Origin of the sequence: Streptomyces hamibioticus (assembly GCF_047946815.1) — a bacterium.
Classification (GTDB): Bacteria; Actinomycetota; Actinomycetes; order Streptomycetales; family Streptomycetaceae; genus Streptomyces.
Map to the genome: position 1 here is coordinate 1,527,721 of NZ_JBKKQY010000001.1, position 112,312 is coordinate 1,640,032.

Annotated in this window: 101 protein-coding genes and 6 pseudogenes (1 of these 107 cut by a window edge); 62 read left to right on the top strand and 45 right to left on the bottom strand. The window is 73.7% G+C overall.

Annotation, left to right across the window (positions count from 1 at the left end):
• A protein-coding gene (locus ACLGIH_RS06900; RefSeq protein ID WP_416524327.1) for a GntR family transcriptional regulator crosses the window boundary here: on the bottom strand, nt 1-650 show its 5' portion. The gene continues 250 nt to the left of window position 1, outside the view; 650 of the gene's 900 nt are visible here — the first part of the coding sequence; it begins with the start codon at nt 648-650; its stop codon lies off the left edge, out of view.
• 172 nt (nt 651-822) lie between these two features.
• Between ACLGIH_RS06900 and ACLGIH_RS06905 the strand changes: the two genes are divergently transcribed.
• Together ACLGIH_RS06905 and ACLGIH_RS06910 are read left to right on the top strand one after the other, a co-directional pair.
• A complete protein-coding gene (locus ACLGIH_RS06905; protein ID WP_416524328.1) occupies nt 823-1,668 on the top strand; it encodes a (2Fe-2S)-binding protein in 846 nt (281 codons plus the stop codon).
• 305 nt (nt 1,669-1,973) lie between these two features.
• Complete coding sequence (locus ACLGIH_RS06910; protein WP_416524329.1) at nt 1,974-3,029, top strand: DUF2637 domain-containing protein; 1,056 nt, start codon at nt 1,974-1,976, stop codon at nt 3,027-3,029.
• A gap of 204 nt (nt 3,030-3,233) precedes the next feature.
• Here ACLGIH_RS06910 and ACLGIH_RS06915 read toward each other — a convergent pair whose 3' ends face one another.
• The gene (locus ACLGIH_RS06915) at nt 3,234-3,677 is read right to left on the bottom strand and encodes an ATP-binding protein (protein ID WP_416524330.1); all 444 of its coding nucleotides are present in this window, start codon (nt 3,675-3,677) and stop codon (nt 3,234-3,236) included.
• A 182-nt stretch (nt 3,678-3,859) separates the two neighbouring features.
• Nucleotides 3,860-5,482, bottom strand: a complete 1,623-nt coding sequence (locus ACLGIH_RS06920; RefSeq protein WP_416529309.1) for a protein phosphatase 2C domain-containing protein — start codon at nt 5,480-5,482, stop codon at nt 3,860-3,862.
• 816 nt (nt 5,483-6,298) lie between these two features.
• Between ACLGIH_RS06920 and ACLGIH_RS06925 the strand changes: the two genes are divergently transcribed.
• Together ACLGIH_RS06925 and ACLGIH_RS06930 are read left to right on the top strand one after the other, a co-directional pair.
• Nucleotides 6,299-7,282: a helix-turn-helix domain-containing protein gene (locus ACLGIH_RS06925; RefSeq protein WP_416524331.1), complete on the top strand. Its 984-nt coding sequence runs from the start codon at nt 6,299-6,301 to the stop codon at nt 7,280-7,282.
• A gap of 72 nt (nt 7,283-7,354) precedes the next feature.
• Nucleotides 7,355-7,837, top strand: a complete 483-nt coding sequence (locus tag ACLGIH_RS06930; RefSeq protein WP_416524332.1) for a DUF456 domain-containing protein — start codon at nt 7,355-7,357, stop codon at nt 7,835-7,837.
• 69 nt (nt 7,838-7,906) lie between these two features.
• Here ACLGIH_RS06930 and ACLGIH_RS06935 read toward each other — a convergent pair whose 3' ends face one another.
• The 5 genes from ACLGIH_RS06935 to ACLGIH_RS06955 all read right to left on the bottom strand — a co-directional run bounded on the left by ACLGIH_RS06935 (nt 7,907) and on the right by ACLGIH_RS06955 (nt 14,228).
• Nucleotides 7,907-8,431 carry a methylated-DNA--[protein]-cysteine S-methyltransferase gene (locus ACLGIH_RS06935; protein WP_416524333.1) on the bottom strand — a complete coding sequence of 175 codons (525 nt, stop codon included), beginning with the start codon at nt 8,429-8,431 and terminating at the stop codon, nt 7,907-7,909.
• Nucleotides 8,428-9,810 (bottom strand): bifunctional transcriptional activator/DNA repair enzyme AdaA, encoded by a 1,383-nt coding sequence (locus ACLGIH_RS06940; protein WP_416524334.1) that lies wholly within the window; start codon nt 9,808-9,810, stop codon nt 8,428-8,430. The genes ACLGIH_RS06935 and ACLGIH_RS06940 overlap by 4 nt, the downstream gene beginning before the upstream one ends.
• A 91-nt stretch (nt 9,811-9,901) precedes the next feature.
• Entirely contained in the window at nt 9,902-11,017 is a 1,116-nt protein-coding gene (rsgA, locus tag ACLGIH_RS06945) for a ribosome small subunit-dependent GTPase A (protein ID WP_416524335.1), read from the bottom strand.
• A 224-nt stretch (nt 11,018-11,241) separates the two neighbouring features.
• The gene (locus ACLGIH_RS06950; RefSeq protein WP_416524336.1) at nt 11,242-12,723 is read right to left on the bottom strand and encodes a cellulose binding domain-containing protein; all 1,482 of its coding nucleotides are present in this window, start codon (nt 12,721-12,723) and stop codon (nt 11,242-11,244) included.
• A 185-nt stretch (nt 12,724-12,908) separates the two neighbouring features.
• The gene (locus ACLGIH_RS06955; protein ID WP_416524337.1) at nt 12,909-14,228 is read right to left on the bottom strand and encodes a radical SAM protein; all 1,320 of its coding nucleotides are present in this window, start codon (nt 14,226-14,228) and stop codon (nt 12,909-12,911) included.
• A 105-nt stretch (nt 14,229-14,333) separates the two neighbouring features.
• Here ACLGIH_RS06955 and ACLGIH_RS06960 point away from each other — a divergent pair, with 105 nt between their 5' ends.
• On the top strand, nt 14,334-15,590 hold the full coding sequence (locus tag ACLGIH_RS06960; protein WP_416524338.1) for a D-arabinono-1,4-lactone oxidase: 1,257 nt from the start codon (nt 14,334-14,336) through the stop codon (nt 15,588-15,590).
• A 462-nt stretch (nt 15,591-16,052) separates the two neighbouring features.
• On the opposite strand, the gene ACLGIH_RS06965 is transcribed toward ACLGIH_RS06960, so the two are convergent.
• Both ACLGIH_RS06965 and ACLGIH_RS06970 read right to left on the bottom strand, forming a co-directional pair.
• The gene (locus ACLGIH_RS06965) at nt 16,053-16,577 is read right to left on the bottom strand and encodes a hypothetical protein (RefSeq protein ID WP_416529310.1); all 525 of its coding nucleotides are present in this window, start codon (nt 16,575-16,577) and stop codon (nt 16,053-16,055) included.
• Between the two features lie 2 nt (nt 16,578-16,579).
• Nucleotides 16,580-18,292, bottom strand: a complete 1,713-nt coding sequence (locus ACLGIH_RS06970; protein ID WP_416524339.1) for a PHP domain-containing protein — start codon at nt 18,290-18,292, stop codon at nt 16,580-16,582.
• A gap of 264 nt (nt 18,293-18,556) precedes the next feature.
• On the opposite strand from ACLGIH_RS06970, the gene ACLGIH_RS06975 reads away from it, so the two are divergent.
• Entirely contained in the window at nt 18,557-20,098 is a 1,542-nt protein-coding gene (locus ACLGIH_RS06975) for a hypothetical protein (protein WP_416524340.1), read from the top strand.
• 213 nt (nt 20,099-20,311) lie between these two features.
• On the top strand, nt 20,312-20,902 hold the full coding sequence (locus tag ACLGIH_RS06980) for a TetR/AcrR family transcriptional regulator (RefSeq protein WP_416524341.1): 591 nt from the start codon (nt 20,312-20,314) through the stop codon (nt 20,900-20,902).
• On the opposite strand, the gene ACLGIH_RS06985 is transcribed toward ACLGIH_RS06980, so the two are convergent.
• The gene (locus ACLGIH_RS06985; protein ID WP_416524342.1) at nt 20,892-21,662 is read right to left on the bottom strand and encodes an isocitrate lyase/PEP mutase family protein; all 771 of its coding nucleotides are present in this window, start codon (nt 21,660-21,662) and stop codon (nt 20,892-20,894) included. The two genes, ACLGIH_RS06980 and ACLGIH_RS06985, sit on opposite strands and share 11 nt — an antisense overlap.
• A gap of 104 nt (nt 21,663-21,766) precedes the next feature.
• Between ACLGIH_RS06985 and ACLGIH_RS06990 the strand changes: the two genes are divergently transcribed.
• Nucleotides 21,767-22,327, top strand: coding sequence for a hypothetical protein (locus ACLGIH_RS06990; RefSeq protein WP_416524343.1), 561 nt, complete (start codon nt 21,767-21,769; stop codon nt 22,325-22,327).
• Here the strand turns inward: ACLGIH_RS06990 and ACLGIH_RS06995 are convergent.
• A complete protein-coding gene (locus ACLGIH_RS06995) occupies nt 22,251-23,348 on the bottom strand; it encodes a rhamnogalacturonan acetylesterase (protein WP_416524344.1) in 1,098 nt (365 codons plus the stop codon). The genes ACLGIH_RS06990 and ACLGIH_RS06995 overlap by 77 nt on opposite strands.
• The gene (locus ACLGIH_RS07000) at nt 23,345-24,424 is read right to left on the bottom strand and encodes a glycoside hydrolase family 43 protein (protein ID WP_416524345.1); all 1,080 of its coding nucleotides are present in this window, start codon (nt 24,422-24,424) and stop codon (nt 23,345-23,347) included. Before ACLGIH_RS07000 ends, ACLGIH_RS06995 begins: the two co-directional genes overlap by 4 nt.
• 132 nt (nt 24,425-24,556) lie before the next feature.
• Here ACLGIH_RS07000 and mmuM point away from each other — a divergent pair, with 132 nt between their 5' ends.
• On the top strand, nt 24,557-25,465 hold the full coding sequence (mmuM, locus tag ACLGIH_RS07005; protein WP_416524346.1) for a homocysteine S-methyltransferase: 909 nt from the start codon (nt 24,557-24,559) through the stop codon (nt 25,463-25,465).
• A 177-nt stretch (nt 25,466-25,642) separates the two neighbouring features.
• On the opposite strand, the gene ACLGIH_RS07010 is transcribed toward mmuM, so the two are convergent.
• Nucleotides 25,643-26,293, bottom strand: a complete 651-nt coding sequence (locus ACLGIH_RS07010; RefSeq protein ID WP_416524347.1) for a hypothetical protein — start codon at nt 26,291-26,293, stop codon at nt 25,643-25,645.
• Between the two features lie 83 nt (nt 26,294-26,376).
• Here ACLGIH_RS07010 and ACLGIH_RS07015 point away from each other — a divergent pair, with 83 nt between their 5' ends.
• Complete coding sequence (locus tag ACLGIH_RS07015; RefSeq protein WP_416524348.1) at nt 26,377-26,775, top strand: VOC family protein; 399 nt, start codon at nt 26,377-26,379, stop codon at nt 26,773-26,775.
• Here ACLGIH_RS07015 and ACLGIH_RS07020 read toward each other — a convergent pair.
• Nucleotides 26,761-27,444, bottom strand: coding sequence for a helix-turn-helix domain-containing protein (locus ACLGIH_RS07020; protein WP_416524349.1), 684 nt, complete (start codon nt 27,442-27,444; stop codon nt 26,761-26,763). The genes ACLGIH_RS07015 and ACLGIH_RS07020 overlap by 15 nt on opposite strands.
• A gap of 141 nt (nt 27,445-27,585) precedes the next feature.
• The gene (locus tag ACLGIH_RS07025; RefSeq protein WP_416524350.1) at nt 27,586-28,818 is read right to left on the bottom strand and encodes a YihY/virulence factor BrkB family protein; all 1,233 of its coding nucleotides are present in this window, start codon (nt 28,816-28,818) and stop codon (nt 27,586-27,588) included.
• Between the two features lie 86 nt (nt 28,819-28,904).
• Here ACLGIH_RS07025 and ACLGIH_RS07030 point away from each other — a divergent pair, with 86 nt between their 5' ends.
• The 15 genes from ACLGIH_RS07030 to ACLGIH_RS07100 all read left to right on the top strand — a co-directional run bounded on the left by ACLGIH_RS07030 (nt 28,905) and on the right by ACLGIH_RS07100 (nt 44,098).
• On the top strand, nt 28,905-30,551 hold the full coding sequence (locus ACLGIH_RS07030) for an acyl-CoA dehydrogenase family protein (protein ID WP_416524351.1): 1,647 nt from the start codon (nt 28,905-28,907) through the stop codon (nt 30,549-30,551).
• Between the two features lie 300 nt (nt 30,552-30,851).
• On the top strand, nt 30,852-32,144 hold the full coding sequence (locus tag ACLGIH_RS07035) for a GAF domain-containing protein (protein ID WP_416524352.1): 1,293 nt from the start codon (nt 30,852-30,854) through the stop codon (nt 32,142-32,144).
• 198 nt (nt 32,145-32,342) lie between these two features.
• On the top strand, nt 32,343-33,668 hold the full coding sequence (locus ACLGIH_RS07040) for a hypothetical protein (protein ID WP_416524353.1): 1,326 nt from the start codon (nt 32,343-32,345) through the stop codon (nt 33,666-33,668).
• Between the two features lie 37 nt (nt 33,669-33,705).
• Nucleotides 33,706-34,278, top strand: coding sequence for a GNAT family N-acetyltransferase (locus tag ACLGIH_RS07045; RefSeq protein ID WP_416524354.1), 573 nt, complete (start codon nt 33,706-33,708; stop codon nt 34,276-34,278).
• A gap of 124 nt (nt 34,279-34,402) precedes the next feature.
• A complete protein-coding gene (locus ACLGIH_RS07050) occupies nt 34,403-34,486 on the top strand; it encodes a putative leader peptide (RefSeq protein WP_360558067.1) in 84 nt (27 codons plus the stop codon).
• Between the two features lie 189 nt (nt 34,487-34,675).
• A complete protein-coding gene (locus ACLGIH_RS07055) occupies nt 34,676-36,373 on the top strand; it encodes a nitrite/sulfite reductase (protein ID WP_416524355.1) in 1,698 nt (565 codons plus the stop codon).
• 28 nt (nt 36,374-36,401) lie between these two features.
• Nucleotides 36,402-36,581, top strand: coding sequence for a PDDEXK family nuclease (locus tag ACLGIH_RS07060; RefSeq protein WP_416524356.1), 180 nt, complete (start codon nt 36,402-36,404; stop codon nt 36,579-36,581).
• Nucleotides 36,578-37,288, top strand: a complete 711-nt coding sequence (locus ACLGIH_RS07065) for a phosphoadenylyl-sulfate reductase (protein WP_416524357.1) — start codon at nt 36,578-36,580, stop codon at nt 37,286-37,288. Before ACLGIH_RS07060 ends, ACLGIH_RS07065 begins: the two co-directional genes overlap by 4 nt.
• Entirely contained in the window at nt 37,285-37,902 is a 618-nt protein-coding gene (cysC, locus tag ACLGIH_RS07070) for an adenylyl-sulfate kinase (protein WP_416524358.1), read from the top strand. The genes ACLGIH_RS07065 and cysC overlap by 4 nt, the downstream gene beginning before the upstream one ends.
• Before the next feature lie 91 nt (nt 37,903-37,993).
• Entirely contained in the window at nt 37,994-38,932 is a 939-nt protein-coding gene (gene cysD, locus ACLGIH_RS07075; protein WP_416524359.1) for a sulfate adenylyltransferase subunit CysD, read from the top strand.
• A 2-nt stretch (nt 38,933-38,934) separates the two neighbouring features.
• Nucleotides 38,935-40,290 carry a sulfate adenylyltransferase subunit 1 gene (locus ACLGIH_RS07080; protein ID WP_416524360.1) on the top strand — a complete coding sequence of 452 codons (1,356 nt, stop codon included), beginning with the start codon at nt 38,935-38,937 and terminating at the stop codon, nt 40,288-40,290.
• Nucleotides 40,291-40,526: 236 nt separating this feature from the next.
• Nucleotides 40,527-41,630 carry an aliphatic sulfonate ABC transporter substrate-binding protein gene (locus ACLGIH_RS07085; RefSeq protein ID WP_416524361.1) on the top strand — a complete coding sequence of 368 codons (1,104 nt, stop codon included), beginning with the start codon at nt 40,527-40,529 and terminating at the stop codon, nt 41,628-41,630.
• 36 nt (nt 41,631-41,666) lie between these two features.
• Nucleotides 41,667-42,461 carry an ABC transporter ATP-binding protein gene (locus ACLGIH_RS07090; protein ID WP_416524362.1) on the top strand — a complete coding sequence of 265 codons (795 nt, stop codon included), beginning with the start codon at nt 41,667-41,669 and terminating at the stop codon, nt 42,459-42,461.
• Nucleotides 42,448-43,341 (top strand): ABC transporter permease, encoded by an 894-nt coding sequence (locus ACLGIH_RS07095; RefSeq protein WP_416524363.1) that lies wholly within the window; start codon nt 42,448-42,450, stop codon nt 43,339-43,341. Before ACLGIH_RS07090 ends, ACLGIH_RS07095 begins: the two co-directional genes overlap by 14 nt.
• A 7-nt stretch (nt 43,342-43,348) precedes the next feature.
• Nucleotides 43,349-44,098 (top strand): sirohydrochlorin chelatase, encoded by a 750-nt coding sequence (locus tag ACLGIH_RS07100; RefSeq protein ID WP_416524364.1) that lies wholly within the window; start codon nt 43,349-43,351, stop codon nt 44,096-44,098.
• 109 nt (nt 44,099-44,207) lie between these two features.
• Here the strand turns inward: ACLGIH_RS07100 and ACLGIH_RS07105 are convergent, their stop codons facing one another.
• The gene (locus tag ACLGIH_RS07105) at nt 44,208-44,765 is read right to left on the bottom strand and encodes a DUF1697 domain-containing protein (protein WP_416524365.1); all 558 of its coding nucleotides are present in this window, start codon (nt 44,763-44,765) and stop codon (nt 44,208-44,210) included.
• A 382-nt stretch (nt 44,766-45,147) separates the two neighbouring features.
• Between ACLGIH_RS07105 and ACLGIH_RS07110 the strand changes: the two are divergent.
• Nucleotides 45,148-45,945, top strand: a pseudogene (locus ACLGIH_RS07110) (MMPL family transporter); the annotation flags it as partial.
• Between the two features lie 9 nt (nt 45,946-45,954).
• On the opposite strand, the gene ACLGIH_RS07115 reads toward ACLGIH_RS07110, so the two are convergent.
• Together ACLGIH_RS07115 and erm are read right to left on the bottom strand one after the other, a co-directional pair.
• The gene (locus ACLGIH_RS07115) at nt 45,955-47,160 is read right to left on the bottom strand and encodes a glycosyltransferase (RefSeq protein WP_416524366.1); all 1,206 of its coding nucleotides are present in this window, start codon (nt 47,158-47,160) and stop codon (nt 45,955-45,957) included.
• A gap of 61 nt (nt 47,161-47,221) precedes the next feature.
• A pseudogene (gene erm / locus ACLGIH_RS07120) lies at nt 47,222-47,901 on the bottom strand (ErmE/ErmH/ErmO/ErmR family 23S rRNA (adenine(2058)-N(6))-methyltransferase); the annotation flags it as partial.
• Between the two features lie 233 nt (nt 47,902-48,134).
• Here erm and ACLGIH_RS07125 point away from each other — a divergent pair.
• Nucleotides 48,135-48,998, top strand: a complete 864-nt coding sequence (locus tag ACLGIH_RS07125) for a phosphotransferase enzyme family protein (protein WP_416524367.1) — start codon at nt 48,135-48,137, stop codon at nt 48,996-48,998.
• A 124-nt stretch (nt 48,999-49,122) separates the two neighbouring features.
• On the opposite strand, the gene ACLGIH_RS07130 is transcribed toward ACLGIH_RS07125, so the two are convergent.
• Both ACLGIH_RS07130 and ACLGIH_RS07135 read right to left on the bottom strand, forming a co-directional pair.
• Nucleotides 49,123-49,845, bottom strand: coding sequence for a 3'-5' exonuclease (locus ACLGIH_RS07130; RefSeq protein ID WP_416524368.1), 723 nt, complete (start codon nt 49,843-49,845; stop codon nt 49,123-49,125).
• Between the two features lie 139 nt (nt 49,846-49,984).
• Nucleotides 49,985-51,232, bottom strand: a complete 1,248-nt coding sequence (locus ACLGIH_RS07135) for an SAV2148 family HEPN domain-containing protein (RefSeq protein ID WP_416524369.1) — start codon at nt 51,230-51,232, stop codon at nt 49,985-49,987.
• 354 nt (nt 51,233-51,586) lie between these two features.
• On the opposite strand from ACLGIH_RS07135, the gene glgX reads away from it, so the two are divergent.
• Together glgX and treY are read left to right on the top strand one after the other, a co-directional pair.
• Nucleotides 51,587-53,707, top strand: a complete 2,121-nt coding sequence (gene glgX, locus ACLGIH_RS07140) for a glycogen debranching protein GlgX (RefSeq protein ID WP_416524370.1) — start codon at nt 51,587-51,589, stop codon at nt 53,705-53,707.
• Between the two features lie 138 nt (nt 53,708-53,845).
• Nucleotides 53,846-56,215: a malto-oligosyltrehalose synthase gene (treY, locus tag ACLGIH_RS07145; protein ID WP_416524371.1), complete on the top strand. Its 2,370-nt coding sequence runs from the start codon at nt 53,846-53,848 to the stop codon at nt 56,213-56,215.
• A gap of 9 nt (nt 56,216-56,224) precedes the next feature.
• On the opposite strand, the gene ACLGIH_RS07150 is transcribed toward treY, so the two are convergent.
• Complete coding sequence (locus ACLGIH_RS07150) at nt 56,225-57,169, bottom strand: LysR family transcriptional regulator (protein ID WP_416524372.1); 945 nt, start codon at nt 57,167-57,169, stop codon at nt 56,225-56,227.
• A gap of 106 nt (nt 57,170-57,275) precedes the next feature.
• Between ACLGIH_RS07150 and lpdA the strand changes: the two genes are divergently transcribed.
• Nucleotides 57,276-58,703, top strand: a complete 1,428-nt coding sequence (gene lpdA, locus ACLGIH_RS07155; RefSeq protein WP_416524373.1) for a dihydrolipoyl dehydrogenase — start codon at nt 57,276-57,278, stop codon at nt 58,701-58,703.
• A 15-nt stretch (nt 58,704-58,718) separates the two neighbouring features.
• Here the strand turns inward: lpdA and ACLGIH_RS07160 are convergent, their stop codons facing one another.
• The 3 genes from ACLGIH_RS07160 to ACLGIH_RS07170 form a co-directional block, all read right to left on the bottom strand.
• Entirely contained in the window at nt 58,719-59,162 is a 444-nt protein-coding gene (locus ACLGIH_RS07160) for an SSI family serine proteinase inhibitor (protein WP_416524374.1), read from the bottom strand.
• A complete protein-coding gene (locus tag ACLGIH_RS07165; protein ID WP_416524375.1) occupies nt 59,159-60,484 on the bottom strand; it encodes a M14 family zinc carboxypeptidase in 1,326 nt (441 codons plus the stop codon). Before ACLGIH_RS07165 ends, ACLGIH_RS07160 begins: the two co-directional genes overlap by 4 nt.
• Nucleotides 60,485-60,675: 191 nt before the next feature.
• The gene (locus tag ACLGIH_RS07170) at nt 60,676-61,227 is read right to left on the bottom strand and encodes an FHA domain-containing protein (protein ID WP_416524376.1); all 552 of its coding nucleotides are present in this window, start codon (nt 61,225-61,227) and stop codon (nt 60,676-60,678) included.
• A gap of 173 nt (nt 61,228-61,400) precedes the next feature.
• Here ACLGIH_RS07170 and treZ point away from each other — a divergent pair, with 173 nt between their 5' ends.
• Nucleotides 61,401-63,146 carry a malto-oligosyltrehalose trehalohydrolase gene (treZ, locus tag ACLGIH_RS07175; RefSeq protein ID WP_416524377.1) on the top strand — a complete coding sequence of 582 codons (1,746 nt, stop codon included), beginning with the start codon at nt 61,401-61,403 and terminating at the stop codon, nt 63,144-63,146.
• Between the two features lie 127 nt (nt 63,147-63,273).
• Here the strand turns inward: treZ and ACLGIH_RS07180 are convergent, their stop codons facing one another.
• From ACLGIH_RS07180 to ACLGIH_RS07225, 10 genes are all read right to left on the bottom strand, one after another.
• Nucleotides 63,274-64,215: an aminoglycoside phosphotransferase family protein gene (locus ACLGIH_RS07180; RefSeq protein ID WP_416524378.1), complete on the bottom strand. Its 942-nt coding sequence runs from the start codon at nt 64,213-64,215 to the stop codon at nt 63,274-63,276.
• 57 nt (nt 64,216-64,272) lie between these two features.
• Complete coding sequence (locus tag ACLGIH_RS07185) at nt 64,273-65,400, bottom strand: aminopeptidase P family protein (protein ID WP_416524379.1); 1,128 nt, start codon at nt 65,398-65,400, stop codon at nt 64,273-64,275.
• Between the two features lie 474 nt (nt 65,401-65,874).
• A complete protein-coding gene (locus tag ACLGIH_RS07190) occupies nt 65,875-66,444 on the bottom strand; it encodes a PDZ domain-containing protein (protein ID WP_416524380.1) in 570 nt (189 codons plus the stop codon).
• A 75-nt stretch (nt 66,445-66,519) separates the two neighbouring features.
• Nucleotides 66,520-68,751 (bottom strand): germacradienol/geosmin synthase Cyc2, encoded by a 2,232-nt coding sequence (gene cyc2, locus ACLGIH_RS07195; RefSeq protein ID WP_416524381.1) that lies wholly within the window; start codon nt 68,749-68,751, stop codon nt 66,520-66,522.
• 96 nt (nt 68,752-68,847) lie between these two features.
• Nucleotides 68,848-70,041 carry a damage-control phosphatase ARMT1 family protein gene (locus tag ACLGIH_RS07200; protein WP_416524382.1) on the bottom strand — a complete coding sequence of 398 codons (1,194 nt, stop codon included), beginning with the start codon at nt 70,039-70,041 and terminating at the stop codon, nt 68,848-68,850.
• Nucleotides 70,042-70,139: 98 nt separating this feature from the next.
• A complete protein-coding gene (locus ACLGIH_RS07205) occupies nt 70,140-70,787 on the bottom strand; it encodes a ScbR family autoregulator-binding transcription factor (protein ID WP_416524383.1) in 648 nt (215 codons plus the stop codon).
• 100 nt (nt 70,788-70,887) lie between these two features.
• Entirely contained in the window at nt 70,888-71,844 is a 957-nt protein-coding gene (locus ACLGIH_RS07210) for an ABC transporter substrate-binding protein (protein WP_416524384.1), read from the bottom strand.
• 88 nt (nt 71,845-71,932) lie between these two features.
• Nucleotides 71,933-72,598 carry an ABC transporter permease gene (locus ACLGIH_RS07215; RefSeq protein WP_416524385.1) on the bottom strand — a complete coding sequence of 222 codons (666 nt, stop codon included), beginning with the start codon at nt 72,596-72,598 and terminating at the stop codon, nt 71,933-71,935.
• A complete protein-coding gene (locus ACLGIH_RS07220; protein WP_416524386.1) occupies nt 72,595-73,299 on the bottom strand; it encodes an ABC transporter permease in 705 nt (234 codons plus the stop codon). The genes ACLGIH_RS07215 and ACLGIH_RS07220 overlap by 4 nt, the downstream gene beginning before the upstream one ends.
• Complete coding sequence (locus tag ACLGIH_RS07225; RefSeq protein ID WP_416524387.1) at nt 73,296-74,420, bottom strand: ABC transporter ATP-binding protein; 1,125 nt, start codon at nt 74,418-74,420, stop codon at nt 73,296-73,298. Before ACLGIH_RS07225 ends, ACLGIH_RS07220 begins: the two co-directional genes overlap by 4 nt.
• 208 nt (nt 74,421-74,628) lie before the next feature.
• On the opposite strand from ACLGIH_RS07225, the pseudogene ACLGIH_RS07230 reads away from it, so the two are divergent.
• The 4 genes and pseudogenes from ACLGIH_RS07230 to ACLGIH_RS07245 all read left to right on the top strand — a co-directional run.
• A pseudogene (locus ACLGIH_RS07230) lies at nt 74,629-75,179 on the top strand (NAD-dependent epimerase/dehydratase family protein); the annotation flags it as partial.
• Nucleotides 75,158-75,598: pseudogene (locus ACLGIH_RS07235) on the top strand (glycosyltransferase family protein); the annotation flags it as partial. The pseudogenes ACLGIH_RS07230 and ACLGIH_RS07235, both read left to right, overlap by 22 nt.
• An 8-nt stretch (nt 75,599-75,606) precedes the next feature.
• Nucleotides 75,607-76,059: pseudogene (locus tag ACLGIH_RS07240) on the top strand (DUF2064 domain-containing protein); the annotation flags it as partial.
• Between the two features lie 314 nt (nt 76,060-76,373).
• A complete protein-coding gene (locus tag ACLGIH_RS07245) occupies nt 76,374-77,369 on the top strand; it encodes a lysylphosphatidylglycerol synthase transmembrane domain-containing protein (protein ID WP_416524388.1) in 996 nt (331 codons plus the stop codon).
• Nucleotides 77,370-77,388: 19 nt separating this feature from the next.
• Here ACLGIH_RS07245 and msrB read toward each other — a convergent pair whose 3' ends face one another.
• From msrB to ACLGIH_RS07265, 4 genes are all read right to left on the bottom strand, one after another.
• Entirely contained in the window at nt 77,389-77,796 is a 408-nt protein-coding gene (gene msrB, locus ACLGIH_RS07250; RefSeq protein ID WP_416524389.1) for a peptide-methionine (R)-S-oxide reductase MsrB, read from the bottom strand.
• 14 nt (nt 77,797-77,810) lie between these two features.
• Nucleotides 77,811-79,199 carry a UDP-N-acetylmuramate--L-alanine ligase gene (gene murC, locus ACLGIH_RS07255; RefSeq protein WP_416524390.1) on the bottom strand — a complete coding sequence of 463 codons (1,389 nt, stop codon included), beginning with the start codon at nt 79,197-79,199 and terminating at the stop codon, nt 77,811-77,813.
• Nucleotides 79,200-79,313: 114 nt separating this feature from the next.
• Nucleotides 79,314-79,787 (bottom strand): indole-3-glycerol phosphate synthase, encoded by a 474-nt coding sequence (locus ACLGIH_RS07260; protein WP_416524391.1) that lies wholly within the window; start codon nt 79,785-79,787, stop codon nt 79,314-79,316.
• A gap of 263 nt (nt 79,788-80,050) precedes the next feature.
• A complete protein-coding gene (locus tag ACLGIH_RS07265; protein ID WP_416524392.1) occupies nt 80,051-80,836 on the bottom strand; it encodes a pyrimidine reductase family protein in 786 nt (261 codons plus the stop codon).
• A 693-nt stretch (nt 80,837-81,529) separates the two neighbouring features.
• Between ACLGIH_RS07265 and zapE the strand changes: the two genes are divergently transcribed.
• The 9 genes from zapE (at nt 81,530) to ACLGIH_RS07310 (ending at nt 91,263) form a co-directional block, all read left to right on the top strand.
• Nucleotides 81,530-82,645 carry a cell division protein ZapE gene (zapE, locus tag ACLGIH_RS07270; RefSeq protein ID WP_416524393.1) on the top strand — a complete coding sequence of 372 codons (1,116 nt, stop codon included), beginning with the start codon at nt 81,530-81,532 and terminating at the stop codon, nt 82,643-82,645.
• A gap of 483 nt (nt 82,646-83,128) precedes the next feature.
• On the top strand, nt 83,129-83,710 hold the full coding sequence (locus ACLGIH_RS07275) for a carbonic anhydrase (protein WP_416524394.1): 582 nt from the start codon (nt 83,129-83,131) through the stop codon (nt 83,708-83,710).
• 8 nt (nt 83,711-83,718) lie between these two features.
• Nucleotides 83,719-85,203 carry a SulP family inorganic anion transporter gene (locus ACLGIH_RS07280; RefSeq protein ID WP_416524395.1) on the top strand — a complete coding sequence of 495 codons (1,485 nt, stop codon included), beginning with the start codon at nt 83,719-83,721 and terminating at the stop codon, nt 85,201-85,203.
• Between the two features lie 126 nt (nt 85,204-85,329).
• Complete coding sequence (locus tag ACLGIH_RS07285) at nt 85,330-86,157, top strand: slipin family protein (protein WP_416524396.1); 828 nt, start codon at nt 85,330-85,332, stop codon at nt 86,155-86,157.
• 90 nt (nt 86,158-86,247) lie between these two features.
• Nucleotides 86,248-87,711 carry a PhoX family protein gene (locus ACLGIH_RS07290; RefSeq protein ID WP_416524397.1) on the top strand — a complete coding sequence of 488 codons (1,464 nt, stop codon included), beginning with the start codon at nt 86,248-86,250 and terminating at the stop codon, nt 87,709-87,711.
• 74 nt (nt 87,712-87,785) lie between these two features.
• Complete coding sequence (locus ACLGIH_RS07295; protein ID WP_416524398.1) at nt 87,786-89,318, top strand: FAD-dependent oxidoreductase; 1,533 nt, start codon at nt 87,786-87,788, stop codon at nt 89,316-89,318.
• 83 nt (nt 89,319-89,401) lie between these two features.
• Nucleotides 89,402-90,256, top strand: coding sequence for a polysaccharide deacetylase family protein (locus tag ACLGIH_RS07300; protein WP_416524399.1), 855 nt, complete (start codon nt 89,402-89,404; stop codon nt 90,254-90,256).
• Nucleotides 90,257-90,304: 48 nt separating this feature from the next.
• Nucleotides 90,305-90,523 (top strand): hypothetical protein, encoded by a 219-nt coding sequence (locus ACLGIH_RS07305; RefSeq protein ID WP_416529311.1) that lies wholly within the window; start codon nt 90,305-90,307, stop codon nt 90,521-90,523.
• A complete protein-coding gene (locus ACLGIH_RS07310) occupies nt 90,520-91,263 on the top strand; it encodes a peptidyl-tRNA hydrolase (RefSeq protein WP_416524400.1) in 744 nt (247 codons plus the stop codon). The genes ACLGIH_RS07305 and ACLGIH_RS07310 overlap by 4 nt, the downstream gene beginning before the upstream one ends.
• An 89-nt stretch (nt 91,264-91,352) precedes the next feature.
• Here ACLGIH_RS07310 and ACLGIH_RS07315 read toward each other — a convergent pair whose 3' ends face one another.
• Nucleotides 91,353-91,787: a hypothetical protein gene (locus ACLGIH_RS07315; RefSeq protein WP_416524401.1), complete on the bottom strand. Its 435-nt coding sequence runs from the start codon at nt 91,785-91,787 to the stop codon at nt 91,353-91,355.
• A gap of 85 nt (nt 91,788-91,872) precedes the next feature.
• Between ACLGIH_RS07315 and ACLGIH_RS07320 the strand changes: the two genes are divergently transcribed.
• On the top strand, nt 91,873-92,790 hold the full coding sequence (locus ACLGIH_RS07320) for an alpha/beta fold hydrolase (RefSeq protein WP_416524402.1): 918 nt from the start codon (nt 91,873-91,875) through the stop codon (nt 92,788-92,790).
• 137 nt (nt 92,791-92,927) lie between these two features.
• Complete coding sequence (locus tag ACLGIH_RS07325; protein ID WP_416524403.1) at nt 92,928-93,572, top strand: TetR/AcrR family transcriptional regulator; 645 nt, start codon at nt 92,928-92,930, stop codon at nt 93,570-93,572.
• 66 nt (nt 93,573-93,638) lie between these two features.
• Here the strand turns inward: ACLGIH_RS07325 and fabI are convergent, their stop codons facing one another.
• Nucleotides 93,639-94,418 carry an enoyl-ACP reductase FabI gene (fabI, locus tag ACLGIH_RS07330; protein WP_416524404.1) on the bottom strand — a complete coding sequence of 260 codons (780 nt, stop codon included), beginning with the start codon at nt 94,416-94,418 and terminating at the stop codon, nt 93,639-93,641.
• Nucleotides 94,415-95,119 carry an alpha/beta hydrolase gene (locus tag ACLGIH_RS07335; protein ID WP_416524405.1) on the bottom strand — a complete coding sequence of 235 codons (705 nt, stop codon included), beginning with the start codon at nt 95,117-95,119 and terminating at the stop codon, nt 94,415-94,417. Before ACLGIH_RS07335 ends, fabI begins: the two co-directional genes overlap by 4 nt.
• Before the next feature lie 98 nt (nt 95,120-95,217).
• Between ACLGIH_RS07335 and ACLGIH_RS07340 the strand changes: the two genes are divergently transcribed.
• The 4 genes and pseudogenes from ACLGIH_RS07340 to ACLGIH_RS35035 all read left to right on the top strand — a co-directional run.
• Entirely contained in the window at nt 95,218-95,667 is a 450-nt protein-coding gene (locus tag ACLGIH_RS07340; RefSeq protein ID WP_416524406.1) for a hypothetical protein, read from the top strand.
• Nucleotides 95,664-96,014: a ferredoxin family protein gene (locus ACLGIH_RS07345; RefSeq protein WP_416524407.1), complete on the top strand. Its 351-nt coding sequence runs from the start codon at nt 95,664-95,666 to the stop codon at nt 96,012-96,014. Before ACLGIH_RS07340 ends, ACLGIH_RS07345 begins: the two co-directional genes overlap by 4 nt.
• 532 nt (nt 96,015-96,546) lie before the next feature.
• A complete protein-coding gene (locus ACLGIH_RS35030; protein ID WP_473246755.1) occupies nt 96,547-96,819 on the top strand; it encodes an IS110 family transposase in 273 nt (90 codons plus the stop codon).
• A pseudogene (locus tag ACLGIH_RS35035) lies at nt 96,734-97,045 on the top strand (transposase); the annotation flags it as partial. The gene ACLGIH_RS35030 and the pseudogene ACLGIH_RS35035, both read left to right, overlap by 86 nt.
• 66 nt (nt 97,046-97,111) lie before the next feature.
• On the opposite strand, the gene ACLGIH_RS07355 reads toward ACLGIH_RS35035, so the two are convergent.
• Nucleotides 97,112-97,570, bottom strand: coding sequence for an acyl-ACP desaturase (locus ACLGIH_RS07355; protein ID WP_416524408.1), 459 nt, complete (start codon nt 97,568-97,570; stop codon nt 97,112-97,114).
• 264 nt (nt 97,571-97,834) lie between these two features.
• Between ACLGIH_RS07355 and ACLGIH_RS07360 the strand changes: the two genes are divergently transcribed.
• From ACLGIH_RS07360 to ACLGIH_RS07405, 10 genes are all read left to right on the top strand, one after another.
• A complete protein-coding gene (locus ACLGIH_RS07360; protein WP_416524409.1) occupies nt 97,835-98,479 on the top strand; it encodes a TetR/AcrR family transcriptional regulator in 645 nt (214 codons plus the stop codon).
• A 45-nt stretch (nt 98,480-98,524) separates the two neighbouring features.
• Complete coding sequence (locus tag ACLGIH_RS07365) at nt 98,525-99,475, top strand: alpha/beta hydrolase (protein ID WP_416524410.1); 951 nt, start codon at nt 98,525-98,527, stop codon at nt 99,473-99,475.
• A 4-nt stretch (nt 99,476-99,479) separates the two neighbouring features.
• Nucleotides 99,480-100,910, top strand: a complete 1,431-nt coding sequence (locus ACLGIH_RS07370) for an aminotransferase-like domain-containing protein (RefSeq protein ID WP_416524411.1) — start codon at nt 99,480-99,482, stop codon at nt 100,908-100,910.
• 165 nt (nt 100,911-101,075) lie between these two features.
• Nucleotides 101,076-101,696, top strand: a complete 621-nt coding sequence (locus tag ACLGIH_RS07375; protein ID WP_416524412.1) for a TIGR03086 family metal-binding protein — start codon at nt 101,076-101,078, stop codon at nt 101,694-101,696.
• A gap of 17 nt (nt 101,697-101,713) precedes the next feature.
• Nucleotides 101,714-101,974, top strand: a complete 261-nt coding sequence (locus ACLGIH_RS07380; RefSeq protein ID WP_416524413.1) for a hypothetical protein — start codon at nt 101,714-101,716, stop codon at nt 101,972-101,974.
• A 28-nt stretch (nt 101,975-102,002) separates the two neighbouring features.
• Nucleotides 102,003-102,392: a hypothetical protein gene (locus ACLGIH_RS07385; protein WP_416524414.1), complete on the top strand. Its 390-nt coding sequence runs from the start codon at nt 102,003-102,005 to the stop codon at nt 102,390-102,392.
• The gene (locus ACLGIH_RS07390; RefSeq protein ID WP_416524415.1) at nt 102,356-102,766 is read left to right on the top strand and encodes a hypothetical protein; all 411 of its coding nucleotides are present in this window, start codon (nt 102,356-102,358) and stop codon (nt 102,764-102,766) included. Before ACLGIH_RS07385 ends, ACLGIH_RS07390 begins: the two co-directional genes overlap by 37 nt.
• A gap of 169 nt (nt 102,767-102,935) precedes the next feature.
• Nucleotides 102,936-104,258 carry an MbnB/TglH/ChrH family RiPP precursor modification enzyme gene (locus tag ACLGIH_RS07395; RefSeq protein WP_416524416.1) on the top strand — a complete coding sequence of 441 codons (1,323 nt, stop codon included), beginning with the start codon at nt 102,936-102,938 and terminating at the stop codon, nt 104,256-104,258.
• A 118-nt stretch (nt 104,259-104,376) separates the two neighbouring features.
• Complete coding sequence (locus ACLGIH_RS07400) at nt 104,377-105,177, top strand: TIGR04222 domain-containing membrane protein (RefSeq protein WP_416524417.1); 801 nt, start codon at nt 104,377-104,379, stop codon at nt 105,175-105,177.
• 115 nt (nt 105,178-105,292) lie between these two features.
• Complete coding sequence (locus tag ACLGIH_RS07405; RefSeq protein WP_416524418.1) at nt 105,293-106,945, top strand: alpha/beta hydrolase; 1,653 nt, start codon at nt 105,293-105,295, stop codon at nt 106,943-106,945.
• Here ACLGIH_RS07405 and hemQ read toward each other — a convergent pair whose 3' ends face one another.
• Entirely contained in the window at nt 106,946-107,674 is a 729-nt protein-coding gene (gene hemQ, locus ACLGIH_RS07410) for a hydrogen peroxide-dependent heme synthase (protein WP_416524419.1), read from the bottom strand. It abuts the gene before it with no gap.
• A 5-nt stretch (nt 107,675-107,679) separates the two neighbouring features.
• Nucleotides 107,680-109,146 (bottom strand): protoporphyrinogen oxidase, encoded by a 1,467-nt coding sequence (gene hemG, locus ACLGIH_RS07415; RefSeq protein ID WP_416524420.1) that lies wholly within the window; start codon nt 109,144-109,146, stop codon nt 107,680-107,682.
• A 156-nt stretch (nt 109,147-109,302) separates the two neighbouring features.
• On the opposite strand from hemG, the gene ACLGIH_RS07420 reads away from it, so the two are divergent.
• Complete coding sequence (locus tag ACLGIH_RS07420) at nt 109,303-110,232, top strand: DUF4349 domain-containing protein (RefSeq protein ID WP_416524421.1); 930 nt, start codon at nt 109,303-109,305, stop codon at nt 110,230-110,232.
• Between the two features lie 27 nt (nt 110,233-110,259).
• The gene (locus ACLGIH_RS07425; RefSeq protein ID WP_416524422.1) at nt 110,260-111,666 is read left to right on the top strand and encodes an FAD-dependent oxidoreductase; all 1,407 of its coding nucleotides are present in this window, start codon (nt 110,260-110,262) and stop codon (nt 111,664-111,666) included.
• Nucleotides 111,667-112,312 lie beyond the last annotated feature (646 nt).

Consider the following 112,312-nt stretch of genomic DNA (forward strand, 5'->3'; position numbering starts at 1 on the left):
GTGGCCCGGCAGCCGGCGGACGCGGCCCGGACGGTGGCCTCCGCCGGCGGGCGCAGCTCCGCCCAGCGTTCGGCGGGCACCGTGCGGGCCAGCCGCAGCAGCACGGGGATCTCGAGGAGGGCGCGGACCTCGGCCAGCTCGGCGAGTTCCCGCGTGCCCCGTTCGACGACCCGGAAGCCGCGGTTGGGAACGACCTCGACGGCACCCTCCAGCGCGAGCTGCTGCATGGCCTCCCGGACGGGGGTGGCCGAGACGCCGAAGCGCTCGCCGAGCGCGGGCCCGGAGTAGACCTCGCCGGGCCGCAGCTCACCGGCCAGCAGCGCGGCGCGCAGCGCGTCGAGGACCTGCCCGCGCACCGAGGTGCGGCGGACGGGCGCCCGGGGCAGGGAGGGTTCGGCGTGGGTGTGCTCGCCGCGCACGGCCCCGGCCGTCCCGGCGAGGTCCCGGCCGCGACCGCCCGTCCCGGCGAGGTCCGGCCCGTGACCACCCGTCCCGCCCCGGTCCCGGCCGCGCGCCGCGCCGGCGGCCCGGTCCACCTCCGCGGCCCGGGGCTGCGCCGGCACCCACGCCGATGACCGTACGCGGGGTCTGGCGGCCTCCGTCTCGGCGGAGCCCTGCGCGCCCTGCTCCACGGGTCCTCCTGGAGACATGTCGGGATGTTTCGGTAGCTGGGTGGATGGCGACGGTTGTCGCCCGTCCGTCAAGCACGATAGGGGCACCGGCCGTTTGTTCCTATCCCGGGGCTCACATCCGCGGCAATCATGGGTAAGGTAAGGCTTACCTGAAGAACTGCTCGCACCTGATGTGGATCGGTGGTCCCGCATGCCCGTGCCCCGCTCGGCCGTCGCGGACGCGTACGCGCGTCTGTCCGAGGTCCTCCCGGGTCTGGCCGTGACCGAACTGCGCGCCGGGGACGCCGCCCCGCGGGGCGGCGGATGGGTCACCGCCGCCGCGCTCGCCCAGGGCGGAGCCGACCTGGAGTCCTTCCTGACCTGGGACGACGCGCAGGTGCTCCGGGATTACGGGCAGCGGGCCCGGCCGGACGTGATCGCGAGCTTCGGTCTGCACCGGTACGCCTGGCCGGCCTGCCTGCTGGTCACGGTGCCGTGGTTCCTGCACCGCCGGGTGCCGCGCTGCCCCGTGACGCACGTGTCCTACGACCGGACCGCCGCCGGGCTGCCCCTGGGTCGCATGGCGGTCCGCCCGACGGGCTTCGCGTGTCTGCCCGGCGACCCGGCCGCCGCACTGCCCGGCGCCCGCGTGGTGCCGGACGAGGAGGCGCTGCGCGCCGAGGTGCGGGCCGCGGTCGCCGAGCACCTGGAGCCGGTGCTGGCCGGCTTCGGCCCGCGCATGCGGCGCCGCGGGCGGGCCCTGTGGGGGATGGCGACCGACGAGGTCGTCGAGGGCCTCTGGTACGTCGCCCACCTGCTGGGCGAGCAGGAGCGGGCGCGGCACGAGCTGGAGCTGCTGCTGCCGGGAGCGACCCGCCCCTATGTCGGCACGGCCGCGTTCCGGGAGCTGAAGGGCCCGGACGGGGAGCCGCTGCACACCCGGGACCGGGCCAGCTGCTGCATGTTCTACACAGTGCGCCCCGAGGACACCTGCGCCACCTGCCCGCGCACCTGCGACGCGGACCGGGTCGGCAAGCTGCTCGCCACCGCGGGCTGACGCCCCGCCGGTCCGGCGTGCGGCCCCCGCGGAGCCGCAGGATCATCCGCACGAGCTACTTCCGTACGGTCGGCGCATTTTCACACCTTCCCCACCTGTCGCAGGACGTTTCCGCGGAACCACCCGTGCGGGTACTCTTATTCGAACTCAACTCCCGCCCCTCAAGCGGCAGTTCGAGCAGAAAGCCGTCCTGGGCATCCCTCTGACACCTCCTGGCGGCATCTTGCCGCGAAAGCCCCTGAGGGCCGGTGGGCTTGGGCCACTATGGCGGGCGTTACGCCCTATCCCAAGGCAAGGGACCCCAGATGAGACTGACCGACATATCGCTGAACTGGCTGCTTCCGGGCGCCGTACTACTCCTGGGCATGCTGGCGGCGGTTGCGGTACTGGCGCGCGGCAAGCGCGCCTCGGGGAAGGACACGAGCGCGGACGACTCGTGGGAGCGTGCCGAGGAGCGCCGCCGGCGCAAGGAAGCCGTCTACGGCACCGTCTCCTACGTCCTCCTCTTCTGCTGCGCCGCGGTCGCCGCGGCCCTCTCCTTCCACGGTCTGGTCGGCTTCGGCGAGCAGAACCTCGGCCTGAGCGGCGGCTGGCAGTACCTGGTGCCGTTCGGTCTCGACGGCGCCGCGATGTTCTGTTCCGTGCTCGCGGTGCGCGAGGCCAGCCATGGTGACGCGGCGCTCGGCTCCCGGATACTCGTGTGGACGTTCGCGTTCGCCGCGGCCTGGTTCAACTGGGTGCACGCGCCCCGGGGCGCCGGTCACGCGGGCGCCCCGCACTTCTTCGCGGGCATGTCCCTGTCGGCGGCGGTGCTGTTCGACCGCGCGCTGAAGCAGACCCGCCGGGCCGCGCTGCGCGAGCAGGGCCTGGTGCCGCGTCCGCTGCCGCAGATCCGCATCGTGCGCTGGGTGCGGGCGCCCCGGGAGACGTACCGCGCCTGGTCGCTGATGCTTCTGGAGGGCGTGCGCAGTCTGGACGAGGCGGTCGAGGAGGTCCGCGAGGACAAGGCCCGCAAGGACCAGGAGCGGCAGCGCCGGCGCGACCAGGAGCGCCTGGAGCGCGCTCGCCTGAAGGCGATCAGCCGGGGTCACCGGAGCCTGCACGGCCGGGGCGGCCGCCAGGTCGAGGTCGAGGTGCAGGCGGTCGAGCGGGGCGCCGACCGGGTCTCCGCGGAGCCTGCCATACCGGCGCCGCCCACGCCGGAGCAACTGCCCGTACGCCAGCGTCCCTCCCTGCAGCCGGTGCGCGGCGGCGGTGACCCGGTCACCGTCGACCTCACGGCGGAGGACGACACGCAGGCGCTGCCGCGGCTCGACTCCCTGGAACGCAAGCTGAAGGACCTGGAGCAGCAGTTCGGTTAGGTCCTCCCCGGACGGGGGCGTGATCCGGCACGGGCCGGATGACGCCCCCTCCGCGTCGGAGGCGCACCGGGCGCACCGGGCGGACTCGGGACTCGACGGGCCCTCGAAGCTCGTTGGATCCTCGAAGTCTGGCGCGAACACGACCCCTCGGGCCGGGCGCCCGGCGCCCCGCACGGCCACGGTGCCTCGCGGGGCGAAGGCGCCTCACACGGGCTCGGCGGCCAGTTCGAACCAGACCGCCTTGCCCACCCCGTGGGCCCGCACCCCCCACGCGTCCGCGAGGGACTGCACCAGGAACAGGCCCCGCCCGTGGGTGCTGTCGTCGGAGGCGGGAACGCGCGGCCGGGGGAAACGGCCCACGAAGTCCCGCACCTCCACCCGCAGTCCCCGGGGTCCGACGGTGGCCGTCAGGACCGCGTCGTGGTCGGTGTGCAGCAGCGCGTTGGTGACCAGTTCGCTGGTCAGCAACTCCGCGATGTCCGACTGCCCGGCGCTCCCCCAGCGCCCGAGCAGTTCACGCAGCGCCCGGCGGGTCTCGGGCACCGCCCGCAGGTCCGCCCGCCCGAGTCTGCGCCTGAGCCGGGGCGCGCCCTCCCCGTTGTCGTCGGCCTTCTCCTCAGCGCCTGCCGAGGAGATCCCGACCGTCATGGGACCGCCTCCTCGTGCCTGCCTCACCCTGTCCCCCGTCCGCGTGCGGATGTCGCATTCCCTTCTGGTCGAACACGTTCACGGGGATCCTTGCCCGATCGGGCCCGGGGCAGTCATGTCGAATGCTCAACGACCGGGTGTTCGGCCAGGAGTGACCGAACATCCGGTCCCCGCCCCCGTCGTCACGCCTCCCATACGGCGGCGGCCGTACGGTCGTCCGCGTATCCCTTGACCCGGGTGCGGCCGTCGGCGAGGAACTCCGTGAGACCCGGCGGAGTGCGGCCGGACCATCGCCGGGCCAGCTGGGCGGCCAGCTCGGGCTCACCGTGCAGCGGCTCGGCCAGGCCCGCGGTGCACATCAGCAGCACGTCCCCCGGGCGGGCGACGGAGGCACGGAACCGGAAGGGCTCCCGGGGGAGTTCGGGGTGCGGTTCGTCGTACGGGCTCGGGGGCGTCGGGATGCCGAGGTCCACGGTGAGCCGGTCCCCGTCGGGTGTCTCGGCCGGCAGCGACCCGAAGCCCACCACGGGCTCGCCGGCGACCTCGGTGGGCCGCGGTTCCATGTCCTGCCAGCCGCCGTCGCGGAGGCGGAACAGTCCCCCGGCGCCGACGCCGAAGAACACCCGGACACGGCAGTGGGGGTCGGCCGGCAGCAGCAGGCAGCGCAGGGTGGCGGTGTACGCGTCCGGTGGCAGGCCCTGTTCGGTGGCGGACGCGCGGAGCCTGCCGAGGCTGCGGTCGGTGAGGCGGTGCAGGCCGGACTTCAGGTCGCCGCGCCGGGCGGCCCGCAGGTCCTCGCCCAGCCGGACGTGGCTGCGGCCCACGGCCCGGCCGATCCACCGGCATACCTCGGCGGCGGCGCGGTGCGCCCCGGCGGTGGCCCGGGCGCCGGTCGCCATCGCCACCAGGACTAGCGCCTGCTCGCCCGTGCCGAACCGGGCGGTCAGCAGCGCGTCGCGGCGGGGATCGCCCCGGTACCGCGCGGAGTCGCCCCGCACGGACAGGGCCCGCAGCGTGGACGTCCCGCACCGGGCCCCGTCCAGCACGGTGTCCGCGACCAGGTCCCCGAGCCCGTCCGGATCGGCGAGCGGCAGCGCGGTGGGCTCGGCGTCGTAGGTGGGCGGCCCGGACCCTACGTGGTCCAGCACCGGGGGTGCGGGTCCGGTGGCGCCGCTGCCGCCCGCTGCGGAGGCCGCCTCGGCAGCGGCCCCGGCGGCTGCGGAACGGGGGGCGGCGGGCGGCGCCCCGGCTCGGGGACCCGTCCCCGCGGTCGCAGACGCCGTGGCGGGCGCGGCCGCCGAGGGCGGTGCGGGCGAGGGGGGTGCGGCCGAGGGCGGTGCGGCCGAGGACGGTGCGGCCGAGGGCGGTGCGGCCGAGGACGGTGCGGCCGAGGGCGGTGCGGCCGAGGGCGGTGCGGCCGAGGGCGGTGCGGCCGAGGGCGGTGCGGCCGAGGGCGATGCGGTCGGTGGAGGCGGACCGGTCGGCGGCACCGGCTTTGTGGGCGGGGGCGGGGCGGACGGCGGCAGAGGCCCTGCGGGCGGGGGCGGGGCGGACGGCGGGGGCGGTGACTGCCGAGGCTCGGGTCCGGCGGACGAGGACGGTTCGGCGGGTGGGCGCGGTACGACGGGTGGGGACGGTTCGGCCGGTGGGGAGGGCTCGGCGGGTGGGCGGGGCGGGGTGCCGACCGGGGCCGCGCCCGTGGCCTGCGCGTCTGCCCGCCCGGGCGGTGTGGGCGCGTCGGACGGGGGCCGGGAGGCCGGGACGGTCGCGCCGGGAGGGCCGGCCGGGGGCTCGGGAACCCCCACCCGCGGGTCGGGCGCGGCCGGGCTCGGGGGGTCGGATCCGGGCGGGAAGGTCACCGGGCCGGTGGGCGTGGCGGGGGGCGGTTCCCAGGGAGCGCGTATGGACGTCAGCCCCGGGCGGGAGGGTACGTCCGCCCGCGCGCCGGGTGGTGAGCCGGATCTCCCCCAGGACCGGGGAGCGCCCCCCGGCCGTGACACGACGGGCGGCGTCTGACCCCGGTGACCGTCCGGCGGACCGAACGGCCCAGCCGGCTCCCGGGATGCGGGCCCGGTACGGGGCGAGGGCTCCGCCGGACCGCCGGCCGGGCGGCCGGGCGGCTTCACCGGCGCGTTCGCCGGCGGGTGCGCCCCGTCGTGCGGGATGTCCGGTGGGTCGCCGGGGCGTGGTGCGGGGACGCCGGTCGCGCGGGACGCGGAGGCGAACCGGTCGTCCAGGGAATCGGCCGAGGGCGCGGGGCCCGTGTCGCCGGTGGAGTCGTCGTACAGCTCGCGCCACCAGTCGTCCTCGCGGCCGGTGGGCCTTCCCCCCTGCTGGCTCATGCCCGTAATTGTCCACGGCACGGGCCGGAGGAAAACGGGGCATCGGGAAATTCCGGACGGCCGCGAGGCGCACGACGGCGTGTCGGGTGAGTGACCGAACGCGGGTACGCATGGGTCGCCGGACGGTTCCACCCCCCACGGGAGAACCGTCCGGCGCGGGGCCACCTTGGCAGAGTGACCGCGGGTAAGACGATGATGTTCCGAGGCGGGTTTGCGCCGTGGCCGTTTCCCGCCACGGAGCGCACCGCGGAGCTGTGACTCGGGGAGGGGCGACGCCTGATGCTGGGAGTACTGGGGCTGGAGGAGACACAGGAGTCGGCGTATCGCGCGCTGGTGTCCGTGGGCGCCGCCGACGTACCCGATCTCGCCCGGCGGCTGGCGCTCGGCGAGCAGGCCACCGAACGCGCGCTGCGCCGGCTGGAGCAGAACGGCCTCGCGGCCCAGTCGTCGGCCCGGCCCGGCCGCTGGGTCGCCGCGCCGCCGGGCGTGGCGCTGGGCGCGCTGCTCACCCAGCAGCGGCACGAACTGGAGAAGGCGGAGCTGGCGGCGGCGATGCTGGCCGAGGAGTACCGGGCGGCGACCGCGGAGCCCGCCGTGCACGACCTGGTCGAGGTGGTGATCGGCGCCGCCGCGGTCGCCCAGCGCTTCCTCCAGCTCCAGCTGGGCGCCGGCGAGGAGGTGTGCGCGCTGGTCACCGGCAACCCGGTCGCCGTCACCGGTATGGAGAACCACGCCGAGGAACAGGCGGCCGGCCGCGGCGTCCGCTACCGGGCGGTGGTGGAGCGGTCGGTGCTGGACCAGCCGGACGGCATCACCGAGCTGACCGCCGCGCTGGGCCGCGACGAGCAGGTCCGGGTGGTGGACCGGGTACCGACCAAGCTGGTGGTCGCGGACCGCTCGCTCGCCCTCGTTCCGCTCACCTCGCACTCGGCGGAGCCCGCCGCGCTGGTCGTGCACGCCAGCGGCCTGCTGGAGCTGCTGTCGGCGCTGTTCGAGTCGGTGTGGCGGACCGCGCTGCCGCTGCGGCTCGGCGCCGGAGGGGTGACCGAGCGGAGCCCGGACGGTCCCGACGGCACCGACCTGGAGATCCTGTCCCTGCTGCTGGCCGGTCTGACCGACGCGAGCGTGGCCAAGCAGCTCGACCTGGGCCTGAGAACCGTGCAGCGCCGGGTGAAGCGCCTGATGGAGCTGACCGGGGTGACGACCCGGCTGCAGCTGGGCTGGCACGCGTACGAGCGGGGCTGGGTGGCCCGCGGGCAGTAGCGGTGGTCCGGCGGACCGGCCCCGCTCGGCCGCGGACCTGCGCGGTCATCGCGAGGGGGGCACCCTGGTCAGATGGGAGTGCCGGAACTCCTGCTGGTCGGCCTGGTCATCCTGCTCGGGCTGGGCGGTGTGCTGCTGCCCGGAGTGCCCGGGTCGTGGCTGGTGTGGGCAGCGGTGCTGTGGTGGGCACTGAAGGTTCCGCAGCCGCTCGCCTGGTTCGTGGTGGTGGGCGCGACCGTGGTGCTGCTGCTCTCCCGGGCGGTGCGCTGGGCGCTGCCGCCCCGGCGGCTGGAGGCGGGCGGTTCCGACGGCCGCCTGATGGCGTACGCGGGCGTCGGCGCGTTCCTCGGCTTCGTTCTCATCCCGGTGCTGGGCGCCGTCCCCGGCTTCATGGGCGGCATCTACCTGGCCGAACGGCTCCGCCTGGGCCGCCACGGGGAGGCACGGGCGGCGCTGCGGACGACGATGCGCACGGGCGGCTCCAGCGTGCTGGCGGAACTGTTCGCCTGTCTGCTGATCACGGCCGCGTGGCTGGGCGCGGTGTTCGCCGGGTGACCGGCCCCGGCGGACCGCGGACTCCGGACTCCGAGTCCCGGACCCAGGACCGCGGTCCGCCGCCGTCCGTCAGGCCGCCCTGAGCACACCCTCCAGCGTCAGCAGCCGCGTCTTGCGGTCCAGGCCGCCCGCGTAGCCGGTGAGGGAGCCGTCGGCGCCGATCACCCGGTGGCAGGGGCGCACGATCAGCAGCGGGTTGGCGCCGATCGCGCCGCCGACGGCCCGGACGGCGGGCCGGGAGGCACCGATGCGGGCGGCAATCTCACCGTAGGTCGTGGTCGCCCCGTAGGGCACGGCGTCCAGGGCGTCCCACACGCGCCGGCGGAAGGCGGTGCCCTCGGCGCGCAGCGGCAGCCGGAACTCCTTCAGCTCCCCGGCGAAGTACGCGTCGAGCTGCTCGGCGGCCTCCCGGAACGGGCCGGGGTCGTGCCGCCGGTCGTCCTGGACGCCGCGCCCGCCCTTCTGTCCGGGCACGGACAGGGAGGTCAGCGCCCCGGCCGGGTCGGCGGTGAGCAGCAGCCGCCCCACGGGGCTCTCCAGTTCGGTCCAGTAGGTCACGGCGGAATCCACGGTCGAGGTCACGGTCACGGTCACTCCAACTCTCCTGCTGCGCGCAGGTGGTGCAGGGCGTACGAGCGCCAGGGGCGCCAGGTGTCGGGCACGTCCGCGCCGGGCGGGGCGACGTCCGGGTCGCCGAGGGCGCGGACGCGGATCTCGGCGACCGTGCGGGCGTCCAGGCCGGGCACGGCGAGCAGCGCCTGCTGGGCGTCGTCCCGGTCGGCGCCCGGATCGAGGCGTACGGCGCCGTCGGCGAGGGCGGCGGCGAGCGCGCCCGGGGTGCCGTCCGGCTCGGCCTCGGCGAGGACGGCCGGTTCGGGGAACAGGTGGGTGAGGGTGCCACAGGGGGCGTCCAGCGTCTTGCCGTACCGCTGGACGAGCCGCTCGGCCTCCGCGCGCCCCACCAGCGCCCGTACCGCCAGTTCGTCGGGGTCGGCGGCGCCCGGCGAGCGCAGCCCGGGGCGGGCGGCGACCAGCGGGGCGAGCCGGGGATCGGCGCCGAGCCGCTCGTCGACGGCGTAGGGGTCGGCGTCCAGGTCGAACAGCCGGCGCAGCCGCTGCGCGGCGGTGGTCAGGTCCCGGGGGTCGGTGAGGTGCAGCCGGGCGTCGAGCCAGCCGCCGCCCGTCCTCGGTGTGCCCGGCCGTTCGTGGACGGCGACGATGCCGGTGCCGTACGGCAGGCGGAGGGTACGCCGGTAGACGCGGCGGCCGGGCGGGCCGCTCACCTCCTCGACGCCCGCGACGGCCTCCCGCTGGAGCAGGTCGAAGACGGGCCCGGACTGGTAGCGGCCCCGGTGGGCGAGCCGCAGCGGGATCCCCGCGGACGGGGCCGCCGTACGGCGGGCGGTACGGGCGCCGCCCGGTGCGGCGGCGCGCAGGGCGCTGGGGGTGGCCGCGTACACGGCCCGGATGGTGTCGTTGAACTGCCGCACGCTGGCGAATCCGGAGGCGAACGCGATCTCGGTGACCGGCATGCCGGTGGTCTGGAGCAGCACCCGCGCGGTGTGCGCCCGCTGGGCGCGGGCCAGCGCGACGGGGCCGGCGCCGAGTTCGGCGGTCAGCTGCCGCTGCACCTGCCGGGCGCTGTAGCCGAGCCGCGCGGCGAGCCCGGCGACGCCCTCCCGGTCGACCACGCCGTCGCCGATCAGCCGCATGGCCCGGCCGACCACGTCCGCGCGGACGTTCCAGTCGGCCGAGCCCGGCACGGCGTCCGGGCGGCACCGCCGGCAGGCCCGGAAACCCGAGCCCTGCGCGGCGGCGGCCGTCGCGAAGAACCGCACGTTGCGCCGCTTCGGCGTGACCGCCGGGCAGCTGGGCCGGCAGTAGATGCCGGTCGTCTCGACGGCGAAGAAGAACGCCCCGTCGAACCGGGCGTCCCGGCTCCGTACGGCCTCGTATCTGCTGTCCTCGTCCATCACACCGTCCAGTCTCCGCCGTCCCGGCGCCCGGGGCTGGCGGAAATCGGACATGACGTCGGGGGCCCCGGCCGCAGGGCCCCCGAGGGACCTAGAGGCGGGGTCCGCGCTTGGCCTCCATGGCCGCCCTCCCCGCGGCGCCCCGGCGCTTCCACTCCTTGCGGATCTCGGCCCGCATCCGGGCGTCGGTCTTGGCGATGATGCGCTGGTTCTCCCGCAGCAGCTTGCGGTAACTCTCCAGCCGTCGCACGGGCAGCTCACCGGCGTCGATGGCGGCGAGTACCGCACAGCCCGGTTCGCTCTGGTGCGCGCAGTCGTGGAACCGGCACTCCTCGGCCAGTTCCTCGATCTCGGCGAAGACCTGCCCCACCCCGCTGCCGGCGTCCCAGAGGCCGACGCCGCGCAGTCCGGGCGTGTCGATCAGCACACCCCCGCCGGGCAGGGCGAGCAGGTTGCGGGTGGTCGTGGTGTGCCGTCCCTTGCCGTCGACGTCCCGCACGGCCCGCACGTCCATGACGTCCACGCCGAGGAGCGCGTTGGCGAGGGTGGATTTGCCGGCGCCGGACTGCCCGAGCAGCACCGCCGTACCGCCGGAGACGACGGCGGCGAGGACGTCGAGCCCCTCGCCCCGTGCGGCGCTGACGGTCAGCACCGGCACGCCGGTTGCGGTCGTCTCCACGTCCTGCACGAGGTGCGCGAGCGTCGCCGGGTCCGGTACCAGGTCGGCCTTGGTGAGTACGACCACGGGCTGCGCCCCCGACTCCCAGGCGAGCGCGAGGAAGCGCTCGACGCGGGCGAGGTCGAGTTCGGCCGCGAGGGACACGGCGACGACGGCGTGGTCGACGTTGGCCGCGAGGATCTGCCCCTCGGAGCGCTTGGACGAGGTGGAGCGCATGAAGGCGGTGCGGCGCGGCAGGTACGTGCGCACGTAGCGCGGGTTGCCGCCGGGTTCGACGACGGCCCAGTCGCCGGTGCACACGACCCGCAGCGGGTCGTGCGGGGTGACGAACGCGGTGTCGGCCCGCACGATCCCGTCGGCGGTGACCACGTCGCACTGCCCGCGGTCGACCCGGACGACCCGTCCGGGCAGCAGCCCCTCGCCGGCGTACGGCGCGAACGCGTCGGCCCAGGCCTCGTCCCAGCCGTAGGGAGCCAGCGCGGAGAAAGCGGTGGAGGAAGCACTGGATGAAGCGGTGGAGGAAGTCAACGGTTGACCCTTCACAGGGTGGCCCCGGCGTACGAGAGAAGGGTGAGGTCAGCCGGAGGCCACGGAGGTGGATTTGATGGGTTGCTGAATGCGGGCAGGGCCCGTCGTCGCGGTGACAGCCATCGGTCGACACCTCCTCGTCCACACGTGTACGCGGCTTGGAACACCCGGAACTCTAGGACGTCCCGTGGGCGGAGCGCCATCGGTTTTCCGCGCGACGACTCCTACGCGCAGTCCTGGCCGTTGAGGGTGAAGTGGCGCGGCGGGGAGTTCTCACCGCTCCGGGAGGCGATCAGCCCGAAGGAGAGGCGGCCGCCGGCGGGGACGGAGCCGTTGTACGCGGCGGCGCCGGCGGTGACCCGCGAGCCGTCCTGCTCGTAGCTCGCGTCCCACATGTGGCGGACCTGCTGGCCGTCGGGGAAGGACCAGGCGACGCGCCAGGAGTCGAGAGCGCTGGTGGTGGTGACGGTGACGGTGGCCTGGAAGCCGTCGGGCCACTGGTTGACGAGGTCGTAGTCGACGCGGCAGACGGGCGGCCCGGCGTGGCCGGCGGTGGGCCGGGCCGCGGTGGAGGACACGGTGCCCTGGGGTTCCGGGTCCGGGTCCGGCGGCCGGTCCTTGCGCTGCGCGGCGGGCCGCGTGGCGTCCGGCCGCGGGGTGCCGCGGGACGGGGACGGGGCGTCCGACGGCGGGCGCGTCGACGGCGACGGCGCGGACGGCAGGGACGGGACGGGGTCGGCGACCGGCCGGCTGCCGACGGTGTCCTCGCCGCTCCGCCCGCCGAGGGGCATCAGGGAGGCGCCGAGCGCGAGCAGGGAGACCAGGACGGCGGTGGCCAGCAGACCGCCCCGCACGACGCCGGCCCGGGGAGCGCCGTCGTCCGCGGGGATGTCGTCGGCCGGCGCGGGCTGCCCGGCGCCGAGGCGGGCGTCGGCGGCCCGGCGGCGGCGCTCCAGGTAGGTGAGGCCGCCCCAGCCGATCACCCCGCCGGCGAGGGCCGCGGGCAGGCCGGCCCCGTCCGCGCGCAGGCAGGCGGCGGCCTCGGCGCAGTCGGCGCAGATGGCGAGGTGGCGTGCGAGGTCGTCCGGGACGCCGGCGACCGGCGACCGGCTGACGGCGTCCAGCAGCCGGGCGTAGCCGCGGCACCGCGGTTCCAGCGGCGCGTCCCGGTGACTCTGCCGGCAACGATCCCGGAACAGCTCGCGGACCTGGGCGAGTTCCTCGGACAGGGTCGCCGGGTCGAGGCCGAGCCGGCGGGCCACCACGACCGGCGGCAGCGCCTCCACGTCGGCCAGCCACAGCAGCTCCGCGTCCGGTGCCTGCATGTCCCGCAGTCCGCGCAGCGCGAGCGGGCGGCGCGGGGGCGGGCCGGTGTGGCGGGCGGCCTGGTCGGAGTGGAGCCACAGCCGCAGGCCGGGGGCGAGGCCGTCGCCCCGCCCGGCGGACTCCCAGGCCGCGGCCGTGGTGCGTACGGCGGTCAGCAGCAGGGGGATGCGGGGCAGCCGGGCCGGGCGGCGGGCGGTGGGTCCGGCAGGGCCGGCCGCGGTGCGGACCTCGCGCATGCCGCGGGTGAACGCCTCGGTGGCGAGCCGGGCGGCCGCCTCGGGACCGGCGGCGCACAGGTCGGCGTACGACAGCACCGCGTCCCGGCATTCGGCGAACTGCGCGGCCTCGGCGGCGTCCTCGGGGATCGGCAGGTCGGGCATGGGTCTCCTGCATCCACGGGCGAGGCCAATTCACCGTCACGTCAGGGGATTTGCAGGGGGGCCTCGCGGCAGGGGCCGAGCCTTTCACGCCCCCGGCACGACTGACAAGCGCCGTCGTCACCGCGCCGGTCCGGCTCCCGGGGGGCGTCCGGAAGCCGGGCCGGCACGTCCCGGCGACCCGCGGGTCACCTCTCGACGGGCTCGTCCGCGGGCAGGCTGTCCATGAAGGAGCTGACCGAGAAGACCGCGCGGCCGGCGCCGGGCGGGCCGTATCCGGGCGGGGAGGACAGGCCGAAGTCCTCCATCGTCCGCCGGTACGCCTCCAGCAGCCGGATGTGGTACTCCAGCGGGGCGCCCTGCGGGTTGGCCTTGCCGAGCGGCGTGGTCGGCTCCGGGCACCAGGTGGTGAACCGGGGCGTGATCCCGTGCGACATGAAGAACCGCAGACCCTCGGTGGTCGACGCGATCGCCTCGTCCACGGACGTGAAGCCGAACGGCTCGGCCATCTCCACGCCGGCGACGAAGTTCGGGATGACGTTGCGGGCGCCGAAGACGTCGGCGGAGTCGAGGATGCGCTTGTGCCACTCGTCTCGGCCGACGTACCGCTCCTTGCCGGGGCAGTACAACTCGAACAGGCGCCGGTCCCACACCTCGTAGTTGGGGTGGTAGATCTGCACGCCGTAGTCCTTGAAGCGCTGGACGTCGTCCTTGGGCAGCGCCTGGGCGACGACCTTGCCGATCCAGCGGCCGGGGAAGCGCTCCTCGATGGCCTTGGCGTAGTGGCCGTAGAAGTCGGCCTCGTCGCGTCCGGAGACCGTCTTGGTGATCGCGCCGCCGGTGAGGGTGTAGGCGGTGGAGGCCTTGGCCGTGTCGTAGCGGTCGATGATCTCCAGGGCCTCCAGCACCTCCTCGACGTCCTTGACGCCCGTGTAGGGCCGCCCGGCCGCCTTGTGCTGGCGCCAGTTGTGGTTGATGTCGCAGTACTGGCACTCCTCCTTGGCGCCGAAGTACTGGCAGACCCGGAAGACGGTCAGGTAGATCAGGTAGCCCCACTGGATGGTGGGGGCGACCTCCATGACCGACTTCCCGTTGGCGAGGGTGTGCCGGTAGTACTCGGGCATCGGCGGCACGCCGACGTCCGAGATCCGCCTGCCGTCGAGGTAGAGGCCGAGCATGCCGCTGTCGTCGGCGGCGACGCGGTACGGCGAGGACGGGTTCACCCGGACCGAGACGACGGTGCGGCGCAGGTCGTAGGGGCCGCCGGTGAGGATGATCTCCTCGGGCGGGCGGCGCAGCGCGGCCTCCCCCAGCTCCGGCAGGGTGCCGTGGTCGAAGGAGAAGATGAAGTACGACTTCGGCTTGACCTCGCCGCTCTCGTTGTCGCTGAGGGCGGACGCGTCGAAGGCCACCCCGCCGCGGAGCAGGTCCTCCTTGAAGACGGCCTCCCGCGGTACGTGCGGAAAGCGCTCCATCAGATCCTCGACCAGCGCGGTACGGCTGCCCATCCCGTGTCTCCTCCCGGTTCCAGGCGTTCGACTTCTCACGGTATGCCCCCGCCGGTGCGGCTCCCCGGCCGGGTCCCGTCCAGCGCCCCGGGTAGGTTCCGCGGTATGACCGAGATCACCGTGACCAACTGGGCCGGCAACATCACCTACGCCGCCAAGGAACTGCACCGGCCGCGCACGCTGGCCTCGCTGCGCGCCCTGGTGGCCGGCAGCGCGCGGGTGCGGGTGCTGGGCAGCGGGCACTCCTTCAACAGGATCGCCGAGCCGGGGCCGGAGGGCGTCCTGCTGTCGCTCGCCGAGCTGCCGCCCGAGGCCGAGGTCGACACGGCGGCCCGTACGGTGCGGGTGGGCGGCGGTGTCCGGTACGCGGAGCTGGCCCGCCGGGTGCACGCGCGCGGGCTGGCGCTGCCGAACATGGCGTCGCTGCCGCACATCTCCGTGGCCGGGTCGGTGGCGACCGGCACGCACGGCTCGGGGACGGCCAACGGGTCGCTGGCGTCGGTGGTCCGCGAGGTGGAGCTGGTCACGGCGGACGGCGGCACCGTCACCGTGGGCCGGGGCGAGGAGCGGTTCGGCGGCGCGGTCACCGGTCTCGGCGCGCTCGGCGTGGTGACCGCGCTCACCCTGGACCTGGAGCCGGCCTACGAGGTCGAGCAGCACGTCTTCACCGAGCTGCCGCTCGCCGGACTGGACCCGGCGGCGTTCGAGACGGTGATGGCGGCGGCGTACAGCGTGAGTCTGTTCACCGACTGGCGGGCGCCGGGCTTCCGGCAGGTGTGGCTCAAGCGGCGCGCCGACCGGCCGCTGCCGCCGTTCCCGTGGGCCGCCCCGGCCACCGCGAAGATGCACCCGGTGCCGGGCATGCCCGGGGTCAACTGCACCGAGCAGTTCGGGGTACCGGGGCCCTGGCACGAGCGGCTGCCGCACTTCCGGGCCGAGTTCGTGCCCAGCAGCGGCGCCGAACTCCAGTCGGAGTACCTGATGCCCCGCGAGCACGCGGTGGCCGCGCTGCACGCCATGGACGCGATACGGGGCACCCTGGCACCGGTGGTGCAGACCTGCGAGGTGCGCACGGTGGCGGCCGACGCGCAGTGGCTGAGCCCGGCGTACGGGCGGGACAGCGTCGCCGTGCACTTCACCTGGGTGGCGGACACGGCGGCGGTGCTGCCGGTGGTGCGGCGGCTGGAGGAGGTGCTGGACGGCTTCGCGGCGCGCCCGCACTGGGGCAAGGTGTTCACGACGGCGCCCGAGGTCCTGCGCGAGCGGTATCCGAGGCTGGACGACTTCCGGACACTGGCGCGGACCCTGGACCCGGCGGGGACGTTCGCCAACGCGTTCGTGCGGGACCTGCTGGGCGGCTGACGCTCCCAGAGGGCCACTGCCACTGTCCACTGCCCGCACGCCCCTGCCGGCCCGTCAGCGGCCGCCCGGCGGCGGGGCCTTCCGCGCGGGATGGATTCCGGTTCATGACCACAGGCAGACACGCCGTACTGCGGCGTTCCATACAAGCCACGCTGATGTGTGATGGCCCTGGTGATGACCGCGCTCACCGCACCGCCGGCAAGGGCAACCCCGACTACCTGATCACCCAGCGGATCAAGGGCAAGATCGACGCCACGGCCTCCTCGCCCGGCCCGGACGACTACATCCGGGTCGCCGTCGTCCGACGACACCATGCTGCGGGTGATCGACGGATGGGTCACCGTCCGCTACATCGACCAGTTGGAGACGATGTGGGCCCATCCCCGGTCCTGTGACTGACCAAGTCGCCGGCCGCTTGCCGGGGCCACCGCGGCGGTGCCGTCCGGTGACCCCGGCAGCCTGTCAGTGATCCGCGCAGCACGGCGTGGGGTCGGGGAACTCGAACGGGACCAGCGTGCCGCCCGCGGCCGGTGTCGCGGCCAGCACGAGCCGGCCGTGCTGCCACTGCGGGCGGACGTGGCCGCGGGTCACCACGGGAGTGTCGCCGGACGGTGGCTCGGGGCCGCCCAGGACGGTCACCCGGTCGATCGCGGAGCGGGCCAGCAGTTCCGCGACCGGCAGCGTGCCGGTGAGCGCCTCGGCGCCGGGGTAGAGGACGGCACGGCCGACGGCGTCCGCGGGCGTGTCCGCCAGCGCGTACCCCTGGGCGGCGAGGCGCTCGCGGGCCGTGCGCAGGACCGGCTCCGAGGCGACGGCCAGCGACAGCGCGACGCGCGGCCTCTCCCCCCGCACCAGGTGGGTGCAGCCGAACGTGTCCTCGGGGAGGCGGAGTCCGGCCGCCAGCGTCCGGAGCAGGTGATCGGCCTCGCGCAGGTCGGTGGCGTCGGTGTCGATGCCGACGACGTACGGCGGCGGGGGCGGGGGCACGGTCACGACGGCAGGACCCACACCGGGTTGGAGTAGAACCACAGGTCGCGCCACGGGTCGGCGTCGCCGACGACGTCGATGGCCGGGCCCGCCGGGTCGACGGCCGCACCCATCGCGCCGACGGCCGACCGGTTGCCGTCGGTGCCGCGCAGGCGGACGTAGAGCGGACGGTCGACGCGGCCGAGGCCGTAGGTGAGGCGGACGGTGCCGGCGGACTTGTTCACCTCGTAGGACTTGACGACCCTGGCCGTGGGCGCGGTGAAGGTGTCCTTGTCGGCGGCCTCGCCGGTGACGTCGCCCTGGATGACGTCGACGCGGGCCAGCGTGGGCCGGAACCCGGCCCAGTTGGGGCCGCCGGCCAGGGCGACGTCCACGCTCAGCGTGACCTCGGTGCCCTTCCTGACGTGCAGCGCGCCGCCGAGCGTGGCCCAGCGGCCGCCGCCCGTCATCCGGACGTCGAGGCCGCCGATGAGCTGGCCGTGGTCGACCCAGACCCGGCCGGCGCGGATGCCGTCCATCACGGCGGCGTAGGAGAAGCGGTCGGCGCCGACGTGGGTGCGGCTGTACTGGCCGGGCCAGAAGTCGCCCTGAGTGAGGTCGATCCCTCCGCCGTAGACCGGGTCCTCGTAGCGGCCGTTGGCCTTGAAGTCGCTGTTCGGGCCGCGGACCGCGGTGTCGGCGTAGACCTGGTGGGAGTCGGAGTTGGCGGTGATCCACCAGGGCTTGCCCTCGGCGAGCAGGCTGTCCCACAGGCCGCCGACGGTGGCGGTCATCCAGTCGAAGCCGCCCCAGGTGCGGTAGCTCTCCAGCGGGTAGCCGGGGAAGGAGTTGGCGCCGGGGCCGCCGTCGTAGATACCGCGGGCCCGGCCCATGCCGAGCGGCTCGGGCAGGCCGGCGGCCTGGTGGCCGGGGGCGCCCTCGAAGCCGACGGCGATCTGCCGGTGGCCGGGCGTGGCATCGCGCCAGGCGCGGATCTCGTGCGGGGAGTCGATGCCCTTGCGGGCCGGGTGGTTGGCCAGCATCAGGACGTCCCGGACCTTGCGGCGCCGCACCTGCTCGGCGAGGAAGGTCAGGCCGGCGACGGCGAGCGCCTCGTTGGCGGGCGTCGAGGCGGAGGCGCCCTTGACGCTGCCGTCGTAGTCGGTCTCGAACTGCTTGAGGACCTCGACCTCGTGGCGGCCGGGGTGGACGAAGACGGTGCCGTGCTCGGCGGCGGGGATGTTCCACTCCAGGCCCTGGAAGACGAGGGTGTCCGCGTAGGCGTCGCGGGCCTCGCGGATGTCCGGGTTGACCTTCTCGACGCCGATCCTGGCGTGCGTCTCGCTGCCGTGGTCGGTGATGACCAGCCAGTCCATGCCGTGTCGGGCGCCCTGGCGGACCTGGTCGACGACGCGGTACTTGCCGTCGCTGCTGTACTGGGTGTGGATGTGGTGGTCGCCGGCCAGCCACAGGAACCTCTTGCCGCGCCGGCCCCGGTCACGGTCGCCGGCGTACGCGGGCGCGGCCCCTCCTGGCGCGAGCACGCTGCCGGCCGCCAGCCCCGCACCGAGCAGGCCGGCCCGGCGCAGCAGGGAACGGCGCGACTGCTGCTCGGCGGTGAGGGCCTCGTCGGGGACGGAGGTGTCGAAGGCGGCGGGCAGGGGTGCCGTCGTCTCGTGCCCGTGGTGGTGGTCGTGCCCCTGACCGTGGTGGTGATGCCCGTGCCCGTGTCCCATGGTGTGCCTCCCGAGTGCCGCGGCCTGCTCGCGGCTGCCTTCCGCGGCGCGTTGTCGCCGCGTGGGGAGGATCGATGCGGAAGATGAACCTTGAACGACTGTGGTGTGAGGGGCGGGTGCCGCGCACACGGCGGGTCGGCTCCTCCTCGACGCCCGCCCCAACCCCCTTGTGGATCGGCCGCGTTGCCCCGAAGAATCGCCGGAGCCCGTCGAAGCGGATGCGAGGAGCACGATGAGCACCACCGAGAACCCCGCCGGCCGCCGGTGACGCCGGAGACCACGGGACCGTACAACCGCCGGGTCCGGCTGCTCGTCGAGGTCCGCGACGACCAGGACGAACTGGAGCTGGCGACGAGCCTGTTCACGGCCCGGGGCTGGGGCGTGCGCCCGGCCCGGGACGGTGACGCGGTCACCACGGACGACGGCTGGGCCGGACTGCTGGTGGAGATCCCGGTCCACGGCTCCCGGTGGACCGCGAGGTCGGCCGCCGTCGAGCGGCTCACCTCGCTCGCCGAGCAGCGGAAGGTCGACCTGTGGGTGCGGGAGACCAAGCTCGTACCGTCCAGGCCCCGCGAGGCGCAGACCGTCTACCACGTCCATCGCAGGGTGCCGGACGACGCGGGCCCCGTGCGTCGCTGGTTCGCCGAGCACTGGGCGGCCGTCGGCGGCCTGGACGTACGGCACACCCTGAACCTGCGCGGCGAGCACTCCGACGACACGCGGGAGCAGGTGCTCGCCGAACTGGAGGGCCGCAACATCGGGGGCCCGCCGTTCGACCGGGCGGTGCACGACATACGCCGGGGCATCGGCCCCCGGACCGGTGCCGGACCGGACGAACCGCGGCCCGGTGCGGGCACGGTCGCCGCGGTCTGCGCGCTCGTGCTCGTCTGCGCCCTGAGCGGCAGCGTCATCGGAGCCCTCGCCTCCGGGTGGCGGTTCGCGGCACTGCTGGTGCCGGCGGTGATCTGCTGGCCGCTGGGTGCGTGGATGACCTCGAACGCACCGCGTCCGTGGCTCGTCCGGCTGGGCTGCGGCGTCTTCTTCACGGGCGCCATGACGTTCGCCGGCTGGCTGTGGGGAAGCTCCGACGACACCGAGCTGTCCGGGGTCCTCACCGGACTGGGCATCGCACTGGGCGCCGGCGCCATGGCCCTCGGCCTGTGGTACGCGCTCAGCGCGTCCTGGTTCAGCCGAAACGTGCAGTGGTTCCTGCCCGTGCTGGTGGCACCGCTGCCCTTCGTCATGCCGTGGGCCGGGTCCTTCCTGCACGCCGTGTACCTGGAGGACATGTTCGGGATTCCGGCGAACACGGTGCACGTGGGCTTCTACTGGCGGTACGCCGTGGCGTTCCGCCCGCTGGCCGTGACCGTACTGTCCGTCCTGGGCCTCATCGCCCTGGCGGGCTGGTCCCGGCACTTCAATGTGCCGGCGCCCATCAGCGGCTTCTTCCGTCTCCTGCTGTGCCTGGCGGGGCTCATCGCGGTTCTGACGGTGACCCAACTCGCCCTGGGCGACCTGGAACGGGCGGCCGGGCGGACCATGGACGCGGCGGCCGCGGGCCGGCGGCCGCCCGGATACTTCGGTCTTCGCGCCGAGCTGGTCTGCGTCGAACCGCTCGGCAAGGAGATCTCCGTCGTCAACGGACCCGTCCCGACGAGGCATCCGGTCGTCTCCTTCCAGCCCAGCGGCGACACTCTCTGGCTGTGGGACCCGGCCCCCGAGCGCGGCGGCGACACCGTGCGCCACGCCCTGCGGGTGCGGGCGGAGGACGTGGCGTTGGTCCGGGCGACGGGCCGGCGCTGCTGAGCGTCCGTGCGGCGCACGGCCCTCCGGTGACCGTCGGCCCCGCCACCGGGCGGCCCCGGGGCGCCCTGCGGTGGAGGGGCGCGGCGCGCGGCACGCCCCCGCCGCAGTGGTAGGGCATCGCCGGCCCGACCGCGGCCCGTGCCGCCGTGTCCGGGTCGCCGGTGGATACTCTGGGCCGTTGCCTGGCACCCGCAGGCTCCTGGAGGTCGCCCCATGCCCCGCGCAGGTCTCACACCCGAGCGCATCACCCGCGCCGCCGCCGAACTGGCCGACGAGGTCGGGTTCGCCGGCGTCAGCCTGTCGGCGCTGGCCCGCCGCTTCGGCGTCAAGGACGCGAGCCTGTACTCGCACGTCCGCAACCTTCAGGACCTGCGCACCCGGCTCGCCCTGTACGCGGGAGGCGAGCTGATCGACCGGATCGCCGACGCCGTAGCGGGACGGGCCGGCAAGGACGCGCTCGTGGCGTTCGCGGGGGCCTACCGGGAGTACGCCCTGGCGCACCCGGGCCGGTACGCGGCGACGCAGATCCGCGTGGACCGGGAACTGGTCGCCGACTCCCCCACCCTGCGCCGCACCGCCGACATCACCTACGGCCTGCTCCGCGGCTACGGCCTGGCGGAACCCGACCTCACCGACGCCGTCCGCCTGCTGCGCAGCACCTTCCACGGCTACTGCGCACTGGAGGCGGCCGGCGGCTTCGGCGACCCCCGCGACGTGCGGGCGTCCTGGGACAAGGCGGTCGAGGCGCTGCACGCGGCGCTGGAGCACTGGCCGCACGAGACCGGCGGGGCCACTACCGGGTGACGCCCTTGCCGAGGTCCAGCACCTCGCGGTACGCGGGCGTGGTCCCCGCCGGTACCCGCCCCGCCCGGATGTCGGCCACCGCCTCCAACGCGGCGCCCAGGGCCCGCCGGTAGAGCAGCGAGCCGAGGCTGACCCGGCGGACGCCGAGATCGGCGAGGTGCGGGAGCGGGGGGCCGCCGGGCGTGTAGAGGACGTTGAGGGGCACGTCGAGCCGGCGGACCAGGGCGGCGATCCGTCCCGGATCGGTGAGGCCGGGCACGAAGACGCCGTCGGCGCCGGCCTGCCGGTAGGCGTCGAGGCGGCGCAGCGTGTCCCGTCCGGCGCCGTGACCGTCGCCGAGCCAGTACGTGTCGGTGCGGGCGTTGACGAAGAGTCCCGGCACCGCCGACTTGACCGCGGCGATCTTGGCGGCGTGCCGGTCGGCGGGTCCGAGACCGTCCTCCAGGTTGATCCCGGCGGCGCCGACCGCGGCGAGGTGGCGGGCGAACTCGGCCACCTCGTCGGGGTCGTCGCTGAAGCCGTCCTCGGCGTCGACGGAGAGCAGGAACGGCTGCGAGCCGAGCGTGAGGGCGAGCTGCAGGGTCTGCTCACGGGTCGCCGACGCCCCGTCGGGCAGCCCGGCGGCCGCCGCGACGGCGAGGCTCGTCGTTCCGATCGCCCGGAAACCCTGCGCGGCGAGGGCGACCGCGGACGCGTGGTCCCAGGCGTTGGGGAGCAACAGGGGCTCGTCGGCGCGGTGCAGAGCGGCGAAGTCGGTCATGCGGCGGACGCTAGCCGCCGGTCGGTTCGGCGACGGCCGAACGGTACGCGTGAGCGGGCCGGGGGTACCCGAGCGGCACGGTTGTCTCACTCACGAGGGGTGACATGACGAACGGCAGGACGAGCGGAGGAACGGGCGAAGGGCGCCGGGACGACCGCCCGAGGCGCACGTGGCAGGACAGCTTATGGGCCATCGGGCTGCTCGCCCTGATCACGGGCGTCGGGGTCCGGCTGGTGTTCAACGGCCTGGCGGCGTGGCCGTACGCCGTGGTGGCCACCGTGCCGGTGGTGGCCTGGATCATGTGGTTCGTCCGGCGGCGGCGCCGGCACGACGCCGCGACGGCCGGCACGGCACCGGACGACGTACCGGTCATGGAGCGGCAGATCCTCAAGGGCGAGCCGCCGCCCCGGGATCCGCGGCGGCGGCAGGCCATGGCGGCGCTGGTGGACTCGCGTCAGCGGAAGCTGCGCCGCCACCGCTGGTGGGCGTTCCCCCTCCTGGCGGTGATCTCCTTCGGTACGTCGGCCCTGTGGTTCAGCGCCGGCTCCGTCACGGCGGGCAGCTCCCTGCTGGTGCTGGCGGTGGTCTTCATGGGCTGGATGACCTGGCATCACCGCCGCTTCGACCACCGTCTGACCCGGATGCGGCAGCGGTTGCAGAGCTGAGCCGCGGCGGCAGCAGCCCCTGGGCGACGAGTCCGTCCCGCACCAGCCCCGCGTACACGGTGGCCCCGTACTCCGAGGTGTGGGTGTTGTCCCGCTTCTCGTCGTACAGGTAGAGCGCCTTGGACGCCTCGGCGCCGAGGGACTCCACGAGCTGCTTGGTCCGCGCCGTCAGGTCGATCAGCGGCACGCCCTGCCGCGCCGCGACGGAGCGCATCACGGCCGGGTGGTCGACGCCGAGGCCGTTGACCAGCAGGGCGGTGTCGTTGTTCAGGGTGCCGTCGCCGTTGAACCAGCGGCGCACCACCGGGGTGACCAGGACGGGCCTGCCGCCCCGGTCACGGACGCCGGCCACCAGGGTCTCCAAGTTGGCCCGGTACGTCGCCTCGTCGGTCGTCTTGTCGTTGTGCGCCAGCTGGATCAGGACCAGGTCCCCGGCGCGGACCCGTGCCCGGACGGTGCCCCACAGCCTGGGGTCGGCCAGGTAACTGACCGTGCTCTCCCCGGAGTCGGCGTGGTTGGCGACGGACACTCCCCGGCGCAGGAACTGCGGGAGCTGCTGCCCCCAGCCGGAGTAGGGGGCGCCGGGCTGGTCGCAGACGGTGGAGTCGCCGACGAGCAGGATCTGCCGGGCGTGCCGCGCTGGGGTCACCCGGATCCCGGCGAGGGCGGGCGCCGGGCCGCCGACGGTCAGGTCGAGGCCGGGGGAGCCGTCGGGACCGGTGGGCTCGCCCTCGGGGGTGCGGACGTCCACGGTGAAGCTCCGCACGGCCCGCTCCCCCGCCCCCGTGGCCGTCTCGGCGAGCAGCGAGCGCCGGCCCTCCCCGCCGATGCGGGTACGCGCGGCCCGCTCACCGCCGAGCAGCACCGTCACGTCGTACGTGCCCGGTGGCACGTCGAAGTGGCAGCCGGTGCCGGTGCAGGGCCCGAGCCCCGGCCGCGGTTCGTGCGCACGGGCGGGTACGGCCGTCAGGGCACCGGCGGCCAGGGCGGCCACCGGTACCAGGGCGAGCAGCCGTCTCACGCCCCCTCCCCCGCGGTGTCGGCGACGGGGACGCCGAAGTCGGGGGTGCCGTCGGGCTTCCAGCCGAGGGTCTGGACGCGGGTGTGACGGTTCGGGTCGTGGAGCGGGTCGCCGTCGATCTCCTTGTACTGGCGGGCGTGGTAGACGAGGACGTCGGTGCGGCCGTCCTCGGCGACGGTGAAGCTGTTGTGGCCGGGGCCGTACTGCCGGGTGGTGTCGTTGCTGGTGAAGACGGGGGTCGGCGACTTGGCCCAGCTGGCCGGGTCCATGAGGTCGGCGCCGGCGTCGGCGGTCAGCAGGCCCATGCAGTAGTTGGCGTCGGTGGCGCTGGCCGAGTACGTCATGAACAGCCGGCCGTTGCGCGCGATGACCGCCGCGCCCTCGTTGACCTTGAACCCGACGCACTCCCAGTCGTATTCGGGCGTGGACAGCCGCACCTGAGGCCCCCTCAGGGTCCACGGGTTCGCCATCTCGGACAGCCACAGGGCGGTGTTGTTGTCCATGCCGGGCTCGTGCTGGGCCCAGGCGAGATAGCGGGTGCCGCGGTGGGTGAAGGTGGTGGCGTCCAGGGAGAAGGTCTCCCACGCCGTCTTGATCTGCCCCTTCTCGACCCAGGTGCCCTGGAAGGGGTTGGGGTGGGCGTTCTCCAGGACCCACATGCGGATGTCCCAGACCCGCTCGGCGGGCGCGGCGGCGAAGTAGATGTACCACGTGCCGTCGATGCGGTGGATCTCGGGCGCCCAGATGTGCGCGCCCATGTCGCCGGTGGCGTGCTTGCGCCAGATGACGGACTCGTCGGCGGTCGCGAGGCCGTTCAGGGTGCGGGAGCGGCGCAGGATGATGCGGTCGTACTCCGGGCTGGTCGCGGTGAAGTAGTACCAGCCGTTGCGGTGGCGGTGGATGTGCGGGTCGGCGCGGTTGCGGACGAGGGGGTTCACGTACGGGTCCGGATTCGGTCGGGCGGCGGGGGCGGCGTGCGCGAGGGCGGGCGTGGCGGCGAGGGCCGCCCCCGCGGCGGCGCCCTTCAGCAGCAGGCGGCGACTGGGGACTTCGGGCAGCTCGTGGGCACGGCTCATGCGGACTGCCTCTCGTGGCGAGGTGGCGTTCACCATGGCGTTCGATAACTCGAACGTCATTTGAGATGACGAACGACGGAAAAGGTAAGGGCGTGACAGGAGGAGGTCAACGGGTTGGCTTAGCGTCGAGTCATGACCAGCGACTTCGCCGACGCCCTCGCCGCGGGTCCGCTCGTGCTCGACGGCGGCATGTCCAACCAGCTCCAGGCGGCCGGTCACGACCTGAGCGACGCCCTGTGGTCGGCGCGGCTGCTCGCCGACCGCCCGGAAGCCATCGCCGACGCCCACCTCGCGTACTTCGAGGCGGGCGCGGACGTGGCGATCACGGCGAGCTACCAGGCCACGTTCGAGGGCTTCGCCGCCCGGGGCATCGACGGCGACCGGACGGCCGGGCTGCTCGCGCTCAGCGTGGAACTGGCCCGTGACGCGGCCCGGCGGGCCCACACCCGGCGCCCGCTGTGGGTGGCAGCGTCGATCGGCCCGTACGGCGCGATGCTGGCCGACGGCTCCGAGTACCGCGGCCGGTACGGGCGCACGGCAGCCGAGCTGGAACGCTTCCACCGCCCCCGCATGGAGGTGCTGGCCGCGGCCCGCCCTGACGTCCTCGCCCTGGAGACGGTCCCCGACACCGACGAGGCGGCGGCCCTGCTGCGGGCGGCACGCGGCCTCGGCGTCCCGGCCTGGCTGTCGTACTCCGTCACCGGCGGCCGCACCCGCGCCGGCCAGCCCCTGGAGGAGGCCTTCGCCCTGGCCGCCGACGCGGACGAGGTGGTCGCGGTGGGCGTGAACTGCTGCGCCCCCGAGGACGTGGACGCGGCCCTGGCCGTGGCGGGGCGGCTGACGGACAAGCCGCTCGTGGCCTACCCCAACAGCGGTGAGACCTGGGACGCCCGGGCCCGCTCCTGGACTGGCAGCTCCACGTTCACCGCGGAAAGGGCGGCGGGGTGGCGCGCGGCCGGCGCCCGGCTGATCGGCGGCTGCTGCCGGGTGGGCCCGGAGACGATCGCATCCGTCGCCGGAACGACACCGGCGCACGGCTGACCCTGCCGGGCGAAGGCGTCGGAGCCGGGCGGCCGGGGCACCGCCGGGCCGAAGTCACTCGCGTCCCGCACACCGTCCCAGGGGTCGTGGCCGTGCGGCACCGGCGGGCGGAAACGCCGGGGGCCGGGTGCCTCCCCGTGCACACCGTGACCGCCGGTGCCGTGCGCGGTGCCGGGGTCAGCCTCCCGCGTCGACGTTGTTGTCGGGCGCCCCGTCGCCCACCGGGGGCAGGTCTCCGCGCTCCACGGGGGAGGCGGTGGCCTCGGGGCCGGCGGGCGGGAGGAGGGCCTCGGCCTCGGCGGCATCGGGACGGTGGGCCGCGGTGGCCGCCGCGCGCAGGACGTCGCGCGGGACGGCACCCCGGTCGGCGGCGATCCGCACCACATGGTCGTCCTCGGGGCGGGCGTACTCGTGCCGCTGGGCCCCGGCGCGGTACCAGGCCTCGCCGTCGCGCTCGCAGGTCGTCCACTTCCGCGCGCCCTTCGCGCAGGTGCCGGCGTCGGCCGAAGCCCGGTCGACGAACAGGCTGAGCCGGCCGCCCTGCGCGGAGACGTACACCGCGGAGAAGCCGTCGGCGCCGTACACCCCGACGGACTGCTGGGCCAGGGTGTAGCCCGGGGACCCGGTGACGTAGACCAGTTCCGGCGCCACGCCCAGCGCGCGGGCCCGGGCCGCCAGTTCGGCGGACGGGGCGGCGTCCGCGGCGGAACCGGAGCCGGAGCCGGCCCGGCGGGCCTCGTCGGCCCGCTCCGTGCCGCAGGCCGTGAGCAGCAGCGGCGCCAGCAGCAGCGCGGGCAGGACTCGTAGGACGCGTACATGACGGATCATGCCGTCATCCTGCCAGCACCCGTAGCCGGCCTCATGTCCGTTTCCTTCAAGACCGGCCCCGCCGTCCTGCCTACGGTGGTGGCATGACCGCACGATTCAATGCCATCGGCCTCGTCGTCTCCGACATGGCCGCCTCCGTGACCTTCTACCGTCGCCTCGGCTTCCCCTTCCCCGAGGGCTCCGAGGAGCAGCCGCACGCCGAGGCCGAGTTGCCGGGCGGGATCAGGCTGCTGCTGGACACCGAGGAGACCGTCCGTTCCTTCCACGCCGGCTGGCAGCCGCCGACCGGTGGCGGCCGGGCCTCGCTCGCCCTGCTGTGCGACGCTCCGGAAGAGGTGGACGCGGTGTACGAGGAGCTGGTCGGGGCCGGGTACCAGGGCGAGCTGAAGCCCTGGGACGCCTTCTGGGGGCAGCGGTACGCCGTCGTGACCGACCCGGACGGCAACGGCGTCGACCTGTTCGCCCCGCTACCGGCCCAGTAGGGCACCCGGCGCCAGGCCCGTCAGCGCCCTCACCTCCCGGGTGAGGTGGGCCTGGTCCGCGTATCCGGTCCGGGCGGCGGTCTCCGCGAGGGAGACGCCGGCCCGGGCGAGCGTCAGCGCGCGCTGCAGGCGCAGGACGCGGGCCAGCGTCTTCGGGCCGTAGCCGAAGGCGGCCAGTGCGCGGCGGTGCAACTGACGGGCGCCGATGCCCAGTTCGTCGGCGGTCGCGGCGACCGGGCGGCCCGCGTCCAGGGCCGACACCACCCTCGCCAGCAGTGGGTCGGGCGGGTCGGCGTCGGCCGCCCGGGAGAGGGCCGCCGCCTCCAGACCGTCCGCCGGGTCGGCCGCCGCGTTCACCCGGGCCGTCAGCCGGCGCACCTCCGCGGCCGGCCACAGGTCGGCGAGGTCGACGCGCCGGTCGCGCAGCTCGTGCGCGGGGACGCCGAGGAGGGCGGGCGCCGTGCCGGGGTAGAAGCGGATGCCCGCCCAGCGGCCGGCGGGGCCTTCGGTGAGGTGGGCGCGCGTGTCCGGGCCGGCGACCAGCAGCCGGCCCTCGTGCCACAGCAGGTCCATGCAGCCGTCGGGCAGGATCCGGCTCCCGCCGGTCCCGGTGGGGGTGTTCGTCCACACCACCGCTCCGGTCAGCCGGGCCGCCCGTTCCGCGTACACGCAGGCCAGGCTACGCCGCCAGGGGCTCCGACGCTGCCGCGGGCGGCCGCCGCACGCCCGCCCGAAGGCGGCGGACAGGGTGGGGCAGGCGCGGATGATGAACGCTCCCGCCAGTGTCCATGGCGTCAGCGCACACGTGGGCTACGGGGCGTCCGGGCGGTGGCGGGGCAGGTCGCGGTCGGAGGGCTTGTGGCGGGGCCGGTCGCGGTCGGCCGGCAGGTGCTCGGGCTGCTGGTGACCGGACAGCTCGTGGCCGGACGGCTTCGGGGTGGTCGGGTGGTGCCGGGCGTGGGTCCGCAGGCGGGCGGTCACGTCCTCCGGCGGCAGGAAGCGGGACCATCGCTCGGGGAACTCGGACGGCATGTCGGGGTCCGCCTCGCCGTTCGCGGCGGCACGGGCCACGTACTCGGCGACCTGCGCCTGCCGCAGCCGCTCGTTGGCCTCGCGGGCGGCGGCGGTGGCGGCGGCCGGCCAGACCCGGTCGATGGCGGCGTTGACCGCGGCCCCGACGAGCACGGCGAACGCGGACACACCGATCCACAGCAGCACGGCGACGGGTGCGGCCAGCGAGCCGTAGATGGTGGGTCCCTCGACGGTGCTGGTGAGGTAGATGCGCAGCAGGAAGCTGCCGAGCACCCACATCGCGAGCGCGACGAGCGCACCGGGCACGTCCTCGATCCAGGGCGAGCGCACGGGGACCGAGACGTGGTACAGCGTGGTCAGGAACGCGATGGACAGGACGATGACGACCGGCCAGTACAGCACCTGCACGACGGTCGCCGACCACGGCACGACCCGCACCACCGCGTCCGGTCCGGCCACCATCAGCGGCAGCGCGACCGAGCCGATCAGCAGGGCGACGAGGAAGAGGAGGAAGGCCAGCAGACGGGTCTTGACGATGCCCCGGACGCCGTCGAGGCCGTACATCACGGTGATGGTGTCGATGAAGACGTTCACCGCGCGGGAGCCGGACCACAGGGCGAACAGGAAACCGAGGGAGATGACGTCGGGCCGGCCGCCCTTCATCACGTCGTCCAGGATCGGCTCGGCGATCTGCTCCACGCCCTGCTCGGACAGCACCGCGCGGGAGGCGTCCAGGATGTTGGCGCGCACGCTCTGCGTGGTGTCCGCGCCGGTCAGCAGGTCGACGTAGCCGAGCAGCCCGATGACGCTCAGCAGCAGCGGCGGCACCGACAGCAGGGTGAAGAACGCGGCCTCGGCCGCCAGGCCCAGGATGCGGTACTCCACGCAGGAATTGACGGTGTCCTTGAGCAGCAGCCAGGCGGTCCTCCGCTTGGAGACGTTCCGGTAGAGGGCACGGGCCCGGTGAAGGCGTCCGGAGGGTCGCTCGGGGGGTTCACTTGCTGACTGCACGTCCTAAAGGTATCCGCCGCGCGGGACACCACTCACCTGCGGAGGTCGCCGGACACGGGCGGGCCGGAACGGGGTACGTTCACGTCATGGCAGGCGACAGCACCCACACCGTGACGAACCAGGTCCCGCCGCTGGTCGGGTACGACGTGTTCACCGCCGACCGGGCCCTCGTCGCCGCGGTCGACCGGCATCTGCCACCGGAGCTGCGCGGGGAGGCGGCGGCGGAGCTGTCCGGCCTGGGCCGCAGCTGCGGGTCGGCGCAGGTGCTGGAGTGGGGCGCCGAGGCCGACGCGAACCCGCCCCGGCTGCGCACCCACGACCGCTACGGCCACCGCCTCGACGAGGTCGACTTCCACCCGGCCTGGCACCGGCTGCTGGGCAAAGGCGTCGCGGCGGGGCTGACCGCGGCCTGGGGCCGGCCCGGCGGGCACGTGCGGCGCGCCGCCGCCTTCCTGATGTGGACGCAGGTCGACGCCGGTGTCGGCTGCCCGCTGTCGATGACCCACGCGGCCGTCCCCGCCCTGCGCACCGACCCGGCGCTGGCCGAGGAGTGGGAGCCGCGGCTGACCTCCACGGTGTACGACCGCGGGCTCAGGCCGGCCCACCTGAAGGCGGGGGCGCTGTTCGGGATGGGCATGACGGAGAAGCAGGGCGGCAGCGACGTACGGGCGAACACCACCTCCGCCCGGCCGCTCGCCGAGGACGGCGCGTACGAGCTGACCGGGCACAAGTGGTTCTGCTCGGCGCCCATGTCGGACGGCTTCCTGGTGCTCGCGCAGGCGCCGGGAGGGCTGACCTGCCTGCTGGTGCCGCGCGTACTGCCCGACGGCACCCGCAACCCGTTCCTGATCCAGCGGCTGAAGGACAAGCTGGGCAACCGCTCCAACGCCTCCGCCGAGGTCGAGTTCGCCGGGACCTGGGCGCGCCGGGTGGGCGAGGAGGGGCGCGGGGTGCGCACCATCATCGGGATGGTGGCGGCCACCCGGCTGGACTGCGTGCTGGGCTCGGCGGGGCTGATGCGGCAGGCGGTCGCACAGGCCGTCCACCACTGCGCGCACCGCGAGGCGTTCGGCGGGCGGCTGATCGACAAACCGCTGATGCGCAACGTCCTGGCCGACCTCGCCGTCGAGTCGGAGGCCGCCACCGTCCTCGGCCTGCGGCTCGCGGCGGCCTACGACAATGCCGCCGGCGGCGACGAGCGGGAGCGGGCGCTGCTGCGGCTGGCGGTGCCGGCGGCCAAGTACTGGGTGACCAAGCGCTGTGCGCCGGTGGCGGTGGAGGCCGCCGAGTGCCTGGGCGGCAACGGGTACGTCGAGGAGTCCGGGATGCCCCGGCTGGTGCGCGAGTCGCCGCTGAACTCGATCTGGGAGGGCGCGGGCAACGTCCAGGCGCTGGATGTGCTGCGGGCGTTGCAGCGGGAGCCGGCCGCGCTGGACGCGTGCCTGACCGAGGTGGGCGCGGCACGCGGTGCCGATCACCGGCTGGACGCGGCGATCAAGGGCCTGCTGACCGAACTGGCCGATCTGGAGGGCGCCGAGGGGCGGGCCCGGCGGCTGGTGGAGCGGCTGGCGCTGGTGCTCCAGGGGTCGCTGCTGGTGCGGTACGCGCCGCCGGAGGTCGCCGACGCCTTCTGTGCCGGCCGGCTGGGCGGCGACGGGGGCGCGGCGTTCGGCACCCTGCCGCCCACGCTGGACCTGGCGTCGGTGGTGGAGCGGGCCCGGCCGGTGTCCTGACCCGGGCGGGAACCGCGCGCGGCACGGCGCGCGTCCTGCCGGGCGTGGTCTGCGGCGGGAGATGTGGCGGGGGTGGTGCTGCGCCGACACGGCACCACCCCCGCGACACTGGCCTTCGAGGCCGTGAGCGCCGCTCAGGACGGCGCTCAGCAAGTCTCGGCCACCCGCGCGGCGGTCCACCAGAGTTGCAAGGGGTTGCAACTTGCTGCTGACTGGGTGCGGACTGTGCCCCCGGCACAGGGGCAGGCGGTCATCATGAGACGAACGACCGGTACGGAGTCCGCAGGAGGACCAGGAGCAGTGGCGCTCTCGCCGATGGACGTGACGCAGTTCGCCGCCGTGGACACGGCGCGTGCGGCTCGGGTGCTCAGCGAGGTTCGTTCGGCCAGGCTGTCCGGCGGGCGGGCGCCGGTGGCGCCGCGCCCGGTGATCGAGCAGTCCTGGGAGCGGATGCTGCGCAGCGGCGTCGACCCGGACCACGACTTCCGGTCCGGGCTGCTGCCCCGCGAGGAAGTGGAGCGGCGGCGGGAGTCCTCGGCGCTGCGGCACGTGCTGCCGGTGCTGCGGGAGGGACTGCTGTCGGTGGCGGACGTGGCCCACCACATCATGGTGGTCGCCGACGACGAGGGCCGGGTGCTGTGGCGGGAGGGCAGCCCGCCGGTGCTGCGCAAGGCCGACGGCCTCGGCTTCGAACTGGGCGCGGACTGGCGGGAGGACGTCGTCGGCACCAACGGCGTGGGCACCCCGGCGGTGACCCGGCGCCCTGTGCAGGTGTTCGCCTCCGAGCACTTCGTGCGCTCGCACACGACCTGGACGTGCGCGGGTGCCCCCATCACCGATCCGCGCGACGGCCGGCTGCTCGGCGTGGTCGATGTGAGCGGGCCGCTGGAGACGATGCATCCGGCCACGCTCGCCTGGGTCGACTCGGTGGCCAAGCTCGCCGAGGCCCGGCTGCGCGAGCTGCACGCGCAGTCGCTGGAGCGGCTGCGCGCCGTGGCGGCGCCGGTGCTGGCCCGGATGTCCGGCCGCGCCCTGGTGGTGGACCGGGACGGCTGGACCGCGGCGGTGACGGGGATGCCGTACACGAGCCGGGTCGCGCTGCCCAAGTCGTGGGCGGCGGGGCCGCGGTGGCTGCCGGGGCTGGGTGCGTGCACGGTGGAGCCGCTGGCCGGCGGGTGGCTGGTGCGGGCGGCGGCGCGGGAGGCGGACGCGGGCGGGGCCACCCGGATCGTGCTCGATCTGCGGCATCCGCGCCGCTTGTCGGTGGAGGTGCTGGGCGGCGCCGGGCCGTGGACCCACGAGCTGAGTCCCCGGCACGCCGAGTTGCTGTACCTGCTGGCCGTGCAGCGGTCCGGCCGGAGCGCCGCGGGGCTGGCCGCGGACCTGTTCGGCGACCCGGCCCGCACGGTGACGGTACGGGCCGAGATGTCGCGGGTCCGGCGGTACCTCGGGGGGCTTCTGGAACACCGGCCGTATCGTTTCGGCGAGGGCACGGAGGTCGAGGTCCGGCTCCCCGACGACCCCCGGGACCTGCTCCCCCACTCGACGTCACCCGTGGTGACCGCCCGCCGCGACTCGGCACGGACCTCCTGACCGGGTCCGCCGGGCCGTCGGCCGGTGGACGGTGCGGTGCGGGTGGTCCGGCAAGGCGGTTTCTTCCGCATATTTGCTCCGTCCCCGCCCCAGGGGCCCCACCCCTGCCGTAGCATCGCTCTACGGGCCGCCCCCGCACTGCTTCCGGTCAACGCTCCGACCGCCGGGCGCAGTTGGCCCGGCGCCCGTGGAGGTTGTATGAAGCATCGCGGCAGACACCGCCGACGCAGGCAGGGCCGGGCGTTGCGCGCGGCCCTGGCCGGGGCCGCCCTGGCCCTGACCGGCGCCGCCACGATGATCAGCGCCTCACAGGCGACGGTCGCCGACGACCCGGGCCGGCTGAAGCCGCTCACCGCCCCCGCCGAGCGCGCCCCGATGCGGCTGACGGAACACCGGGTGCCGCAGTCCTGGCTCGACCGGCTGTCCTCGTCGATGGGCCGGCCCCTGGACGTCGGTGCGGTGCTGGCCGACGCCGACCGGACCCTGCGCGACGCCGACGGCTGTCCGGCCGCGGAGCGCGAGGCACTGCCCGTCGCCCCCGCCGCCACCCGCGCCTACTGCTGGGACGAGGCCGACACGCGGGGCTGGCTGCCCGGGGCGGTGGCGGCCTCGGGAGACGGGGACGGCGGCTCCGGAGTGATCGTCTCGGCCTGGTCCCGCGAGAGCCGCGGTCCGGCCGGGCGGGGCCTGGCCCGGGTCGCGTTCGTCGACGCGGGAGAGCCGGCCCCCGACCCGGCCGCCCCGGACCGGCCGCGCCACGTCTCGGCGCTCCTCGTCGTGCCGGTCGACGGCGGCCAGGACTACCGGGGGCTCGCCTCACCCGTCTCGGGAATGGTCCGCCACCAGGACAAACTGCTGGTCACGGCCGGCGCCGGGGACCGCAGCGCGCTGTACGTGTACGACCTGGACCGCATCCAGCGGACCACCGTCGACGCCGATGCGATGGGCCGGGTGCCCGGCGGCTGGGCGGCGGACGGCTACGAGTACGTCATGCCGGCCGTCGCCTCGTACCGCCTGCCCGGCGGCACCGGCGTCCCCGGCGCGGCACGTCCGCACACGCTCGCCCTGGACCGGAGCACCACGCCGGCCGGTCTGGTGGCGGGCGAGTGGGTGCCGGCGGACGGCGACCGGCCCACCCGGCTGTGGCGCTACGCGCTCAGCACGGACCCGGCCCGCGCGGGGCTGCCGGCCGTGGACGCCCGGGGGCACGCGCAGGCACGGCGGGTGTACGAGACCGGGGCGGCCGGGGTCCGGGGGCTGCTGGTGCACCACCCGTCCGGCGCGGAGCCCGACTGGTACCTGGCCCGCGCGGCCGACGACGGACCGGACGGCCGCGGAACGCTGGTGCGCCAGGACACCGGGGGCACCCGCGCCGCGGAGTGCGGTGCCGACCGCTCACAGCACTGCTGGACCCCGGGCGCGGGCGCGCTGGCGTACCGCCCGGAGACCGGCGAGGTCTGGTCCCAGTCGGGCCGTGTCCTCTTCGCCGTGCCGCTGACCTCGATCGACGGGTCACTCGGATAGTCGACAGATCCGGCTGCCGGGTGGTTTTCTGGCCGGCATGACCAACATCGCGGTGACCACCTGGTCGCTGGAGCAGACGGCTCCGAGCGATCTGCTGCCGGCGGCCGGGCCCGAGGGGGACGTGCGGATCGTCCGCTCCGAGGTGCCCTCCCCCGAGTTCAGCCGGTTCCTGTACGCCTCGGTCGGCGGTGACATCCACTGGACCGACCGGCTGGGCTGGACGTACGCCCGGTGGGAGGAGCACCTGAAGCGGCCCGGTGTGGAGACCTGGGTCGCCTACGACCGGGGCACGCCCGCCGGGTACCTCGAGCTGGCCTCCGGGGACGACGCCGTGGTGGAGATCGAGTACTTCGGGCTGCTCCCGGCGTTCCGGGGGCGGCGCATCGGCGGTCACCTGCTGTCCTACGGCACCGCCCGGGCCTGGGACCTCGCCGACCGCTGGCCGGGGCTGTCGCCGACGAAGCGGGTGTGGCTGCACACGTGCAGCAAGGACGGCGAGTTCGCGTTGGAGAATTACCAGCGCCGGGGCTTCCGCCTGTTCGACACCAAGGTCGAGGAGGAGCCGGAGATCCCGGCCCCTGGTCCCTGGCCGGGGGCGTTCCCGGCCTGACCCGCCGACGCGACCCGCCCGGGCCGTGTGACCGACGCCACCCCTGTCTCGCCCTACGAGACAGGGGTGTCCGCATTTTGGACGAAGCTGGACTGTGTCCAGATCGCCATGACAACCTTCCGTCATGCCTGGATCTGGAATTGCCTTGGTGAGTCGGCGACACGTCGACCTCGGCCGCATGTCCAGCGCCATCTGTCCGGTGCGCTGAGAGCACTCCAGCAGCACCCGGCAGCACCCGAACCCCCGCTTCAGCCTCACTGCCGCGCAACGTCGCGCCCTTATGCCCATGGGCGCCGATGCGCAGGCCAGAGCCTCCCGCCCGTCACCCGACCGCCACCCCTCATCGACGGCGCCACGCGCCGACCCTATCCATCCTGTCCCGAAGGACGTGTCCCCCATGACCGCCACCCCGCAGAACCCCGCCGCCGCGACTCCCCGCCGCAAGGTGAGCCGTCACCGCGGCGAGGGTCAGTGGGCCGCGGGTCACTTCACCCCGCTCAACGGCAACGAGCAGTTCAAGAAGGACGACGACGGTCTCAACGTTCGGACACGTATTGAGACGATCTACTCCAAGCGGGGCTTCGACTCCATCGACCCCAACGACCTGCGCGGCCGTATGCGCTGGTGGGGCCTGTACACCCAGCGCAAGCCCGGCATCGACGGCGGCAAGACGGCGGTGCTGGAGCCGGAGGAGCTGGAGGACAGCTACTTCATGCTGCGGGTCCGCATCGACGGCGGCGCGCTGACCACCCAGCAGCTGCGCGTCATCGGCGAGATCTCGCAGGAGTTCGCGCGCGGCACCGCCGACATCACCGACCGGCAGAACGTCCAGTACCACTGGATCCGGATCGAGGACGTGCCCGAGATCTGGAACCGGCTGGAGGCCGTCGGCCTGTCCACGGTCACCGCCTGCGGCGACACGCCCCGCGTGATGATCGGCTCCCCCGTGGCGGGCATCGCCGAGGACGAGATCATCGACGGCACCCCGGCGCTGGAGGAGATGAAGCGCCGGGTCCTGAACAACAAGGCGTACTCGAACCTCCCGCGGAAGTTCAAGACCGCCATCTCCGGCTCGCCGGTGCTGGACGTGGTGCACGAGATCAACGACGTGGCGTTCGTCGGCGTCCGGCACCCGGAGCACGGCCCCGGCTTCGACGTGTGGGTCGGCGGCGGACTGTCCACCAACCCCAAGCTGGGCGTGCGCCTCGGCGCCTGGGTCCCGCTGGACGAGGTGCCCGACGTCTACGAGGGCGTGCTGTCGATCTTCCGGGACCACGGCTACCGGCGGCTGCGTACCCGCGCCCGCCTGAAGTTCCTGGTCGCCGACTGGGGCGCGGAGAAGTTCCGCCAGGTGCTGGAGGACGACTACCTGGGGCGCAAGCTGGTCGACGGCCCGGCGCCCGAGGAGCCGGTGAGCCGCTGGCGCGACCACGTCGGTGTGCACCGGCAGAAGGACGGCCGCTACTACGTCGGCTTCGCCCCGCGCGTCGGCCGGGTGGACGGCACCGTCCTGACGAAGATCGCCGACCTGGCGGAGGCGCACGGCTCGGGCCGGGTCCGGACCACCGTCGAGCAGAAGATGATCGTCCTCGACGTCGCGGAGGAGCAGGTCGACTCGCTGGTCGAGTCCCTGGAGGCGCTGGACCTCACCGCCCGGCCCTCCTCCTTCCGGCGCGGCACCATGGCCTGCACCGGCATCGAGTTCTGCAAGCTCGCCATCGTCGAGACCAAGGCGCGCGGCGCCTCGCTGATCGACGAGCTGGAGCGCCGCATCCCGGACTTCGACGAGCCGATCACCATCAACCTCAACGGCTGCCCGAACGCCTGTGCCCGTATCCAGGTGGCGGACATCGGTCTCAAGGGCCAGCTGGTCCTGAACGACGCCGGTGAGCAGGTCGAGGGCTACCAGGTGCACCTGGGCGGCGCGCTCGGCCTGGAGGCCGGGTTCGGCCGCAAGGTGCGCGGTCTGAAGGTGACCTCCGACGAGCTGCCCGACTACATCGAGCGCGTGCTCAAGCGCTACCAGGCCGAGCGCGAGGAGGGCGAGCGGTTCGCGACCTGGGCGGCCCGTGCCTCCGAGGACGCGCTGTCGTGAACGCGGCAAGCGAAACGAAGGATGCGGTATGACCGAGCGCGCGGCCCCCTTCTACTGCCCGTACTGCGGCGACGAGGACCTGCGTCCGAGCGAGCAGGGTCACGGCGCCTGGGAATGCGCGGCGTGCAACCGCGCATTCCAGTTGAAGTTCCTCGGGCTGCTCGCCCGGGGTCTTCAGCCCAACTCGACCGACGGGGAAGCGATATGACGGCGGTTCAGGAAGAACTGACGACCGAGGACCTCAAGGCGCTCGCCGAGCGGGCGGACCGCGAGCTGGAGGACGCCAGCGCGCTGGAGATCCTCCGTTGGGCCGCGGACACCTTCGGCAAGCGCTTCTGCGTGACCTCGTCGATGGAGGACGCGGTGGTCGCCCACCTCGCCTCCCGGGCGATGCCCGGCGTCGACGTGGTGTTCCTCGACACCGGCTACCACTTCCCGGAGACCATCGGCACCCGGGACGCGGTCGAGGCCGTGATGGACGTGAACGTCCTCACCCTCACGCCGCGCCAGACGGTCGCCGAGCAGGACGCCGAGTACGGCCCGAAGCTGCACGAGCGCGACCCCGACCTGTGCTGCGCGCTGCGCAAGGTGCGGCCGCTGGAGGAGGGGCTGAAGAACTACGTCGCCTGGGCCACCGGGCTGCGCCGCGACGAGTCCCCGACCCGGGCGAACACCCCGGTCGTCGGCTGGGACGAGAAGCGGCGGAAGGTGAAGATCTCCCCCATCGCGCGGTGGTCACAGGAAGATGTGGCAGCGTACGTCGCCGAGCACGGAGTCCTCACCAACCCGCTGCTGATGGACGGCTATGCCTCCGTCGGCTGCGCTCCCTGCACCCGGCGCGTGCTGGAGGGCGAGGACGCCCGGGCGGGCCGCTGGTCGGGGCTGAGCAAGACCGAGTGCGGGCTGCACGGATGACGACGACTTCCCGATCCTCCTTGCCCGCCCCCGCCCGGACCGCTTCCCAGACCGCATCCCACACCCAGGAGAACGACGTGACGAGCGGAGCCACCGTCTGGCTCACGGGACTGCCCAGCGCCGGCAAGACCACCATCGCCCACGAACTGGCCGGCCGGCTGCGTGCCGAGGGCCGGCGCGTCGAGGTGCTCGACGGCGACGAGATCCGCGAGTTCCTCTCGGCGGGCCTCGGCTTCTCCCGCGAGGACCGGCACATCAACGTGCAGCGCATCGGCTTCGTCGCCGAGTTGCTCGCCCGCAACGGCGTCACGGCGCTGGTCCCGGTGATCGCGCCGTACGCCGACAGCCGCGACGCGGTGCGCAAGCGGCACGAGGCGAACGGCACGGCGTACGTCGAGGTGCACGTGGCGACGCCGGTGGAGGTGTGCTCCGTACGGGACGTGAAGGGCCTGTACGCCAAGCAGGCCGCGGGCGAACTGACCGGGCTCACCGGCGTCGACGACCCCTACGAGGAGCCCGTGGCACCCGACCTGCGCATCGAGTCGCAGAACCAGACCGTCCAGGAGTCCGCCGCGGCGGTGTACGCCCTGCTGAGCGAAAGGGGACTCCTGTGAGCGACGCACGCGCGGCCACCCAGCCGCTGTCGACGACGAAAGCCGCACCTCTGCGCCGCGCGGGCGGAGAAGCGAACGAAAGGGTTGCAGCATGACGACGACCGTCGCGACCGTCACCGAGGAGACCGACAGCCCGTACGCCCTCTCCCACCTCGACGCGCTGGAGTCGGAGGCGGTGCACATCTTCCGCGAGGTGGCGGGCGAGTTCGAGCGGCCGGTGATCCTGTTCTCCGGCGGCAAGGACTCCATCGTCATGCTGCACCTGGCGCTGAAGGCGTTCGCTCCCGCGCCGGTCCCGTTCGCGCTGCTGCACGTGGACACCGGGCACAACTTCCCCGAGGTCCTCGACTACCGCGACCGCACGGTCGCCGAGCACGGGCTGCGGCTGCACGTCGCCTCCGTGCAGGACTACATCGACCGCGGGGTGCTCAAGGAGCGCCCCGACGGCACCCGCAACCCGCTCCAGACGCTGCCGCTGACCGAGAAGATCCAGGCGGAGAGGTTCGACGCGGTCTTCGGCGGCGGGCGCCGGGACGAGGAGAAGGCCCGCGCCAAGGAACGGGTGTTCTCGCTGCGCGACGAGTTCTCCCAGTGGGACCCGCGCCGCCAGCGCCCCGAGCTGTGGAACCTCTACAACGGCCGCCACTCCCCCGGCGAGCACGTCCGCGTCTTCCCGCTGTCCAACTGGACCGAGCTGGACGTGTGGCAGTACATCGCCCGGGAGGGCATCGAGCTGCCCGCGATCTACTACGCCCACGAGCGTGAGGTGTTCGCCCGGGGCGGCATGTGGCTGACCGCCGGCGAGTGGGGCGGGCCCAGGGACGACGAGCCGGTGGAGAAGCGGCAGGTCCGCTACCGCACCGTCGGCGACATGTCCTGCACCGGCGCGGTCGACTCCGACGCCGACACCATCGAGAAGGTGATCGCCGAGATCGCCGCCTCCCGGCTCACCGAGCGCGGCGCCACGCGTGCCGACGACAAGCTCTCCGAGGCCGCGATGGAAGACCGCAAGCGCGAGGGGTACTTCTAGCCATGACCAGCACCACCGATCCCACCGAGCCGCTGTCGGTCGAGCAGTTGTCGGCGACCACCCTGCTGCGGTTCGCCACCGCGGGCTCCGTCGACGACGGCAAGTCCACCCTGGTCGGCCGGCTGCTGCACGACTCCAAGTCGGTCCTCGTCGACCAGCTGGAGGCCGTGGAGCGGGCCTCGGCCGGCCGCGGCCAGGAGGCCCCGGACCTCGCGCTGCTCACCGACGGCCTGCGGGCCGAGCGCGAGCAGGGCATCACCATCGACGTGGCGTACCGTTACTTCGCCACCCCGCGCCGCCGGTTCATCCTGGCCGACACCCCGGGCCACGTGCAGTACACCCGGAACATGGTCACCGGCGCTTCCACGGCCGAGCTGACGGTGGTCCTGGTCGACGCCCGCAACGGCGTCGTCGAGCAGACCCGGCGGCACGCCGCGATCGCCGCCCTGCTGCGGGTGCCGCACGCCGTGCTCGCCGTCAACAAGATGGACCTGGTCGGGTACGAGGAGCGGGTCTTCGCCGCCATCGCCGAGGAGTTCACGGCGTACGCCACCGAGCTGGGCGTCCCCGAGGTCACCGCGATCCCGATCTCGGCGCTGGTCGGCGACAACGTCGTGGAGCCGTCCGCGCACATGGACTGGTACGGCGGCCCGACCGTCCTGGAGCACCTGGAGACCGTCCCGGTCAGCCACGACCTGGCGCACTGCCACGCCCGGCTGCCCGTGCAGTACGTGATCCGGCCGCAGACCGCCGAGCACCCCGACTACCGGGGCTACGCCGGGCAGATCGCCGCCGGTTCCTTCCGCGTCGGCGACTCGGTCACCGTCCTGCCCTCGGGCCGCACGACGAAGGTCACCGGCATCGACCTGCTCGGCGAGCCGGTCGACGTGGCCTGGACCCCGCAGTCGGTCACCCTGCTGCTGGAAGACGACATCGACGTCTCCCGCGGCGACCTGATCGTGCCCAGCAAGGACGCCCCGGCCACCACGCAGGACGTCGAGGCCACCGTCTGCCACGTCGCCGACCAGCAGCTGACCATCGGCCACCGGGTGCTGCTCAAGCACGGCACCCGCACGGTGAAGGCGATCGTCAAGGACATCCCGTCCCGGCTCACGCTCGCCGACCTGTCCCTGCACCCGCACCCGGGGCACCTGACCGCCAACGACATCGGCCGCGTCAAGATCCGCACCGCCGAGCCGCTGCCGCTGGACGCCTACGCCGACTCCCGGCGCACGGGCTCCTTCATCCTGATCGACCCCAGCGACGGCACCACACTGACCGCCGGCATGGTCGGCGAGTCCTTCGCCGCCCCGGAACCGGTCAAGAACGAGGCCGACGAAGACGGCTGGGACTTCTGAGCATGGGTTCCCCGGACTTCTACTCGACGTTCGCCAAGGAGGGCGGCCGGGTCGGCAGCGGCGCCCTCGGCAGCGGCCAGGGCGGAATGGCGCGATGCGGCCGGTGACCCGCGGACACCCGCGGCTCCGCCTCCCCCACCGCCGAAAACCCGCCGATCTCCCGGCCACGGTCTGACCGACGTACACGACGCACTCGGCAGACCGTGACCGCCGGGCCGACGAGAGGAACACCTCCCGTGCCTGCCACCACCGCCCTGCGCCGCACCCTCGCGGCCCTGGTCGCCCTGCCGCTGCTGGTCCTCGCCGGCTGCGGTTACGGGTCCCAGGCGAAGGACAAGGGCGCGGCGAAGATCGCTCCCGGTGCGGAGAAGACCGACGGTCTGGACTCCGTGACGATCGGCTACTTCGCCAACGTCACGCACGCCACCGCGCTGGTCGCCAACCGCAAGGGGTTCTTCCAGAAGGCGCTGGGCGCCACCGAGGCGAAGTACGCGGTGTTCAACGCCGGCCCCTCCGAGATCGAGGCGCTGAACTCCGGCTCCATCGACATCGGCTGGATCGGCCCCTCTCCGGCGGTCAACGGCTACACCAAGGCGGACGGCAGGAACCTGCGGATCATCGGCGGTTCGGCGTCCGGCGGCGTGAAGCTGGTCGTCGACCCGGAGAGGATCAAGTCGGTCGCGGACGTGAAGGGCAAGCGGATCGCCACCCCGCAGCTGGGCAACACCCAGGACGTGGCCTTCCTCGCCTGGGCCGCCGAGCAGGGCTGGCGGATCGACCCGATGACCGGCAAGGGCGACGTCACACTCGTCCGCAGCGACAACAAGGTCACCCCGAACGCCTTCCGGTCCGGTGCCCTGGACGGCGCCTGGGTGCCGGAGCCGACCGCGTCCCAGATGGTCGCGGAGGGCGGCAAGGTGCTGCTGGAGGAGGCGTCGCTGTGGCCGGAGCAGAAGTTCGTCACCACGAACATCATCGTGTCGCAGAAGTTCCTCGAGGAGCACCCGAAGGCGGTCGAGGCCGTGCTCAGGGCGTCCGTCGAGACCAACCGGTGGATCAAGGCGAACCCGGACGAGGCCAAGGCCGCCGCCAACGAGCAGATCGAGATCGACGCCGGCAAGGCGCTGCCCGCCGACGTCCTGGACCCGGCGTGGAAGTCGATCCGGCTCACCGACGACCCGCTGGCCGCCACCCTCGCCGCCCAGGCGGAGCACGCCGTCACCGCCGGTCTGCTGAAGAAGCCCGACCTCAAGGGCATCTACGACCTCACGCTTCTCAACAAGGTCCTCCAGGCCGAGGGCGAGCCCACGGTCGACGACGCCGGGCTCGGCGTCCAGTAGGCCCGGATCACGACCACTGACCAGGAGGTGACGACCATGGCCACGACCACGACCCTCGCCAAGGCCGCAGACGCCGCCGGGACGGCCGCGCCGGCCGCCCGGATCGAGCACGTCTCGAAGTCCTTCGCCGGCCCCGCCGGAGGGCAGCTCGTGCTGGACGACATCAGCCTCGATGTCGCGCCCGGCGAGTTCGTCACCCTCCTCGGCGCCTCCGGCTGCGGCAAGTCCACGCTGCTGAACCTGGTGGCGGGCCTGGACAGGCCCAGCGCCGGCACGATCACGACGGACGGGCGGCCCGCCCTGATGTTCCAGGAGCACGCGCTCTTCCCCTGGCTGAGCGCCGGCAAGAACATCGAACTGGCCCTGAAGCTGCGCGGCGTGCCCAAGTCCGAGCGACGCGGCCGGGCCGAGGAGCTGCTGGAGCTGGTCCGGCTCACGGGCGCCCACGGCAAGCGGGTGCACGAGCTGTCGGGCGGCATGCGCCAGCGGGTCGCGATGGCCCGCGCACTGGCGCAGGAGAGCCGGCTGCTGCTCATGGACGAGCCGTTCGCCGCCCTGGACGCGATCACCCGGGACGTGCTGCACGACGAGCTGACCCGGATCTGGCGGGAGACGCAGCTGTCCGTCCTGTTCGTCACGCACAACGTGCGCGAGGCCGTCCGGCTCGCCGAGCGCGTGGTGCTGCTGTCCTCCCGCCCCGGGCGCATCGCCCGCGAGTGGACGGTCGGCATCCCGCATCCGCGCCGGATCGAGGACACGGCCGTGGCGGAGCTGTCCGTCGAGATCACCGAAGAACTGCGTGGGGAGATCCGCCGCCATGGCCAGCACTGACACCTCCGTCAAGGACGGCGGCAACGACCTGGCCGGTCTGGAAGCCGGCCTGGACGCACTGGAGACGGTGCACAAGGGCCGCAAGCCCCTCCGGCAGACCTTCACCGAGAAGATCCTGCCGCCGGTCGTCGCCGTCACCCTGGTCCTCGCGGTGTGGCAGGCACTGGTCTCCTTCCGGATCGTCGACGACCCGACCAAGCTGCCCGCCCCCGCCGACGTGTGGAACGTGCTGCGGGACGCCTGGCTCCAGGGCGAGCTGCTCGGCTACATCTGGACATCCGTCTCACGCGGCCTGCTCGGCTTCTGCTTCGCCCTGCTGATCGGCACACCGCTGGGCCTGCTGGTGGCCCGGGTGAAGTTCGTACGGGCGGCGATCGGCCCGATCCTGTCCGGCCTGCAGTCGCTGCCGTCGGTGGCCTGGGTGCCGCCCGCGGTGATCTGGCTGGGCCTGAACAACCAGATGATGTACGCCGTCATCCTGCTCGGCGCGGTGCCGTCCATCGCCAACGGCCTGGTCTCCGGCGTCGACCAGGTGCCCCCGCTGTTCCTGCGCGCGGGCCGCACCCTCGGCGCCACGGGCCTGAAGGGCACCTGGCACATCGTGTTGCCCGCCGCGCTGCCCGGCTATGTGGCGGGGCTCAAGCAGGGCTGGGCGTTCTCCTGGCGGTCGCTGATGGCCGCCGAGATCATCGCCTCCTTCCCCGACCTCGGCATCGGACTCGGCCAGCTGCTGGAGAACGGCCGCAACGCCAGCGACATGGCCATGGTCTTCGAGGCCATCCTGCTCATCCTCGTCGTCGGCATCGCCATCGACCTGCTGATCTTCAGCCCGCTGGAGCGGTGGGTGCTGCGCAGCCGCGGGCTGCTGGTGAGGAGCTGAGCCGCCCATGCACCGTCCGGTCCGCCCCGTCCTTCTGGTCATCGCCCACGGCAGCCGCGACCCGCGGCACGCCGCGACCGTGCACGCCCTGGTGCGCAGGGTCCGTTCGCTGCGCCCGGACCTGCGGGTGGAGACCGGCTTCCTGGACTTCAACGTGCCGTCCGTGCCGGGAGTGCTGGAGTCCCTGGCGACGGAAGGGGTGCGCGACGTCGTGGCGCTGCCGCTGCTGCTGACCCGCGCCTTCCACGCCAAGGCCGACATCCCGGCGGTCCTCGCGGACGCGCCGCCGCGGCTGCGGATCCGGCAGGCGGAGGTCCTCGGCCCCTCCCCACTGCTGCTGTCGGCGCTGGAGCGGCGGCTGTACGAGGCGGGTCTCACGCCCGCCGACAAGTCCTCGACCGGGGTCGTGCTGGCCTCGGCGGGGTCCACCGACCCGGAGGCGATCGCAGTGATCGCAGAAATCGCGCGGGAGTGGCGGCACACCGGTTGGTGCGCCGTGCGGCCTGCGTTCGCCTCCGCATCCCTTCCCCGCACGGAGCAGGCGGTGCGCGAACTGCGCGAGCTGGGCTGCGAGCGTGTCGCCGTCGCCCCGTACGTGCTGGCCCCCGGCTTCCTGCCGGACCGCATCGCGCGCGGCGCGGCCCGGGCGGACGTGCTCGCGGACGTCCTCGGCCCGGCGCCCGAGGTGGCGCGGGTGCTGCTGGAGCGGTACGACGCGGCACGCACGCCGCTGCCGGTGGCGGCCGGGGCCGCCTGACCCGGGGGCGATCGCACCGGCGGGGGACGTGCGGGGAGGGCCGCGGCCGACCGCGCCGGGCGGGATCGCGGGACCACCTCGTACACGTTCCGTCCGGGCGTGCGGCGGATCAGCCTTCCGCCGGTGCGGTGAGTTCCACGAGCTTGACGACGGTGTTCCAGTTGCGGGTGGTGGCGATCGTGCCCTTGGTGATGCGGGGCTTGGCGAGGTGCTCGGCGAGTCTGGAGCGGCCCAGCCCGTACGGCGCGTACAGGTACAGGGCGCGGTCGCCGAGGCGGAACTCCTCGGGGAGGCAGGCCGTTCGGTCGATCTCCGCGAATCGCTCCTCGCCGACCGGCGTGGAGAAGTAGGTGACGTGCAACTGCTTGGGCTCCAGGTCGGCGGCCGGGAACGGGCACGCGTCGGCGACCGCCTTGAGATAGGCGTGGTCGCGCACGATCACGTCGACGGCGAAGCCGAAACGCTGCTCGATCGCGGCGGCCAGTTCGGCGGCGAGGGACTCCTCGTCCCCGTGGCCTGCGGTGAACACGGCCTGCCCGCTCTGCAGATGGGTGCGTACGCCGCTGTGCCCCAGCTCCGCCACGAGGGCGCGCAGGTCGGCCATCGGGATCTTCTTGCTGCCGCCCACGTTGATTCCGCGCAGCAGCGCCGCATACGTCGTCGCCATGGGCACACCATAATGCGGCCGTCATGCCCCGTGGGGGTGGGCACGACGGCCGCGTCCGCACCGGCGGACTGCGCGAAACTCTGACCGATGCGGGGGACGTGGAGCAACTGCTACACGCGGCTGTGACTTATTCAACAACATTGCGGAACGGCGCGGCCCCCCGCGCGGTCCGCGACCGCTCACCCTGACCAACGGCCCTTACGTGACCGGGTAGATGTGCCCCTGGTCCTCCCCAGCGGTGAGACGGCGGCGTCCCGGTGGATGAGGCGCGGAGGCGGCTCTTCACCGGGCAGCACGACGTGACGGTCCTACTCCGCCCATACCTTCGAAGCGGAAGGTGGCGGCAGGGGGCTGCCACCGCTCACGAGGGGGCAAGCCCGTCATGGGGAACGGAGATACGAGGGTGCGGGGACTGGCCGCCCGGGCCGGCGGCTGGAGCGCCCGGCACCGATGGGCTGCCGTGGGCATCTGGGTGCTGTTCGTCGTCCTGGCGACGGGGCTCGGCTCGGCGGCGGGCCGGGTCGACGTCAAGGACAGCGACCAGCTCCCGGGCGAGACGAACACCGCCGCCCGGATCATCGAGGAGGCCGGTCGACGAGCCGGCCGGTGAGACCGTCCTGATCCAGGCGAAGGACGGCGCCCTCACGGCCACGGACCCCGAGTGGCGATGGCGGGCATGCTGTTCACCGGCATCGCCGAGTTCGAGGCGATGGGCCTGGCCTCGCTGATGGTGGTCGCGGTGGCCATGGCCGGCTCGGTGACGGTGCTGCCGGCGCTGCTGTCCCTGCTGGGCGAGCGGGTGGAGAAGGGCCGCATCCCGTTCCTGCGCCGGCGGCAGCGCCCCGCCGGCAACGAGGGCAGCCGGTTCTGGACGGCCGTACTGGGGCGGGTGCTCGCCCGGCCGGTGCTCTCCGCGGTGGTGGCCACCGGTGCGCTGCTGGCCGTCGCGGCGCCCGCGGTCGGCATGAAGACGCAGAACCGCACGCTGGACCAGGAGTTCGGCGACTCGCTGCCGATCGTGCAGACCTACAACCGGGTCAACGAGGCCTTCCCGGGCGGTTCGGAGCCGGCCGAGGTGGTGGTGAAGGCCGACGACATCAACGCGCCCGAGGTGAAGGCGGCACTCGCCGGCTTCCGCGAGCGGGCGGTCACTTCGGGCGCCTCGCGCGGCCCGGTCGAGCCGTGCGCCTCAGGCCCCGCGGGCCGCGGTCAGTTCGGCCTCGATGAGGTCGGCCGCGCGGCGGGTGCCGCCCTCCTGGGCCATCTGCGCCTGGATCTCCTTCAGCCGGCGGGCCGCCTCCGGGTCGTCGACCAGCGCGAGCGCGGCCTCGCGCAGCGCCTGCGCCGTGGCTTCCTCGGTGGGCAGGTGCCGGGCGACGCCGAGGCCCTGGAGCATGTCGGCGTTGCCGAACTGGTCCACGGCCTGCGGTACGGCGATCATCGGCGTCGCGGTGGCCAGGCCCTCCTGGCTGCCGCCCGCGCCCGCGTGGGTGACGAACAGGTCGGCCTCCTTGAGGACCGCCAGCTGCGGCACCCAGGACCGCACCTCCACGTTCGCCGGTACGTCCCCCAGCTCCGCGCGGTCGACGTGGCGGCCGATCTGGAGCACCAGGTGCCAGCCGGGCAGGTCGCCGAAGGCCTTGAGGCACTCCCGGTAGAAGCCGGGCTGCTTGGTGAAGGACGAGCCCAGGGAGACCAGCACGACCTTCTCCGCCCCGGCGGGCCGCTGCCAGTCGCCCTCGGCGCTGCGGTCGCCCTGGCAGGCGCCGACGAAGGAGTACACGGTCTCGTCGACCCGGTCGGTGTTCGGCTGGAGCGCCTTCGGGATCAGGACGATGGAGCGGTCCGGGCGGCCGGCGAACAGGTCGGGGTGCCGGGTGATGCCGTTCTCCTCCAGCCAGGCCTGGAAGCGGGCGTAGTAGGCCCGGCCGCGTTCGGTCTTCTTCGGTTCCTCCCACATCGGCTCGGCGACCTCCTGCTCATAGCCTTCCCAGGCGACCATGCACGGCGAGAGGGAGATCGCGGGCACGCCCCAGCGGTGGGCGAGGATGCGGGCCTGGTATGACGCGATGTCGTGGAGGACGAGGTCCGGCTCGTCCCCTTCGTACGCCTCCACCTGCTGCGGCAGGGCCTGGATCGCGTCGTCGAGGAACGGCTCGACGTTGTCCAGGAGCGTGCTCCCCCAGACCTCGGGGTCGGCGTCGGGGCCGGGCAGGGTGGAGTTCCAGAGCTTGGGCTCGGCACCGGTCTCGGCGACCTTGTCGGCGAAGAGCGGCGGGATCGCGTAGGTCACTCGGTGCCCCCGCGCGACGAGTTCGCGGATCACCTCCAGGCTGGGGTTCACGTGGCCGTGTGCGGCGATGGAGAACATGGCGATGTGCGCGGGAGTGGTCATATCGGGACTGTATGCGAGACGAGACGTCTCGTGCAATGTGTTTTCCGTGGCCTCGGTCGCGTCATGCGGACAGCTCCTCGTACAGCCGCAGCCACCGGTCCGGCGCCACCTCGCCGACGAGCACCCCGGGGTCGAGGCGCGCGGCCCGGAACGCGGCGTCGACCCGGCGCCTGGGGTGGGCCCGTCGCAGTGAGGCGTGCAGCGAGCCGCCGGCACCGGAGAAGCCCGGCCCGACCAGGTCCCGCCGACCTCGGTGGGCGGCGGCGTCCAACAGCGGGGTGCGGCGCCGTTCGATGCGCACGATCCCCACGTCGACGCGGGGCGCGGACCGGAAGCCGTGCCGGCCGACCCGGCCGGCTGGCCGCCACTCGTAGCGCGGCCAGGTCCGGACCGTCAGCAGGGTCCAGCGGCCGTAGCCACCCGTGCGCTTGCGCACGTATTCGAGCTGGGTGATGAGGGTGGCCGCGGTGAGGGCGGGGGCGTCGAGGTGCCAGTCGACGACGTCCGCGGTGCGGGAGAGAGCACGTTCCCGGCGACCGAGAAGGGGGCGCGCGGAGGGCGTGCGGCGAGGAAGTCGCCGGCGATCACGCGGACGTGCGGGGTGCGTGCGAACCGGGTGCACAGGGCGGTCGCGAGCCGCGGGCCGATCTCGTAGGCCAGCAGCTCCCGGGAGCGGCGGGCGAGCGGCTCGGTCAACGCGCCCTTCCCGGCTCCGGCTTCGAGGAGGAGTGGCGGGTGCCCGCCGCGGCGGCGCACAACCGGTTCTCACCGGGTCCTCGGCGCGGGTGCCGGGCCGGTACGAAGTCGCCGTCCCTCTTGGGTCGTTCGCGGGCTCCGGGCCTCGTCGGGGCACCGTGCACACGGTCACACCAGTGCGAATGCGACACTGACCGACGGATGTCGGGCACTCGCCGGACGACAGACGGACACGAACGCGGACACGGCTACTGCGAAGGCGAAGGTGGAGGCGGACGATGGATGAGGCACGGGCGCGGGACGTACTGGCCGCGGCGGGAGTGCTGCCCGGCCCGGCCCGGGGCGCGCGGCTGCTCTCCCTGGGCGAGAACGCCGTGTTCGCCGCCGGTGACCTGGTGGCCAAGGTGGGCCGCGACGCGGAGCTGCTCGACCGGGCGCGTCGGGAACTGGACGTCGCGGCGTGGCTGGCGCAGGCGGGCGTACCGGCCGTACGGGCGGCGGAACCGAGGGCACTGCTCGTCGAAGGGCACCCGGTGACCGTGTGGCACCGGCTGCCCGATCCTGTACGGCCCGCCGAGCCCCGGGACCTGGCCGGACTGCTGCGGCTCGTGCACGCGCTGCCCTCCCCCTCCTTCCACCTGCCGCGCCGCGAGCTGCTGGGCGGGGTGGAACGGTGGCTGCGGCTCGCGGGCGACGCGATCGACCCGGCGGACGCCGCCTATCTGCGCGAGCGCCGCGACGGCTTCGCCTCGGCCGCCGCCGCGCTCACTCCGCACCTGCCGCCGGGCCCGGTCCACGGCGACGCGCTCCCCCGCAATGTGCATGTCGGCCCCGGTGGCCCGGTCCTGGTGGATCTGGAGACCTTCTCCTCGGACCTGCGCGAGCACGACCTGGTGGTCATGGCGCTCTCCCGGGACCGGTACGGACTCCCGGCCGAGGCGTACGCCGCGTTCACCGAGACGTACGGCTGGGACGTGCGCGAGTGGGCGGGCTGTGCGGTGCTGCGCGGCGCCCGCGAGACGGCCAGCTGCGCCTGGGTCGCCCAGCACGCCCCGGGCAACCCGAAGGCGCTGGCCGAGTTCCGGCGCAGGGTGGCGTCGCTGCGGGACGGCGATCCGACGGTGCGGTGGCATCCGTTCTAAGGCGTCGGGTGCCAGGACGCCGGGCGCGAAGGCGCCGCGCGCGAGGGCGCCCGGGCCCACCGGGAGCCGGAAAGCACCGGCCCCGCAAGCACGGGTCCCGCAAGCACGGGCCCCGGGCGCCCGCTCACACCGTTTCGCCGGCTGGCTCCCGCAGCGGCCAGGCGCCGTCCACGACGGCCGTGGCGTCGCCCTTGCGGCGCAGGAACTCCTGGAAGTCCGCCGCCCACGCGGCGCACCACTCGATCTGCCGGCGGTGCAGCTCCGCCGGGCCGAGGGCGGCGACCTTGGCATGGCGGCCGGCTATCGCGCAGGCCAGCCGGGCCGCCGCGAGCGCGTCGGCGGAGGCGTCGTGGGCGGCGTCCAGCGGCACGCCGTATTCCGCGCAGACGGCCTCCAGATTGCGCTTGCCGCGGCGGTAGCGGTCGACGAAGCGGTCGATGGCGTAGGGGTCGATGACCGGGGCGGGGTCCAGTCCGCCCAGGCGCTCGCGCAGGGACGGCAGTCCGTACCGCCGCAGTTCGGCGGAGAGCAGGGTGAGGTCGAAGGCGGCGTTGTAGGCGACCACCGGGACGCCCGACCGCCAGTACGTCACCAGGACGCCGGCGATGGCGTCGGCGACCTGGTCGGCCGGGCGGCCCTCGGCCACCGCGCGCTCGGTGCTGATGCCGTGGACCGCCACCGCGTCCGCCGGGATCTCCACTCCGGGGTCGGCCAGCCATTCCCGGTGCCCCGTCGGCTCCCCGCCCCTGACCTCTATGACGGCCCCCGTGACGATGCGCGCCTCGCGCGGATCGGTCCCCGTCGTCTCCAGGTCGAAGCCGATCAGCGGCTCCCGGTGCCAGTCCATGGGCTGCCCCCCTTCTCCGTGGTGCGTTCCCCCAGTGGCCTCCACCCTCGCACGCGCCACTGACAATCAGGGGGCCGCGTTCCGCTCGCGCCCGGCGCCGCGGCCCGCCGACCGTCACCGCAGCCGGGCCGCCGGCCCGTCACGACACGGGCCGCGAATCCGCCCACATCAGCTCGAACTCCTCCCGGTAGGTGGGGAAGAGCCCCACTTCGTCGACCTGGTCCGCCTTGACGACCTTCCCGGTGTTCCGCCCGTTCCGCAGGACGAACACCGGCGCCTCCATCCCCCGCGTGCGGCGCAGGTACGACTGCACGACCGCGATGCCGTCGGCGCCGTCCCCGTCGACCAGGTAGGCGGTGAAGCGGGGCGTCTCGTCGAAGACCTGGATCTCGAAGGCGCCCGGATCGCGCAGCCGGGACCGCACCCGGCGCATGTGCAGGATGTTCGTCTCCACGGCCCGGCTCAGCTCACCCCGCTTGATGCCCAGTTCGCGCTCGCGCCGCTTGACCGCGCTGGAGGCGGGATTCAGGAACAGCAGCCGGACCCGGCTGCCGGCCTCGGCCAGGCGGACCAGCCGGCGCCCGGAGAAGTTCTGCACGAGCAGGTTCAGGCCGATGCCGATGGCGTCGAGGCGACGGGCCCCGCCGAAGATGTCCTCGGCCGGGAACTGGCGCAGCAGCCGGACCCGGTCCGGATGCACGGCGACCACGTCGGCGTACCGGTCGCCGACCAGGTCCTCGACCGCGTCGACGGGCAGCCGGCGGGCGGAGGGCACGTCGGTGCCGGAGCCGAGGACCTCCAGCAGCCGGGCGGAGGCCCGCTCGGCCTGGTTCAGCACCGCCTCGGACAGCGCGCGGTTGCGGGAGACGACGTTGCGGGTGACCTCCAGCTCGTCCAGCGCCAGCTCCACGTCCCGGCGCTCGTCGACGTACGGCTCGAAGCAGGGCCAGTGCTGCACCATCAGCTCGCGCAGCTGGGGCAGGGTGAGGAAGCTGAGGACGTTGTCGTCGGCCGGGTCGAGCAGGTAGCCCTTGCGGCGGCTGACCTCGCGGACGGCGACCGCCCGCTGCACCCACTCCTGCCCGGCCGGCCCGGCGGCGGCGACCACCCAGTCGTCGCCGTGCACCGGTTCGTACACCGGCCGCAGCACGGCGGCGACCACCGCACGCAGCCGCTGTTCGACCAGATTCAGCCAGATGTAGGCCCGGCCGGCCCGCTGGGCGCGGGTGCGCACCTCGTGCCAGGCGTCGGCGTCCCAGTCCAGCTCCGGGCCGATCGCGCCCGCGTTCATGGGCCGCGCCAGGGACACCGCACCGGGCGGGACGTCCGCGGAGTTCCCCTCGTGACCCTCGTCACCAGGGGGCAGCTCCAGCCCTCCCGAGCCCACCCGCGCACCGCCTTCCGCTCCCCCGGGCACTCCCCGGCTCAACGATCAAGGAAGAGTACTCCGGGAGCGGTCCGCGACGCAGCCTGATGCACAGCCTCGTTGCCCAACTACCCGTTTCCCCCGGCCCGTTCCGATCACGGTCCGCCGCGCAGTGAGCGGATTCATAGTGGTGGGGCGGGCGGCACGCGGCGGTGGGCACCGCGCGGGGCAGCGGGAAACGATCCTCTGTTCGCCGCGTGACCCACGGGTCACCCGGTGGCCGGGCACAAGTCGTAGGTGGTCACCCCCACTTTCCGGTAAGACTCGGAGTCAAGGCGTCCCCACCGGCGCTCCTCACCTGAAAGAGTCGTATCCATGCAGGTCTGGCCTGGAGAGGCATATCCACTCGGTGCCACGTACGACGGCGCCGGCACCAACTTCGCGGTCTTCACGGAGGCCGCCGACCGAGTAGAGCTGTGTCTGCTGCACGACGACGGCTCGGAGACGGCGATCGAGCTGCGGGAGAGCGACGCGTTCGTACGGCACGCGTACGTCCCGGGCGTGATGCCGGGGCAGCGGTACGGCTACCGCGTGCACGGCCCCTACGCCCCGGAGCGCGGGCTGCGCTGCAACAGCGCCAAGCTGCTGCTGGATCCGTACGCGCGTGCGATCAGCGGTTCGATCCAGTGGGGTGAGGAGGTGTACGGCTACCACTTCGACGACCCCGAACGGCGCAACGACCTGGACTCCGCCCCGCACACGATGACGTCGGTCGTGGTGAACCCGTACTTCGACTGGGGCGACGACCGCCGCCCCCGGACGGAGTACCACCACACGGTGATCTACGAGGCCCACGTCAAGGGCCTGACGATGCGGCACCCGGGGCTCCCCGAGGAGTTGCGCGGCACCTACGCGGGGCTCGCGCACCCGGCGCTCATCGAGCACCTCACCGAGCTGGGGGTGACCGCGCTGGAGCTGATGCCCGTACACCAGTTCGTCAATGACCACCGGCTGGTGGACATGGGCCTGAACAACTACTGGGGCTACAACACGATCGGCTTCTTCGCCCCGCACAACGCCTACGCCTCCTGGGGCGACCGGGGCCAGCAGGTGCTGGAGTTCAAGTCCGCCGTCAAGGCGCTGCACGAGGCCGGGATCGAGGTGATCCTCGACGTGGTCTACAACCACACCGCCGAGGGCAACCACCTGGGTCCGACGCTGTCCTTGAAGGGCCTCGACAACCCGTCGTACTACCGGCTTACCGACGACCCCCGGTACTACATGGACACCACGGGGACCGGGAACTCGCTGCTGATGCGGTCCCCGCACGTGCTCCAGATGATCATGGACTCGCTGCGTTACTGGGTGACCGAGATGCACGTCGACGGGTTCCGCTTCGACCTCGCGGCGACCCTGGCGCGGCAGTTCCACGAGGTGGACCGGCTGTCGTCGTTCTTCGACCTGGTGCAGCAGGACCCCGTGGTGTCCCAGGTCAAGCTGATCGCCGAGCCGTGGGACGTGGGCGAGGGCGGCTACCAGGTGGGCAACTTCCCGCCGCTGTGGACCGAGTGGAACGGCAAGTACCGGGACACGGTGCGGGACCTGTGGCGGGGCGAGCAGCGCACACTGGCGGAGTTCGCCTCCCGGCTGACCGGGTCCTCCGACCTCTACCAGGACGACGGCCGCCGTCCGCTGGCCTCGATCAACTTCGTCACCTGCCACGACGGCTTCACCCTGCACGACCTGGTGTCCTACAACGACAAGCACAACGCGGCCAACGGTGAGGACAACCGGGACGGCGAGAGCCACAACCGGTCCTGGAACTGCGGGGCCGAGGGCGACACCGACGACCCGGAGGTGCTCCGGCTCCGGGCCCGCCAGATGCGGAACTTCATCGCCACGCTGCTGCTGTCCCAGGGCGTGCCGATGATCAGCCACGGTGACGAGTTCGCCCGCACCCAGCGGGGCAACAACAACGCCTACTGCCAGGACAACGAGCTGTCCTGGGTGCGGTGGCCGGACGGCGAGGACGACGGCGCGCGGCAGCTGCTGGACTTCACGCGCGCGATGGTGTGGCTGCGCAAGGACCATCCGGTCTTCCGCAGGCGGCGCTTCTTCCACGGGCGGCCCGTGGAGGGCACCCACGACGAGCTGTCGGACATCGCCTGGTTCACCCCCGAGGGCCGGGAGATGACCCAGCGGGACTGGAACTCGGCGCGGGCCTCGGCGCTGACGGTGTTCCTCAACGGCAACGCGATCTCCGAGCCGGGCGCCCGCGGGGAGCGCATCACCGACGACTCGTTCCTGCTGATGTTCAACGCCTCGCCGAAGCCGCTGGAGTTCGTCCTGCCGGTCGACCACGGCCGTCAGTGGCAGGTGGTGGTGGACACCGCCGTCCCCGACGGGGTGCCGCCGGGCACCGGCCGGAAGGTGCGGGCCGGCGACCGGCTCACCCTGGTGGACCGGAGCCTGACGGTGCTGCAGCGGCCCGTCTGACAGAGCCCGGACAGCTCACCGGGCCCGCCCCGGAAGCGGGCGGCCGGTCCGGGACGCCGTGGGGGGGCGGCGCCCCCCCGTCACCCCCCACGGCGGAGCCGATGACACGAAAGGCGGCGGGGCGGGTACGTACGCTCCATGACACCTGAGCGCCCCGCCCCGGCGGCACCCACTGCCACGTACCGGCTGCAACTGCAACCCGAGTTCCCCTTCGCGGCCGCCGCGGCGGCCGTGCCGTACCTGGCCTCGCTCGGCGTCTCGCACCTGCACCTCTCCCCCGTGCTGGAGGCCGTCCCGGGCTCGCCGCACGGCTACGACGTCGTGGACCACGCGCGCGTGCGCGGAGAGCTGGGCGGCGAGGAGGGGCTGCGGGCCCTGGCGCGCACCGCGCGGGAGCACGGTCTGGGGCTGGTGGTGGACATCGTGCCGAACCACATGGCGATGTCGCCCCGGCACAACCACGCCCTGTGGGAGGTGCTGCGGGAGGGGCCGAAGTCGCCGTACGCGCGGTGGTTCGACATCGACTGGGAGGCGCAGGGCGGGCAGGTGCTGCTCCCGGTGCTCGGCGGGCCACTCGGCGACGTGCTCGGCGAGCTGCGCGTCGACGGCGACGAGCTGCGCTACTTCGACCACCGCTTCCCGCTGCGCGAGGGCACCGCCGAGCTGCCGCTGCCGCAGCTGCTGGACGCCCAGTGGTACCGCCCGGTGTGGTGGCGGCTGGCCCGTACGGAGCTGAACTACCGGCGGTTCTTCAGCATCTCCGAGCTGATCGGGGTGCGGGTGGAGGACCCGGAGGTGTTCGAGGCCACGCACGCCACCATCCTGCGGCTGCTGCACGAGGGCGTCATCGACGGGCTGCGCATCGACCACCCCGACGGCCTCGCCGACCCCGACACCTACCTGGCGCGGCTGCACGAGGCGACCGGCGGACGCTGGACGGTGGTGGAGAAGATCCTCTCGGACGGGGAGCACCTGCCGGCCTCCTGGCCCGTCGCGGGCACCACCGGCTACGACGCCCTGCGCCACGTCGACGGGCTGTTCACGGACCCGGCGGGACACGGGGAGCTGCTCGGGCAGTACCGGCGGTTCGCGGCGCCGCAGACGGACCGGGGCGGGGACTGGGACGCGACCGCGCGGCGGGCCGCGTACAAGGTGCTCACCCACGAGCTGGCCACCGAGTGCGACCGGCTCACCCGGGTGGCGCACCGGCTGTGCGCCGGTGCGCCGGACCCGGCGCTGCGCGACCGGGCGCCCTGGGCGCTGCGCACCGCGTTGCAGGAGCTGCTGGTGCGGCTGGAGGTCTACCGGCCCTACGAGTCGGTGGACGCGGCCTCGGTGGTCACCGAGGAGGCGGCGGCCGAGGCGCGGCACGCGTTCGTCGTGCCGGAGGAGGCCGGCGCGGTCGACGTGGTCCGGGACCTGGTGCTGGGGCGGGCCGGGGACGGTCCCGACCGCGTGGAGCTGCGGACCCGGTTCGCGCAGACCGCGTCGGCGCTGCGCGCCAAGTCGGTGGAGGACACGGCGTTCTACCGCTACGTGCCGCTGCTGTCGGCGACCGAGGTGGGCGGGAATCCGGGGAGTCCCGCGGTGTCCCCGGAGGAGTTCCACGGGTACTGCGCGCGCGTGCAGCGGGACTGGCCGGTGACCGGGACGGTCGTCTCGACGCACGACACCAAGCGCAGCGCCGACGTGCGCGCGGCGCTCGCCGTGCTCACCGAGTGCCCCGGGCGGTGGGCGGACGTCCTGGCCGAGGTGACCCGGACCGGTGAGGGCGTGCCCGACGCGCAGCTGGCGTGGGCGGCCTGGCAGACGGTGTTCGGGCTCGGGCCGGCGGACGGCGGGCGGGTGCGGCAGGCGATGCTGAAGCACGTGCGCGAAGCGGGGATGTACACCAGCTGGACGGAGCAGGAACCGCCGTACGAGGAGGCGGTGGACCGGTTCGTCGCGGCGGGTCCGTGCGGGCCGCCCGGCGCGCACGTGGCCGCCCTGCGCGCCGCCCTGGAGCCGCACATCCGGGCCAACGTGCTGGGCACCGCCCTGGTGCACCTGACCATGCCGGGCGTGCCCGACCTGTACCAGGGCACGGAGAACGAGTACCGGGCGCTGGTGGACCCGGACAACCGCCGGCCGGTCTCCTTCCCTCCGGGCGAGGGGGGCGAGAAGGCGGCGGTGACGCGGGCGGCGCTGGCGCTGCGCGCGCGGCGGCCGGACGCCTTCGGCGACACGGCGACGTACGAGGCGCTGCCGGCCGAGGGGCCCGCGGCGGCCCACTGCACGGCGTTCGTCCGTTCCGGTGAGGTGCTCACGGCGGTGACCCGGCTGTCGCTGCGGCTGGCGGAGGCGGGCGGCTGGCGGGAGACGCGGCTGACGCTGCCGCCGGGCCGGTGGGCCGACGTGCTGGCGCCCGGGCGCAAGTTCACCGGGCACGCGCGCGTGGCGGAGCTGTTCGACGCGCTGCCGGTGGCGTTGCTGGAGCGGGTCGACGCGGCGGGCGAGGAGGACGGCTGACCGCAGCTCTCAGCGGGCGCCCGGCACCGGCTCGCCGCACGTCTCGTACGGTCCGGTCGGCGCGGACACGCCGGCCGGCGGCCAGGCGGCACGGAGGAGGTCGACGAAGGCCTCGGCGGCGCCGGTGGGCGGCACGCGCGCGAACACCGTCAGGATGCGCCGCCAGGCCGGGTCGGGCGAGAGCACCACGCAGTCCTCGCCGACCGCGCCGCCCACGATGTGGGAGGGCGCGGTGCACACGCCCACCCCGGCGGCGGCCATCCGTACGGCCGTGGAGGTGTGCTCGGTGAACGCGGCGGTGCGCGGCCGGAAACCGGCGCGGCCACAGGCCCAGTCGAGAAAGCGTTCGCCCTCGACGAGCGGTTCCATGGCGCAGCGGACCCAGGGGCGGTCGGCGAGTTCGGGCAGCGTGACCCTGGTACGGCCCGCGAACCGGTCGTCGAAGGGCACCACCAGGACGATCTCCTCCTCGCCGACCTCGAGCACGGTGCCGGGCCAGTGGTCGGGCGCCGGGCCGACGGCGAGGTCGGCGGTGCCGCGTTCGACCTGCTCCTCCAGGGCCTCGGTCGTGGCGTACTCGTGCAGGTGCAGCTGAACCCCCGGGTGGGCGGCGCGCCAGCGGGCGAAGATGTCCGGGAGGATGCCGACCGCGACGGAGTGCAGGGCCGCGACGTGCAGTTCCCCGCCCTCGGCACCGGCGGCCGCGCGGGCCGCGCGGCGGGCCTGGACGGCGCTGCGTACGGCGACCTCGGCGTGCGGCAGGAAGGCGCGGCCCATCGGCGTCAGGCGCACCCCGCGCGGCATGCGCTCCAGCAGGGCGCCGCCGACCGACCGCTCCAGGGCCTTGACCTGGTGGGACAGCGCGGACTGCGTGACGTGCAGCGTCTCGGCCGCGCGGGTGAAGGAGGCCGCCTCGACGACGGTCACGAAGTACTCCATCTGCCGCAGGCTCATCGCCCGATCCCCGTTCCCTCACGCGCAGTTGCCATGAACTCCGTGCATCGAACCCACAACAACATTGCCTTGGACTCATGGCAAGGGGCGGGCGGAGGCTGAGGGCATGAACACACCGGACGTGATCGTCATCGGCGGTGGCACCGGCGGCTACAGCACCGCCCTGCGCGCCGCGGCCCTCGGGCTGGACGTCGTGCTCGTCGAACGCGACAAGGTCGGCGGTACGTGTCTGCACCGGGGCTGTATCCCGAGCAAGGCGATGCTGCACGCCGCCGAGCTGGTCGACGGCATCGCCGAGGCCCGCGAGCGCTGGGGCGTGAAGGCGACGCTGGACGCGGTCGACTGGGCGGCGCTGGTCGCCACCCGCGACGACATCGTGGCGCGCAACCACCGGGGGGTGGAGGCCCATCTCACGCACGCGGGCGTGCGGGTGGTGCGGGGCAGCGCGCGGCTGACGGGCGCGCGCTCGGTGCGGGTGGACGGGGTGCCGGGCGCAGCGGCGGAGGACTCGGGGGACTTCACCGCGCGCCGCGGGATCGTGCTCGCCACCGGCTCGCGCCCGCGCACGCTGCCGGGGCTGGAGCCGGACGGACGGCGGGTGGTGACGAGCGACGACGCGCTCTTCGCGCCCGGGCTGCCGGCCTCCGTGCTGGTCCTGGGCGGCGGTGCGATCGGCGTGGAGTACGCCTCCTTCCACCGCTCGATGGGCGCGCAGGTGACGCTGGTGGAGGCCGCCGAACGGATCGTCCCGCTGGAGGACGCGGACGTCGGCCGCCATCTGACGCGGGGCCTGAAGAAGCGCGGCATCGACGTGCGGGCGGGCGCCCGGCTGCTGGACGCCGAAGTGCTGGAGGAGGGCGTACGGGCGCGTGTGCGCACGGACCGGGGGGAGCTGCGCGAGATCGAGGCCGAGCGGCTGCTCGTCGCCGTCGGCCGGGCGCCCGTCACCGACGGCCTGGACCTGTCCGCCGCGGGGCTGGCGACGGACGCGCGTGGTTTCGTCGTACCGGCGGACTGGGACCGCCTGGAGACCGCGGTGCCCGGCGTCCACGTCGTCGGCGACCTGCTGCCGCCGCCGTCGCCCGGGCTGGCCCACGCCTCGTTCGCGGAGGGCCTGCTGGTGGCCGAGACGCTGGCGGGCGTGCCGTCCGCGCCGGTCGACTACGCGGCCGTACCGCGGGTGACGTACTCGGCCCCGCAGACCGCCGCCGTCGGACTGAGCGAGGCGGAGGCACGCGCGCGCGGGCACGAGGTGACGGCCAACACCATGCCGCTGACCGCCGTCGCCAAGGGCATGGTGCACGGGCAGGGCGGCATGGTGAAGGTCGTCGCCGAGGCGGGCGGGGGCCGGGTGCTGGGCGTGCACCTGGTGGGCCCGCACGTGTCGGAGATGATCGCCGAGAGCCAGCTGATCGTCGGCTGGGACGCCGAACCGGCCGACGTGGCCCAGCACGTGCACGCGCATCCGACGCTGTCGGAGGCGGTCGGCGAGGCGTTCCTGACCCTGGCCGGGCGCGGGCTGCACCAGCAGTGACGGGGCGGCGGTCCGTCAGCGGTCCTCGTCCAGCGCGAAGACCGCGCCCGTGCGGGCCGCCATCACGCAGGCGTTCGGGAAGGTCCGGGTGTACTCCACCGGGCGGCCCTTCCACTGGCCGCGGGCCTGGGCGGTCACCGGGGCGTAGATCATCGGGCAGGGGGTGTCCCTGAGCGGGATGGCCGCGGGGTCGCCGTCCGCGGCCGCGAGGTCCGCGCAGGCGCCGGCCGCGCGGGCGTGCCCCTGGGGCGGGTCGCACAGCAGCAGGGCGCCGTGCGTGACGTCGGCGGGGGTCTCCCCCCGGGCGACGGTGAGGAACAGCCAGTCGTCGGCGAACCGGGCGGGCGCGGCGGCCTGCACCGGTGCGGCGGCCTGCGCCAAGCCCGCGCAGGCGACGAGGACGGCGACGGCCGCGAGCAGGCCGCCTCGGGCCGCCTTCGCTGTGGTGGTGTGCGTCATTCCTGGTGCATCGGCACGGCGGCCCCGCAGCCCCAGCCCGGGTCACCCGAACGGGAGCCGGTGGGCGGGTGCCGTACGGCCAGTTCGAACGCGGCGAGCACGGCCCGCGCCTGGTATTCGGCCTGACGTGCGACCGGAATCCAGCGGGCCGCGCAGCCGTCTCGGTAGTCGGCGCACCACCGGTCGACGAGGCCGTCCAGTTCCGGCAGGACCTCCGCCGGATCGCGGCCGGCGGAGGTGACCAACTGGTGCAGCAGTCCCGCGGTGCGCAGGGCGAGCCTGCGTCCGGCGATGCGCAGGGCGACCAGGTGGGCGGTGCTGAGCGGCGGCAGGGGGCGGCCGGTCCCGTCCTCGGTGTCGGGGTCCCAGGCGTCGGCGAGCCTGGGGCAGACCAGCAGGTAGTCGTCGACGGGGGCGAGCAGCCGGGCGGTGTGCTCGGTGCCGGGCAGGTGGGGCCGCAGCCGGCCGAGGAGCTGCCGCAGGAGCCGGGTGTCGTGGCGCAGCGTGCGGCTGACGCTGCGCAGCACCCCCTCGGCGTCGGTGGGCGGCGAGCCGTCCGCGACGGCGGCCACGCCCCACATCGGCGCCTCGACGACGGCCGTGACGGTGCCGTACCGCCGCGGGTGGCACCAGGTCGACTCGACGGCTGCCTCGGTGATGGCCGCGGTCAGATCGCCGCGGCGCGGGGGCGGTATGCGGTAGACGGCGGGGCCGAGGCCGGGCCAGTACAGGGTGTCGTAGGCGCCCAGCTCGCGGGGGATGCCCAGGCGGGCGGCGGTGTGGGCGAGGCGCTGGGCGAGGCCCGGCAGGTCGTGGGTCAGCTCGACGAAGCCGCCGCCGACGTCGACGCCGTGCAGGGAGCACTGCAGGAAGGGCCGCAGTTCCTCGTGGAGGGCGAGCAGCGCGCGGGTCTCCGGAAGGGCGGCGCGGTCCGCGCCGTGCGGCAGCCACTCGGGCTGCTCCAGGAAACCCGGCCGGAAGAAGTTCCGGACGTAGTGGCCGAGGCTGTACGGGCCGGACAGCCAGCCCTCGTTGTGCCGCAGTCCGTCGGGGTCCAGGCACAGCAGCAGGTTCCAGGTGGCGTCGGCGCCCTCGGTGAGCCGGGGGTCGGCGAGGGCCCGCTCGGCCAGGCGCAGGGCGGTGGCGCCGCCCACGGGTTCGTTGGGGTGCGGTCCGGCGACGACGAGGACCTGGCGGCTGCCGTGGCCGATGGACAGCAGCCACAGCGGGGTGCCCGCGCGCGAGGTGCCGACGCGGCGCAGCCGGGCCCGGGCGGGGTGGCGGGCGGCGAGGGCAGCGGCCCGTGTGCCCAGGTCGTCCACGGTCGGATAGCGCAGGAGGAGCGTCAGGGCACACCTCCACGATGCGGCGTCGCCGGTTCACCTGCTGTGCGCGGTGTACGCACAGTGAGTCACGACTTCGGGGGCGCGTCAACACCAGGAAGAGCAAAGGGTTTTCAGCCACACCGCACGGCGACGCCCGGTTAAGCCAAGGCCAAAGCTGGGCCGGTGGCTCAGTCCGCGGAGAGGCGGAACATCATCTGGCCGAACCCGATCTGGTCGCCCTCGCGGACGACGGCCGCACCGATGACGCGACGCCCGTTCACGGTCGTGCCGTTGGTCGAGCCCAGGTCCCGCAGGACCCACAGGCCGCCCTGCCGCCTCAGTTCGGCGTGCACCCGGGAGACCGTCTCGTGGTTGAGCCGCAGCCCGCTCGCCGGATCGCGGCCTATGCGCAGCGGGTGCCCCGTGCCGGGGTGGGGCAGCAGCAGCTTGGGGAGCCGCTCGGCCCGCCAGGCCGCGCGCAGGCGCACGCCGAATCCGGAGACCGCCTCCACGGTGCCGAACACCAGGCGCGACACCCTGCTCTCGCGGGGCAGGTCGGCGGTGAGTGCGGCCAGCTCGTCGGCGCGGCGGGCGGCGAGCGCCAGCTCCATCCGGCGGATGAAGGTGTCGTGCGAGAGCCGGCCCAGGGCGACCCCGTCCCGGAGCACCTTCAGCGCCTTGTCGCGCTCCGCGTCGGACAGCCGCGCGGGGTACGTGTTGAACTCGAAGGACGACGTCACGCAGGTGATTGTCGGGCAGCGCGGCCGGGGTGTCCAGAAAACGGGCGAAGGGCCGCCACGCGCGCGAACCCGGCGGGACCCGCCGGGAAAGGGGGCGTTCACCGGCGGATCGATCGCTTTTGCAGGACGATGGACGGGCGACATCACGGTGAGCAGACGAAGGGGAACCGTCCGTGCAGTTCGAGGTGTGGGCACCGAAGGCCGACCGTGTGACGCTCCACTGCGACGGCGTCGCCCGCCCGATGGAGCGCGATCCCGAGCGGTCGGGATGGTGGCGGGGGGAGGCGGAGGCGCAGGACGGCTCGCGGTACGGCTTCGCGGTGGACGACGGTCCGGCGCGGCCCGACCCGCGCTCGCGCCGGCAGCCGGACGGCCCGGACGGACTGAGCGCCGTCGTCGACCACGGGCGGTACGCGTGGCGCACCGACTGGGCCGGGCGCCCGCTGCCCGGCGCGGTGCTCTACGAGCTGCACGTGGGCACCTTCACCCGCGAGGGCACGCTGGACGCGGCGGCCGGCCGGCTGGACCACCTCGTTCGACTGGGCATCACTCACGTGGAGTTGATGCCACTGTGCCCCTTCCCCGGCCGGCACGGCTGGGGGTACGAGGGCGTCTCCATGTGGGCGGTGCACGAGCCGTACGGCGGTCCCGAGGCGCTGAAGCGGTTCGTCGACCGGGCGCACGAGCTGGGTCTCGGGGTCGTCCTGGACGTCGTGCACAACCACCTGGGACCGTCCGGCAACTACCTGCCGGTGTTCGGCCCGTACTTCACCGACACCCACCAGACGCCCTGGGGCTCGGCCGTGAATCTGGACGCGCCCGGTTCGGACGAGGTGCGCGCCTACCTCGTCGGCAGCGCGCTGGCGTGGCTGCGCGACTACCGGATCGACGGGCTGCGGCTGGACGCCGTGCACGCGCTGGTCGACACGCGCGCGTGCCACTTCCTGGAGCAGCTCTCGACGGCCGTGGACGGTCTCGCCGACGAGATGGGCCGCCCGCTGTTCCTGATCGCCGAGTCGGACCTGAACAATCCGCGGGTCATCACCGCGCGCGCGGAGGGCGGTCTCGGCGTGCACGCGCAGTGGAACGACGACTTCCACCACGCCGTGCACACCGCGCTGACCGGGGAGTCGCAGGGCTACTACGCCGACTTCGCCCGCGATCCGCTCGCCGCCCTGGCCAAGACGCTGACCGGCGGCTATTTCCACGACGGTACGTACTCCAGCTTCCGGGGCCGCAGCCACGGCCGCCCCCTGGACCGCACGCGTGTGGCGGCGCACCGGCTGCTCGGCTACAGCCAGACCCACGACCAGATCGGCAACCGCGCGCAGGGCGACCGGCTGGCGGCGCTGGTCTCCCCCGGGCTGCTGGCCTGCGCGGCGACGCTGACGCTGACCGCGCCGTTCACACCGATGCTGTTCATGGGCGAGGAGTGGGCGGCGGGCACGCCGTGGCAGTTCTTCACCGACCACACCGACCCCGAGCTGGCGGAGGCGGTACGGCGGGGCAGGCGGCGGGAGTTCGCCGCGCACGGCTGGAAGGAGGAGGACGTGCCCGACCCGCAGGACCCCGCGACCCGCGACCGTTCCTGCCTCGACTGGTCCGAACCGGAACGCGAGACCCACGCGCGCGTGCTGGCCTGGTACCGCAGGCTCATCGCCCTGCGGCACGAGCGGCCCGACCTCACCGACCCCGACCTCGCCGACACGAAGGTGGCCTACCACCGGGACGGGCGCTGGCTCGCCTTCCGGCGCGGCGACCTGAAGGTGGCCGTCAACCTCGGTACGGAGCCGGCGGAGATCCCGCTGGGCAGCCGCCCCGCGCGCGTGCTGGCCGCGTGGGAGCCGGTGGAGGCGCCGGGAGCGGACGGAGTGCTGCGTGTTCCCGGAGAGACGGGTGTGGTGCTGTTGCAGGAGTGAGCGCCTTCGGGACCGGCCCTCTGAACGCGGCCTCACGGCCACGCCCCTCAGAACGCGGTCCCGGCCCCCGCCCTCAGGAGGCGTCCTCGTGACCCCGCCCTCAGGACACGTCCTCGTGGCCCCGCCCTCAGGACACGTCCTCGGCGCTCTCCTCGCGCAGTTCCGTCACCCGCTCCAGCAGGATGGCCTCCCAGGCACGCCCGAGCCGGGTCCGCAAGCCCGGCAGGGAGGCCGCGGACCGGCCGGCGAGGGCCTCGGCGAGGCGCAGCACCGCATCGCAGCGGGCGAGCCACAGGCCGCGCAGGCAGGGACGGGCGCCGTAACCGGCGAGGGTGGCGGCCCGGACGGCGGCGGGGGAACCGACGGCCGCGGCGAGCCCGGCGATGTCCTCCGCGGGGTCCCCGACGACCGCGTCGGCCCAGCCGAGCACACCGCGCACCCGGCCGTCGGCGCTGACGACGAGGTGCTCCCCGGTGAGCCCGTGGTGGACCAGGACCGGCGTGCCGGGCTGGGCGGCGAGCTGGGCCGTGGCGGCCTGGGTGAGCTGGCCGAGGCGGGACGGGTCGAACTCGTCGGCGACGGCGAGGGCGCGGGCGGCCTGTTCGGCGGCCCGGCGCAGGCCCTCCAGCGAACGCGGGCCGGTGCGGGGCACGCCGAGGCTCTCGGCCTGGCGGACCGGCACCTCGCGCAGGCCCGTGAGCAGCCCCGCCAGGTCGGCCTCGCCGACCGCGGACACGTCGTGCACCTCGCCCGAGCCACCGGGCAGCTTGGCGTCCAGCGTGTAGGTCAGTCCGGGCGCCCACTCGCCGTGGGCGGTACTCGCCGGCACCGCGACGGGCAGGTGCGGGCGGACCAGGTCGCGCAGCCGCAGCTCGCGGCGCTGGCGGACGGCGGCCTCGCGGTCCGGGGCCAGGCGCAGCACATGGCGGTTGCCGACCCACCACGTGGCGGGCGGGGCCCCCTCGGCGACGGGCCGCACATCGGGCCCGCCGGCGGCCCGGCCCTCCTTCAGCAGGGAACGGACCAGTCGGCGGACGGTGTCCGCGGTGGGTGTGGGTTCCTGGGTCATGGTCGCGTCGTCGTCTTCCGGGGGCGGTGGCTTCCGGGGTGTCCGGGAGGTGGCCGGTCAGTCCACGAGGACCAGCTCCCGGGTGGTGTCGTTGAGGCGCCGGCCGCCGTCCTCGGTGACGGTGACGATGTCCTCGATGCGCACCCCGAACCGGCCGGGCAGATAGATGCCGGGCTCGACGGAGAAGCACATGCCGGGCACCAGGGGCTGCTCCTCGCCCTCGATCATGTACGGCGGCTCGTGCGTGGTGACGCCGATGCCGTGGCCGGTGCGATGGATGAAGTACTCGCCGTACCCGGCGTCGGCGATGACGGCGCGCGCGGCGCGGTCGACCTCCTGGCAGGCGACCCCGGGCCGCACCGCCCGGAAGCCCGCCTCCTGGGCCTCGCGCACCAGGTCGTGCACCCGGCGCTCCTCGTCGGTGGGTTCTCCGACGTGGACGGTGCGGGAGGTGTCGGAGCCGTAGCCGTCGCGGAGGCCGCCGAAGTCGAGGACGACCATGTCGCCGTGCTCGATGACCCGGTCGCCGACCTCGTGGTGCGGGTTGGCGCCGTTGGGCCCGGAGGCGACGATGGTGAAGTCGACCTGGGAGTGCCCGAAGCCGCGCAGCAGCTCGGCCAGGTCGGCGGCGACCTCGGACTCGCGGCGCCCGCCGAAGGGCACCTTCCGGATCTCCTCGAACGTCGCGTCGGCGGCCGCGCCCGCGGCGGCCAGGAGGTCCAGCTCGGCCGCGTCCTTGACCGCACGCAGCATGGGCAGCGCCTCGGTCAGTGAGGCGTACGAGGTGCCGGGCAGCGTGCGCTGGAGGCCCAGCAGGTGCATCGCCCAGGCGTTGTCGCTGATCCCGAGCCGCCCCGCCTCGTCGAGGAGGGCGGCGGTGACGGCGTAGGGGTCCGTGCCGTCGGTCCAGTCGCGCAGGGCCAGCGCGGAGGCACCGGCGGCCTTGGCGGCGTCCGGGGCCTCCAGGGTGGGGACGACCAGGACGGGGTCGCGTCCGGGGGCCAGCACCAGCAGGGTGAGCCGCTCGGTGGCCGCGGTGGGCGCGTAGCCGGTGAGCCAGACCAGGTCCGGCCCGGGCGCGACGAGGAGCCCGGCCAGCCCGGCGTCCCCGGCCTCGCGTGCGGCGCGCTCCATGCGGGCCCGGTAGTCGTCGGCGGTGAACGGGGCGGGCGCAGAGCCGGTCATCCGGACCTCCTGAACGGGCGAAGGGACCACGGGCAGCATCCTGCCCGCACCGCGGGGGCGACGCGAGCCGATTCGCGGGTCCGCGCGCCCGGGCGCCGGGAGCACCGGTGTGTGACCGGTCATCGCCCGCCCTGCGGACAGGTCCTTGGGTGCAGGCAGATGACACCATGAGGGCGCCGGTTCCGGGCGCCGGGGAGGCGGAGGCGGAGGCGTGCCCGTACGCGCGTACATCGGCGATCCGCACCTGGGCGGGAGCCCGCGGGCGCCCAAGCACGCCGGGCGGGCCGGGCGGGCCGCGACCGGCTCTGGGGACTGCCCGCCCGGGCGGGCGCGCTGCTGGTGGCCGGAGCCTGTCCGAGACCGCGAGGCTCATCGCCGGACACGCCCACGCGCCCACACGCCCGCCGCCACGGGTTCCGCCGGGCCCCCGCTGGCGGTGGGGCCCGGTGTGACATGGACGCTACTGCCGCGCCGTCAGGTGACGACACCCGGCACGACCGTCAGCTGCTGGTAGCCGCCGCTCCGGTGGCGCACGGTCAGTCTGACCTCGGCGCCCGGGCGGGCGTGGGCGACGGCGCGGGCGAGGTCGGCGGCCGAGTCGATGCGGGTCTCGCCGAACGCCAGCAGGACGTCGCCGCGGACCAGGCCCGCCGCGTACCCCGGGCCGGGCACGTGGACGCCGACCACCAGGGCGCCCGGCCGCTCGTCGTCCACGGCCTCCACGCCGAGTGTGGCGCCGGCCGGCGCGACCGAGGGCGAGGCGGAACCCGGGGCGGGCGGGGAACCCGGCGGCGCGCTCGGAGCGGTGCGCTGCGCCTGTTGCCGCAGTTCCGCCAGCTTGCTCATGCCGATCACACCGGCGCCCACCGTCCCCAGCCCGACGCCGGTCAGGACCAGCACCGTACCGGCGAGGACCCCGGACAGCACGGTGGTCAGCCGGCGCCGGCGCCGGCGCGCGGGGCGCGGACGCCGGACGGGGGCCGGTGCGGGTCCCCCGCGTTCCCGGCCGGGCATCGGCTTGGGACGCAACGCAGTCTGTTCCATGGATCGCCTCCGCCAGGAGCTCTACCCGGCGCCCCGGTGGCCCACGAGCCACGAACGAGTGAGACTGACCAGCGGTCAAGAACGGGAAGACATGGCCGCAGCGGCGTCCGGGGACACGACCGCACGGCCGGCCGTGGCCCCCGGCACGCGCGCGGGCACGGGCACGGCCGGGGCGCGGTCCGGGAGGAAGCCGTGCGTGCGGCCGGCCAGGTACTCCGCCTTGTAGCGGGGGACCTCGCGATGCCAGTTGAGGATGCCCGCCATCCAGTTCCGCAGGTCGTCGACGTAGCCCCGCATGATCTCGCGCGCCTCGTCCGACAGCTGGAAGTCGTCGTGGACGATGGGCAGTTCGTGGGCGACGACATGCTCGAACTGCCTCATGCGCTGGGTCATCAGGTCGTGCACGATGCCCAGGGCGGTCGGGTAGTCGATGCCGAAGAAGTTCTGCACGACGAGGATCGCGTTGTGGATCTCGCCCTCGTACTCGATCTCCTTCTGGTACGAGAAGACGTCGTTGACCAGGCACGCGTAGTCGATCGCCGCGTTCTCCAGGGAGCGGACGGCGCCGCTGCGGTAGACCTCGGGCGGGACGGCGGGGCCGTGACCGGCCCGGCACAGGCCGAGCGTGAGGTCGGAACCGAAGGTGGCGCGGCGCATCTCCAGGTAGTCGACGGGGTCGGGGATGCGGTTCTGGAGCTGGTTCGCCACCTCCCACACCCAGGCGTCGGTCATCGTGTCGACGGCCGCCTTCAGCGGCTTGCGCTGCTCGGGTGTCATGTGCGCCGTGGTGCGCGCCCACAGGTCGATCAGGGAGCGCTCCATGGCGTTGGCGGGCGGCGGGACCGGCTCGCCGTCCAGGGGCATGCACGCCGACAGCCGGGCCGTGGTCAGCCGGGCGGCGGCCAGGTCGCGGCGGTGGCCGTAGACCAGCGGGTAGTAGTCGTCGCCGTAGGTGCCGAAGGCCAGCCAGTCGGAGGCGAGGTCGAGCTGCTCCTGGGTGGCGTCCGGGTCGAGACCCGCCGCGCACAGGGGCAGGTCGCAGCTCGCCAGCTTGTCCTCGTCCCACACCCCCTCGCTGAGCATGCCCATCTCGGCCGCCCAGCGGAACAGATGCCGCCGGGAGCCGTCCAGGGCGGGGCTCAGCTCCAGCCGGAACGGCATGTAGATGTCGGGAATCCGCGCGGGGCCGACCTTCTGGAACGGCACATGCGTGTACGCCCGCAGCCTCTCGGCCCCCGCCGCGGCGAGCAGCGCCCGCACATCGGCGGCGGAGGTGCCGGGCCCGGACAGGGACTGCCACGGCGTGCCGGAGCGGGCGCGCTCGTTCATGTAGCGGCTGGAGCGCATGTGCCATTCGTGACCGCCGGACTGCCAGTCCTGGAGGCCCTTCGCGTACGCCCCGACGGCCGCGACCTCGGCGGGCGTGAGGCCGGCCTCCAGGGCGAGCGCGGGTACTTCGGTGAACGCCGTGTGCTCGAACTGGTGCAGCCGGGAGGTGAGGACGTCGTTGACCGTTTCGGCGGCCTCCTGGGTGGTGCAGCCGAAGAACGTCTCCAGGACGAGCACGCCGTTGCTCAGTTCACCCTCCTCCTCGACCTCGCGCTGGTAGGAGAACAGGTCGTTGCGCAGGTGGACGCCGTCGGAGAAGGTCTCCATCAGCACCCTCAGCGGCCTGGCCCCGGCGACGGAGGCGGGCACTTCGGCGGTCGCGTACTCCACGAGCCCGGCCGACCAGGGCGCGCCGCCCACCTTGCGGCGCATCTCGATGTACTCGACGGGGTTGGCGATCCGCCCCTCGTTGATGTTGGACAGCTCCCACAGGGACTCGTTGAGGAGGTGCTCGGTGGCCACCGCGAAACGGCGGCGCCAGCCGGCCGACATCGCGGGCACCGTACGCGCCCACAGATCGGCGAGGCCGGCCTCGACCGGGTTCTCCGGCTCGGGCACCTCGGTCGTGAGGTCGAGCGGCATGAACAGCGGCAGGCGGTCGAGATGGGCCTTGCCTCCCTCGCGGTCCTGGGTGCGCTTGAACTTCTCCAGGAAGTGGTCGTCGAAGAAGAAGACCCACACGTACCAGTCGGTGATGAGCGACAGGGCCGGTCCGTCACAGTCGGGGTGGGTGTAGGCGCAGAGCAGGCCGTAGTCGTGTGCGTCGAGGTCGGCCTGCTCCCAGACCCCGGAGCCCTCCAACATGCCCATGTCGCGTGCCCACACCGTCGAGTGGGCCCGGGCCTCGTCGAGGTGGGGGTTCAGCCGCGCGGGATACGGCATGTAGAAGTGCGGGAGTTCGAACGGCTGCTGCGTCATGGCCCGGGGCTACCCAGGGGCCTCGGGCGCCATCCGCGGGGCGGGACATGATCACACCATCGCGTGAATCAGCGGGAACGGCAGCACAGTCGGACCTCACCCGCTCCCGTCTCCGCCGGACACCTGGACCAGCGCGTGCGTGCCGCTCGTGCGCCACCGCTGCTCCCCGGCCGCCACCAGCCGTGCCTCGGTGTCCGCGGCCAGGCCGGTGATCACGTCCGACTTGAGGGTGCGCAGGGCGGCGACCGGGCCCGGGAAGTAGGCGGTGACGTCGGCGAAGGACGTGGTCGGCGGCCACCGCCGGTCGCCGACGAGGCGACGGTAGTTCAGGTCTCCCTTGAGGACGGTGACGGTGGCAGCGGCGAACTCCGCACGGAGGTCGTCGGGCATGTCGGCGTACGGCAGCGGGGCGCAGGAGAAGGGATGGGCGCGGACGGTGAGGCGGCCGTCGGCCAGGGCGGACCACAGCCGGCGGCCGTGGGCGGCGGCCGTGCCCTCGGCGCCGGTCAGCCGCCGCACCGCGTCGAGCACGTCGGCGGTGGTGGCGTCGGAGACGTAGTACGGGTGGGGCTTGACGTGCAGGACGGCTCGCTCGATGTGGCCGTGGGCCAGCAGGTGGGCGACGAGGAGCAGGTCGGGGACGAGTTCGCGGCCGGCGTTGTCGGCCACGAGACAGAGTGTGCGGGCCCCGGAGGGCGGCAGCAGCGACCAGAGCCGCGCGCTGTCGTCGGCGACCAGGGGCGGGGTGTCGGCGGGGGTCGCCGCGTCGCCGGCGGAGAGGCGGAAGCCGAGGTCCGCGCGGTTGCCCCAGAGGGAGCCGTGCAGCAGGGCGCGGGCCTGTTCGCCGGCGTCGAGGCCGGCGAGGGAGTCGAGTGCGGCGAGTTCCCCGGTCGTCTCGTCCGCGTCGAGTTCGGCGAGCTTGGACGGCCGGAAGGGGTCGATGCCCTGCCAGGCGCCGGGGCGGAAGTAGCCGACGGCTTCGAGGAGTCGGCGGTAGAAGTAGCTCTCTGACCACAGCCACGGCACGTCGGACCAGGAGCGGCCGACGTGGTCGCCGAGCCCCCAGGCCGCCCACCGGTCCCGGTCGTGGGCGTCGTCGGGGAGCGGTTCGATCACGCCCTCGGTGCAGCTCTCCAGCAGCGCGTCGAGCGCGCGCCGCTGTCCGGGGGCGTACGGGAAGGCCTCCTGCACCTGGCGGATGATCGCCGGGTGCCGCTCGGCCAGCACGCCGTGCGGGAAGGAGCCGGGTTCGTCACCGAGGATGACGGGCGCGGACGGGGTCTCGGGCATGCGGTTCACCGTACCGCGCGGCACGGACGGGCCGCGGGCGGCGCCGGCCGCGCCCGTGGGACCGCCGACCGCGGGCCGCAACCCGCGGCCCGGGCCGGTCAGACCGCCAGGCACTCCCGTTCCAGCCGGGCGGCGAGGCCGGCGTAGCGGGCGCGCCGGGGCACCGGGACCAGGCCCCGGATCAGCAGGCGCCACAGCTCGGCCACCCGGCGCGGCCGGCGTGTGACGGGTTCGAGGGTGCGGCACACCACGTCGCTGCCGACGAAGCAGGAGACGAGGGCGTGCGCGACGGCGTCGACGTCGATGTCGGCGTGCAGGTCCGCCTCCTTGACCGCGCCGACCAGCCGGGTGGTGGCGAGGTCCTTCCACTCGGTGTACGGGTGCCGCAGCGGGGGCCGCACCTCGTGGCCCTCGGTGGCCAGCCGCAGGCCGGCCCGGAGTATCGGCCCCTCGACGGACAGCCGTGCGATGCCGAACGTCAGGCGCATCAGCGCCTCCAGGGACGAGTAGCCCCGGCCGTCCAGCTCGGTCGCCAGCCGGCGCGAGGTTCTCGACTGCAGCTCCAGGATGGCGTGGGCGAGGTCCTCCTTGGCGGCGAAGTGGAAGTACAGCGCTCCCTTGGTGACACGGGCGTGCGTCACGATGTCGCTGAGACTGGTCGATTCGTAGCCGTGACGGTCGAACAGGTCGGCGGCGGCCGTGATGATCGTCGCGCGCGTCTGTTCGGCGCGTAGCTGCCTCGCCATCGGCGGAAACTCCTGCGCTGGAAAAAGGAGGGGTACGCCCCCGTCTCACCCCCTGGTCACACGGCGTACACGATAACTCACTGTGCGGCCGGCCGACGTGTCAGCCCAGGCCCACCGACTTCAGCCAGGCCTTGGCCACGTCCATCGGGTCCTTCTTCTCCAGCTGTATCCGGGCGTCCAGTTCCATCAGCGTCCTGGTGTCCAGCTCGGCGGAGACGGCGTTGAGGGCGTCGACGCCCTTCTGGGAGAGGTCGCCCTTGCGGACCAGGGGCTGCACGTTCTGGAAGCCGAAGAGGTTCTCCGGGTCCGTCAGGACGACGAACTTCTCCTTGGTGATGGCCGGGTCCGTGGTGAAGATGTTCGCGGCCTGCACCGTGTTGTCCTTGAGCGCGGTCCGGGTCAGCGGGCCGCCCGCGTCCAGCGCCTTGAAGGACTTGAACTCCACGCCGTAGACCGACTTCAGGCCCTCCAGCCCCTGGTGCCGGGTCTGGAACTCCGGGGGCCCGCCGATGACCAGCTGGTCCGCGACCTCCTTGAGGTCGCCGATGGAGGACTCGGCGGTGAGCTCGTACTTCTCGGCGGTCCTGGCGTTGACGGTCACCGAGTCCTTGTTCTGCGCGGCCGACGGCTGCAGCAGCGCCAGCTTGCCGTCGAGCTTCTTCTCGATGGCCGCCGTGGTCTCCTCGACCGTCTTCGGCGTGGCCTTGGGGTCGAGGTAGGCGAGGAGGGCGCCGTTGTACTCCGGCAGGACGGTGACGGAGCCGTTCTTCATCAGGCCGTACGTCGTCTCGCGGCTGCCGATGTTGTGCTTGTAGGTCACCTTGATGCCCTCGGCCCGGAGCGCCTCGCCGTAGATGTCGGCGAGCAGGGTGCTCTCGGCGAAGTTGTTGGAGCCGACGACGACGGTGCCCGCCTCCGCCTTGTCCCCGTCGAGCGGGTTGTCGGAGGTGTCGCCGGACGAGCAGCCCGCGAGCAGCGCCGCCGCGGCCGTGAGCGCGACGGCCGTCGCACCGGTGTGCCTCGTTCTCGATCTGCTGCTCTTCGCGCCAGTAGTCATCTCTCGATCCAATCCAGCCGCTTGTCGGCCAGTCAACAACGGCCTGGTTACGGTTTTCGGCAGGGGAACCCCGGTCGGCGGGCGGCGGTCAGCGCCTGCGCACTCCCGGGGACACGGTCAGCCGGCCCGCCGCCCAGAACACGGCGAGCGTGGCCAGGGCCAGGGCGGCGACCAGGGTGGCGCCACCGACGACCTTCTCGTAGTCGCGCTGGTAGAGGCCGTCGATGATGTACCGGCCGACGCCGCCGAGGCTGACGTAGGCGGCGATGGTGGCCGTCGAGACGATCTGGATGGCCGCCGAGCGCAGGCCGCTCAGGATCAGCGGCAGGGCGACCGGCAGTTCGACCTGGAACAGGATGCGCTTCTCGGTCATGCCCATGCCCCGGGCGGCGTCCACCGGGGAGGGGTCGACGGAGCGCATCGCCTCGTAGGTGGTGACCAGGATGGGCGGGACGGCGAGCACGACCAGCGGGATCATCACGGGGAGCAGGCCGATGCCGAGCAGGACGGCCATGAGGACCAGCAGGCCGAAGCTGGGCAGCGCGCGGGCGGCGGTGGCGACGAACGCCAGCGCGTTGCCGCCCCTGCCGGTGTGCCCGGTCAGCAGGCCGGCGGGCAGCCCGATGGCGGCGGCGAGGGCCAGCGCCAGCAGCGAGTACTGGACGTGTTCGAGGAGGCGGTGCGGGATGCCGTCGTAGCCCTGCCAGTGGGCGCCGTCGCCGAAGAAGGCGCTGACGAAGTTCAGGACGTTCACCGGGTCGCCGCCTCCTCCGGCACGGGCGGCGCCTGCCGCCGTGCGGACCTGCGGCGCGGGCCGCCGCGCGGCATCCACGGCGTCAGCAGGACGCGGAGCCCGACCAGCAGGGCGTCGCACAGGATCGCCAGGACGGCGGTGGTGATCACCGAGTTCACCGCCAGCACCGGCCGGTCGTACTTCTGCGCGGCCGCGAGCAGGTTGCCCAGGGCGCCCTGGTTGCCGATGAGGGCGCCGACGCTGACCAGGGAGATGCTGGAGACGGTGGCCACCCGCAGCCCGGCGATGATCGCGGGCGCGGCGATCGGCAACTGCACCTGTGCGTAGCGCCGTACGGGTCCGAAGCCCATGGCGGTCGCCGCGGCCAGGGTCTCCTGCGGCACCGAGCGGACGCCGTCGACGATCGCCGGGACCAGCACCACCAGGCTGTACACGGCCAGCGGGATCATCACCGTCAGTTCGGTCTGGCCGGTGTAGTCGATGAGGACGACGAAGAAGGCCAGGGACGGGATGGCGTACAGCACGGTCGTCAGGCCGAGCACGGGCGGGTAGAGCCAGCGCAGCCGCACGCACAGCTGGGCGAGCGGCAGCGCGAGGACGAGTCCGGCCAGGACCGGCAGCAGGGCCTCGCGCAGATGGAGTCCGACCAGGCCCGGGTAGGTGTTCTGGAGATCGCTCGGGATGTCGAAGAAGCCGTTCATCCGGCGACCTTCGCGTCGGGCCGGTGCCGGGTGTGGGCGTTGCGGATCGCGGCGCCGATGGCCGCCTGGGAGACGACACCGGTCACCCGGCCGTCGGCGTCCACGGCGACGGCCCAGCCGGTGGGCGACAGGACAGCGCAGTCGAGGGCGGCGCGCAGCGAGTCGGTGCCCGGGGTGAACGGCCGCCCGTAGGGCAGCAGCCGGTCGGTCCGGACGTCCCCGGCGGTGAGGTCCGCCGGTGCGCTCCAGCCGAGGGGTCTGCCGTCGGCGTCGGTCACGAGCAGGTAGGGGGCGGCGTCGGCGGCGCCGATCCGCTCGGCGGTGGCGTCGGCCGGCACCACCGGGCCGGTGGTCAGCTCCAGGTCGGCGGAGGGGAAGAAGGACAGCCGCCGGATGCCCCGGTCGGCGCCGAGGAAGTCCTCGACGAAGGCGTCGGCGGGGTCGGAGAGGAGTTCGGCGGGCGGTGCGTACTGGGCGAGCCGGCCGCCTTCGCGCAGCACGGCGACCATCGTGCCGAGCTTGATGGCCTCGTCGATGTCGTGGGTGACGAAGACGACGGTCTTGCCCAGTTCCTCCTGGAGGCGCAGGAGTTCGTCCTGCAGGCCCTTGCGGACGACCGGGTCGACGGCCGAGAACGGCTCGTCCATCAGCAGCACCGGCGGGTCCGCGGCGAGCGCCCGTGCCACGCCGACGCGCTGCTGCTGCCCGCCGGAGAGCTGGTAGGGGTACCGCTTGGCGAGGGCGGTGTCGAGCCCGACCCGTTCCATCAGTTCCGCCGCCCGGGCCCGGGCCTTCTGCTTGCCCCAGCCGAGCATGCGGGGCACGGTGGCGATGTTGTCGACGATCGTCCGGTGCTGGAAGAGCCCGGCGTTCTGGATGACGTAGCCCATGGACCGGCGCAGGGTGGTGACCGGCTGCCGCTGGATGTCCGCGCCGTCGAGGAGGATGGTGCCCCCGGTGGGCTCGACCATCCTGTTGATCATCCGCAGGGTCGTCGTCTTGCCGCAGCCCGAGGGTCCGACGAGGACCGTGATCGAGCGGTCGGGTATCTCCAGCGACAGCCGGTCGACCGCCACCGTGCCGTCCGGATACCGCTTGGTGACTGATTCCATCCGTATCAAAACGCCGAATACCCTTCGGGTGGGCGGACAACGCGCAAGGTCTGGCCAAGGTCGTACGGGCAGTTGCCGGGAGAGTCTAGACGCCGGGTGGTGCCGGACTGGGGGGCGCCACCAGGCATTGTCCGGTTCGGCGGCGGCGTTCTTACGGAGCGGTGACGTGCGGGCGCGGACCGCCGTGCGGGACCGCTCACGGTCCTGGCGTGAGCGCATGCGCGTTCTGGTCACCGGCGGTGCCGGGTTCGTCGGATCCCATGTCGTCGAGGCACTGCGGGCACGTGGGCACGAGCCCGTCGTGTACGACGTCCGCACCGATCCGGCGTCGGACGTGCGGGACCGGCAGGAGGTGGGCCGGGCGCTGGCGGGGTGGACGCCGTCTGCCATCAGGCGGCGATGGTCGGCCTCGGCACCGGTTTCTCCGACACGCCCGAGTACGTCTCCCGCAACGACCTGGGCACGGCGGTGCTGCTCACCGCCATGGCGGAGGCCGGGGCGCGGCACCTGGTGCTGGCCGGGTCGATGGTGGTGTACGAGGAGGGCCGGTACGCCTGCGCCCGGCACGGCGCGGTCCGGCCGGGGCCGCGGGCGGTCGCCCACCTGGCGGCGGGCCGCTTCGAGCCGCCGTGCCCGGTGTGCGGCGCGGACCTCTCGCCCGAGCTGGTGGCGGAGGAGGCCCCGGCCGATCCCAGGAACGTGTACGCGACAACCAAGCTGGCCCAGGAGCACCTGGCGGCGGCGTCGCCTCTCTGGACCCGGCCGACCTGGTGCCGTTCGTCCGCGAGGTGCGCTCGGGCGGGGCCGACCTGGTGCTCGGCCGGCGCCGGCCGCGGACCCGGCGCGCGTGGCCGGCGCACGCCCGGGCGGGCAGCCTGGTGCCGGCCCGCATGCTGCGCCGCCGCACCGGGCTGCGCCTGCACGACCTGGGCCCGCTGCGGGCCGCCCGGCGCACGGAGTTGCTCGCCCTGGGGCACGACCGGCGCAGCGGCTACCCCTTGCAGATGGTGGTGCGGGCCGCCGACGCCGGCTGGCGCCTCGCCGAGTACGACGTGCCGTATCTGCCGCGCACCGGGGCCTCCAAGGTGACCGGCACCTGGCGCGGCACCTGGCAGGCGGTGCGGGACATGCGCCGGGTGCTGGCGGAGGCGCCCCCGGGGACCGTGCGGGAAGGGGGCGACCGGTGAGGCCGCCGGTGACGACACTGCTGGTCATCGCCAAGGAGCCGCGGCCGGGCCGGGTCAAGACCCGGCTGACGCCGCCGTTCACCCCCGAGGAGGCGGCGGCGCTCGCGGAGGCCGCCCTCGCGGACACGCTGGACGCCGCAGCGGCGACGCCCGCGCGGCGCCGGGTGCTGGTCCTGGACGGGACGCCCGGCCCCTGGCTGCCGCCGGGCATCGACGTCGTACCGCAGTGCGGGGGCGGCCTCGACGAGCGGCTGGCCGCCGCGTTCGCCGGCTGCGACGGCCCGGCCCTGCTGATCGGCATGGACACCCCGCAGGTCACCCCGGATCTGCTCACCGTCGACTTCGCGGACTGCGACGCGTACCTCGGGCTCGCCGAGGACGGCGGCTTCTGGGCGCTGGGGTCCGGCTGCTGCCGGCCTGCGCGTGGCTGCCCCGGGCCCGGGCCTGGCTCGCGGCGCAGGCGGCTCTGGCCCTGCTGGTCAATCACCTGGTTCTGACGGGCTGGTGACGGGGCAGAACGGGATGGCGGGATGAAGGGACGACGGGCGGGATAAGGGGCTGAAAGGACGGGCGGGCGGGATGACGGGATGACGGAGTGGTGAGGCGGCGGGGCCGGCACCGGCGTCCCGACCACGTCGTCCCCCCGTCGGCGCCGTGTCGCGCTGCGGACACCGTGCCGTCACGCCGGGCGGGGATGTTACCGCCGCCCCCTGCCGCGCCTGGTAGCCGTCCGCCCCGGTCCCCGGGGGCGCGACGCGGAAGGACGACGTACCCCGTGTCCCTGTTGCCGCTCGACGCCGCCTCCGCATCCCCGGCCGCCCGCGTCCGCTCCCCCGCCGCCGGCCGCCTCGCCCGCCGTGCGCTCGGCCTGCTGCCGCTGCTGCTGATCGCCGGCTGGGCGGCGGTCGACCGGCAGTCCGTGCGCGACGGAGCCGCCCGGCTGGCCTCCGCCGACCCCGGGTGGCTGCTGGCGGGACTGTTCTTCACCTGCCTGGGCTGGGTGGCCGCCGCCTGCGCCCGGCAGGGCGCCCTCCCGGAGCGCCTTCCGCCGGGCCTGCTGCTGGCCTCGCAGTTCGCCGCCGACGCCGCGAACCACGTGCTTCCGGCGAGCCTCGGCGCCCATGCCGTCACCCTGCGCTTCCTCCAGGGCCGCGGCATCCCGCTGTCCCGGGCCACCGCCTCGATCGCCCTGTACTCCCTGGCCAAGTCGATCGCGAAGACGGCGGTCCTGCTGTTCTTCCTGCTGGCCTTCCCGAGCGTGCTGCACCTCGGCGACCTGGTGCCGGACGGGCGGACCCTGCTCATGGCCGTCGGCTGCGTGCTGCTGACGGCGGCCGTGGCGGGCCTGGTCCTGGCCCTCGCCCGCCCGTTGCGCCGCCCGGTCCGGGACTTCCTGCGCGCCGCCCTGACCGACGTACGCCGCGTGCACACCCGCCCCGCCCGGGTGCTCGCCCTGTGGGGCGGGGCGGCCGTCGCCCCGGTCCTCCAGGCGAGCGTGCTCCACTCGGTCGGCGCCGCGCTCGGCCTGCCGCTGACCTGGGCCCAGGTGGTGTTCGCCTTCCTGGCCGCGGGCGCCGCGGTCGGCGCGGTCCCCGCCCCCGGCGGCATCGGGCCCGTCGACGCGGCGGTGGTCCTCGCCATGGCCGCCTACGGCGCACCCCTGCACCTCGCCACGGCCACCGTCGTCGGCTACCGCGTCCTGACGGTATGGGTGCCGCTGCTGCCGGGGGCGTTGGTGCTGTCGGCGCTGGTGCGGCGCAAGGTGCTGTGAGCCGTGGGCTCCGGCCCCGTCAGCCCTCGTCCGGCGTCAGCCGCAGCGAGATGGAGTTGATGCAGTACCGCTCGTCGGTCGGGGTCGGGTATCCCTCGCCCCGGAACACGTGCCCCAGGTGGGAGCCGCAGCGGGCGCAGCGCACCTCGGTGCGCACCATGCCGTGGGACCGGTCCTCCAGCAGCTCCACGGCGTCGGAGTCCTTCGGGTCGAAGAAGCTCGGCCAGCCGCAGTGGGACTCGAACTTCGTCTCCGAGGTGAACAGCTCGGCGCCGCAGGCCCGGCAGGAGTAGACGCCCTTGGTCCTGGTGTCGGTGTACTCGCCCGTGAAGGCGGGCTCGGTGCCCGCCTCGCGCAGGACGGCGTACTCGGCGGGGGACAGCTCCGCGCGCCACTGCTCGTCCGGCTTCTCGACGTCGTACGGCATGAGCCTTCAACCCCTCACTTCGACAGACGGTCCAGGATGTGCGGGCCGAGGTCGGTGACGTCGCCCGCTCCCATGGTGAGAACGAGATCACCGGCCTTCGCGATTCCCGCGACCGCCCCGGGCACCTCGGCCTTGTCGTGCAGCGGCGTGACGTCGGCGCCCGCGGCCCGGGCCGCCTCGATGATCAGGTCGCTGGTGACGCCGGGGATCGGGTCCTCGCGGGCCGGGTAGATGTCGAGGACCACCGAGGCGTCCGCCAGGGACAGCGCCTGGCCCATCTCCTTGCCCAGCTCCTGGGTGCGGGAGAACAGGTGCGGCTGGAAGACGACCAGGATGCGGGCGTCGCCGGCCGCCGCGCGCATCGCCTCCAGGTCGGCGGTCATCTCGGTGGGGTGGTGGGCGTAGGAGTCGATCACCTGGACGCCGGCCGCCTCGCCCTTCAGCTGCAGGCGCCGCTTGACGCCGGTGTAGGCGCCGAGCGCGGGGGCCAGCTCGGCGGCGGGGACGCCGAGAGCGGCGCCCGCCGCCAGGGCGGCCACGGCGTTGTGCGCGTAGTGGCGGCCGGGGACGGAGACGGTGAAGGTCAGCTCCGTGCCGTCGAGGACGACCGTGACCTCGCTCTTCAGGCCCTGCGGGACCACGGAGAGGATGCGGACGTCGGCGTCCTCGGACTCGCCGTACGTCACCGTGCGCACCGATCCGGCCAGCCGCCGGGTCAGCTCCCGCGCGCCCTCATGGTCGGCCGCGATCACCAGGGTGCCGCCGGGGACGATCTTCGCGGCGAAGGTCTCGAAGGACTCGTAGATCTCGTCCATCGAGGCGTAGTTCGCGTGGTGGTCCAGCTCGACGTTGAGGACGATGGCGACCTCAGGGGCGTACTTGTGGAAGCTGCGGTCGCTCTCGTCAGCCTCGGCGACGAAGATCTCGCCCTCGCCGTGCAGGGCGTTGGAGCCGGGGGCGTCCAGGTCGCCGCCGATGGCGTACGACGGGCCCAGGCCCAGCTCTGACAGGGAGACGGCCAGCATCGAGGTGGTCGTGGTCTTGCCGTGGGTGCCGGCCACCGCGATCGGGCGCAGGCCCGTCATCAGGGCGGCGAGGGCGTCGGAGCGGTGGACGACCGGGACGCCCAGCTCGGCCGCGCGGGCCAGCTCCGGGTTGTCCTCGCGGATCGCCGACGACACGACCACGCAGCTCGCGTCGTCGGCGAGGTGCTCCGCGGCGTGTCCGACGTGCACGGTGACACCCAGCGCGCGCAGCGCCTCGGCGGTCGCGGACTCCTTCGCGTCGCTGCCCGCCACCTCGGCGCCGCGCTGCGCGAGGATCTTGGCGATGCCCGACATTCCGGCGCCGCCGATGCCGATGAAGTGCGGTCGGTCCATGGCGGTGGGAAGGCCGGGTGCCATGCGCGTGTCTCCCTGTGCGTGCGGTGCCTGCGGTGCGTGCGGTGCCTGTAGTGCGTGCGGTGCCGCGGTGCGTGCGGTGTGCCCGCCGTCGCGGCGGTGGTACAGCCGCCCACCTTATGCCTTGCTGTGGGAGAACAGTTTCAGGACCGGTACGCCGACCTTGTGCCGGGCCCGGGAGGCCCAGTCCCGGTGAAAGAACTCCTCCACGTAGTGCGGGTCGGTCAGGACGATCACCTCGTCGGCGTCGACCTCCTCGACCAGGGTCTTCAGCGCGTCCAACGGGTGGTCCTGGACGAGTCTGCCCGCGGCCTCGCTGCCGGCCGCGTGCAGGGCGGTGAGGGACACCTCCAGGGCTCTGCGGCCGACGCTCATCGCCTCCTCGCCCTCGGGGGTCTCGCCCTCCCGGACCGCCTCGTCCAACTCGCCGAGGGCCACGTCGTCGATGGCTCGCAGCAGGCGGTCCGCCTGGTCGCCGCGCGGCTGGAGCAGCACGTGGAAGGAGACCGGCTCGTCCCCGTGCAAGGTCGTGACGAACTCCACGTCGGCCGATGTCATGGCCTTCTCGATCATCAAAACGCTAGTGAACACAGGCGCCCCTTCTCCTTCGAGGGCCCCCCGTGGGCCCACCAACCGCATGGCCGAAGCAGCCCTGCGGAAACCATCCTGCCCCGTGATCGCACGGGTACTGCCGGATTCAGTGTGCCCGTCACGGGCTAAACGGAACGAGAGATTCCGCCGATTCCCGGATGCGCGGTACCGCTCGTACGGGTGTCCGGCCGGCACCGGCCACGCCTTCGCTCCGGACCGCTCACGCCTCCGTTCCGGATTCCGCTCACGCCTCCGTTCCGCATTCAGTCGCGTCGGTACCGGCTGAAGAGGAAACCTTCCTCCTCCAGCAGGGACGCCAGCGCGAACCGCTGCGGCACCGCGACCGACGGCCCGCCCGCGATGCGCTGCGCGTCGCCCGCGGTGAGCGTCGGGGAGACGGTGAGGCACAGCTCGTCGAGCACGCCGGCCGCGACGAACTGGCCGAGCAGCCGGGGGCCGCCCTCGGTGAGCAGCCGGGTGTGGCCCAGCTCGGCGAGGGCCCGCACGGCACGCTCGGGGTCCACGCCGACGCCGTCCCCGGCGGTCACCACGCGGGCGCCCGCCTCCTCGGCGGCGGCGATCCGGTCCGGAGCCGCGGCGGCGCCGGTGAGGATCAGGGTGGGCACCAGCGGCGAGGTGAACAGCGGCAGCGTGAAGTCCAGTGCCAGACCGGCGCTGACCACGGCGATCACCGGCGCCGGGCCCTGTCCGGCGGCCCGCCGCGCCTCGACGAACTCGGCACGCGCGCGTGCCGGGCGGTACCCCTCCCGGCGTACCGTCTCGGCGCCGACGACCACGACGTCCGCCAGGGCCCGCAGCGTGCCGAAGATCCGCATGTCCGCGGCGCTGGAGATGGGCTGGGAGCGCCCGTCGTGCTGCGCGGCCCCGTCGAGGCTGGCGACCATGTTGGCCCGCAGCCAGGCGCCCGACCCGCCCGGCTCCGGATAGGCGTAGGCGTCGGCCAGCTCGGCCAGGCTCCACTCACGGTCGGTCACCGGGTCGGGGCCCGAGTCGTCTGTCAGGTGGGTCACAGGGAACAGGCGTCGCATGCCGTGCAGTGTTCCACGCACCCCGCCTTCCATCCCGCCCACGGCGTCCGCCCCTCCCCTGCGCCACCTGCGCCGTCACCCACAGACCGACCACACCGGGTCGTCCCCGGACAGGGATCGGGCGGAACCGGAAGGGGCCGCCTCCCCCGGAAGACTCACCGCCCCGCCCCGCACGCGCCGCCTCACCCCGCCCCGCACGCGCCGCCCCGCCCGCGCCTCCATCGCCTCCCCCGCTCCGGGCTGGCCCCCCGTCCCATCCCTGGCCCCGGGCGGCCGCCCTCCCCACCCATTCCCGTGGCCGCCGCCCTCCCCACCCCGCCGCTCGACCAGCCGCCCTCCTCCTCTGCTCCCCGACCCGTCATCACCCTCCCCGTCCCGGGATCCGGGCCCCCGCCCGCAAGCCCCAGTCCCCGGTTCGCCGCCACCCTGCCCGCCCCGACCCGCGGCCCTGCCCCCTGCCCCCTGCCCCGGCCCGCGGCCGAAGGGTCGGCTGCCGGGCCGCCCGCGCCCGGCCGGTCGCCCGTCCGGACCCTCCCCACGAGCCCGCGTCAACCGCACGTCCGGACCCTCCCCACGAGCCCACGCCAACCGCCCGGCCGACCCTCTCCACGAGCCCACGCCAACCGCCCGGCCGGACGCTCCCCCGCAGGCCCGGGCATCCGGCCGCCCCCGCAGGCCCTAACATGGGGAGGCGTGTCGTCCTCCTCCGCCGCCTCCGGTTCCGCCGCCTCCGGGTCCAGCCCGATAGCCGGCGCCGCCCCGCTGTCCCTGTGCGCCCGTGAGCCGCACGTTCCCGCGGACCGCCTGGTGGCCGAGATGGTCCCGCCGCCGCGGTTCGACTCGGTCCGCTTCAGCACCTACGTGCCGGACCAGAACCAGCCCAGCCAGAGCGAGGCCGTGCGGGTACTGGAGGGCTTCGCGGCCGGACTGGGCGGGGCTCCCGCGGGCGGCGGCAGGCGCGGCCTCTTCGGGTTCGGCCGGAGCAGGGCTCCCAAGGCCCCCGCCGGCCCCCGCGGCGTCTACCTCGACGGCGGCTACGGCGTCGGCAAGACCCACCTGCTGGCCTCCCTCTGGCACGCCACCCCGGCCGACCCCGACCGCAAGGCGTTCGGCACCTTCGTGGAGCTGACCAACCTGGTCGGCGCCCTCGGCTTCCAGCAGACCGTGCAGACGCTCTCCGGGCACCGGCTGCTGTGCATCGACGAGTTCGAGCTGGACGACCCCGGCGACACCGTCCTCGTGTCGACCCTGCTCGGCCGTCTGGTGGACGCCGGCGTGGCGCTCGCCGCCACCTCCAACACACTGCCGGGCAAGCTCGGCGAGGGCCGCTTCGCGGCGGCCGACTTCCTGCGCGAGATCCAGGGCCTGTCGGCCCACTTCCGCGCCCTGCGCATCGACGGCGAGGACTACCGTCACCGCGGCCTGCCCGAGGCACCGGCCCCGCACTCCGACGAGCAGGTGACCCGGGCGGCGCAGGCCACCGCCGGCGCCTCCCTGGACGCCTTCCCCGACCTGCTGGACCACCTCGCCCGCGTCCACCCCAGCCGCTACGGCGCCCTGACCGACGACGTGCGGGCCGTGTGCCTCACCGGCGTGCACCCGGTGCAGGACCAGTCGACGGCGCTCCGGCTCGTCGTGCTGGCGGACCGGCTGTACGACCGCGAGATCCCCGTCCTGGCCTCCGGACTGCCGTTCGACCAACTCTTCAGCGAGGAGATGCTGAAGGGCGGCTACCGCAAGAAGTACTTCCGGGCGATATCCCGCCTCACCGCGCTGGCCCGGGACGCGGCGCGCCTGGTCACGGACTGACCGCACGGCGCCGACTCGTCAACGGCCCCCACCAGGAGTCCGTTCAGGCCATCCGCCCCACAATTTTCGGGCGGTCTCGGCCTAGTAACACTTCGTTAACCCTGCAAACCCCCCTGCCGGGTTACCTTGTCTCTTGACCAAGCGTTGACCAAACCTTGGTGCGTACTAGACGTGCGCTCAGACGTGCGAATCGACCGAAGGGGGGCCATGTTGGGAGGTCGACGGCCCGGGCCGCGAGATCACCCCTCGCCACAACCTCACCGGCACTCCCACCCTTCACAGTTGTCGAGTTCTTCGCACCCGCGCATACAACCCGTGAAGTCATGGCCAACACCCTGCCCGGAACCACCCCTTCCGAAGGTGTGCCGCGCGGCGTGACCCACGCCCGCCAGGTCAACCGCTGCTGAGCGTCAGAGCAGCCCCCCACCTCTGTCCTGCCCATCCGACGCGTCCCCGCTGCGCGCCAGGAGGAAACACCACATCATGCAGCCCCTCATCGACAACGCCCGCATGTTCGGACAGCGCCCTGAGGAGTTCGCCGGGTTCGCCGAGGGCCAGTCCCCCGGCGTCCTGTTCATCACCTGCTCCGACTCCCGGGTCGTACCCGCCCTGATCACGGGCGCCCGGCCCGGCGAGCTCTTCGAGCTGCGCACCGCCGGAAACGTCGTCCCGCCCTACGGCGGCGAACGCCCCACCGGAGAGGTGGCCACCATCGAGTACGCCGTGCAGGTGCTCGGCGTCGGCGACATCGTGGTCTGCGGCCACTCGCACTGCGGCGCCGTGGGCGCGATGGTGCGCGGCGACGACCTGACCGCCGTACCGGCGGTGCGCGACTGGCTCGCGTACGGCGCGGACCAGCCCAAGTGCTCCGACCCGGCCGACCCGACGGTCGCCGAGGCCGTGCAGAACCACGTGCTCGCACAGCTTCAGCGGCTGCGCTCCTACCCGTGCGTGGAACGGCGGCTGACCGAGGGCGGGCTGCGGCTGCACGGCTGGTACTACGAGGTCCACACCGGCACCGTGCGCCAGCACCGCCCGGAGACCGACACGTTCGAGGCCCTGTGAGCGGCGCCGTGACCTCCATAGCCAAGTACCCCTTCCTGCGGCAGGACTTCGCCGCCTCCCTCGTCGTCTTCCTGGTCGCCCTCCCGCTGTGCGTGGGCGTCGCCGTGGCCTCCGGGGTCCCGGCGGAGCTGGGCCTGGTGACGGGCATCATCGGCGGCATCGTCACCGGCCTGCTGCCCGGCAGCAGTCTTCAGGTGTCCGGGCCCGCCGCCGGCATGACCGTGCTGGTCTTCGAGGCGGTCGACACCTACGGACTGCCCGCGCTCGGTGTGATCGTGCTGGCCACGGGCCTGCTCCAGCTGGGCATGGGCGCGCTGAAGCTGGGCCGCTGGTTCCGGGCCATCTCCCTGTCGGTCGTCGAGGGCATGCTGGCCGGCATCGGGCTCGTGATCATCGCGGGCCAGCTGTACGCGGCGGCCGGACTGGAGGCGCCCGCCTCCGGAGTCGACAAGATCATCGGGCTGCCCGGCGCGTTCGCCGACATGCTGGGCAGCACCGACGCCATGATCTCGCTCGCGCTCGGCGCGGGCACCGTCGTGGTCATGGTGCTGTGGACCAAGCTGCCCAAGCAGGTCCGCACGGTGCCGGGCGCGCTCGCCGCGGTAGTCCTGGCGACCCTGGCCACGGCGGCGTTCGGACTGCCGGTGGCGACCGTCGAGGTGAACGGCCTGCTGGACTCGATCCAGCCGCCCGGCCTGGACGCCTTCGGCGAGTTCGCGGGCATCGGCATCTTCGGCACGATCATCGCGTTCACCCTGATCGCCTCCGCCGAGAGCCTGTTCAGCGCCGCCGCGGTGGACCGGATGCACGACGGGCCGCGCACCGAGTACAACAAGGAGCTGATGGCCCAGGGCGCGGGCAACACCGTGTGCGGCGCGCTCGGCGCCCTGCCGATGACCGCGGTCATCGTACGCAGCTCCACCAATGTCAACGCGGGCGCGAAGACCAAGGCGTCCCGGGTCATGCACGGCGTGTGGCTGCTGCTGTTCGCCGCGCTGCTGCCGGCCGCGCTGGCTCTGATCCCGCTGCCCGCACTGGCCGGCATCCTGGTGCACGCCGGCTGGAAGCTGATCCCGTTCCGCCAGCTCGTGCCGCTGTGGCAGGACCATCGGGGCGAGGCACTGATCCTGGTGGTCACGGCGGTGTCGATCGTCGCGGTCAACATGTTCGAGGGCGTGCTGATCGGAATGGCCCTGTCCGTCGTCAAGACCGCCTGGGAGGCCTCGCACCTCAAGCTGGAGATCGTCGACAAGGGGGCCGGCCCCATCCAGGCGCACCTGTCGGGCAACGCGACCTTCCTGCGGCTGCCGAAGATCCTGGAGAGCCTGGAGGCGCTGCCCCAGGACCGCCCGGTCGAGCTGGACCTCTCCGGGCTGCACCACCTGGACCACGCCTGCCGGACGGCGCTTCGGAGCTGGGCGGAACGGCACAGCGCCACCGGCACCGACCCGGTGAAGGTCACGGAGACCGGCAGGACACCGGCACCGGCCTAGCGCACGCCGGGAGCAGGCTCCTGGTTCGGGACCGCGAGCATGGCCACCGCGAGCATGGCCTCGGACCAGGTGCCTGGCATATCGTGTCAGGAACGCACGAAACGGACCTCTGAGAAGGAGGTCGTCATGCTCGAGGAGTTCCTGACCGCGGGCGCGGCCGTCGGAAGCGCCGGGCTGCTCTACGTCGCGTCGGCAGCGCGGATCATCAAGCAGTACGAGCGCGGGGTGGTCCTCCGGCTCGGCCGGCTCGTCGGTGAGGTGCGGCGACCCGGCTTCACCATGATCGTCCCGATCGTGGACCGGCTGCACAAGGTCAACATGCAGATCGTGACGATGCCGGTCCCCGCCCAGGAGGGCATCACCCGGGACAACGTGACCGTGCGCGTGGACGCGGTCGTGTACTTCAAGGTGGTGGACCCGGCCAGTGCGCTCATCCGGGTCGAGGACTACAAGTTCGCCGTGTCGCAGATGGCGCAGACGTCGCTGCGTTCGATCATCGGCAAGAGCGAGCTGGACGACCTGCTGTCCAACCGGGAGAAGCTGAACCAGGGCCTGGAGCTGATGATCGACAGCCCGGCGGTCGGCTGGGGCGTACAGGTGGACCGTGTCGAGATCAAGGACGTCTCCCTTCCCGAGACGATGAAGCGGTCGATGGCCCGGCAGGCGGAGGCGGACCGGGAGCGGCGGGCCCGGGTGATCAACGCCGACGGCGAGCGGCAGGCCTCCAAGGTGCTGGCCGAGGCCGCCCGGGAGATGTCCGACACCCCGGCGGCCCTCCAACTGCGGCTGCTGCAGACGGTGGTGGCGGTGGCCGCCGAGAAGAACTCCACGCTCGTACTCCCCTTCCCCGTGGAGCTGCTGCGCTTCCTGGAGAAGGCACAGACGGCGCCCGAGGAGCCCGTGGACCGCACGGACCGCACGGACCGCACCCTGGAGCGGCCGGCTGGCACGTGACGCGTGTAGCACGCGTGGTTCCCGAGGCCCGTGGCAGATGGTAGACACGGCGGGGTCACAGTTCCTGTCCGCCAGCAGGAAGGTTGCCCCATGTCCGAGAACACGCTCGAGAACGCCCCCGGGAGCAGCACCGGGACCACCACGCCCCGCACCGCGGACGGCCGTGCGACGCGCCGTCAGGTACTGGCCCGTACGGGCGCGTTGGGCGTCGGCATCGCCTTCGCCGGAAACCTCTCCGAACTCTTCGCGGGCACGGCCGTCGCGCAGGACCGCCTGGGCCACGGCTCCGGCTACGGCCCCCTGGTCCCCGACCCCGACGGCCTGCTCGACCTGCCCCGTGGTTTCCGCTACCGGGTCCTGTCCCGGGAGGGCGACCCGCTCCGTTCCGGTGAGGGCCCGGTGCCGTCCAACCACGACGGCATGGCCGCCTTCCCCGGGCGCGGCCACGGCCGGGGAGGCAGAGACCGCCGCGTCCACCTGGTCCGCAACCACGAGAACCGCGCGGGCAGCCGGGCCCCCGTCCCCACGGTCGGGGGCCTGACCTACGACCCGGCCGGCGAGGGCGGCTGCACGGCCCTGACCCTGGACTCGCGCAACCACGTGCTGTCCGAGCGGGTCGCGATCGCCGGCACGGCCGTCAACTGCGCGGGCGGCCCCACCCCTTGGCACACCTGGCTGACCTGCGAGGAGACCGAGGACAAGGCCGGCACCAACGGCTACACCAAGGACCACGGCTTCATCTTCGAGGTCGACCCCGCCGACCCGCACCGCACCGGGGCCGTGCCGCTGACCGCGATGGGCCGCTTCCAGCACGAGGCGGTCGCCGTGGACCCGCGCCGGGGCGTGGTGTACGAGACCGAGGACGCGTTCCAGAAGCCCTTCGGCCTGTTCTACCGGTTCCTGCCCGAGAAGCCGCTGGGCGGCACCGGGTCACTGCGCGCGGGCGGGCGGCTTCAGGCGATGCGGGTGCCGGGCGTACCGGACCTGTCCTCCATCCAGGAGACCGGGGCCTCCTTCGACGGCGTCGAGTGGGTGGACGTACCCGATCCGCTGGCCGCCGGGACGCCCATCCGCCACCAGGACTTCGGACGCCGGGGCATCACGCACGCGCAGAAGCTGGAGGGCTGCTACTGGGGCGGGCGGTGCGTGTACTTCGTGTCGTCGTTCGCCCGCAGCTCGCAGGGCTCGGCGGCCGACCACTACGGGCAGATCTGGCGGTACGACCCGGAGCGGTGCCGGCTGACCCTGGTGATCGTCTTCGGCCCGGACACCGACATCCAGCTGCCCGGCGAGTCCCCGGACAACATCTGCCTGGCGGCCGGCGGCGGCCTGATGGTCTGCGAGGACGGCGACGGCGCCCAGCACGTGTACGGGGTCACCCGGCGCGGCGAGGTGTACGCGATGGCCCGGGGGCGGCAGAACATCGGCACGCCCGAGGAACCGGAGTGGGGAGAGTTCGCGGGCGTCACCTTCTCCCCCGACGGCGACACGATGTACGTCAACTGCTACACGCCGGGGACGACCTTCGCGGTGACGGGCCCTTGGCGGAGGTAGGCCGGGGGTAGTCCGGGCGCGGCATCGGGGCCGGCCGGTCACTGAAGTCGCCGGAGCGGGGTACCCGGGGCCGCATGACGGAGAACGCGCACGTCAGCGGCTCGTACTGGCTCAGTACCGCACCGGGTGGCCCCCCGCGCCCCGCCCTCGCCGACGACCTCGAGGTCGACGTGGCGGTGATCGGCGCCGGAGTGGCCGGCCTGAGCACGGCCTGCGAACTGGTCCGGGCGGGGCGCAGCGTGGCGGTGCTGGAGGCCGGGCGGGTCGCCGCCGGCGTCACCGGCCACACCACCGCCAAGCTGACCGTCCTGCACACGCTGATCTACGACAAGCTGCGCCGCACCCGCGGCCCGGAGGCCGCCCGGCTCTACGCCCGCTCGCAGACCGAGGCGATCGAGCACGCCGCCGGCCTGGTGGACGAGCTGGGCGTCGACTGCGACTGGGAGACCCGCAGCGCGTACACGTACGTCTGCGACGCGGGCCGCGTGGACGAGCTGCGCGCCGAGGCGACGGCGGCGCGGGAGGCGGGGCTGCCGGCCTCGTTCGTGACGGAGACGGAGCTGCCGTTCCCGGTGGCGGGGGCGGTCCGGGTCACCGGGCAGGCGCAGTTCCACCCGCGCAAGTACCTGCTCGCCCTGGCCGAGGACCTGGTCTCCCGCGGCGGACGGATCTTCGAGAACACCACGGTCCACGGCCTGGACGAGGGCGAGCCGTGCCGGCTGTCGACCGGGTCCGGCGCCACGGTGACCGCCCGGGACGTGGTGGTCGCCACGCACTACCCGATCTTCGACCGGGCGCTGCTGTTCGCGCGTCTCACCCCGCGCCGGGAACTGGTGGTGGCCGGGGCGATCGGGGCGGAGCGCGACCCGGACGGCATGTACATCACCCCGGACGAGAACACCCGCTCGGTCCGTACGGCGCCCCTGACCGGGAACGGCGCCGACGGGCAGCGGCTGCTGATCGTCACCGGGGAGCACTTCACGCCGGGCACCGGAGACACCCGGGAGCGCTTCGGCCGGCTGCGCGCCTGGGCGGGCGAGCACTTCCCGGACGCCGACCTCACCTACTCCTGGGCCACGCAGGACATCGACCCCACGGACACGGTGCCGATGGTGGGCCCGCTGCACCCGGGCGCCAAGCACACCTACGTCGCCACCGGTTTCGGCGGCTGGGGGCTGAGCGGCGGCATGATGGCGGGCCGGCTGCTCACCACGCAGATCACGGGCGGCACCTGTGCGTGGAGCGAACTGTACGACCCGCGCCGGCTGCGCACGGCGGTGCGCGAGGCGCCGACGTTCCTCAAGACCCAGGCGGAGGTCGCCCGCCACTTCGTCGGGGACCGGCTGCGGCCCGCGCCGCCCGTGGACGCCCTGCCGCCCGGCGAGGGTGCCGTCGTGCGGGCCGGCGGCGACCGGCTCGCCGTCTACCGGGACGAGGCCGGCACGCTGCACGCCGTGTCGCCCCGCTGCACCCACCTGGGCTGCCTGGTCAGCTTCAACGCGGCCGAGCGGGCCTGGGAGTGCCCCTGCCACGGCTCCCGGTTCGACACGGACGGCAAGGTGATCCAGGGCCCGGCGACGAAGCCGCTGGACCGCCGGGACATCTGAGGACCCGGCCGAACGGGTGAGGGCACGGCGCCACCCTCCCCCAGAGCGCCACATACGGGACACCGCGGCCATACGTTCGTACGATGATCAGCCTTTCTCTCGTGCGACGTGTGGCCGTCGCCTGTGCCCTGGGGGCCGCCCTCGCCGCCTGCGGCACCGCCCGGGCGCCCCAGGAACCGCACCAGGCCCCGTCCCACTCCCCCTCACCGTCACCGTCCCGTCCGCCGACCCTCGCGCCCGGCCCGGCGGGGCTGACGCCGGTCTTCGAACACGGCCCCCGCACGGCGCGGGACCGGACCGTCGCCCTCACCTTCGACGCCGACATGACGGCCGACCAGGGGCCGCGGGCGGCGAGGGGCGAGCGGTTCGACAACCCGGAGCTGATCGCCACGCTGCGCGAACTGAAGGTGCCCGCGACGGTGTTCATGACCGGCCGGTGGGCGGAGGAGTACCCGGAACAGGCCCGGGCGATCGGCCGGGACCCGCTCTTCGAGGTCGCCAACCACTCCTACAGCCACTACGCCTTCACCGGCGACTGCTACGGCCTGCCGGCCGTCGCCCGGGAGCGGATGCGGACGGACGTGGAGCGGGCGTACGCGGCGTTCCGCAAGGCGGGCGTGCCGGACCCGATGCCGTACTTCCGTTTCCCCGGCGGGTGCCACGACCGTACGGCCCTGAAGGAGCTGACGGCGGCCGGTGTCACCGCCGTGCAGTGGGACGTGGTCGGCGGGGACGCGTTCGCCACGGACGCGGACGCGGTCGCCCGGCAGGTGCTGGACGGGGTGCGCCCCGGGTCGGTCGTCGTCCTGCACTGCACCCGCAGCGCCGCCCCGGCGACGGAGCGGGCCGTGCGCCAGGTCGTCCCCGAGCTGCGCCGCCAGGGTTACCGCTTCGTGAAGGTGTCCGAGCTGATCGCGGCCGCCGGCGGACGGCGCTGACGGGCCCGCGCGGCCTACTCCGAACACACGACCGACAACGACTACTGCCTGATCGACGCGGCCAGGCCGCCCCGGGCCGACGGGCCCCCGTATGCGATGGGGGTGCCCCCGCTCGAGCGCAGCCGAGAGTGGGGGAGCGTGGTGTGCCGGGAGCTGACGGAGTACCCGGAGTCGTACAAGGGGATCACGCTCCGCCCGGCCTGCGAGTGGCGGGAGGCCGAGCGGGGCCTGCGGCTGCTGACCGGCAGGGCAGACTTGGGGCCATGAGTCTCGATCCCGCCCCGCCGACGGACGACAGCCCCTTCCGCGCCGAGCCCGGCGACCGCGACCTCGCGCCGCAGTACGTGCTGCCGCTGGTCGTGCGCATCGAACGCGCGGCCCCGCCCGCCCGCACCGACGCGCTGGAGACCGCCGCCCGGGCGGTGCTGGTGATGCTGGAGGACGAGCGGTCGGCCGGCGACGGCGAGTGGGCGCAGGCGATCCGGGACTGGCAGGACGCCCGGATCCGCAAGGTGGTGCGCCGGGCGCGCGGGGCGGAGTGGCGCCGGGCCGAGGCGCTGCCCGGCATCACGGTCACCGGCGGGACCGCCGAGGTACGGGTCTTCCCGCCGGTCCCGCTGGACGGCTGGCCCAAGGACCTGGCCCGGCTCCAGGTCTCCGGCACGGACCTCGACGACCCACGGCCGCCGGCGCCCGCCGGCCCCGGCGTCCCCGTCCTCTGGTTCAATCCCGCCCTGCGGATGTCGGCCGGCAAGGCGATGGCCCAGGCGGGTCACGGCGCCCAGCTGGCCTGGTGGGAACTGTCCCCGCGGCAGCGCACGGCCTGGCGCGAGGCGGGCTTCCCGCTGGCGGTGCGCACGGCGGCCCCCGATTCCTGGCAGCGGCTCACGACCAGCGGCCTGCCGGTGGTCCGCGACGCCGGTTACACGGAGATCGCGCCCGGGAAAACTGTTGCAGTAGAGGGGACCCACCGCGTCGTTTCTCTCCCGCGTCTACGAGGAGCGTAGGCGGGCTGCTTCGCGTCGACTCCCACCGCTCCTTTACATTGCGTCGAGTTCGCGTGTGGGCCGCCAGGTCAAGGCAGCCGAGCCAGCTGTCAGGCGGGCCACGCGGACCGGCCCGAGAGCAGGGAACGAGCGGCTTCCTGGGTGGCGCCCCTGTCGAAGCGCTCGGTGCGCCAGGTGGTCGAGCGCAGGCTGCCCCGGTTCCGATAGGAGCGCACGATCCGCACATGGTCGTGGCGCGCCACGAAGCCCTGCAGGTCCCGCTCCGCACGCCATACGGATATCGAACCCGAGCGCGGACGGAGCGGATCGGGGTCCATCCACAGCCAGAGGCCGACCGCGCCTTCGACCTCCGGCCAGACCCGCCGCAGGGCAACCCCGGCGACGGTGACGCCGGCAGCGGTCCACGGTCGGTGCGGGGTGAACTCGGTGACGCTGACGACGGCCGTGCCGTCCGTCAAGCCGCCGGACGCGAAGTCCCCTGCCGGGCCGGGCTTCCATGGCGTGAACCAGATGGTGGCCGACATGGCGTTCTCCTCCTGAGACCGGGGCGGCGGGCTCCCCTGGGGACTATAAAAGCACGGTCGTTCGTGCTAACTTACCATGTTCCTGATGCCGACCGAGGAGTCACTGGGCATGGTCCCCTCCGAGGCACTTGCCAGCACCGCGCTCAACACCGTCTCCCGATTGTCGGGGGGGTTCGCGGGCGCGGGCGCCTACACCCTTTTCCACATGCCGCTCGCCCGGAGCAGGATGCGGGGCACGGAACGGGAGCTGTTCGCCGGGGCGGACATCAGGCGACGGGAGGTCAACGGCAAGTCCGCGGTGACCTACCGGTGGGGCAACGGCGAAAGGCCCGTACTTCTGGTGCACGGCTGGCAGTCGCGCGGCTCGCGTTTCGCCGACTTCGTCCCGGGACTCCTCGACCGGGGATACAGCGTCATCACCTTCGACGCTCCCGGCCACGGCGACTCCACCGGCCGTAGCACCACGATCCTTGAATACCGCGACATCATCACCGAACTTCACGGCCGGTACGGTGAGTTCGAGGCCGTTGTCGCGCACTCGCTCGGCGCCCTCGGCTCGTTCTTCGCCTTGCAGCACGGAGTGAAGGCGAAGAGAATCACCACCATCAGCGGAGTCTGCGACTTCGACTATCCGGTCGAGGAGTTCTGCTCCGCCCTCAAACTGCGCCACCAGCTGAAGGCCCGGCTGCACGACCGCATCGCGAAGAACCTCTTCCCCGGCATGCCGGCCGACCGGACGCCCTTCTCCGTGGTGAACACGGCTACGGACATAGAGTCTCCGCTCCTGGTCATCCACGACGAGGGCGACACCAGGATCGGCGTGGAGCAGGGGCGCCGGCTCGCCGGTGCGTTCGGCGGTCAGGCACGCCTGATCACCACGAGAGGCCTCGGACACCGCCGGATCCTGGGTGATCCCGAAGTCGTACGTGCCGTCCTGGACTTCATCGAGCATGCGCCGGGCCAGTCCGGGGAGGCGGGCACCGAGTCGGTCGCGGCCCAGTGAGAACCAACGCCGGCAGCCGTCACCTGGACGTGCGGTACCCGGCCCTCCTCTCATCACTGACCGCACGGTCGTCTACTTACTCAGTACACTGGACTTCAGCGGCACCATGAGGGTCTGGCCCAGGAGATTGGTAGGGCATGGCAGCGACACACATCGACGGGCGGATCGCGCGCGGGAACCAGACGCGTCAGCTGGTCCTCCAGCGCGCCGTGGAGATCGCCTCCGTCGAGGGCCTGGAGGGCCTCTCGCTGGGACGGCTCGCGACCGAGCTGAAGCTCAGCAAGAGCGGCGTATTCGCCCTGTTCGGCTCCAAGGAGGACCTGCAGCTGGCCACGGTCCGGGCGGCCATCAAGGTCTACCTGGAGCACGTCGTCCAGCCGGCCCGCGACGTGCCGCCGGGGCTCGACCGCCTGTGGCGGGTGTGCACCGGCTGGCTCGACTACTCCCGGCAGCGGGTCTTCCCGGGCGGCTGCTTCTTCTACTCGGTCTCGGCCGAGTACGACGCCCGCGAGGGCAAGGTCCACGACACGCTCGCCGCGGCCCGCACCAACTGGTTCGACTTCCTCGAACAGACCGCGCTCGAAGCGCAGCAGGCGGGCGAGGCCAAGGAGGGAACCGACGTGCCCCAGCTCGTGTTCGAGCTCGCCGCGTTCATGGAGATGGCCAACGCCGAATCGGTCCTGCACAACGAGTTCACCTGCTACGACAAAGCGGCCAAGGCCATCCTGAACCGCCTGCGCGGCGTGGCCACCGACACGTCGCTGCTTCCCGAACGGCCCTGACAGCGGCAGTCGGGCGGGGGCGAGGGCCCACTGAGGGGCCTTCGCCCGCTGCGGCCGCTGGCGGTCTCATGCCCCGATGGCGTGCACTCCTCCGTCGACGTGCACGATCTCCCCCGTCGTCCGGGGGAACCAGTCCGAGAGCAGTGCGACGACCGCACGGGCCGTCGGCTCCGGGTCGGACAGGTCCCAGCCGATGGGGGCGCGCGTGCTCCATACTTCCCGGAATTTCTCGAACCCCGGGATGGACTTGGCCGCCATCGTCTTGATCGGTCCGGCCGCTACCAGGTTGCAGCGGATACCGCGCGGCCCGAGATCCCGGGCTACGTAGCGCGAGGTGGATTCGAGGGCCGCCTTGGCCACCCCCATCCAGTCGTACGCGGGCCAGGCCGTCTGAGCGTCGAAGTCCAGGCCCACGATCGACCCGCCCCGCTCCTCCATGAGGGGCAGACAGGCCACGGCCAGGGACTTCAGCGAGTACGCGGACACCTCGACGGCGGTCGCGACGGAGTCCCAGCCGGTCTCCAGGAAGTTGCCCCCGAGTGCGTCCTGCGGCGCGAAGGCGATGGAGTGCACCACACCGTCGAGGCGGGCATCCGGACCGACTCTCTCCCTGATCCGTTCCGCGAGACTCTCGCAGTGCCCCTTGTCCTGGACATCGAGCCCGATCAGCGGCGCCGGCCTGGGAAGCCGCTTGGCGATGCGTTCGACCAGGCTGAGCCTGCCATACCCGGTGAGTACCACCTCGGCACCCTGCTCCTGTGCGAGCCGGGCGGCATGGAAGGCGATCGAGGACTCCATCAGGACCCCGGTCACCAGGATGCGCTTGCCCGCGAGTATTCCGCTCATCCTGCTGCCACCTCGGCCTTCCGCCCGGGCTCCACGGCACCGGATGTGACGAACGCCGCTATCTCCGCGACGACTTGGGGGGCACCGAGGATGCGCCGGTGCCCGAATCTGCGAGTGGTGACCAGCCGGGCGCGGTCGCCGAAGGCCTCGGCGATGCGCCTGCCCTGACCGGCGTCGACCATGCCGTCGTCCTCGTCATGGATGACAAGAAGCGGAATCTGCACGCTCGCGGACTCATGGAATACCGAGAAGCGGGTCCACATGTCCGCTTCCTCCGCGTACACATCCCGTTCGATGCGCCCGCGAAGCTCCTCCTTGAGGTGCGGCTCGAGGCCCATCCCGGCACTGAACCGGTCGACCAGACACGCGAAGTCGGGGACCGGGCTGATCGCCACGATTCGGCCGGCGCGCACCCCGTGCTGCAGGGAGAAGAAGGTCGCGGTGACACCGAACGAGTGCGCCACGATGGCCTCGAACTTCCCGTAGGTTCGGTGGAGTTCGGTGATGATGTCGCAGAACTCCAGCAGGGTGGCGGAGTCACCGGTGGCCTCTCCGTGGCCCGGCGCGTCGAAGGCCACCGGGCTGCACCCCAGCTCGAGCAGTCGGGTGATGACCTTCGCGTAGCGCGATGCGCGTGACTCCCAGCCATGGACGAGGAGCACCGGACGCTCACCGCTGCCCCAGCGATAGGCGACCGCCACCTTGCCGTTGACGGTCAGCTCGCTCGTCTGCGCACTTTCGATGCCTGTCCACCGTCGTGTTCTCCTCCCGCGCTGGGGCCGGGGGCGAGGAGCCCCGGTTGACGCCGGACAACTACGACGCGGTCTCCTACGCCTCGACGCGCATGCTGCATGCCTGGGCGGTGCCTGCCGAGGTCGACGGGGAGGCCTATGTCGACGCCTCGTACACCTGCTCCTGTCCGGCGCGGGAGGTCGCGGCCAAGGGCGTGACCGTGCTGATCGCGATCGGCAGCGACCCATTCCCGCTCTTCAGAGACCTCTACGCGTCCGAGGAGATCGTCGACGGCTCCGTCCTGGACCGAGCGCAGGTGCTGGTGATCAAGCCGGACGAGGACCTCAAGCAGCTGGGCGTCGACTATGCCGCAGCGACCACGGAGGGGCTGGTCAAGGCCTACGAACGCGGTCTCGACGCCGGACACCGCTTCGTGGACCAGCATGTCGAGCTGCTCGGTCCGGCCATCGCGGGGCCGGCCGGCATACCGGATGAAACAGGGAAGGACGTGACGTGACACACGTGGTCACCGAGCAGTGCGTCCACTGCAAGTTCGCGGAATGCATCACCTACTGCCCGGTCGCCTGCTTCCGTGAGGCGGCGACATTCCTGGTCATCGATCCCGAGGAGTGCATCGACTGCGGGAACTGCGTGGAGGCGTGCCCCGCCGACGCGATCTACCCGGAGGACGAACTGCCGCCCGAGCTCGCGCCGGCCCTGGTGTGGAATGCCCGGCTCTCGGCCGAACTCCCCTTGGCCACCGAGCGCGTCGTGCCGCTGCCGGATGGCGACGAGTGGCTGGAAAAGTCCGGCAAGTGGGGCTCCCTGCCCGCGGAACAGGCCCCCGGTGTTCCCTGTCAGTGACCACAGTTTCGCATCGCTGCTGCTCGAACTGCGCCGGGCCAATGCGCCGGCACAGCTGCGCTGATGCCCGGTGGCTGGATCGTCCTGCCGTGCCCGCTCGCTCCGAAGCGGCCCCTCGGAGGCGCGGTGGCGCGCCTCGGCCTGGCCGCCGCGGGTGGGACGGCGCGCGCGTAGGGCCTGCTCCGGGCGGCGGGCCTGGGCCCATGTACGAACGGCGTGGGAAAACCGCGCCCTCGGCATCCGGCTGATCGCGGCCCGACGTCCGTAGCCCCCGTTATGTTTTCTGCGGTCCTGCAAGAGGGCCGCTGGCCTCCGGGCCCGGCATGACTGTTGCCCCCTGTCGAAGGGATGACCTGGGGGGTGGTGTCACCGGGCCCGAGGGGTGCCGTCGGAGACGCTGATCAGAGGTCCGACCGCCGCCTGGCCGGGCGCAATGCCCGGCCACTCGCGGGCGGCAGGTCTGTATGACGTGGATGCGCGAGAACGGCACCGCTGCCGGGGTCGGCACGGATCGACGCATGGTGGGGGCACGATGGTCGACATCGACGGGGTGGGCGTCTTCCTGGGCCTGGACGTCGGCAAGCACGCGCATCACGGCCACGGGCTGCCCCCGGCCGGGAAGAAGGTCTTTGACAAGCCGCTGCCCAACAGCGAACCGAAGCTGCGGGCCGTCTTCGACAAGCTCCAGGCCAAGTTCGGCACGGTTTTGCTGGTCGTGGAGCAGCTTCCCCACCGCCGCCCACCTGGCCTCCTACGCGGGCCTCGCTCCGGCGACCCGGCAATCGGGAACCTCGCCCCACGGTGAGCACGCCCCCAGAGGCGGAAACCGGCAGCTCAAACGGGCGATGTTCCTCTCCGCGTTCGCAGCCCTCCACGATCCCGCCTCCCGCGGCTACTACGACCGCTGCCGAGCCCGCGGCAAAACCCACACCCAGGCCCTCCTCCGCCTCGCCCGCCACCGCACCAGCGTCCTGTTCGCCACGCTCCGTGACGGAACCTTCTACAAGCCGAGAAGCCCTCGACTCGCCTGACGAAAGACATGGAGGCACCCCCCCACCGGCGACGCTCCGGCGTCCGGGGCTCCGCTGGCATCCCCGTCAGGCAGTGACGGCTGCCGCCCGCTTGGCGCGTGCCGCGCGGATGCCTTCGCGCCGGTCCGTGAAGGACGTTGCCTGGGTGTCCAACTTGGCCACAAAGGCAGCGAGTTCTTCCCGTGCCGCCTCGCCGGCCGGGCCGAACCCGCCCCGCTCGAACACGCCCAGCTTGCGCAGGATCGGCATCACCACGCTGTCGTGGTGCAGCCGCAGGTCGTAGATGCCCGCGATGGCGATCTCCGCGGACTTGCGCCCGAAGTCCTTGATCGTCGAGCCCGGCATCTCGAACCCGGTCACGACGTCGCGTACGGCCGCCATGGCGGTGTCGGGTGTCAGCTCGAACGCGGCCTCGACCAGGTTCCGGTAGAAGACCATGTGCAGGTTCTCGTCCGCGGAGACGTCGACGAGGCAGCGCGGGCGCAGGCGGAGCCGGTCGAGCGCGGCACGTCCCGCCGAGAGCATCGACTCGGTGCCGCTCCCCCCCTTCGAGGAAGTCCCACACAGGCCCGGGGAGGCACCCCTTGGCCGCCGCCCGGTACTCGCGCAACGCCAGTCCTGCCACTCTTCGCCCCCGTACCCACTTGACCCCGTACACCAAACTGAACGCACGGCCGTACAGTAACTATACCCTTGCACACTGTCCGCACGGTCGTCCACTTAGTGTGGTCAGGAGCCGACCGCTGGGACACCGACCCTCCCCGTACAGGGAGATTGAGGAGGTGGTGCGTGAGCACGACCCGCATCGATGGGCGGATCGCACGCGGAAACCAGACCCGGCAGTTGATTCTGCGGCGCGCCGTTGAGATCGCATCGGTGGAAGGCCTCGAAGGGCTGTCGCTGGGCCGTCTGGCAGGCGAACTCCAGCTCAGCAAGAGCGGAGTGTTCGCCCTGTTCGGCTCGAAGGAGGAGCTACAGCTCGCGACCGTACGCGCCGCCATCAAGATCTACATCGAGGACGTGGTCCAGCCGAACCGCGAACTGCCCGCGGGGACACACCGGTTGTGGAGCCTTTGCACCAGCTGGCTCACCTACTCCGAGCAGCGGGTCTTCCCCGGCGGCTGCTTCTTCTACTCGGCCTCGGCCGAGTACGACGCACGCGAGGGCAAGGTGCACGACACGGTCGCCGGTGCCCACGGCAACTGGTTCAAATACCTTGAGCAGGCGATCGAGGACGCAAGGAAGGCGGGCGAGGTACGTGACGACACCGGCATCCCCCAACTCGCCTTCGAACTGGTGGCCTTGCTGGAGATGGCCAACGCCGAGTCCGTGCTGCACGACAACTTCACCTGTTACTCCAGGGCAGCCGAGGGCATCCTGAACCGCCTCCGCGGCGTCTCGACGGAACCGTCGCTCCTGCCCGACACACCTTGACACCGCCCGCGGTCCGCCGGACCGCGGCCCTGGTCCGGAGGCACCATGGCATTCGATCCACAACTCCAAGCGATGTACGACCAGCGCTCGGCACAGGGCGTCCGCCCCTTGTACACCATGTCCCTGGAAGAGGCGCGGGCAGCCGACCTCGCCGCCATCCAGGCCGACTCAGGGACTCCCGAACCCGTGGAGCAGGTGGTCGACGAGTCGATACCCGGCCCGGCAGGACCCCTCCCCGTCCGCGTCTACCGGCCCGCCGGCGAGGGCCCGCTGCCCGTACTCGTCTACTTCTTCGGCGGCGGCTGGACGTTGGGCTCCATCGCGACCAGTGAGGCGATCTGCCGGAGCTTGGCCAATGCCGCCGGTTGCCTCACCGTCGCCGTGGGCTACCGCCTCGCGCCCGAGCACAAATTCCCCGCCGCGCCGCGGGACTGCCTCGCGGGCGTGCGGTGGGCCGTCGAGCACGCCGGGCGGTTCGGCGGCGACGGCACGCGCGTGGCCGTCGGCGGGGACAGTGCGGGGGGCAACCTCGCCGCGGTGGTGACCCTCATGGCGCGTGACGCGGCAGGCCCGGACATCCTGGCCCAACTGCTCGTCTACCCCAACACGGACTACCTCGCGGACACGCCGTCGCGTCGCGAGAACACCGATCCGCTGCTCTTCAACGACAAATCCGTGCAGTGGTACTGGGACAACTATCTGGCCTCGCCCGCGGACGGCACCAGTCCCCTCGCCTCCCCGCTGCGGGCAACCGATCACTCCGGGCTGCCGCAGGCGCTGGTGATCACCGCCGAGCACGACCCGCTCCGCGACGAGGGCGAGCAGTACGCCGAGCGCCTGCGGCAGAGCGGCGTACGCGTCGAGGCGACTCGTTACCCGGGCGTGGCGCACGGCTTCTTCGCCATGGCCGGGACCCTCGACGCGGGCCGCCGCGCCATCGAGCAGGCCGCCGCGTACCTGCGAACCGCCTTCGCCGGCGCCACGACGAGAGGCTGATCCCATGGCAGACACCACGGCCCCCGGGCTACCCGCCGGCGCCCTCGACCTGGGCGAGCTGCACGCCTCACTGACCGATCCGGTGCTCGACGCGATGAACTTCCTCAACGAAGTCGTCGCACGCTTTCCAGAGGCCGTCTCCTTCGCGCCCGGCAGGCCCTCCGAGGGCACGTTCGAGCCGGAGGACCTCGCGCGCCATCTCCGGTTCTACGCCGACCACCTGGAGCGGGAGCGCGGGTGGTCGCGCGACCAGGTGCGCACACTGCTCTTCCAGTACGGGCGCACCAACGGCGTCATCCACGACCTCATCGCCCGCACCCTGGCCAACGACGAGGGCATCTGCGTGAGCCCGGAGTCGGTGGTGGTGACGACCGGCTGCCAGGAAGCGATGCTGCTCACCCTGCGCGCCCTCTTCGCACGCCCCGAGGACACGCTGCTGGTGAGTTCGCCCTGTTACGTCGGGGTCACCGGGGCGGCGCGGCTGCTCGACATCGCGGTGCGCCCCGTCGCGGAGGGCGCCGAGGGTCCGGAACCGGAGGCGGTCCTGGCCGCCGTGCGCGAGACCAGGGCGCGGGGACGGCGCCCGCGCGCCCTGTACGTGGTACCGGACTTCGCCAACCCGTCGGGCGCGAGCATGACCGTCGCCGCCCGCGAACGGCTCCTGGAGATCGCCGTACAGGAGGACCTGCTGATCCTGGAGGATGACCCGTACGGGTTCTTCGTCCGGGCCGGGTCCGCCAGGCCCACGCTCAAGGCCCTGGACCATGGGCGCCGCGTCCTGCACCTGGGGTCGTTCGCCAAGACCGCGCTGCCCGGCGCGCGTGTCGGCTATGTGGTGGCCGATCAGGAGGTCGTGGGCCCCGCCGGCGAACGGACGCTGCTCGCCGACCAGTTGTCCAAGATCAAGAGCATGACGACGGTCAACACCTCGGCCATCAGCCAGGCCGTCATCGGAGGACTCCTGGTCGAGTCCGGCTGCCGGCTCCGCGAGGCCAACGCCGACGCCATCGACTTCTACCGCACCAACCTCAACACCCTCCTCGCGGAGCTGGAGCGGCACTTCCCCCCCGGTCGCCGCCAGGAGCTGGGGGTCGGCTGGAACCAGCCGGACGGCGGTTTCTTCCTCGTCGTCCACGTCCCGTTCGTGGCCGACGACAAGGCCCTCGAACACTCGGCACGCGCCTTCGGCGTGCTCTGGACGCCGATGAGCGACTTCTACCTCGACGGCGGCGGTGACCACCAACTCCGGCTGTGTTGCAGCGCTCTGTCCCCGGAGCGGATCGCCGAAGGCGTGGACAGGCTGGCCGCGTTCATCACCGAGCGGGGCCGCGCAGGCCCTCGCGTAGCGACGCCGGCGCGCCGGGAGCGGGAGCACGACGCCGAGGGGCCCGGTCATGACCGGGCCCCTCGGTCTTTCCCTTTGCCACATAACTAAACGCACGATCGTGCTATTGTTTTTCCGCCCGCACTCCCCACGAGAGCGACCGCGGCTCTCTTCGCCGTGTCGCCACACCTGCGGGAGCGGGCACCCCGGCCTGGCGTCGACCGCCCAGAGGCCGTTCCCACGAGCGTGGGACAACCACTCGCCGAAAGGATCCGCATGGATATCCGGAAGCTCGACCGGACGGCAGTGCTGGGGACCGTACGCATGCTGGAACAGGCGGCACCCGACACCTGGGAGGCCCCCACTCCGTGCACGGACTGGAACCTGCGTGAACTGGTGGCCCACATGGCGGGCCAGCACCACGGCTTCGCGGCCGCCGCGGCCGGGGGCGGCTCCGGCCTCGCCGCGTGGCAGCCCGCCGAACTCGGTGACGACCCGGCGAAGGCCTACCGCGCCGCCGCCGGGGCGGTCTTCGACGCCTTCGCCCGACCGGGCGTCCTCACCAGCGAGTTCAGCCTCCCGGAGATCAGTACGACGACCACCTTCCCGGCCCCGGTCGCGATCGGGTTCCACTTCCTGGACTACGTCGTGCACGGCTGGGACGTGGCCCGGGCCCTCGGCCTGAACCCGGAGCCGGACGACGACATCGCCGAGGCCGCCCTGGTCTTCGCCCTGCGCGTGCCCGACGACGAGCGCAGGCTCGGCCCCGCCGCACTGTTCGAGCCGGCCCTGGCCCCGGTTGGTGGAGCGCCCACGTTCGACCTCGTCCTGGCGGCGCTCGGGCGCACGCCCGGCTGGACCCCTCCGGCCGCCCCCGCGACATCACCGCAGCACTGACCCACAGGGAGACATCCATGCTCACCGAACTCAGGACCAACGTCGCGCGCCGGCTCGGCCTGCCACAGGAAGAGGTGTTCGACGGGCGGCCGCTCTCCGCCGTCCTGGTCGCCTCACCGCACGCGGTCAACTCCATCGACCTGCTTGACGCGTTCGCGGGCGGCCTCGCCGACGTCGGTGTCGACGACGACGTGGAACTGCCGACGATGACCCTCGACCACGCCGCCGAGGACGTCGTCACGGCACTGGGCAAGCAGCTCGCCACCACCTCCTCCTGAACGGAAGGCGTCTCGACCCGTGTTGATCATGGCCGACATCGTCAAGGAACTCCGCGCCGGGGCCACGATCAGCGATGTGCTGCGCGTCCAGCAGAGCTACCACGAGCAGCGCCGCTGGGGCACGGACAACCTCTTCGACGGCCGCCGGCTGTCCCGCCCGGCCCCTGGCGACAAGGCGGCGCTGTGGCACGCCTCCCGCGCCGAGCTGACCACCCAGCCCGCCGGTATCCGGCTCGCCGTGGACGGCGTCAAGCTGGCCAACGAGATACGCGAGTCCAACCCGCTCGGGCCGACGTCCTGCACATCGCCGCGGCCTGGTCGGCGCGCTACTGGCTGGAGGAGGAGGCGCACCACGAGGTCGCCTTCGGCCGGCTCATGGAGATGGCAGGGGTCGATCCGATCGACGAGGCCGAGGTGATCGAGCACCGGGGCCCGTTCCCCACCGACAACTACGCCCGGGTCTGCATCCTTCAGGCGTGCGTGGAGATCGAGGCATGTGTGTCGTACGGCTGGCAGTCCCGCACCAGCGAGGACGGTCTGGTGCGCGACGTCTTCCTCACGATCATGAAGGACGAGGTGCAGCACCGGCAGTACTTCGCGTCCTTCGCCAAGGCACTCGTGGAGTCCGGGGTCTACCCCGTCAAGGACGTCCTGTCGATGGCGTTCCTGGCCTGCTCATCGTCGAGCTGGACACCGCGGAGCGGATGCGCCGGCCGGGGCATCACCGAGATCGCGGCGGGGTCGTGCACGGTGGTGGCCGAGGGAGACGGTCGTTTCGCTTCTCACCGGTGAGTGCGCCTCAAGCACGCCGTGAAGATCGCCTCCATCGATGGTCTGGAAGGCCCGCGGGCCCGAACCTCAAATGTTGCTCTGAACGTGGCCCCGACACGGTTCGGCCGCCCGGCTCCTGGCCATACCCCCCTCACGTCCGTGAACGGCGTGGCGAAGGAGGGGGAGGAACATGGAGCGGCTGGGGACGGGGATCGGGTGGCGGCCGGAGATATCGGACGCCGTGGAGCGGATGCCCGGCGTCGACTGGGTGGAGGTCGTGGCCGAGAACGTCTGCCCCGGGCACCTTCCCGACTCGCTGGTGCGGCTGCGCGAGCGCGGTGTGACCGTCGTCCCGCACGGCGTGTCGCTGGGGCTCGGGGACGCCGAGCGGCCGGACCCGGAACGGCTCTCGGCCCTCGCCGACCGGGCCGAGGCGCTGGGGGCACCGCTGGTCACCGAGCACATCGCGTTCGTCCGCGCGGGCGGGCCGCTGACCGCGTCGCCGCGCCTGGAGGCGGGGCACCTGCTGCCCGTACCGCGGACCCGGGACGCCCTCGACGTGCTGTGCGAGAACGTGCGCATCGCCCAGGACGCGCTGCCCGTGCCGCTCGCCGTCGAGAACATCGCCGCCCTCATCTCCTGGCCGGACGAGGAGATGACCGAGGGGCAGTTCCTGTACGACCTCGTGGACCGGACCGGCGTACGGCTGCTGATCGACGTGGCCAATCTGCACACCAACCACGTCAACCGGGGTGAGGACCCCGCCGTGGCGCTGGCCGGACTGCCGCTGGAGGCGGTCGCCTACGTGCACGTCGCCGGCGGTTTCGAACGGGACGGCGTCTGGCACGACAGCCACGCCCACCCCGTGCCGCAGCCCGTCCTGGACATCCTCGGCGACCTCGCGGCGCGCGTGGCGCCGCCGGGTGTGCTGCTGGAGCGCGACGCGGACTTCCCCGAAGCGGCCGAGCTGGAGGGCGAGCTGGAGGCGGTCCGGATCGCCGTGGAGAAGGGGCGCGCCGCCGCCGCGCCGCCGCCCGGCGGATCCGCGGACACCCACGGCGCAGGGCGCGGCGGTCTTCGGCTGCTGCCCGACGCCGGTCCCGCCCGGCAGCGGCTCGGCCTCGCGCAGACCGCGCTGCTGTCCGCGCTCGTCGCCGGCACGCCCGTCCCCGAAGGGTTCGACCGGGCGCGGCTGGGGGTGCAGGCGCGGGCGCTCGTCGCGAAGCGGGCCGGGGTGGTGGCCAAGGTCGCGCCCGAGCTGCCGGAGATCCTCGGGGCGGGGTACCGGGCGGCCTTCCTCGCGTACGCCGGGAAGCGGCCGATGCCCGGCGGCTACCGGCAGGACGCGCTGGACTTCGCCGAGCACCTGCTGCTCGCCGGGGAGCCGCGGGAGGAGCGGGCGCGGCGGGAGCTGCGGGAGTGGTGGCTGGAGCGATCGGGTCCGGCGCCGCGGTCGCGGCGGCCGGCGGTGCGGCTGGCGCGGGCCACCCGGCGGGTGCTGCTGCGGCGCTGAGCCGCGCGACGGCGCGGGCACCCGGACGCCGAACGGAACGTCACGGACCCGCAACACCGCGTCCCGGAATGTGAACAGGGCATGGCGCCGGCGAAAGCCCTTGGCATAGAAACACGGCATGTTCTGGGTACTGCTCCTGCTGCCGGCCTGGGCCGTCGCCGGTACGGCGTGTCTGCGGCTGTGCCTGGCCGCCGTGCGCGCGGCCGCCGTCGACGCGACCGCGGGCCGGGGACACGAGCTGACGCTCTACGAGGCGGCCTTCCTGTCCGGCGGTCCCGGGCGGGTCGCCGACCTGACCCTCGTCTCCATGGCGCGCCAGCGCCGGCTGCTGCTGGCCCGGACCGGCTGGGCGACCGTCGTCGATCCACGCGGGCGGGACGAGATGGAACGGTCCGTCATCGGGGCCATCGGACCGGAGGGGCAGTCCCGCATCGCGCCGGTGCGGGCCGCGGCAGCTGCGGCGGACGCCGTGCGCGGGCTCGCCGACCGGCTGGTCGGCGCCGGTCTCGCGGTGCCCGACGGTGCCGACACCGTCGCGGCCGGGGTCCGGCGGGTGCGGTACGCGGCGCTGGCCGTGTGCGCGCTGGGTGCGGTGGCGCTCGCGCTGCCCGTCCCGGCGGACCTGCCCCGCCATCTGATCGCCGCCTGGTTCGCGCTGCCGCTGGCGCTGACCCTGAGCTGCCTCGCCATCGCGCGGATGGAGGTGCACCCGTACTCGCCGTGGGCCTCCCCCGCGGGGCAGCGGCTCCTCGGCACGCTGGCCCGGCGGACGGACGGGCGGCGCGGGGACGACCGTACGTTCCTGACGTCGGTAGCCGTACGGGGGATACAGGCGGTCGGCGAGCCGGACCTGCGGGCGGCCTTCGCCCACCGCGAGCAGCAGCCGCCGCAGCAGGCCCGGGGAGACCGGCGGGGCTGACCGGCCGGGGGCGCACGGAAGCACGCGGCGCCGACACCGGCCGACGGTGCTTGCCTTCCCCGGGACCCGAACCAAGCATCCCTTCTGTCGCCGCCGTGCCACGAAGGGATACGCGATGCGAACAGCCGCTCTCCACTCGGCCGCCGGGAGCCTGCTCCTGGCCGGTCTCACCACCGCCCCGGCCACGGCCGCACCGGACGTGCCCGACGCGGCGGAGGCGGCCGAGCGGCGCGGCACCGCGGTGGCCGCACGGCGCGCCGGGGCGGCCGGCATCGAGTTCGGCGGCTGCCCGCAGGCGGAGGAGCTGCCGGGCAGCATCCGGTGCGGCACGGTGAAGGTGCCGCTGGACTACGCGCACCCCGACGGCGCGCAGATCGAGCTGACCGTCAGCCGGGTGCCGGCCACGCGGAAGGACCCGGGCGACGGCGGGCGCAAGGTGCCCCGGCAAGGTGCCCTGGTCTACAACCCGGGCGGGCCGGGCGCCTCCGGGCTGTACTTCCCGCTGGTCGGCATGGTGCCGGAGTGGAAGCGGATCGGGGCGGCGTACGACCTCGTCGGGTACGCCCCTCGCGGGGTCGCCCCGTCCTCGCCGCTGTCGTGCGTCGACCCCGAGCGCTTCTTCAAGGGGCCCCGGCCGGCCCCGGCCCAGCCCTCGGAGGCGTTCAAGCGGGAGCGGGTCGAAGAGGCGAAGGCCTACGCGCGCGGCTGTGCCGAGCGGGAGGGCGAGGCGCTGCGCCACTACCACTCCCGCAACAACGCCCGGGACCTGGAGGTGCTGCGGGCCGCGCTGGGCGAGGAACGGCTGACGTTCATGGGCGCGTCGTACGGCACGTACTTCGGGGCGCTGTACGCGGAGCTGTTCCCCTCGCAGGTACGGCGGATGGTCTTCGACGCGGCGGTGAACCCGGACCCCGAGCAGATCTGGTACCGCAACAACCTCGCGCAGTCGGCGGCGTTCGAGCACCGCTGGCGGGATTTCAAGAAGTGGATGGCCGAGCACGACGACGTGTACGGACTCGGCGGCTCACCGCGCGAGGTGCAGAACAGCTACGACCTGGCGAGCGCACGTCTGGCGGCGGAGCCCGCGGGCGGCACGGTGGGTCCGGCGCAGTTGCAGGGGACGTTTCTGCAGGCCGGGTACTACGACGACTACTGGCCCGCGCGCGCCGAGGCGCTGGCGGCCTATCTGAGGGGCGATCCGCAGCCGCTGGTCGACCTGGCCGGGCCGCACCCGGAGGCGGCGGCCGAGGCGGAGAACGCTCACGCGGTCTACACGGCCGTCGAGTGCAACGACGCGCCGTGGCCGACGGACTTCGCGGTGTGGGACCGGGACAACACGCGGCTGGCGCGCCGGGCGCCGTTCGAGACCTGGGACAACGTGTGGACCAACCTGCCGTGCGCGTTCTGGCCGCTGCCGCGGCAGCGGCCCCTCGACGTGCGCACCTGGCCGGGTGAGCTGGCTCCGACGCTGATCCTGGCCGCCGAGGAGGACGCGGCCACCCCGTACGAGGGCGCCATGGAACTGCGGCGGCGGCTGTCGGGCTCGGTGCTGGTGACCGAGTGGGGCGCCGGGACGCACGGCATCGCGGGCGGTCCGAACGCGTGCGTCAACGCACACCTGGAGGCGTATCTGCTGGAGGGCCGTCTCCCGGTGCGGGACGCGTCGTGCGCCCCGCGCCCGGCGCCGAAGCCCCGGCCGGCGGCGGAGCCCCGCCCGGCGCCGGAGCCGGCCGCACCGGCGGCCGCGCCCGCGGCCGCGGCGCCCTGATCAGGCCAGCCCGGCGACCAGCTCGGCGATGTCCTTGCGCCGCCCGGTGAAGAACGGGATCTCCTCGCGGACGTGCATGCGGGCCTCCGAGGCGCGCAGGTGGCGCATGAGGTCGACGATGCGGTGCAGTTCGTCGGCCTCGAAGGCGAGGATCCACTCGTAGTCGCCGAGGGAGAACGAGGCGACCGTGTTGGCGCGCACGTCCGGGTAGCCGCGGGCCATCTTGCCGTGGTCGGCGAGCATGCGGCGGCGGTCCTCGTCGGGCAGCAGGTACCAGTCGTAGGAGCGCACGAACGGGTAGACGCTGACGTAGTCGCGCGGTGTCTCGTCGGCGAGGAACGCCGGGATGTGCGAGCGGTTGAACTCGGCGGGGCGGTGCAGCGCCATGTTGGACCAGACCGGCGTCAGGGCACGGCCCAGCCTGGTGCGGCGGAAGAGGTTGTACGCCTCCTGGAGCTGGTCGCTGGTCTCGGCGTGCCACCAGATCATGAGGTCGGCGTCGGCGCGCAGCCCGGACACGTCGTACGTGCCGCGGATCGTCACGTCCTTGGCGGCGAGCTGGTCGAACAGTTCCTGGACCTCGTCGGCGTAGCCCGCGCGGTCCTCGGGCAGCACGTCCTTGAGCCGGAAGACGGACCAGAGCGTGTAGCGGATGACCTCGTTGAGGTCCTTGGCCAGCTTGCCCTTGTTCGGAACCCGCTCGGCGGCGGGGGTGGAGGCGTCACTCATGGTCCCTATTCTCCCGCTCCGCCGTGCAGGCTCTGCACCGGGTGGGCGGTGAGCCGCCGGACGGCACGCAGGTCACCGCCGAGCTGGTCCACGGCCGCGTAGGCACTGGCGATGCTCGCCGGGATGCCGACGCCGTCGTACGCCGCCCCGCAGACGGCGAGGCCGGGCAGCTTCGCCACGTGCTCGCGGACGCGGGCCACGCGCGCGTGGTGGCCGACCGGGTACTGGGGCAGGCCGTCCTGCCAGCGGGTGACCCGGGTCGCGACCGGCGCGGCGGTCAGTCCGGTGGCTTCCGCCAGGTCGTGCCGGGAGACGTCGACGAGGCCGGTGTCGTCGCGGCCGAGGATCTCCGTCTCGCCGTACCGCCCCACGGAGGTGCGCAGGACGACCAGGTCCGGGTCCTGGCCGTCGATCCAGCCCCACTTGCGGGAGGCGAACGTGGACGCCTTGATGGTGCGCCCGTCGACCGGCGGCACCAGGAAGCCGCTGCCCTCGGGCAGGGCGGCGGCGTCCGCGCGGCGGTAGGCGAGGGTGATCAGCGCCATCGAGGCGTACTCGACGGCGGCCAGTTCGGCCGCCGCGGCGGGTGCCTCGGCGCGCAGCAGCCGGGCGGCGGCCGGGGCGGGGACGGCGACGATCACCGCGTCGGCGCGCAGCTCCCGGTCACCGGCGACGACGCGCCAGCCGGCGGGTGCCGTGCGGCGCAGCCCGGTGACGGGGGTGCCGGTGAGGATCTCGCCGCCGCGCGCGCGGACGGAGCCGGCCACCGCGTGCGGCAGGGTGCCGATGCCGCCCTCCAGTCCCATGAAGACCGGGCCGGCGGTCTGCGGGGCCGCGGCCGTGCGGCCCTGGATCTCGCGGACCGCCTCCGTCAGGGAGGTGTGGGTGCGGGCCGCCTCGAAGAGCTGGGGGACGGCCGAGCGCATCGAGATGCGGTAGGCGTCGCCCGCGTACACCCCGCCCAGCAGCGGCTCGACCAGGCGGTCGACGACCTCGCGGCCGAGTCTCGCCGCCACGTACTCCCCCACCGCGACGTCCTCGCCGATCTCCGTGCGGGGCAGCTCGGTGTCGCGCTCGATGCGGGCGAGCCCCTCGGCGGACAGGACGCCGGACAGCGCGGCAGCCGTGCCGGGGACGCCCATGACGTGGCCCTTGGGCATGGGCCGCAGTGCGCCGCGGGTCCACAGGGCGGCCGTCGCGGTGGCCGGCGGCTGGAGCCGGCCGGCGAGCCCCGCCTCGCGGGCGAGGCCGACGGCCTCCGGGCGGCGGGCCAGCATCGACTCGGCGCCCAGGTCGACGCGGACGCCCGCGATCTCGCCGGGCAGCAGCTTGCCGCCGACGCGGTCCGAGGCCTCCAGCACCGTCACCCGCGCCCCGCGGTCCAGCAGCCGGTGAGCGGCGGCCAGTCCGGCGATGCCGGCCCCGATGACGACGACCTGTCCCGTGCCCGCACGGGTCTCGCTTCCGCACATGGCCCCAGCCTCTCAGACCCCGCCGACAGCGGGCCCCGCGCCCCGGCGCGGCCGGGCGAGTCCGGACCGTGACCTCTTCGGAACCGTTCCGCGCCAACGCCGGGGCCGGTCGGGGCGTCGTAGGAGCGTCAGTTCACACCACCCCGGGGGGCCCACATGCGCACACGACCGTCCGTACGACCCGTCCCGGCCCTGGCCGCCCTGCTGCTGGCCGGGGCCCTCGCCCTCACCGGCTGCTCCGCCGGAGGGGACAGCGGCGGCTCCGACAAGGCCGCGGCCTCGCGCGCCGACGCCCCGGAGGGGGCGCAGCAGGACGCCGGGCAGGGAGCGCCGGGCGGCGCCGCGGACGGCGCCGGGGCGAGCGCGGCGCCGAAGACGTCGGCGAGCCACATCGTCCGCACCGCCTCGCTCACCGTGCGGGTCGAGGACGTTCCGAAGGCGCTCGACGAGGCCCGCAGCGCCGTCGGGAACGCGGGCGGCTACGTCGGCGACGAGACCACCACCCGGGACGAGGCGGGGCACGAACGGACCCGGCTGGTGCTGCGCGTGCCCGTCGACGCGTACGAGGAGGTCCTCGCCGGTCTGGAGGGCGCCGGGAAACTCCTCGAACGCAACGCGAAGACCGAGGACGTCACCGACCAGGTCGTCGACGTGGAGAGCCGGATCAAGTCCCAGCGGGCCAGCGTGGCCCGGGTGCGCGAGCTGATGGACCGGGCCACCAAGCTCAGCGACGTGGTGACGCTGGAGGGCGAGCTGAGTTCCCGCCAGGCCGAGCTGGAGGCGCTGCTCGCCCGGCAGGCCTCCCTGAAGGACCGCACCAGCCTGGCCACCATCACCCTCTCCCTGACCGAGGCCCCCGCGCGGGAGTCCGCCGAGGACGACGACCCCGGGTTCACGGACGCGCTGGCGGGCGGCTGGGAGGCGTTCGTGACGATGCTGCGCTGGCTCGCGGTGGCGACCGGGGCGGTGCTGCCGTTCGCCGCGGTGGCGGCGCTGCTGATGCTGCTGTGGCTGAAGGCGGTACGGCCCCGGCTGCCGCGCCGGGCACAGCCGCAGCCGCAGCCCCGGTCCGCCGGTCAGGACTGAGACGCCTCGCCGCCGTAGCGTGTCCGCATGAGCATGAGCAGCGCGCGGGGCGCACGAGGGGCGAGGGAACGGCTGGTCGTGATCGGCGGCGACGCCGCGGGGATGTCCGCGGCGTCGCAGGCCCGGCGGCTGAAGGGCCCGGACGAGCTGGAGATCGTGGCGTTCGAGCGCGGCCACTTCACCTCCTTCTCGGCCTGCGGTATCCCCTACTGGGTGGGTGGCGACGTTCCCGAGCGGGACCAGTTGATCGCCCGCACCCCCGAGGAGCACCGCGCCCGGGACATCGACCTGCGGATGCGGACCGAGGTCACGGAGATCGACGTGGCCGGGCGGCGGGTACGCGCGCGTGACGTCGATTCCGGGGCGGAGTCCTGGACGTCGTACGACAAGCTCGTGATCGCGACGGGCGCGCGGCCGCTCCGCCCGGACCTGCCGGGCGTCGACGCGCCCGGTGTGCACGGTGTGCAGACCCTGGACGACGGGCAGGCCCTGCTCGACACGCTGGCCGGCACGCGCGGGCGGCGGGCCGTCGTCGTGGGCGCCGGCTACATCGGCGTGGAGATGGCCGAGGCGCTCATCAACCGCGGGTACGAGGTGACGGTCGTCAACCGCGGCCGGGAGCCGATGTCCACGCTCGACGCGGACATGGGCCGTCTGGTGCACGAGGCCATGGAGGGTCTCGGCATCACCATGGTGAACGACGCCGCGGTCACCAAGCTGCCGACCGGCGACGACGGCCGGGTCCGGGCGGTGGCCACCGACGACGCCGAGTACCCGGCGGACGTGGTCGTGCTCGGCATCGGCGTGCGCCCGGAGACGTCGCTCGCCGCGGCGGCCGGTCTGCCGCTCGGCGATCACGGCGGGCTGCTGACGGACCGGGCCATGCGGGTGCGCGGGCACGACGACATCTGGGCCGGCGGTGACTGCGTGGAGGTGCTCGACCTGGTCTCCGGACAGCAGCGGCACGTCCCGCTCGGCACCCACGCCAACAAGCACGGCCAGGTCATCGGGACCAACGCCGGCGGCGGGTACGCCACGTTCCCGGGTGTGGTCGGCACGGCGGTCAGCAAGGTCTGCGACCTGGAGATCGCCCGCACCGGGCTGCGCGAGAAGGACGCACACCGGGCGGGCCTGCGGTTCGTGACGGCCACCATCGAGTCCACCAGCCGCGCCGGCTACTACCCGAACGCCTCCCCGATGACGGTGAAAATGCTCGCCGAGCACCGCACGGGCCGCCTCCTCGGCGTCCAGATCGTGGGCCGCGAGGGCGCCGGGAAGCGGGTGGACATCGCGGCGGTGGCCCTGACCGCCGGACTGACGGTGGAACAGATGACGACGCTGGACCTGGGCTACGCCCCGCCGTTCTCACCGGTGTGGGACCCGGTGCTGGTGGCGGCGCGCAAGGCGGCCAAGGCGGTACAGCGGGAGTCCTGACCGGGCGCGAGGGACGGCGCGCCCGACCCACCCGACCCGCAGGACACCGCCCCTCAGACGCGCGGCCCGCACACGCCCGCCCCGCAGACACCCGACCGCCACGCGGCGACCGGCCACACGGTGGCGGGCGCCGCGGCGGCCGCCCAGGACACGACCGGCCACGCCCGCCCCGCGCCCGACCCGGACCGCCCGCCCGACGCAGACCCCAAGCCCGACCCGGACCGCCCGCCCGACGCAGACCACGAACCCGGCGCAGACCGCCCGCCCGGTGCGGACCGCACACCCGCCGCAGACCCCAAGCCCGCCACAGACCGCACCCCCGGCGCGAACCGCGCCTCCGCCGGCGGCCGTCCGGCCGCCGTCATGCCGCGCCCCCGCGGACGCCGCGTCGGTCCTGCACCACGTGGCCGACCGTCCGGTGACCGGGCGCGAGGCGTTCGCCGCGCGCGGCAGCCATGCGGACGGGGGCTACCCGCCGTCCGCATGGCCGCCCGGCCGGCCCGCCGCGGCCGGTGCCGGGTACGCCGCTGCCGTCGCCGGGCCGGGCGGGAGGTGTCACTCGGGGAGCGCGATGCACGCGAGGGGATCGCCGGTGGGCCGGAGGGAGCCGCCGGCGGGGGTTCCCCGGTCCATCGTCCTCCTCGGC

Bases quoted from the DNA above. Each gene is read 5' to 3' on its own strand.
- ACLGIH_RS07125 (WP_416524367.1), top strand. From the start codon at position 48,135: ATGGATGAGGCACGGGCGCGGGACGTACTGGCCGCGGCGGGAGTGCTG.
- ACLGIH_RS07105 (WP_416524365.1), bottom strand. From the start codon at position 44,765: ATGGCGACGACGTATGCGGCGCTGCTGCGCGGAATCAACGTGGGCGGC.
- ACLGIH_RS07040 (WP_416524353.1), top strand. From the start codon at position 32,343: ATGAAGCATCGCGGCAGACACCGCCGACGCAGGCAGGGCCGGGCGTTG.
- ACLGIH_RS07325 (WP_416524403.1), top strand. From the start codon at position 92,928: ATGGCAGCGACACACATCGACGGGCGGATCGCGCGCGGGAACCAGACG.
- cysD (WP_416524359.1), top strand. From the start codon at position 37,994: ATGACGACGACCGTCGCGACCGTCACCGAGGAGACCGACAGCCCGTAC.
- ACLGIH_RS06955 (WP_416524337.1), bottom strand. From the start codon at position 14,228: ATGGGCAGCCGTACCGCGCTGGTCGAGGATCTGATGGAGCGCTTTCCG.
- ACLGIH_RS06950 (WP_416524336.1), bottom strand. From the start codon at position 12,723: ATGCCCGACCTGCCGATCCCCGAGGACGCCGCCGAGGCCGCGCAGTTC.
- ACLGIH_RS07045 (WP_416524354.1), top strand. From the start codon at position 33,706: ATGACCAACATCGCGGTGACCACCTGGTCGCTGGAGCAGACGGCTCCG.
- ACLGIH_RS07000 (WP_416524345.1), bottom strand. From the start codon at position 24,424: ATGAGCCGTGCCCACGAGCTGCCCGAAGTCCCCAGTCGCCGCCTGCTG.
- ACLGIH_RS07015 (WP_416524348.1), top strand. From the start codon at position 26,377: ATGACCGCACGATTCAATGCCATCGGCCTCGTCGTCTCCGACATGGCC.
- ACLGIH_RS07160 (WP_416524374.1), bottom strand. From the start codon at position 59,162: ATGACGCACACCACCACAGCGAAGGCGGCCCGAGGCGGCCTGCTCGCG.
- ACLGIH_RS06930 (WP_416524332.1), top strand. From the start codon at position 7,355: ATGGGAGTGCCGGAACTCCTGCTGGTCGGCCTGGTCATCCTGCTCGGG.
- ACLGIH_RS07295 (WP_416524398.1), top strand. From the start codon at position 87,786: ATGACGGAGAACGCGCACGTCAGCGGCTCGTACTGGCTCAGTACCGCA.
- ACLGIH_RS07370 (WP_416524411.1), top strand. From the start codon at position 99,480: ATGGCAGACACCACGGCCCCCGGGCTACCCGCCGGCGCCCTCGACCTG.
- ACLGIH_RS07320 (WP_416524402.1), top strand. From the start codon at position 91,873: ATGCCGACCGAGGAGTCACTGGGCATGGTCCCCTCCGAGGCACTTGCC.
- ACLGIH_RS06925 (WP_416524331.1), top strand. From the start codon at position 6,299: ATGCTGGGAGTACTGGGGCTGGAGGAGACACAGGAGTCGGCGTATCGC.
- cyc2 (WP_416524381.1), bottom strand. From the start codon at position 68,751: ATGACGCAGCAGCCGTTCGAACTCCCGCACTTCTACATGCCGTATCCC.
- ACLGIH_RS07205 (WP_416524383.1), bottom strand. From the start codon at position 70,787: ATGGCGAGGCAGCTACGCGCCGAACAGACGCGCGCGACGATCATCACG.
- ACLGIH_RS06905 (WP_416524328.1), top strand. From the start codon at position 823: ATGCCCGTGCCCCGCTCGGCCGTCGCGGACGCGTACGCGCGTCTGTCC.
- ACLGIH_RS07290 (WP_416524397.1), top strand. From the start codon at position 86,248: ATGTCCGAGAACACGCTCGAGAACGCCCCCGGGAGCAGCACCGGGACC.
- ACLGIH_RS07100 (WP_416524364.1), top strand. From the start codon at position 43,349: ATGCACCGTCCGGTCCGCCCCGTCCTTCTGGTCATCGCCCACGGCAGC.
- ACLGIH_RS07425 (WP_416524422.1), top strand. From the start codon at position 110,260: ATGAGCATGAGCAGCGCGCGGGGCGCACGAGGGGCGAGGGAACGGCTG.
- ACLGIH_RS06940 (WP_416524334.1), bottom strand. From the start codon at position 9,810: ATGGACGAGGACAGCAGATACGAGGCCGTACGGAGCCGGGACGCCCGG.
- ACLGIH_RS07060 (WP_416524356.1), top strand. From the start codon at position 36,402: ATGACCGAGCGCGCGGCCCCCTTCTACTGCCCGTACTGCGGCGACGAG.
- ACLGIH_RS07190 (WP_416524380.1), bottom strand. From the start codon at position 66,444: ATGGAACAGACTGCGTTGCGTCCCAAGCCGATGCCCGGCCGGGAACGC.
- hemQ (WP_416524419.1), bottom strand. From the start codon at position 107,674: ATGAGTGACGCCTCCACCCCCGCCGCCGAGCGGGTTCCGAACAAGGGC.
- ACLGIH_RS06990 (WP_416524343.1), top strand. From the start codon at position 21,767: ATGACGAACGGCAGGACGAGCGGAGGAACGGGCGAAGGGCGCCGGGAC.
- ACLGIH_RS07310 (WP_416524400.1), top strand. From the start codon at position 90,520: ATGAGTCTCGATCCCGCCCCGCCGACGGACGACAGCCCCTTCCGCGCC.
- ACLGIH_RS06970 (WP_416524339.1), bottom strand. From the start codon at position 18,292: ATGGGACACGGGCACGGGCATCACCACCACGGTCAGGGGCACGACCAC.
- glgX (WP_416524370.1), top strand. From the start codon at position 51,587: ATGCAGGTCTGGCCTGGAGAGGCATATCCACTCGGTGCCACGTACGAC.
- murC (WP_416524390.1), bottom strand. From the start codon at position 79,199: ATGGCACCCGGCCTTCCCACCGCCATGGACCGACCGCACTTCATCGGC.
- ACLGIH_RS07405 (WP_416524418.1), top strand. From the start codon at position 105,293: ATGCGAACAGCCGCTCTCCACTCGGCCGCCGGGAGCCTGCTCCTGGCC.
- ACLGIH_RS07390 (WP_416524415.1), top strand. From the start codon at position 102,356: ATGGCAGGGGTCGATCCGATCGACGAGGCCGAGGTGATCGAGCACCGG.
- ACLGIH_RS07185 (WP_416524379.1), bottom strand. From the start codon at position 65,400: ATGACCGGCTCTGCGCCCGCCCCGTTCACCGCCGACGACTACCGGGCC.
- ACLGIH_RS07030 (WP_416524351.1), top strand. From the start codon at position 28,905: ATGGCAGGCGACAGCACCCACACCGTGACGAACCAGGTCCCGCCGCTG.
- ACLGIH_RS07210 (WP_416524384.1), bottom strand. From the start codon at position 71,844: ATGACTACTGGCGCGAAGAGCAGCAGATCGAGAACGAGGCACACCGGT.
- ACLGIH_RS35030 (WP_473246755.1), top strand. From the start codon at position 96,547: ATGGTCGACATCGACGGGGTGGGCGTCTTCCTGGGCCTGGACGTCGGC.
- fabI (WP_416524404.1), bottom strand. From the start codon at position 94,418: ATGAGCGGAATACTCGCGGGCAAGCGCATCCTGGTGACCGGGGTCCTG.
- ACLGIH_RS07065 (WP_416524357.1), top strand. From the start codon at position 36,578: ATGACGGCGGTTCAGGAAGAACTGACGACCGAGGACCTCAAGGCGCTC.
- ACLGIH_RS07090 (WP_416524362.1), top strand. From the start codon at position 41,667: ATGGCCACGACCACGACCCTCGCCAAGGCCGCAGACGCCGCCGGGACG.
- ACLGIH_RS06915 (WP_416524330.1), bottom strand. From the start codon at position 3,677: ATGACGGTCGGGATCTCCTCGGCAGGCGCTGAGGAGAAGGCCGACGAC.
- ACLGIH_RS07400 (WP_416524417.1), top strand. From the start codon at position 104,377: ATGTTCTGGGTACTGCTCCTGCTGCCGGCCTGGGCCGTCGCCGGTACG.
- ACLGIH_RS07395 (WP_416524416.1), top strand. From the start codon at position 102,936: ATGGAGCGGCTGGGGACGGGGATCGGGTGGCGGCCGGAGATATCGGAC.
- ACLGIH_RS06985 (WP_416524342.1), bottom strand. From the start codon at position 21,662: ATGACCGACTTCGCCGCTCTGCACCGCGCCGACGAGCCCCTGTTGCTC.
- lpdA (WP_416524373.1), top strand. From the start codon at position 57,276: ATGAACACACCGGACGTGATCGTCATCGGCGGTGGCACCGGCGGCTAC.
- ACLGIH_RS07080 (WP_416524360.1), top strand. From the start codon at position 38,935: ATGACCAGCACCACCGATCCCACCGAGCCGCTGTCGGTCGAGCAGTTG.
- ACLGIH_RS07275 (WP_416524394.1), top strand. From the start codon at position 83,129: ATGCAGCCCCTCATCGACAACGCCCGCATGTTCGGACAGCGCCCTGAG.
- ACLGIH_RS07365 (WP_416524410.1), top strand. From the start codon at position 98,525: ATGGCATTCGATCCACAACTCCAAGCGATGTACGACCAGCGCTCGGCA.
- ACLGIH_RS07375 (WP_416524412.1), top strand. From the start codon at position 101,076: ATGGATATCCGGAAGCTCGACCGGACGGCAGTGCTGGGGACCGTACGC.
- ACLGIH_RS07055 (WP_416524355.1), top strand. From the start codon at position 34,676: ATGACCGCCACCCCGCAGAACCCCGCCGCCGCGACTCCCCGCCGCAAG.
- ACLGIH_RS07420 (WP_416524421.1), top strand. From the start codon at position 109,303: ATGCGCACACGACCGTCCGTACGACCCGTCCCGGCCCTGGCCGCCCTG.
- ACLGIH_RS07265 (WP_416524392.1), bottom strand. From the start codon at position 80,836: ATGCGACGCCTGTTCCCTGTGACCCACCTGACAGACGACTCGGGCCCC.
- ACLGIH_RS07150 (WP_416524372.1), bottom strand. From the start codon at position 57,169: ATGAGCCTGCGGCAGATGGAGTACTTCGTGACCGTCGTCGAGGCGGCC.
- ACLGIH_RS07095 (WP_416524363.1), top strand. From the start codon at position 42,448: ATGGCCAGCACTGACACCTCCGTCAAGGACGGCGGCAACGACCTGGCC.
- ACLGIH_RS06960 (WP_416524338.1), top strand. From the start codon at position 14,334: ATGACCGAGATCACCGTGACCAACTGGGCCGGCAACATCACCTACGCC.
- ACLGIH_RS07180 (WP_416524378.1), bottom strand. From the start codon at position 64,215: ATGACCCAGGAACCCACACCCACCGCGGACACCGTCCGCCGACTGGTC.
- ACLGIH_RS07300 (WP_416524399.1), top strand. From the start codon at position 89,402: ATGATCAGCCTTTCTCTCGTGCGACGTGTGGCCGTCGCCTGTGCCCTG.
- ACLGIH_RS07200 (WP_416524382.1), bottom strand. From the start codon at position 70,041: ATGCCCGAGACCCCGTCCGCGCCCGTCATCCTCGGTGACGAACCCGGC.
- ACLGIH_RS07355 (WP_416524408.1), bottom strand. From the start codon at position 97,570: ATGCTCTCGGCGGGACGTGCCGCGCTCGACCGGCTCCGCCTGCGCCCG.
- ACLGIH_RS06910 (WP_416524329.1), top strand. From the start codon at position 1,974: ATGAGACTGACCGACATATCGCTGAACTGGCTGCTTCCGGGCGCCGTA.
- ACLGIH_RS07315 (WP_416524401.1), bottom strand. From the start codon at position 91,787: ATGTCGGCCACCATCTGGTTCACGCCATGGAAGCCCGGCCCGGCAGGG.
- ACLGIH_RS07010 (WP_416524347.1), bottom strand. From the start codon at position 26,293: ATGATCCGTCATGTACGCGTCCTACGAGTCCTGCCCGCGCTGCTGCTG.
- ACLGIH_RS07050 (WP_360558067.1), top strand. From the start codon at position 34,403: ATGCCTGGATCTGGAATTGCCTTGGTGAGTCGGCGACACGTCGACCTC.
- ACLGIH_RS07130 (WP_416524368.1), bottom strand. From the start codon at position 49,845: ATGGACTGGCACCGGGAGCCGCTGATCGGCTTCGACCTGGAGACGACG.
- msrB (WP_416524389.1), bottom strand. From the start codon at position 77,796: ATGCCGTACGACGTCGAGAAGCCGGACGAGCAGTGGCGCGCGGAGCTG.
- cysC (WP_416524358.1), top strand. From the start codon at position 37,285: ATGACGACGACTTCCCGATCCTCCTTGCCCGCCCCCGCCCGGACCGCT.
- ACLGIH_RS07285 (WP_416524396.1), top strand. From the start codon at position 85,330: ATGCTCGAGGAGTTCCTGACCGCGGGCGCGGCCGTCGGAAGCGCCGGG.
- hemG (WP_416524420.1), bottom strand. From the start codon at position 109,146: ATGTGCGGAAGCGAGACCCGTGCGGGCACGGGACAGGTCGTCGTCATC.
- mmuM (WP_416524346.1), top strand. From the start codon at position 24,557: ATGACCAGCGACTTCGCCGACGCCCTCGCCGCGGGTCCGCTCGTGCTC.
- treY (WP_416524371.1), top strand. From the start codon at position 53,846: ATGACACCTGAGCGCCCCGCCCCGGCGGCACCCACTGCCACGTACCGG.
- ACLGIH_RS06980 (WP_416524341.1), top strand. From the start codon at position 20,312: ATGCCCCGCGCAGGTCTCACACCCGAGCGCATCACCCGCGCCGCCGCC.
- ACLGIH_RS07115 (WP_416524366.1), bottom strand. From the start codon at position 47,160: ATGACCACTCCCGCGCACATCGCCATGTTCTCCATCGCCGCACACGGC.
- ACLGIH_RS07385 (WP_416524414.1), top strand. From the start codon at position 102,003: ATGGCCGACATCGTCAAGGAACTCCGCGCCGGGGCCACGATCAGCGAT.
- ACLGIH_RS07380 (WP_416524413.1), top strand. From the start codon at position 101,714: ATGCTCACCGAACTCAGGACCAACGTCGCGCGCCGGCTCGGCCTGCCA.
- ACLGIH_RS07220 (WP_416524386.1), bottom strand. From the start codon at position 73,299: ATGAACGGCTTCTTCGACATCCCGAGCGATCTCCAGAACACCTACCCG.